This window comes from Rhizobium sp. CNPSo 3670 (genome assembly GCF_057784555.1).
Map to the genome: position 1 here is coordinate 1 of NZ_JBXSOL010000006.1, position 112068 is coordinate 112068.

General features: G+C 61.0%; 105 protein-coding genes, 1 tRNA gene and 1 pseudogene (1 of these 107 only partly in view). 51 read left to right on the forward strand and 56 right to left on the reverse strand.

Features of this window, described 5'->3' with window-relative positions; all coding sequences use genetic code 11:
* Window positions 1-17: 17 nt before the first annotated feature.
* From AC13QO_RS07530 to AC13QO_RS07590, 13 genes are all read right to left on the reverse strand, one after another.
* Entirely contained in the window at window positions 18-1271 is a 1254-nt protein-coding gene (locus AC13QO_RS07530; RefSeq protein WP_488540342.1) for an OpgC family protein, read from the reverse strand.
* A 102-nt stretch (window positions 1272-1373) separates the two neighbouring features.
* Window positions 1374-9893 (reverse strand): glycoside hydrolase family 94 protein, encoded by an 8520-nt coding sequence (locus tag AC13QO_RS07535; RefSeq protein ID WP_488540343.1) that lies wholly within the window; start codon window positions 9891-9893, stop codon window positions 1374-1376.
* A 454-nt stretch (window positions 9894-10347) separates the two neighbouring features.
* On the reverse strand, window positions 10348-10512 hold the full coding sequence (locus AC13QO_RS07540; RefSeq protein ID WP_488540344.1) for a hypothetical protein: 165 nt from the start codon (window positions 10510-10512) through the stop codon (window positions 10348-10350).
* A gap of 124 nt (window positions 10513-10636) precedes the next feature.
* Window positions 10637-10828 carry a hypothetical protein gene (locus tag AC13QO_RS07545; protein ID WP_183706398.1) on the reverse strand — a complete coding sequence of 64 codons (192 nt, stop codon included), beginning with the start codon at window positions 10826-10828 and terminating at the stop codon, window positions 10637-10639.
* A 161-nt stretch (window positions 10829-10989) separates the two neighbouring features.
* On the reverse strand, window positions 10990-11739 hold the full coding sequence (locus AC13QO_RS07550) for an ABC transporter ATP-binding protein (protein WP_285193183.1): 750 nt from the start codon (window positions 11737-11739) through the stop codon (window positions 10990-10992).
* A complete protein-coding gene (locus AC13QO_RS07555) occupies window positions 11736-12569 on the reverse strand; it encodes an ABC transporter ATP-binding protein (protein ID WP_488540345.1) in 834 nt (277 codons plus the stop codon). The genes AC13QO_RS07550 and AC13QO_RS07555 overlap by 4 nt, the downstream gene beginning before the upstream one ends.
* Window positions 12566-13501, reverse strand: a complete 936-nt coding sequence (locus tag AC13QO_RS07560; protein WP_085779795.1) for an ABC transporter permease — start codon at window positions 13499-13501, stop codon at window positions 12566-12568. Before AC13QO_RS07560 ends, AC13QO_RS07555 begins: the two co-directional genes overlap by 4 nt.
* Window positions 13498-14565 carry an ABC transporter permease gene (locus tag AC13QO_RS07565; RefSeq protein ID WP_488540346.1) on the reverse strand — a complete coding sequence of 356 codons (1068 nt, stop codon included), beginning with the start codon at window positions 14563-14565 and terminating at the stop codon, window positions 13498-13500. Before AC13QO_RS07565 ends, AC13QO_RS07560 begins: the two co-directional genes overlap by 4 nt.
* 18 nt (window positions 14566-14583) lie before the next feature.
* Window positions 14584-16227, reverse strand: a complete 1644-nt coding sequence (locus AC13QO_RS07570) for an ABC transporter substrate-binding protein (protein ID WP_488540347.1) — start codon at window positions 16225-16227, stop codon at window positions 14584-14586.
* Between the two features lie 99 nt (window positions 16228-16326).
* Window positions 16327-17385, reverse strand: a complete 1059-nt coding sequence (locus AC13QO_RS07575; RefSeq protein WP_488540348.1) for a dipeptidase — start codon at window positions 17383-17385, stop codon at window positions 16327-16329.
* 157 nt (window positions 17386-17542) lie between these two features.
* The gene (locus tag AC13QO_RS07580; protein ID WP_085779791.1) at window positions 17543-18568 is read right to left on the reverse strand and encodes an ABC transporter permease; all 1026 of its coding nucleotides are present in this window, start codon (window positions 18566-18568) and stop codon (window positions 17543-17545) included.
* A 34-nt stretch (window positions 18569-18602) separates the two neighbouring features.
* Window positions 18603-20144, reverse strand: a complete 1542-nt coding sequence (locus AC13QO_RS07585; RefSeq protein ID WP_097598234.1) for a sugar ABC transporter ATP-binding protein — start codon at window positions 20142-20144, stop codon at window positions 18603-18605.
* A gap of 69 nt (window positions 20145-20213) precedes the next feature.
* The gene (locus AC13QO_RS07590; protein ID WP_085779789.1) at window positions 20214-21143 is read right to left on the reverse strand and encodes a sugar ABC transporter substrate-binding protein; all 930 of its coding nucleotides are present in this window, start codon (window positions 21141-21143) and stop codon (window positions 20214-20216) included.
* 365 nt (window positions 21144-21508) lie between these two features.
* Here AC13QO_RS07590 and AC13QO_RS07595 point away from each other — a divergent pair, with 365 nt between their 5' ends.
* A complete protein-coding gene (locus AC13QO_RS07595) occupies window positions 21509-22006 on the forward strand; it encodes a DUF1993 domain-containing protein (RefSeq protein ID WP_488540349.1) in 498 nt (165 codons plus the stop codon).
* Window positions 22007-22097: 91 nt separating this feature from the next.
* Here the strand turns inward: AC13QO_RS07595 and AC13QO_RS07600 are convergent, their stop codons facing one another.
* Both AC13QO_RS07600 and galE read right to left on the reverse strand, forming a co-directional pair.
* A complete protein-coding gene (locus tag AC13QO_RS07600) occupies window positions 22098-23675 on the reverse strand; it encodes an alkaline phosphatase family protein (RefSeq protein ID WP_488540350.1) in 1578 nt (525 codons plus the stop codon).
* Window positions 23653-24636, reverse strand: a complete 984-nt coding sequence (galE, locus tag AC13QO_RS07605; RefSeq protein WP_488540351.1) for a UDP-glucose 4-epimerase GalE — start codon at window positions 24634-24636, stop codon at window positions 23653-23655. Before galE ends, AC13QO_RS07600 begins: the two co-directional genes overlap by 23 nt.
* A gap of 244 nt (window positions 24637-24880) precedes the next feature.
* Between galE and AC13QO_RS07610 the strand changes: the two genes are divergently transcribed.
* Window positions 24881-25525: a ThuA domain-containing protein gene (locus tag AC13QO_RS07610; RefSeq protein WP_085779785.1), complete on the forward strand. Its 645-nt coding sequence runs from the start codon at window positions 24881-24883 to the stop codon at window positions 25523-25525.
* A 63-nt stretch (window positions 25526-25588) separates the two neighbouring features.
* Here the strand turns inward: AC13QO_RS07610 and AC13QO_RS07615 are convergent, their stop codons facing one another.
* From AC13QO_RS07615 to AC13QO_RS07625, 3 genes are all read right to left on the reverse strand, one after another.
* Entirely contained in the window at window positions 25589-25843 is a 255-nt protein-coding gene (locus AC13QO_RS07615; RefSeq protein WP_488540352.1) for a DUF2934 domain-containing protein, read from the reverse strand.
* Between the two features lie 220 nt (window positions 25844-26063).
* Window positions 26064-27476, reverse strand: coding sequence for an RtcB family protein (locus AC13QO_RS07620; protein ID WP_285193325.1), 1413 nt, complete (start codon window positions 27474-27476; stop codon window positions 26064-26066).
* A gap of 552 nt (window positions 27477-28028) precedes the next feature.
* Entirely contained in the window at window positions 28029-29582 is a 1554-nt protein-coding gene (locus AC13QO_RS07625; protein WP_488540353.1) for an RNA-binding protein, read from the reverse strand.
* Between the two features lie 211 nt (window positions 29583-29793).
* Between AC13QO_RS07625 and rtcR the strand changes: the two genes are divergently transcribed.
* Complete coding sequence (gene rtcR / locus AC13QO_RS07630; RefSeq protein ID WP_488540354.1) at window positions 29794-31401, forward strand: RNA repair transcriptional activator RtcR; 1608 nt, start codon at window positions 29794-29796, stop codon at window positions 31399-31401.
* A 114-nt stretch (window positions 31402-31515) separates the two neighbouring features.
* Here rtcR and AC13QO_RS07635 read toward each other — a convergent pair.
* A tRNA-Gly gene (locus tag AC13QO_RS07635) sits at window positions 31516-31590 on the reverse strand.
* A gap of 258 nt (window positions 31591-31848) precedes the next feature.
* Here AC13QO_RS07635 and AC13QO_RS07640 point away from each other — a divergent pair.
* The 4 genes from AC13QO_RS07640 to AC13QO_RS07655 all read left to right on the forward strand — a co-directional run bounded on the left by AC13QO_RS07640 (window position 31849) and on the right by AC13QO_RS07655 (window position 34348).
* Window positions 31849-32358, forward strand: coding sequence for a prolyl-tRNA synthetase associated domain-containing protein (locus tag AC13QO_RS07640; RefSeq protein WP_085780232.1), 510 nt, complete (start codon window positions 31849-31851; stop codon window positions 32356-32358).
* A gap of 56 nt (window positions 32359-32414) precedes the next feature.
* On the forward strand, window positions 32415-33389 hold the full coding sequence (trxA, locus tag AC13QO_RS07645; RefSeq protein WP_183706492.1) for a thioredoxin: 975 nt from the start codon (window positions 32415-32417) through the stop codon (window positions 33387-33389).
* A gap of 74 nt (window positions 33390-33463) precedes the next feature.
* Window positions 33464-34150 carry an LON peptidase substrate-binding domain-containing protein gene (locus AC13QO_RS07650; RefSeq protein WP_176536246.1) on the forward strand — a complete coding sequence of 229 codons (687 nt, stop codon included), beginning with the start codon at window positions 33464-33466 and terminating at the stop codon, window positions 34148-34150.
* 9 nt (window positions 34151-34159) lie between these two features.
* Window positions 34160-34348, forward strand: a complete 189-nt coding sequence (locus AC13QO_RS07655; protein WP_003567459.1) for a Trm112 family protein — start codon at window positions 34160-34162, stop codon at window positions 34346-34348.
* A 15-nt stretch (window positions 34349-34363) separates the two neighbouring features.
* On the opposite strand, the gene AC13QO_RS07660 is transcribed toward AC13QO_RS07655, so the two are convergent.
* A complete protein-coding gene (locus AC13QO_RS07660; RefSeq protein WP_488540355.1) occupies window positions 34364-35578 on the reverse strand; it encodes a ubiquinone biosynthesis hydroxylase in 1215 nt (404 codons plus the stop codon).
* An 84-nt stretch (window positions 35579-35662) separates the two neighbouring features.
* Here AC13QO_RS07660 and tesB point away from each other — a divergent pair, with 84 nt between their 5' ends.
* The 7 genes from tesB (at window position 35663) to AC13QO_RS07695 (ending at window position 43970) form a co-directional block, all read left to right on the forward strand.
* Entirely contained in the window at window positions 35663-36547 is an 885-nt protein-coding gene (gene tesB / locus AC13QO_RS07665; RefSeq protein ID WP_434711633.1) for an acyl-CoA thioesterase II, read from the forward strand.
* A 210-nt stretch (window positions 36548-36757) separates the two neighbouring features.
* The gene (locus AC13QO_RS07670; RefSeq protein ID WP_003543684.1) at window positions 36758-37108 is read left to right on the forward strand and encodes a P-II family nitrogen regulator; all 351 of its coding nucleotides are present in this window, start codon (window positions 36758-36760) and stop codon (window positions 37106-37108) included.
* Between the two features lie 27 nt (window positions 37109-37135).
* Window positions 37136-38560 carry an ammonium transporter gene (locus AC13QO_RS07675; protein ID WP_085779780.1) on the forward strand — a complete coding sequence of 475 codons (1425 nt, stop codon included), beginning with the start codon at window positions 37136-37138 and terminating at the stop codon, window positions 38558-38560.
* A 243-nt stretch (window positions 38561-38803) separates the two neighbouring features.
* The gene (locus AC13QO_RS07680; RefSeq protein ID WP_488540356.1) at window positions 38804-41473 is read left to right on the forward strand and encodes an FtsK/SpoIIIE family DNA translocase; all 2670 of its coding nucleotides are present in this window, start codon (window positions 38804-38806) and stop codon (window positions 41471-41473) included.
* A gap of 139 nt (window positions 41474-41612) precedes the next feature.
* Window positions 41613-42281, forward strand: coding sequence for an outer membrane lipoprotein carrier protein LolA (locus tag AC13QO_RS07685; protein ID WP_064805551.1), 669 nt, complete (start codon window positions 41613-41615; stop codon window positions 42279-42281).
* A gap of 100 nt (window positions 42282-42381) precedes the next feature.
* Window positions 42382-43185 carry an exodeoxyribonuclease III gene (locus AC13QO_RS07690; protein WP_183706499.1) on the forward strand — a complete coding sequence of 268 codons (804 nt, stop codon included), beginning with the start codon at window positions 42382-42384 and terminating at the stop codon, window positions 43183-43185.
* Window positions 43185-43970, forward strand: a complete 786-nt coding sequence (locus AC13QO_RS07695; RefSeq protein WP_285193167.1) for an ATP-grasp domain-containing protein — start codon at window positions 43185-43187, stop codon at window positions 43968-43970. The genes AC13QO_RS07690 and AC13QO_RS07695 overlap by 1 nt, the downstream gene beginning before the upstream one ends.
* Before the next feature lie 50 nt (window positions 43971-44020).
* Here the strand turns inward: AC13QO_RS07695 and AC13QO_RS07700 are convergent, their stop codons facing one another.
* Together AC13QO_RS07700 and AC13QO_RS07705 are read right to left on the reverse strand one after the other, a co-directional pair.
* The gene (locus tag AC13QO_RS07700; RefSeq protein ID WP_011427160.1) at window positions 44021-44476 is read right to left on the reverse strand and encodes a cyclic nucleotide-binding domain-containing protein; all 456 of its coding nucleotides are present in this window, start codon (window positions 44474-44476) and stop codon (window positions 44021-44023) included.
* Window positions 44477-44606: 130 nt separating this feature from the next.
* On the reverse strand, window positions 44607-45290 hold the full coding sequence (locus AC13QO_RS07705; RefSeq protein ID WP_011427159.1) for a response regulator transcription factor: 684 nt from the start codon (window positions 45288-45290) through the stop codon (window positions 44607-44609).
* A 168-nt stretch (window positions 45291-45458) separates the two neighbouring features.
* Between AC13QO_RS07705 and AC13QO_RS07710 the strand changes: the two genes are divergently transcribed.
* Both AC13QO_RS07710 and AC13QO_RS07715 read left to right on the forward strand, forming a co-directional pair.
* Window positions 45459-45980 (forward strand): L,D-transpeptidase family protein, encoded by a 522-nt coding sequence (locus AC13QO_RS07710; RefSeq protein WP_488540357.1) that lies wholly within the window; start codon window positions 45459-45461, stop codon window positions 45978-45980.
* A 131-nt stretch (window positions 45981-46111) separates the two neighbouring features.
* Window positions 46112-46942, forward strand: coding sequence for an aldo/keto reductase (locus AC13QO_RS07715; RefSeq protein WP_488540358.1), 831 nt, complete (start codon window positions 46112-46114; stop codon window positions 46940-46942).
* 108 nt (window positions 46943-47050) lie between these two features.
* Here the strand turns inward: AC13QO_RS07715 and leuC are convergent, their stop codons facing one another.
* The 9 genes from leuC to ffh all read right to left on the reverse strand — a co-directional run bounded on the left by leuC (window position 47051) and on the right by ffh (window position 54982).
* Window positions 47051-48460 carry a 3-isopropylmalate dehydratase large subunit gene (leuC, locus tag AC13QO_RS07720; protein WP_183706507.1) on the reverse strand — a complete coding sequence of 470 codons (1410 nt, stop codon included), beginning with the start codon at window positions 48458-48460 and terminating at the stop codon, window positions 47051-47053.
* 273 nt (window positions 48461-48733) lie between these two features.
* Window positions 48734-49552, reverse strand: a complete 819-nt coding sequence (locus AC13QO_RS07725; protein ID WP_488540359.1) for an amino acid ABC transporter permease — start codon at window positions 49550-49552, stop codon at window positions 48734-48736.
* A gap of 18 nt (window positions 49553-49570) precedes the next feature.
* A complete protein-coding gene (locus AC13QO_RS07730; protein WP_488540360.1) occupies window positions 49571-50368 on the reverse strand; it encodes a basic amino acid ABC transporter substrate-binding protein in 798 nt (265 codons plus the stop codon).
* A gap of 139 nt (window positions 50369-50507) precedes the next feature.
* A complete protein-coding gene (gene rplS, locus AC13QO_RS07735) occupies window positions 50508-51050 on the reverse strand; it encodes a 50S ribosomal protein L19 (protein ID WP_064708028.1) in 543 nt (180 codons plus the stop codon).
* 211 nt (window positions 51051-51261) lie between these two features.
* Window positions 51262-51963, reverse strand: a complete 702-nt coding sequence (gene trmD / locus AC13QO_RS07740) for a tRNA (guanosine(37)-N1)-methyltransferase TrmD (protein ID WP_488540361.1) — start codon at window positions 51961-51963, stop codon at window positions 51262-51264.
* Window positions 51963-52529 (reverse strand): ribosome maturation factor RimM, encoded by a 567-nt coding sequence (gene rimM / locus AC13QO_RS07745; RefSeq protein WP_097598324.1) that lies wholly within the window; start codon window positions 52527-52529, stop codon window positions 51963-51965. The genes trmD and rimM overlap by 1 nt, the downstream gene beginning before the upstream one ends.
* Before the next feature lie 115 nt (window positions 52530-52644).
* Window positions 52645-53016, reverse strand: a complete 372-nt coding sequence (gene rpsP / locus AC13QO_RS07750; protein ID WP_097598210.1) for a 30S ribosomal protein S16 — start codon at window positions 53014-53016, stop codon at window positions 52645-52647.
* A 48-nt stretch (window positions 53017-53064) separates the two neighbouring features.
* Window positions 53065-53385 (reverse strand): chorismate mutase, encoded by a 321-nt coding sequence (locus tag AC13QO_RS07755; protein ID WP_085779768.1) that lies wholly within the window; start codon window positions 53383-53385, stop codon window positions 53065-53067.
* Window positions 53386-53401: 16 nt separating this feature from the next.
* A complete protein-coding gene (gene ffh / locus AC13QO_RS07760) occupies window positions 53402-54982 on the reverse strand; it encodes a signal recognition particle protein (protein ID WP_488540362.1) in 1581 nt (526 codons plus the stop codon).
* 398 nt (window positions 54983-55380) lie between these two features.
* On the opposite strand from ffh, the gene AC13QO_RS07765 reads away from it, so the two are divergent.
* From AC13QO_RS07765 to AC13QO_RS07790, 6 genes are all read left to right on the forward strand, one after another.
* Window positions 55381-55605, forward strand: a complete 225-nt coding sequence (locus AC13QO_RS07765) for a hypothetical protein (RefSeq protein WP_064805530.1) — start codon at window positions 55381-55383, stop codon at window positions 55603-55605.
* A 112-nt stretch (window positions 55606-55717) separates the two neighbouring features.
* Window positions 55718-56623, forward strand: a complete 906-nt coding sequence (dapF, locus tag AC13QO_RS07770) for a diaminopimelate epimerase (RefSeq protein ID WP_488540363.1) — start codon at window positions 55718-55720, stop codon at window positions 56621-56623.
* Complete coding sequence (gene mtaB, locus AC13QO_RS07775) at window positions 56620-57891, forward strand: tRNA (N(6)-L-threonylcarbamoyladenosine(37)-C(2))-methylthiotransferase MtaB (protein WP_488540364.1); 1272 nt, start codon at window positions 56620-56622, stop codon at window positions 57889-57891. The genes dapF and mtaB overlap by 4 nt, the downstream gene beginning before the upstream one ends.
* Before the next feature lie 16 nt (window positions 57892-57907).
* Window positions 57908-59455 carry a signal recognition particle-docking protein FtsY gene (ftsY, locus tag AC13QO_RS07780; protein WP_488540365.1) on the forward strand — a complete coding sequence of 516 codons (1548 nt, stop codon included), beginning with the start codon at window positions 57908-57910 and terminating at the stop codon, window positions 59453-59455.
* A gap of 77 nt (window positions 59456-59532) precedes the next feature.
* Window positions 59533-60177, forward strand: coding sequence for a septation protein A (locus AC13QO_RS07785; RefSeq protein WP_488540366.1), 645 nt, complete (start codon window positions 59533-59535; stop codon window positions 60175-60177).
* Window positions 60174-60761 (forward strand): DUF2585 domain-containing protein, encoded by a 588-nt coding sequence (locus AC13QO_RS07790; RefSeq protein WP_488540367.1) that lies wholly within the window; start codon window positions 60174-60176, stop codon window positions 60759-60761. Before AC13QO_RS07785 ends, AC13QO_RS07790 begins: the two co-directional genes overlap by 4 nt.
* An 88-nt stretch (window positions 60762-60849) precedes the next feature.
* Here the strand turns inward: AC13QO_RS07790 and cysE are convergent, their stop codons facing one another.
* A complete protein-coding gene (cysE, locus tag AC13QO_RS07795) occupies window positions 60850-61698 on the reverse strand; it encodes a serine O-acetyltransferase (RefSeq protein ID WP_488540368.1) in 849 nt (282 codons plus the stop codon).
* Between the two features lie 355 nt (window positions 61699-62053).
* Between cysE and AC13QO_RS07800 the strand changes: the two genes are divergently transcribed.
* The 7 genes from AC13QO_RS07800 to AC13QO_RS07830 all read left to right on the forward strand — a co-directional run bounded on the left by AC13QO_RS07800 (window position 62054) and on the right by AC13QO_RS07830 (window position 70169).
* A complete protein-coding gene (locus tag AC13QO_RS07800) occupies window positions 62054-63472 on the forward strand; it encodes an FAD/NAD(P)-binding protein (protein ID WP_488540369.1) in 1419 nt (472 codons plus the stop codon).
* A 283-nt stretch (window positions 63473-63755) separates the two neighbouring features.
* Window positions 63756-64568, forward strand: coding sequence for a MetQ/NlpA family ABC transporter substrate-binding protein (locus AC13QO_RS07805; protein ID WP_488540370.1), 813 nt, complete (start codon window positions 63756-63758; stop codon window positions 64566-64568).
* On the forward strand, window positions 64565-65692 hold the full coding sequence (locus AC13QO_RS07810) for a methionine ABC transporter ATP-binding protein (RefSeq protein WP_281064502.1): 1128 nt from the start codon (window positions 64565-64567) through the stop codon (window positions 65690-65692). The genes AC13QO_RS07805 and AC13QO_RS07810 overlap by 4 nt, the downstream gene beginning before the upstream one ends.
* Window positions 65673-66326 (forward strand): methionine ABC transporter permease, encoded by a 654-nt coding sequence (locus AC13QO_RS07815; protein ID WP_221113745.1) that lies wholly within the window; start codon window positions 65673-65675, stop codon window positions 66324-66326. The genes AC13QO_RS07810 and AC13QO_RS07815 overlap by 20 nt, the downstream gene beginning before the upstream one ends.
* Before the next feature lie 8 nt (window positions 66327-66334).
* Window positions 66335-67573 (forward strand): SfnB family sulfur acquisition oxidoreductase, encoded by a 1239-nt coding sequence (locus tag AC13QO_RS07820; RefSeq protein ID WP_488540371.1) that lies wholly within the window; start codon window positions 66335-66337, stop codon window positions 67571-67573.
* A 2-nt stretch (window positions 67574-67575) separates the two neighbouring features.
* On the forward strand, window positions 67576-68808 hold the full coding sequence (locus tag AC13QO_RS07825) for an SfnB family sulfur acquisition oxidoreductase (RefSeq protein ID WP_488540468.1): 1233 nt from the start codon (window positions 67576-67578) through the stop codon (window positions 68806-68808).
* Between the two features lie 11 nt (window positions 68809-68819).
* On the forward strand, window positions 68820-70169 hold the full coding sequence (locus AC13QO_RS07830) for an LLM class flavin-dependent oxidoreductase (RefSeq protein ID WP_285195383.1): 1350 nt from the start codon (window positions 68820-68822) through the stop codon (window positions 70167-70169).
* Window positions 70170-70286: 117 nt separating this feature from the next.
* Here AC13QO_RS07830 and AC13QO_RS07835 read toward each other — a convergent pair whose 3' ends face one another.
* The 5 genes from AC13QO_RS07835 to ccmA all read right to left on the reverse strand — a co-directional run bounded on the left by AC13QO_RS07835 (window position 70287) and on the right by ccmA (window position 73415).
* Window positions 70287-70895: a DsbE family thiol:disulfide interchange protein gene (locus tag AC13QO_RS07835; protein WP_488540372.1), complete on the reverse strand. Its 609-nt coding sequence runs from the start codon at window positions 70893-70895 to the stop codon at window positions 70287-70289.
* On the reverse strand, window positions 70892-71059 hold the full coding sequence (gene ccmD / locus AC13QO_RS07840) for a heme exporter protein CcmD (protein ID WP_488540373.1): 168 nt from the start codon (window positions 71057-71059) through the stop codon (window positions 70892-70894). The genes AC13QO_RS07835 and ccmD overlap by 4 nt, the downstream gene beginning before the upstream one ends.
* A gap of 3 nt (window positions 71060-71062) precedes the next feature.
* Entirely contained in the window at window positions 71063-71824 is a 762-nt protein-coding gene (locus AC13QO_RS07845) for a heme ABC transporter permease (protein WP_285195380.1), read from the reverse strand.
* A gap of 48 nt (window positions 71825-71872) precedes the next feature.
* Window positions 71873-72532, reverse strand: coding sequence for a heme exporter protein CcmB (gene ccmB, locus AC13QO_RS07850; RefSeq protein WP_221113740.1), 660 nt, complete (start codon window positions 72530-72532; stop codon window positions 71873-71875).
* Between the two features lie 238 nt (window positions 72533-72770).
* Entirely contained in the window at window positions 72771-73415 is a 645-nt protein-coding gene (gene ccmA / locus AC13QO_RS07855) for a heme ABC exporter ATP-binding protein CcmA (RefSeq protein WP_488540374.1), read from the reverse strand.
* 261 nt (window positions 73416-73676) lie between these two features.
* Here ccmA and acnA point away from each other — a divergent pair, with 261 nt between their 5' ends.
* The 3 genes from acnA to AC13QO_RS07870 all read left to right on the forward strand — a co-directional run bounded on the left by acnA (window position 73677) and on the right by AC13QO_RS07870 (window position 78157).
* Window positions 73677-76367 carry an aconitate hydratase AcnA gene (acnA, locus tag AC13QO_RS07860; protein WP_097598193.1) on the forward strand — a complete coding sequence of 897 codons (2691 nt, stop codon included), beginning with the start codon at window positions 73677-73679 and terminating at the stop codon, window positions 76365-76367.
* A 349-nt stretch (window positions 76368-76716) separates the two neighbouring features.
* Window positions 76717-77457: a DUF1223 domain-containing protein gene (locus AC13QO_RS07865; protein WP_488540375.1), complete on the forward strand. Its 741-nt coding sequence runs from the start codon at window positions 76717-76719 to the stop codon at window positions 77455-77457.
* Between the two features lie 298 nt (window positions 77458-77755).
* Window positions 77756-78157, forward strand: a complete 402-nt coding sequence (locus AC13QO_RS07870) for a DUF2794 domain-containing protein (protein ID WP_488540376.1) — start codon at window positions 77756-77758, stop codon at window positions 78155-78157.
* 6 nt (window positions 78158-78163) lie between these two features.
* Here the strand turns inward: AC13QO_RS07870 and AC13QO_RS07875 are convergent, their stop codons facing one another.
* The 4 genes from AC13QO_RS07875 to AC13QO_RS07890 all read right to left on the reverse strand — a co-directional run bounded on the left by AC13QO_RS07875 (window position 78164) and on the right by AC13QO_RS07890 (window position 82978).
* Complete coding sequence (locus AC13QO_RS07875; protein ID WP_085779744.1) at window positions 78164-78721, reverse strand: GNAT family N-acetyltransferase; 558 nt, start codon at window positions 78719-78721, stop codon at window positions 78164-78166.
* Window positions 78722-78828: 107 nt separating this feature from the next.
* Window positions 78829-79557, reverse strand: a complete 729-nt coding sequence (locus tag AC13QO_RS07880; protein ID WP_085779743.1) for a Bax inhibitor-1/YccA family protein — start codon at window positions 79555-79557, stop codon at window positions 78829-78831.
* Window positions 79558-79730: 173 nt separating this feature from the next.
* Window positions 79731-82274: an ABC transporter permease gene (locus AC13QO_RS07885; protein WP_488540377.1), complete on the reverse strand. Its 2544-nt coding sequence runs from the start codon at window positions 82272-82274 to the stop codon at window positions 79731-79733.
* Complete coding sequence (locus AC13QO_RS07890; protein WP_088390967.1) at window positions 82271-82978, reverse strand: ABC transporter ATP-binding protein; 708 nt, start codon at window positions 82976-82978, stop codon at window positions 82271-82273. Before AC13QO_RS07890 ends, AC13QO_RS07885 begins: the two co-directional genes overlap by 4 nt.
* Before the next feature lie 72 nt (window positions 82979-83050).
* Here AC13QO_RS07890 and AC13QO_RS07895 point away from each other — a divergent pair, with 72 nt between their 5' ends.
* Both AC13QO_RS07895 and thpR read left to right on the forward strand, forming a co-directional pair.
* The gene (locus tag AC13QO_RS07895; protein WP_183705157.1) at window positions 83051-83695 is read left to right on the forward strand and encodes an arylesterase; all 645 of its coding nucleotides are present in this window, start codon (window positions 83051-83053) and stop codon (window positions 83693-83695) included.
* 68 nt (window positions 83696-83763) lie between these two features.
* Entirely contained in the window at window positions 83764-84357 is a 594-nt protein-coding gene (gene thpR / locus AC13QO_RS07900) for an RNA 2',3'-cyclic phosphodiesterase (protein WP_097598187.1), read from the forward strand.
* Here the strand turns inward: thpR and AC13QO_RS07905 are convergent.
* Window positions 84264-84764 carry a low molecular weight protein-tyrosine-phosphatase gene (locus AC13QO_RS07905; protein ID WP_285195373.1) on the reverse strand — a complete coding sequence of 167 codons (501 nt, stop codon included), beginning with the start codon at window positions 84762-84764 and terminating at the stop codon, window positions 84264-84266. The genes thpR and AC13QO_RS07905 overlap by 94 nt on opposite strands.
* A 33-nt stretch (window positions 84765-84797) precedes the next feature.
* On the opposite strand from AC13QO_RS07905, the gene AC13QO_RS07910 reads away from it, so the two are divergent.
* Both AC13QO_RS07910 and AC13QO_RS07915 read left to right on the forward strand, forming a co-directional pair.
* Window positions 84798-85103 carry a 4a-hydroxytetrahydrobiopterin dehydratase gene (locus AC13QO_RS07910; RefSeq protein WP_285195372.1) on the forward strand — a complete coding sequence of 102 codons (306 nt, stop codon included), beginning with the start codon at window positions 84798-84800 and terminating at the stop codon, window positions 85101-85103.
* A 66-nt stretch (window positions 85104-85169) separates the two neighbouring features.
* Complete coding sequence (locus AC13QO_RS07915) at window positions 85170-85562, forward strand: YkvA family protein (protein WP_085780227.1); 393 nt, start codon at window positions 85170-85172, stop codon at window positions 85560-85562.
* 15 nt (window positions 85563-85577) lie between these two features.
* On the opposite strand, the pseudogene AC13QO_RS07920 reads toward AC13QO_RS07915, so the two are convergent.
* Window positions 85578-86073 (reverse strand): annotated as a pseudogene (locus AC13QO_RS07920) (sigma-70 family RNA polymerase sigma factor).
* A 380-nt stretch (window positions 86074-86453) separates the two neighbouring features.
* Here AC13QO_RS07920 and AC13QO_RS07925 point away from each other — a divergent pair.
* The 5 genes from AC13QO_RS07925 (at window position 86454) to AC13QO_RS07945 (ending at window position 91288) form a co-directional block, all read left to right on the forward strand.
* On the forward strand, window positions 86454-86975 hold the full coding sequence (locus tag AC13QO_RS07925) for an invasion associated locus B family protein (protein ID WP_085779735.1): 522 nt from the start codon (window positions 86454-86456) through the stop codon (window positions 86973-86975).
* Between the two features lie 245 nt (window positions 86976-87220).
* Window positions 87221-88450, forward strand: a complete 1230-nt coding sequence (gene rlmN / locus AC13QO_RS07930) for a dual-specificity RNA methyltransferase RlmN (RefSeq protein WP_488540378.1) — start codon at window positions 87221-87223, stop codon at window positions 88448-88450.
* 93 nt (window positions 88451-88543) lie between these two features.
* Window positions 88544-89497, forward strand: a complete 954-nt coding sequence (locus AC13QO_RS07935; RefSeq protein WP_285195371.1) for an ABC transporter substrate-binding protein — start codon at window positions 88544-88546, stop codon at window positions 89495-89497.
* Between the two features lie 121 nt (window positions 89498-89618).
* Window positions 89619-90497, forward strand: a complete 879-nt coding sequence (locus tag AC13QO_RS07940) for an ABC transporter permease (protein WP_221113730.1) — start codon at window positions 89619-89621, stop codon at window positions 90495-90497.
* Window positions 90494-91288 carry an ABC transporter ATP-binding protein gene (locus tag AC13QO_RS07945; RefSeq protein ID WP_488540379.1) on the forward strand — a complete coding sequence of 265 codons (795 nt, stop codon included), beginning with the start codon at window positions 90494-90496 and terminating at the stop codon, window positions 91286-91288. Before AC13QO_RS07940 ends, AC13QO_RS07945 begins: the two co-directional genes overlap by 4 nt.
* A gap of 60 nt (window positions 91289-91348) precedes the next feature.
* On the opposite strand, the gene AC13QO_RS07950 is transcribed toward AC13QO_RS07945, so the two are convergent.
* Window positions 91349-91990, reverse strand: coding sequence for a LysE family translocator (locus AC13QO_RS07950; RefSeq protein WP_085779730.1), 642 nt, complete (start codon window positions 91988-91990; stop codon window positions 91349-91351).
* A 184-nt stretch (window positions 91991-92174) separates the two neighbouring features.
* Window positions 92175-93026: an SDR family NAD(P)-dependent oxidoreductase gene (locus tag AC13QO_RS07955; RefSeq protein WP_488540380.1), complete on the reverse strand. Its 852-nt coding sequence runs from the start codon at window positions 93024-93026 to the stop codon at window positions 92175-92177.
* Between the two features lie 178 nt (window positions 93027-93204).
* Between AC13QO_RS07955 and AC13QO_RS07960 the strand changes: the two genes are divergently transcribed.
* Window positions 93205-94428, forward strand: coding sequence for an argininosuccinate synthase (locus AC13QO_RS07960; protein ID WP_138396359.1), 1224 nt, complete (start codon window positions 93205-93207; stop codon window positions 94426-94428).
* A 92-nt stretch (window positions 94429-94520) separates the two neighbouring features.
* Here the strand turns inward: AC13QO_RS07960 and AC13QO_RS07965 are convergent, their stop codons facing one another.
* A complete protein-coding gene (locus AC13QO_RS07965) occupies window positions 94521-95489 on the reverse strand; it encodes an EamA/RhaT family transporter (protein ID WP_488540381.1) in 969 nt (322 codons plus the stop codon).
* Window positions 95490-95755: 266 nt separating this feature from the next.
* Between AC13QO_RS07965 and AC13QO_RS07970 the strand changes: the two genes are divergently transcribed.
* Window positions 95756-96670, forward strand: coding sequence for a LysR family transcriptional regulator (locus tag AC13QO_RS07970; RefSeq protein WP_488540382.1), 915 nt, complete (start codon window positions 95756-95758; stop codon window positions 96668-96670).
* Window positions 96671-96732: 62 nt separating this feature from the next.
* Here the strand turns inward: AC13QO_RS07970 and AC13QO_RS07975 are convergent, their stop codons facing one another.
* Window positions 96733-96960, reverse strand: coding sequence for a DUF2798 domain-containing protein (locus AC13QO_RS07975; RefSeq protein ID WP_488540383.1), 228 nt, complete (start codon window positions 96958-96960; stop codon window positions 96733-96735).
* A 254-nt stretch (window positions 96961-97214) separates the two neighbouring features.
* On the opposite strand from AC13QO_RS07975, the gene AC13QO_RS07980 reads away from it, so the two are divergent.
* The 3 genes from AC13QO_RS07980 (at window position 97215) to AC13QO_RS07990 (ending at window position 98899) form a co-directional block, all read left to right on the forward strand.
* A complete protein-coding gene (locus tag AC13QO_RS07980) occupies window positions 97215-97622 on the forward strand; it encodes an organic hydroperoxide resistance protein (protein ID WP_488540384.1) in 408 nt (135 codons plus the stop codon).
* 90 nt (window positions 97623-97712) lie between these two features.
* Window positions 97713-98153: a DUF6130 family protein gene (locus AC13QO_RS07985; protein ID WP_488540385.1), complete on the forward strand. Its 441-nt coding sequence runs from the start codon at window positions 97713-97715 to the stop codon at window positions 98151-98153.
* Between the two features lie 104 nt (window positions 98154-98257).
* Window positions 98258-98899: a LysE family translocator gene (locus AC13QO_RS07990; protein WP_488540386.1), complete on the forward strand. Its 642-nt coding sequence runs from the start codon at window positions 98258-98260 to the stop codon at window positions 98897-98899.
* 30 nt (window positions 98900-98929) lie between these two features.
* Here AC13QO_RS07990 and AC13QO_RS07995 read toward each other — a convergent pair whose 3' ends face one another.
* Window positions 98930-99361: a hypothetical protein gene (locus AC13QO_RS07995; RefSeq protein ID WP_085779726.1), complete on the reverse strand. Its 432-nt coding sequence runs from the start codon at window positions 99359-99361 to the stop codon at window positions 98930-98932.
* A 226-nt stretch (window positions 99362-99587) separates the two neighbouring features.
* On the opposite strand from AC13QO_RS07995, the gene AC13QO_RS08000 reads away from it, so the two are divergent.
* The 4 genes from AC13QO_RS08000 (at window position 99588) to ppa (ending at window position 105046) form a co-directional block, all read left to right on the forward strand.
* Window positions 99588-101675, forward strand: a complete 2088-nt coding sequence (locus AC13QO_RS08000) for a M3 family metallopeptidase (RefSeq protein WP_488540387.1) — start codon at window positions 99588-99590, stop codon at window positions 101673-101675.
* 159 nt (window positions 101676-101834) lie between these two features.
* Window positions 101835-103655, forward strand: a complete 1821-nt coding sequence (gene typA / locus AC13QO_RS08005) for a translational GTPase TypA (protein WP_488540388.1) — start codon at window positions 101835-101837, stop codon at window positions 103653-103655.
* 200 nt (window positions 103656-103855) lie between these two features.
* Entirely contained in the window at window positions 103856-104362 is a 507-nt protein-coding gene (locus AC13QO_RS08010; RefSeq protein ID WP_488540389.1) for a GNAT family N-acetyltransferase, read from the forward strand.
* A gap of 147 nt (window positions 104363-104509) precedes the next feature.
* Complete coding sequence (gene ppa, locus AC13QO_RS08015; RefSeq protein WP_011427106.1) at window positions 104510-105046, forward strand: inorganic diphosphatase; 537 nt, start codon at window positions 104510-104512, stop codon at window positions 105044-105046.
* 4 nt (window positions 105047-105050) lie between these two features.
* Here the strand turns inward: ppa and AC13QO_RS08020 are convergent, their stop codons facing one another.
* Both AC13QO_RS08020 and AC13QO_RS08025 read right to left on the reverse strand, forming a co-directional pair.
* Entirely contained in the window at window positions 105051-105362 is a 312-nt protein-coding gene (locus AC13QO_RS08020; protein WP_488540390.1) for a DUF167 domain-containing protein, read from the reverse strand.
* Window positions 105359-105649: a YggT family protein gene (locus AC13QO_RS08025; protein ID WP_011427104.1), complete on the reverse strand. Its 291-nt coding sequence runs from the start codon at window positions 105647-105649 to the stop codon at window positions 105359-105361. Before AC13QO_RS08025 ends, AC13QO_RS08020 begins: the two co-directional genes overlap by 4 nt.
* Before the next feature lie 139 nt (window positions 105650-105788).
* On the opposite strand from AC13QO_RS08025, the gene AC13QO_RS08030 reads away from it, so the two are divergent.
* Window positions 105789-107021, forward strand: a complete 1233-nt coding sequence (locus AC13QO_RS08030) for an MFS transporter (RefSeq protein WP_488540391.1) — start codon at window positions 105789-105791, stop codon at window positions 107019-107021.
* 13 nt (window positions 107022-107034) lie between these two features.
* On the opposite strand, the gene AC13QO_RS08035 is transcribed toward AC13QO_RS08030, so the two are convergent.
* The 6 genes from AC13QO_RS08035 to hemC all read right to left on the reverse strand — a co-directional run.
* A complete protein-coding gene (locus AC13QO_RS08035; RefSeq protein ID WP_097598174.1) occupies window positions 107035-107787 on the reverse strand; it encodes a glutamine amidotransferase in 753 nt (250 codons plus the stop codon).
* Window positions 107777-108262, reverse strand: a complete 486-nt coding sequence (locus tag AC13QO_RS08040) for a tellurite resistance TerB family protein (RefSeq protein ID WP_085779719.1) — start codon at window positions 108260-108262, stop codon at window positions 107777-107779. The genes AC13QO_RS08035 and AC13QO_RS08040 overlap by 11 nt, the downstream gene beginning before the upstream one ends.
* Before the next feature lie 17 nt (window positions 108263-108279).
* Window positions 108280-109881 carry a heme biosynthesis HemY N-terminal domain-containing protein gene (locus tag AC13QO_RS08045; RefSeq protein WP_488540392.1) on the reverse strand — a complete coding sequence of 534 codons (1602 nt, stop codon included), beginning with the start codon at window positions 109879-109881 and terminating at the stop codon, window positions 108280-108282.
* 4 nt (window positions 109882-109885) lie between these two features.
* The gene (locus AC13QO_RS08050) at window positions 109886-111154 is read right to left on the reverse strand and encodes a COG4223 family protein (protein WP_488540393.1); all 1269 of its coding nucleotides are present in this window, start codon (window positions 111152-111154) and stop codon (window positions 109886-109888) included.
* A gap of 68 nt (window positions 111155-111222) precedes the next feature.
* A complete protein-coding gene (locus AC13QO_RS08055) occupies window positions 111223-111930 on the reverse strand; it encodes a uroporphyrinogen-III synthase (RefSeq protein WP_488540394.1) in 708 nt (235 codons plus the stop codon).
* Window positions 111931-111937: 7 nt separating this feature from the next.
* Window positions 111938-112068 carry the 3' end of a hydroxymethylbilane synthase gene (gene hemC / locus AC13QO_RS08060; protein WP_085779715.1) on the reverse strand. 799 nt of this gene lie beyond the right edge of the window, so only the last 131 of its 930 coding nucleotides appear in the window; its start codon lies off the right edge, out of view; it ends in the stop codon at window positions 111938-111940.

Sequence of the window (112068 nt, forward strand, 5' to 3'; positions counted from 1 at the left end):
AGCCCGCGGCCGTTCAATCAGAGCGGTGGACTATATTTCCGATTGGTGCGGCGATAGGTATTTGCCGCTCCGCCGACCCGCACAGGCACAGGGACGGCGGCAATCTCCGTCACGAGCTTGTGCTTGATTTTGCCCAGCTGGCGCTTGTGCTCGAGATAATAGGCATAGGCGAATTGCGTCGCGATGCCCGCGATGACGAAGAACGGGCCGACTAGCGGATCCTTGTTGGTGATATAGAGCACGACCTGGCCGATCATGGCGAGGATCGTGCCGGCGACGAAGATGTTCAGCGAATGGCGGCCGAGGATCGTCAGCGGGTGGTCGGCGGGGCGCCGCAGGATGCGGGAGAGCGCCGGGATGCTGATGATGAGATAGGTTAGCGCCAGCACATGCAGCAGCCGCGGCAGCGACAGGAAAGTCTTGTCGAAACCGGTGATGACGGTGGGCAGGCCAAGCGCTGCCAGCGAATTACCGAAAATCCAGAGATGGCCGGTTACCCAGACGAAGGACAGCAGGACATAGCCGGCGGCAGCCGCAAACAACAACGGATGCCGCGGGATCGTGCCGCCGCGCTTGATATGCAGGATCGAAACAATGCCAATTGAAAACAGGAACTGCCAGGAGAGCGGATTGAGGAACCAGTAGCCCTCGATCAGCAAATTGTGCGGCGCCACTTCGTAAATGCCGGCCAGCAGCCAGACCGTGCCGGAAACCGCGAGCGCCAGAAGCGGGCTTCGCTCGTTGAGGAGAAGGATGATCGGCACCATCAGCAACAATGCGCCATACATCGGCAGGATATTGTTGTAGCCGATCTGGTGACCGAGCAGCAGCAGCGCCGGAACGCCTTCCTTCAGGTTCATCAGAACCGCCAGGATGTTGATCTCGACCAGCAGCCCCGGCCGGTGGAACAGCCAGGCACCACAGATGAAGAGCGCCAGCGTCATGAAGGTGGTGATCATATGCGCAAGGTAGAGCGTGAAGGCACGCCGCGCCGCCTTGATCGCCGTCTTGATGCGGCCGCCCGGCTTGAAGCGGGAACCATAGGCGAGACCGACGGCGATGCCGGAGATCAGGACGAAGGCCTCGGCGGCGTCGGAAAAACCAAAATTCTTCGTCGTCACATATTCGAAGATCTGTCCGGGCACATGATTGATGAAGATCATGATCAGGGCCAGGCCACGCAGCACGTCAAGCCTTGTATCGCGCCCCGTCGCAGCTGCGGATGAGGAACTGCGCTCGGTGCCGATGGCTTCGGTCAGCGTGCTTGCCATATGGATTTCTCCTGTTGTCCGGTTTTGCAAACGCGACGACGGCCAAAAGGGTTCCCTTTTGGCCGTCGCGAATCGCCGTGTTCTTCAGCGTGGAGAACGCTGTTATCCGAGCGGATATCCCTCTTCGGGATCGGTGACTTCGCTGCCGTTGATCGACAGAGTGTAGCCGCTGGCATTGGACGCTTTTGAGACCGAAATGCGGTATTTGACGCCGCCCCGCTCCACCTCCGCCGCAAAACCGTCCCATTCCGACGGAAGCGACGGACGCACATGGAGCCGGCCGTCCTTCAACCGGATCCCCAGAATGCCCTCGACGGCGGCTCGGTAGAGCCAGCCGGCCGATCCGGTATACCAGGTCCAGCCGCCGCGCGACGTATAAGGCTCATGCCCATAGACGTCAGCTGCCACGACATAGGGTTCGACCCGGTATTGTTCGGCCGAAGCCTTGTCGAGCGCATGCGTGATCGGATTGAGGATCTGGAAGCAGCGCAGCGCGTCGTCGCCCCGCTTCAGCTCCGCAAGCGCCATCACCACCCAGGTCGCGGCATGGGTATATTGCCCGCCGTTTTCACGCACGCCCGGCGGATAGGCCTTGATGTAACCGGGATCCCTGGCGGAATTGACGAAAGGCGGCGTGAAGAGTCGGATGATGCGCGCCTCCTCATCGACCAGTTGGTCGAGCACGGCATCCATCGCCTTTCCGGCACGAGCCGGGTCGCCTTCGCCGGACAGAACGCTCCAGGATTGTGCGATCGAGTCGATCCGGCATTCCGGGCTCTCCTTGGAGCCGAGCAGCGCGCCGTCGTCGAATGTGCCGCGGCGATAGTAGCTGCCGTCCCACGCCGCAGTTTCGAGCGCCTTCTTCAATTCGGCGAGATGAGCCGACCAGCGCTCCACTCGGGCCAAATCGCCGCGCTCTTCGGCATAGGGAATGAAGGCGCGCAATGCACCCGCCAGGAACCAGCCAAGCCAGACGCTGGTGCCGCGCCCGCCGATGCCGACGCGGTTCATGCCGTCGTTCCAGTCGCCGCCGAGGAACAGCGGCAGACCGTTTGCGCCCTTGCGGGCGATGGCGAGATCGAGCGCCAGGGCCGCATGTTCGTAGACGCTCGCCTTGTCCTCCGAAATCTCCGGCTTGTAGAACGAGTCGTGCTGACCTTCGAGGAGAGCGGGTCCTTCCAGAAAGGCAAGCTCCTCGTCGAGCACGGTCTTGTCGCCGGTGACGCTGCAATAATGGTGGATCGCGTAGCTCAGCCAGACGACGTCGTCCGAAATCAAGGTGCGAACGCCCGCACCCGTTCCCGGCAGCCACCAATGCTGAACATCACCTTCGCGGAACTGCCGTGAGGCGGCATTCAGAATCTGACGCCGGGCGATCGAGGGTTCGTGCATCAGGAAGGCCAGCGTATCCTGCAACTGGTCGCGGAAACCGAAGGCGCCGCTTGCCTGGTAAAAGGCGGTGCGGGCCATGATGCGGCAGCCGAGGCTCTGATAGGGCAGCCAGGTGTTGACGAGATTGTTCATCCCGCGATCTGGCGTGGAGATCTGCAGCCTGCCGGTGAAATCCCGCCAGAAGGCGCGGTTTGCCTCGACCGCATCGTCGAACGAAGACTTGCGGATCTCGGCGATCAAGGCGCGCGCTTCTTCCTCCGTCGGCGTATCGCCGAGCAAGAAGGTGACGTCGCGCTCGTCGCCGGCCCCGAGTTCGATGTCGATCGCCAGAGCCGCGGCCGGATCGCCATCGAGCTCGGTGATGCCCGAAAGCGGGGCTGCGGAGGTGACGGCCTGAGGCATCTGGATCGTGCCAGCCTTGCCGATAAATTCGCGCCGGCTTGCCGAGAAGCTTGAAAGCTTCTCGCTCGCTGCGAAGAAGGCGATTCGGTTGGAAAAATCGATGCTGTAAGGATTGGTGGCAAACAGTGCCCCCGTCTCCTCGTCATGGCTCGACAGAATGAAGGGCGCAGTGCGTCCCGGGTTGCTGCCAAGAACCCATTCGACGTAACCGTAGAGACGCAGCTTGCGGCCGGTCGAACCGGTGTTGCGCAGGCGCAGGCGCTGCAGTTTCACCGGCTTCTCGCGGTCGATCGTCTGCGTCAGCTCGAGCGCAATCTCGTGCTGAACGGTGGAGAAGACCGAATAGCCGAGTCCGTGGCGGGCTTCGAAGCGGATATCCGGCCGACGCGAAAGCGCTGCGAACGGTGTCATGACGGCGCCGCTTTCGAGATCGGCGAGATAGAAGGCCTCGCCCGACCGGTTGATCACCGCATCGTTCGACCAGGACGTCAGCTGATAATCGCGCGAGTTGACGCTCCAGGTGAAACCTGCGCCTTCAGCCGACACGTGGAAACCGAAGCTGTCGTTGGAAATGACGTTGATCCAAGGCTGCGGCGTCGCATGACCGCCGGGCAGGCGAACGACATATTCGCGGCCGTCGCGCGCAAAGCCTCCAATGCCGTTCCAGAAGTCGAGGTCACCTTCCTCCTCGATGGCAACGGCCGGCACCACAGGCGGCGGCACCGGCGCGATGCGCTTGACCGGCGCCCTGTTGCGCTCGGCGCGCTCCATCTCCTGCAGTTCATCCTTTGACGGCGCAAAGAGGGCGACAGCGCGGTTGATCTGGTCGACCACCTTGCCGTTCTTCGCATGCAGGGTGACGCGGGAAGCCGCGATCAATGCCTTGTAGGTGTTTTCCTCCATCAGGTCCTTGCGCACCGCGAAAATATGCTGGCGCAAGCCGTCGGCCTGACCCATGCGGCGTACGTTCTCGCACATGGCGTCGAGCGCGTGTTGCATGTCCTGCGCATAGGAAGAAGCGCGTTCATTCATGATGACGAGATCTGCGGTGACGCCACGCGAGCGCAGGTATTCCTGCGCCAGCAGTGCCTCGCGGGCGATGTCGAGATCCATGTCGTCGTCGACGCGCAACGTGAAGATCGGGAAGTCGCCGGAGATCGCCAGCGGCCAGAGGGCCGATTGCGATTGCAGGCCGGCCTCGACCGTCGCCTCATCCTTGCGCAACTGCATGTCGGGATAGACGAGGTAGCGCCCGAGATGCTGGAACGCTGCCGCCTGCTGCGAGGTGACGCCGACATGGCGCATCTGCACCTGCGTGCGCGTCCAGGCCTGGACGAGCTCGTGGTTGAAGGCGTCGGGATGACGATAGCGGTTGACCGCCTTGTCGACCTCGTCGCGGCTTGGCGCGGCAATCGTCCAGAAGAACACGCTGACCTTCTTGCCGGCCGGCACCCGCACGGTGCGGCGCAACGACATCACGGGATCAAGCGTGAAGCCGTCGCTACCGGAAAGTGTCGCACCCGGATCGAACGCCGCCGCGTCAGCGAGGCTGCGGCCGCGACCGATGAACTTGCGCCGATCGGTTTCGAATTCGGTGTGACGGGTGTCGCCGGCATTGTCGACGATCAGATGTGCGAGGCTGATGTTCGGCTCGTTCGGATCACGCTTGTTGCGTTCGGCGCGGATGACGTCGCCGCGCTTGCCGATCTCGGTCTTGACGAACATGCGGGCGAATGCCGGATGCGCGCTGTCGGTATCATCCGAGGTGATCACTGGTTCGAGATAGGACGTGACTTCGATGAAACGATCTTCCGTTCCCATGTTGAGAAGGGTGACACGACGGGCTTCGGCATCGTGCTCGGTGGCGATGATGCACTCCACCTCGCTCGTCAGGTCGCCGACCGTCTTGGTGAACTGCGCCTTTTCGTCGGCGAATTCGACCTTGATCTTTTCGCCCTCGACACCCTTCGGCTCCGCTGTCGCCGACCACCATTCGTTGGTGGCGGTATCGCGCAGGAAGATGAAGGTGCCCCAGCGGTCTTCGGTCGGATCGGCCTTCCAGCGGGAAACGGAAAGGCCGTTCCAGCGGGAATAACCGGCGCCCGTCGCCGTCAGCATCATGGAATAATGGCCGTTCGACAGGAACACGAGCTCGCGGTCGCGCGAAAGGGGATCGCTGATCTTCCTGATTTCCGGCCGCATGAGATCGTCCTGGATGCTGGCCGGCGTATCGGATTCATGTTTGCCGCTCATGACGGGAATGTCGCGCGGCGCTTTTTCCTGCAGCAGAAGCTCCGCCGCCTCGATCACCGGATCGGAGTGGAAGAGTTCGCGCAGATGGCCGTTGAAGGCGACGTTGGCGACGGCTGCGATCGACATGCCGTGATGGTGGGCATAATAATTGTAGACCACCGCGCATTTCTTGCCTTCCGGCACGCGCGTCGGCGTGAAATCGACCGCGTCGTGGAAGCCGAACTTGCCGAGTGCGCCGACTTTGCGCAGCCTCTGCAGGTTTTCGAGCGCGCCCGGCGGGTCGTACTGGCTGGCCAGCAGCGAAGCATAGGGGGCGATGACGGCATTGTGGCCGAGGCCGCGCTTGAGACCGAGCGTCGGCACGCCGAAATTCGTGTACTGGTAATTGAGGTTATGGTCGCGGGCATTGAAGGCCGCTTCCGAAATGCCCCACGGGATACCGAGCTTGCGGGCATAATTCATCTGCTCGATGACGACCAGATTGTTCGTCTGATTGAGAATACCCCCGCCACGCTCCTGCATGACGAGCGGCGGCATCAGATATTCGAACATCGAGCCGGACCAGGAGACCAGCGCGCCGCGTGAACCCACCGGCACGACCTGGCGGCCCAGACGATACCAGTGTTCTGTCGGCAGGTCGCCCTTGGCGATGCCGAAGAGGCTGGTCAGGCGGCATTCCGAGGCGAGAAGGTCATAGCAGGCCTGGTCGAGCTCGCCGCTTTCGACGCGGTAGCCGATCGACAGCAGGCGCCGTTCCGGCCGGAACAGGAAGCCGAAATCCATCGAGAAGGCGAGATCGCGGGCCTTGTCGCGCAACGCCACCAGGCGCGGCCTGAGGGCATCGACCTTGGAGAGATCGAAGGTGCTGTCTGATATATGCGCCTCGCAGACCTTGACCAGCGACGCCGCCCATTGGGTGACCTCTTCGCTCTGCTTCGACTTGACCTCATGGTCGAGATTGGCGGCGAGCTTTTCGATGTCGCGTGCGAGAACGGCGAGGTTGATGATGCGGATCGAGGCGAACTCGTGCTCGCGCTTGACGGCGGCAAGCGCATTCTGGAAGCCGACGATGCGTTCTTCCAGGCGCCGGCGCAGCGGGCGCACGGTCTTGCGGTCGTCGGGCAGGTCCGCCAGCACTTCGCCGAGGATGCCGGCGGTGTCGCCGACGCCGTCGAGATTGCCCTGCATGTGGGCCGACGGCGCCTCAGCCCAGTTGCGGCAGGCCGAGGAAATCGCAATGAGGTGGCCGGCGAGATTGCCGCTGTCGACGGCAGAGACGTAACGCGGCCCGAGCGTTTGCAGCGTATCGGTGTGATACCAGTTAAACAGGTGGCCGCGGAACTTCTCCATCTTATCGATCGTCGCGATCGTCTGCTCCAGTCGCTCGAGCGTCTCCTCAAAGGAGAACCAGCCGAAATGCCGGCCAGAAACGACGGAGAGCAGATAGACGCCGATATTGGTCGGCGAGGTGCGCGCCGCCACGATGACGTGCGGCGTTTCCTGGATATTGTCCGGCGGCAGATAATTCTGCTCGGGGGTGGTGAAGGTCTCGAAATAACGCCAGGTGCGCCGGGCGATCTTGCGCAGCTCGCTTGAGACGGAATCGGCGACCTCGAGCCGGTCCTCGGTCTCGGCCGACTGGCTGACATACCAGGCGACGACAGGTGAGAGAATCCATAAAAGCGCGAAGGGGATGCCGACGAGGAAAGCGTTGCCGCCGGGAAGGGCTGCGAAACCGAGCGCCAGCAGCGCCAGTACCGGCGCATGCCACATCTGCCTGTAATAAGAGGCGAGTGTGCCTTGGCCGCCTGCCTGGACGCTGGCGGCGGTCCGCCACTGCAGCATCAGCTTGCGGCTGACGAACAGCCGGTAGAGCGACCGGCCGATCGCATCCGCCATCATCGCCGCCGAATCGGCGATGAAGACGATCCGCAATGCGACCTGCGCATTGGCGGCGGTGATATCCGACCAGACCGTATAGAGATGGGCGCGGGCGACGATATCGCTGGTGCGCGGGATGATGCCGTTGATGAGCGACAGCGTCGGCGCCACGAACAGGCAGAAGATCAAGAGAATCTGCCAGACGAGCGCGCCGAGCGGACCCATGAAATACCAGCCGAGCACGGAGGCGAAGAACCATGCGATCGGCGTTAGCGAACGGCGAAGATTATCGAACATCTTCCAGCGGCCAAGGGCCGTAACGCCGTATTTTGGATTGAACATATAGGGCAGGAGCTGCCAGTCGCCGCGCGCCCAGCGATGCTGGCGCGAGGTCTCCACCTCGTAGCGGATCGGGAAATCCTCGACCAATTCGAGATCGGTGACGAGCGCACAGCGCGCCATCGAGCCTTCGAGAAGGTCGTGGCTGAGCACCGAGTTCTCCTCGATGCGGCCCTTCAGCGAGGCTTCGAAAGCATCGACGTGATAGAGGCCCTTGCCGGTGAACGTGCCTTCGCCGGCGAGATCCTGATAGACGTCGGACACGGTGAAGACATAGGGGTCGAGACCGCGATTGATCGAGAAGACGCGTTGGAAGACCGAGGCATCCTTGCCCGTGGTCAGCGATGGCGTCACACGCGGCTGCAGCACGCCATAGCCGCTCTCGACGCGTCCGGTCTTCGGATTGATGACCGGTCGGTTGATCGGATGATAGAGCTTGCCGACGAGCTTGGTGACGGCATCGCGCATCAGGCGTGTGTCGGCATCGAGCGTCATGACATATTGCACATTGGCGGGCACGGTGTTGGCGCCGGGCAGATAGGTCGTATCGCGGTCGCCGCGCAGCAGCATGTTCAGCTCATGCAGCTTGCCGCGCTTGCGCTCCCAGCCCATCCACACACCTTCCGAGGGATTGTAGAGGCGGCGGCGATGCAGCAGGTAGAAACGCGTCTTGCCGTCATAGGCATAGCGGGCGGAAAGATTAGCGATCTCGCGCCTTGCATAGTCAAGAACCTCGAGATCGGCAGGCGTTTCCTCGGCATCGCTGTCGGGCCAATCGCTGAGCATCGCGAAATAAATCTCTCCACGCGGATTGGCGAGATAATGAACTTCGAGATTGCGCACCTGATCGTCGACGCTGTCGCGGTTCGAGATCAGGCAGGGCACCACGAGCAGCGTGCGCGCATCCTCCGGAATGCCTTCCTTGAACTCGTAGCCGACGAGGCGGGCCGGGGTGACGAAGAAGGACAGCAGGGTATTAAAGAGACCCGTTGCGCCCTCCGAGGCCGGCAATGAGAACATGATCAGCAGTATTGCGATTTCGATGGCGCCCATTCCGGCACTTGCCATGAACCTGCCGACGATCGCCATGGCGATGATCGTCAGCAGCATGACGGGCAGCGCGATCGACAGCCAGTTGAAGCGGCGCACGGCGCGCACGAAGTGCTGGGTGATCGTCGGGCGATAATTCGCCCGCGCCTCGAGCTTCGGCCGTTGCGCGCCGGACAAGAAGCCACCGACATTCGGCTCATGTGGCTGCGGCTCGTCGGAGGCCTTGGCGGCCTCGGTCATGTCGAGCGCCAGTTGGGCGATTTGCATTTCGGTCAGCGGCGAGCGCTTGGCCAGTTTCTCGATCTGCTTGCGGTATTTGTTTCGCGAACCGGAATCGAGGATGCCGTAATCCGAATGCTCCCAGAGCAGCTTGTCGACATGGCTGACCTGTTCGACCCAGACCGACCATTCGGTATCGTCGATCTCGCGCAGGCTACGGATGATGTTGCCCATCGTCACGTTGCCGGAAGAGAGACGGCTGTGTTCGGCCGTCGTCGCCTCTTCGGTGTTGCGACCGAGCTCTTCCAGGCGTTCATCGAGCCAGGTGATCGCCAGACTCGACGTCTGTGAGCCGTCACGCAGGCGATAGAGGAACTGCGTCGAGAAGGTATTGTCTTCGGCAAGCGGTTCCAGCGTCTTCAGATAGGCGGCCGCCTTGGCCGGATCGGTCAGGCGCACCAATTCGTCGGCCGCCTCATTGGCGCGGCGGCGCAGGCGGCGGCTGGCTTCGACACGGCTCGAAATGCGGCGAAGGTTTTCCACCAGCACATAGCGCACCAGCGAGGGCAGGGCCCAGAGTTCGCCGATCCTCAGCGTCTCCCTGCTCTGGAAGCCGTCGACCAGCGCCGTCAGGCTTTCCTGCGAGATCGTGCTGTGGGTATGGGCGACGTAGAGCCAGGCAAGCACCAGTGTGCGCGGAATGTCGACGCCGCCGACACGCATCGTCGGCAGTTCGCGGTAGAAGCGGCGGGGAAAGTCGCGCCGCACCTCCTGGATCGCCTCTTCGACGATGTAGTGATTGTCCAGCAGCCATTCAGCCGCCGGCGTGATCGTCTCTCCGGCCTCGACGTCGGTTGCCGTGGTGCGGTAGACGCGCAGAATTTCCTTCTCGTTTTCCTTGTGGCGCGCGAAGAAATCAAAGGGTGCGAAAGCCGGCAGCTTGTCGACGCCGTTGACGACGACCGCTTCGCCCATCGCCTTGATGTCCTCGATGGAAAGATAGGTCGAGCGGATCGAATCATTGTGATCGATCTGCTTCGTATCGGATTCGCGCGGAAGGCTCGGAGAAAGATTGGCAATAGACATGGGTTCGGTTCTGGATCCAAACAAAGTTATGGCTGTTTTGCTCAGCCTTTTGCACTGCTTATCATGACTGCTACATGAACGGGGCCCGATTCTTCGAAGATCGATGAAGCCGGGTGAATGACGTCTGGGCAAGCGATGTAATCGGGCCTAGCCTTGGTCCAGCGCGGCCTGAAGGTCGATCAATACCCTCTCCGCAAAACCATGGCGAAAAGTTGGACACTATCGCGATAATTCAAGTCAAGAATGGTGAGCCGAGCGGGCCGGCGCGCTTGCTGCGCAAGGCAGAGCGCCGTGCATGTCGCAACCTTTGCGGCCCGGCCGCGGCTTGTCGATAGGAGGATGGTTCGCCAGATCATGGTCTGGCTGCGCTTTGATCGGGCTTGCCCCGAGCGAGGAAACGCGCCGCATGAGGCGCAGGCGGCCCCGGCACGTGCCGAGGCCTATCATCTGCCGACTATCCGAGGACGCCGCAGACCATTGCCACCACGAACAGGAATGCCGCGGTGAAGATCGTCCCATGGAACACCGTCTGAAGCCGGTGGCGCGTCGCGTGCGGCTTCTTGGTGGCTACCGAACCATAGTGGTTCACGTGAGTATGCGAAATACCCAGCTCTGCCATGTGTCGCCTCCGTTGTTCTCGTGCGGCCGGTTGTGCGGCTCGCTGTTATATTTCTTATTCCCTATCAGGTAGGTAGAGATAAATTTCCTTCTAGAGCGGGCGGAAGAGAAAATTCAACCGCTCTTTAGCAGAGCGTGCGCCATGCCCAGATCAGGGAGCGCTCGATGGCGTTCTCGTTCTGCTGCAGATCGGAGGTCTCGGTCCCGATCAGGCGCCGGTCCTGTTCCGCCGGTATGGAGACCGTGATCTGTTCCTTGCGATCGGCTTTTACGGGAGGATCGAGATAGCCCATGGTCATCCCACCGAGAAAGAACATGCCTCGACCTCCATCGATCACGAAAGCTAACAATCGTTAACAGGATCATGACAGAAGCGCGGCGGCTGTCAATAGTCTAGTCGAATGGTCGTCTTTTAAGGGAACATTATCCTTAACGCCCTCGCCGGCCTTTTCTTTTCAATGGCTTGAAATGATTACCTTTAGGCTTTGACGAAACCCTTGCTCGCGATCATCAAATTTTTCGTGTAATCCTCCTTGACCGCGCCCCGCGCCAGCTCTTCCGAGCTCAATCGTTCGACGACATCGCCGCTGCGCATCACCGCGAGCCTTTCGCACATATGGGTGATGACGCCGAGGTCATGGCTGACCATGACGAAAGTGAGCTTGCGGTCGCGGCGTATCTGTTCGAGCAGGTTCAGCACCTCCGCCTGCACCGAGGCGTCGAGTGCCGATGTGGGCTCGTCGAGCAGCAGGATCGACGGTTGCACGATCAGCGCCCTGGCGATCGCCACGCGCTGTCGCTGACCACCGGAAAGCTGATGCGGATAGCGGAAACGGAAACCATTGCCGAGACCGACTTCGTCGAGCGCGCGGGCAATACGCTTGTCGCTGTCGGTAACGGCGTGGATCGCAAGCGGTTCGAGCAGCAACCGATCGATCGTCTGGCGCGGATGCAGCGAGCCGTAGGGATCCTGGAAGACCATCTGCACGCGCCGATAGAAGGCCTTGCTGCGCTTCGAACCCTTCAACTCTTCGCCGTCGATGCGGATCGCGCCGCCGCTGATGGGCGCAAGTCCGGCAACGGCGCGCAGCAAGGTCGATTTGCCTGACCCGGATTCACCGACGAGGCCGAAAGATTCACCGCGCTCGACGCTGATGCTGACATCCTTCAGCGCATGAAAATCATCGTAGGCGACACTGAGATTGTCGACGTGGAGGGCTGCGCTCATGCCGCCCACTCCGGCTTGCGGTCGAGCACCGGCAGCGGATGGCGGTTCGTGCCGATTTCCGGCATGCAGTTCAGCAGTCCCCTGGTATAGGGATGCTGCGCATGTTTGAGATCGGCAGCCGCCAGCTCTTCGACGATCTTGCCGGCATACATGACGATGACCCGGTCGCAGAAGGAAGAGACCAGCCTCAGATCATGGGAAACGAAGATCAGCCCCATTCCGCGCTCAGAGACCAGCTTGTCCATGATCCGCAGCACATCGAGCTGCACCGTCACGTCGAGCGCCGAAGTCGGTTCGTCGGCAATCAGCAGTTCAGGCCCGGCAATCAGCATCATGGCGATCATGGCGCGCTGTCCCATGCCGCCCGAAACTTCGTGCGGGTGCAGGTCGAAGACGCGTTTGGGATCGCGGATCTGCACCGCTTCCAGCATGGCGAGCGCCCGTTCGCGCGCTTCCGCTTTGCCGATCTTCTCATGAGTGCGCAGCGTTTCGCAGATCTGCCGTCCGATCGTCATGACGGGGTCGAGCGAATATTTCGGATCCTGCAGGATCATGGCGATGCGCTTGCCGCGCAACCTGCGCCTTTCGCCGGCGGATGCCTTGAGGAGATCGATGCCGCTGAAATCGAGCCTGTCGGCCGTGACGATCCCGTGTTTCGGCGTCAGTCCCATGATCGCCCGGCCGGTCTGCGACTTGCCGGAGCCGGATTCGCCGACGATGCCGAGCCTTTCTCTGCCGAGCGTGAAGGAGACGCCGCGCACTGCCTCGATCAGGCCGGTTCGGGTGGGGTAACTGACCTTGAGCTTGTCGACCGTCAGAAGCGTCGTCATCGGCCGCTCTCCTTCGGATCGAGCGCATCGCGCAGGCCGTCGCCTAAGAGATTAAAACCGAGACTGACGATGAGAATGGCGATGCCGGGCATGGCCGCGACCCACCACTGATCCAGAATGAAGCGCCGGCCCGAGGCGATCATCGCGCCCCATTCCGGCAGCGGCGGCTGTGCGCCGAGACCCAGAAAGCCGAGGCCGGCCGCTGTCAGAATGATGCCGGCCATATCGAGCGTCACGCGCACGATCAGCGAGGAAATGCAGAGCGGCATGACATGGCGCACGATGATGCGGAACGGCGAGGCGCCCATCAGCTTCACCGCCGCAATGTAGTCGGAACGCCGGACCGTCAGCGTCTCGGCCCGAGCGATGCGGGCATAGGGGGGCCAGGAGGTGATGGCGATGGCGATGACTGCGTTCTGGATGCCGGGGCCGAGCGCGGCGACGAAGGCGAGCGCCAAAACCAACTTCGGAAAGGCAAGAAAGATATCGGTGATGCGCATCAGCGTCGCATCCACCCAGCCTCCGGCATAACCTGAGACCGTGCCGACGATCAGCCCGATCGGCGCGGAGATGATGGCGACGAGCACGACGACGAACAGGGTCAATCGCGATCCATAGATCAGCCGTGAATAGATGTCGCGGCCCTGATCATCCGTGCCGAGCAGGTAGCCGCTCGTTCCCGGCGGCAGCAGGCGGGCATTGCGGAGATCGCCGAGGACGGGGTTGTGCGTGGCGAGGAGATCCGCGAACGCGGCGACGAGGAGCAGGGCGACGATGATCAGCAGGCCGACGACGGCAAGCCTGTTGGCCGTGAACTGCCGCCAGGTGACGTAAGCGCGGCCGAGACGGGCTTGCCTGCGCGATTGCGGCCGGTCGGAAAGCAGCCATTCGCGGCGGCTCATCGCAGGAGAGGGGCTGGCAGGAGCCGTCATCGGTTTCGCGTCCTCGGATCGAGCGTCCGGTAGAGAAGATCAGACAGAAGATTGATGCCGATGAAGATCGTCCCGATGACGATCGTGCCGCCGAGCACGGCGTTCATATCGGCGTTCTGCAGCGAATTGGTGATGTAGAGCCCGATGCCCGGCCAGGAAAAGACGGTCTCGGTCAGCACCGATCCTTCGAGCAGCCCGGCATAGGAAAGCGCGATGACGGTGACGAGCGGCACGGCGGCATTGCGTAGCGCATGGCCCCAGATCACCCGTGTTTCCGAAAGACCTTTGGCACGCGCGGCGACGATATATTCCTGCGAAAGCTCGTTCAGCATGAAACTGCGCGTCATGCGGCTGATATAGGCAAGCGAAAAATAGCCGAGCAGCGACGCGGGCAGGATGATGTGGCGGAAGACGTCATAGAAGACATCCCATTGCCCCTGCCAGGCGCTGTCCAGAAGATAGAAGCCGGTGATCGGCGTGAAGGTATATTCGAAAACAATGTCGATTCGGCCGGGAAAAGCCACCCAGCTCAGCTGCGCATAGAAGATGACGAGGGAGATCAGCGCCAGCCAGAAGATCGGCACCGAATAGCCGATGAGACCAATGACACGTACGATGTGGTCGGCAATGCTGCCGCGGCGCACTGCGGCGAGAACGCCAAGCGGCACGCCGACGCAGGCGCCGATCAGCGTTCCCAACGTCGCGAGCTCGATCGTCGCCGGCATGACCCGGCGGATGTCGACCATGACAGGATTGGTCGTCAGCACCGAGTTGCCGAAATCGCCGGACAGGACGCCTTTGATATAGATGTAGAACTGCTGATAGAGCGGCAGGTTGAAACCCATCTCCTGGCGCACCCGCTCGACGACATGGGTGGGAGCGCGGTCGCCGAGAATGGCGAGCACGGGATCGATCGGTACGACTCGGCCGATGAAGAAGGTGACGGCCAGCAGGCCAAGATAGGTGGTGACGGCGGCGAACAGGAACCGCCCCAAAGCCTTGGCGAAGGCGCCGGCACGGCCCTTGCGGGGCCGCGCCTCCTGCCTGGTTTCGATGGTGCTCACGCCGTTGATCCCGCCGGATTATTCCTTGGCGATCGGACTGACGAAGTTGGTGTCGAAGCTCGGCCCCAGCTTGAAGTCCTTCAGATTCTTCCGATAGCCCGCTACCTCGGTCTGCTGGAAGATGATGACGAAGGGGCTGTTGGCAAGGAACTTCTTCTGGATATCCTCATACATTGCCGCGCGCTTGGCGTTGTCGCGTTCAAGCAGGGCCGCCTTGGTTTGCTTATCGAGTTCCGGCGCTTCCCAGGTGTTGCGCCAGGCGAGTGTCTTCACCGTGCCCGCATCCGAATTGTCAGGATTACTCGTGAAGGTATCGGCATTGGAGTTCGGATCGAAATAATCCGATCCCCAGTTACCAATATAGATGTCGTGGGTGCGAGCGCGATATTTGGTCAGCGTCTGCTTGCCGTCACCCGGAATGATTTCCAGCTTGACGCCGGCCTGCGCCAGCGTCTGCTGCATGGATTCGGCAATACCGGTCACCGGCTGGGTGTTGCGCACATCCATCGTCACCGAGAAGCCGTCCGGAAGGCCGGCCTTGGCAAGGAGTTCCTTGGCCTTGGAGACATCAAGCTTGTAGGGATTTTCATCGAGCGCGCCGAGCTGGCCCTTGGGCAGGAAGGTCTGATGAATCTCGCCGATTCCCTTGATCAAGGTTGCGCCGATCGCATCGTAGTCGACCAGATACTTGAAAGCCTCCTGGACTTCAGGCTTCTTCAGGTTCTCGTTCTTGTTGTTCAGGCTGACATAGTAGATCGTGCCTTTCGGCGCACTTGTCGTGGCGAGATCGGCATTCTTGGAAACGGCGTCGATATCGCCAGGCTCCAGATTGCGGGCGATGTCGATATCACCAGCTTCGAGCGCCAGCCGCTGGGCCGAACTTTCCTTCATATAGCGGTAGATGACGCGGTTGAGCTTGGCCTTGTCGCCGTAATAATTGTCGTTCCGCTCAAGCACGACGACTTCGTTTGCCCGCCATTCGCGCAGTTTGAAGGCGCCGGAGCCGGCATAACCGGTCTTCAGCCATTCATTGCCGAAATCATTGTCGTATTTATGCTCGGCATCCGGCGTCACCGCCTTCACATGTTCCATCACGAGCTTCTTGTCGACAACCGAGGCGACGGTCGCCGTCAAGCAGTTGAGCACGAAGCTCGGGGCATAGGCCTTGTCCACGGTGAAGACGAAGGTATTGGCGTCGGCCGCCTTGGCCTTTTCGGTGACATTGTCGCCCGTCAGGCCGAACTGGGTGAGGATGAAGGCCGGGCTTTTGTCGAGCTTGACGGCGCGTTCGAACGACCATGCAACGTCTTCGGCGGTAATCGGATTACCGGAGGCGAACTTCAGGCCGGGTTTCAGCTTGAACGTGTAGGTGAGGCCGTCATCCGAAACGCTCCAGCTCTCGGCAAGATCACCCTTCACCTTGGACGTGTCGGCGAGATCGAGACGGACGAGCAGGCTGTAGCTGTTGCTGGTGATCTCCGCGGTCGAAAGCTCGAAGGCTTCGCCCGGATCCATGGTGATGATGTCGTCGATGGCAAACCCTTCGACCAGCGTGTCCTTGGGCGTCTCGGCAAAGGCGGCCGGTGCCGTCATCATCAGGAGCGAAATGGCGGCTCCTGCGGAAAGTAGGCGGAAATTGTGGCTGAGCTTGGCGATCATCATGGTCTGTTCCCCTGTTCTTGATTGATTACGAAGCGTTTTGTCGGTCATGTCCCATTAAAATATTGTCCGTTTTCAGTGCGTCGAGAGGCGCGCCGCACTTTAGGCGTGGTCCTCCCGCCAAGCTTGCGCCAGAATACGAAGCCAATTTTCACGGGCAAGTTTCGTGAGGTCGGCCTCACCATATCCAACCTCCCGGAGAGCGGCAATCAGCTTCTGATTGCCGGCCGCGTCGCCGATTTCTTCCGGAATGGTTGCGCCGTCGAAGTCCGATCCGAGGCCGACGCAATCGATGCCAATGCGGTTCACCAGATAGTCGATGTGGCGGATCATATCGGCAAGCGGTGTGTCGCTGTCCGAGCGACCGTCGGGACGCAGCATGGCGGTGGCATAGTTGATGCCGACGAGCCCGCGGCTTTCGCGGATCGCATCGAGCTGCCTATCCGTCAGATTGCGCGCCACCGGCGTCAGTGCATGCGCATTGGAATGGCTGGCGACCAGCGGCTGGTTCGTCGTCTTCGCTACGTCCCAGAAGCCCTTTTCGGTAATGTGGGCGAGGTCGATAAGGATACCGAGGCGATTGCACTCCCTCACCAGCTCGAAACCGGCCTCGGTGAGCCCGGGCGCCGTATCCGGCGACATCGGGAAAGCGAAGGGCACGCCATGTCCGAAGACGTTGTGCCGGCTCCAGACCGGGCCAAGCGATCGCAGTCCCGCTGCATAAAATAGTTCGAGAGCCGAAAGGTCGGGGCCGATAGCCTCACAGCCTTCCATATGCATGACGGCGGCAAAGATGCCCTCCTGCATGGCGCCGCGGATGTCCTTAACCGTCCGGCAGAGCCGCCAGGCGCCTGCCTGGTCGAGCCGCAAAGCGATCGCCGCCATTTCGGTAGCGATGGCAAGCGACGGCAGCGGATCGAGAGGAGCCGCCATCGGCGTGATGTAGCGGCCATCGGCATCCGGATCAGCGAAGACAAGATCGCCCGAGGGAATGTAGATGGCGCAGAGGCCGCCTGAGAGGCCTCCTTCCCTGGCGCGACGCGCATCGATATGGCCGGTCGTCGTTCCGTCTGCGAATTCCGCGATCGGGTCGCTGCCGTCTTTTGAATGTGTCCAGAGCCGGAGGAGAACGTCGTTGTGGCCGTCAAATACGAATTGCATCTGTCTTCCTGCGCTGCCCGAGCGGGCCAATAAGCGGCAGAATAGAAAAGCTGACGGAATTCGCCACCTCTTTTTTTGGCATCGGCATTGTGGAGCATCACCAAAAGCGAAACGGGGGCCGAAGCCCCCGCAAAATCATCGCATCACATGGTCGTCCTCAGTGCTTGCGGCGCTTCTTTTGCCGGTAGACGTCGATGACGACGGCCGCGACGATGATGAAGCCCTTGACGATCTCCTGATAATAGGCGTCGATCCTGAGGAAGGTGAAGCCCGAGGTCATGACGCCAAGAATGATGGTGCCGATGACGGTGCCGGTGATGCGCCCGACGCCGCCGGTGAGCGAGGTGCCGCCGATGACGGTCGCGGCGATCGCGTCCAACTCATATCCGACGCCCATGCTTGCCTGCGCGGTTTCCGCGCGTGCCGCCGTGACGATGCCGGCGAGACCAGCAAGCAATCCAGCAATCACATAGACTTTGACGAGGTGCGCTTCGATGTTGATACCGGAAACGCGGGCGGCCTGGGGGTTCGCGCCGATGGCGTAGGTGAACTTTCCATAGCGGGTGTAGCGCAGCGCGATGTGGAAGATCAGTGCAACAACGAGGAAGACGACAACCGGCCACGCCTTGGTCCCGATGAAATGAAACTGCTCGGTGATACCGGAAACCGGCTGCCCCTTCGTATACCACTTGGCAACACCTCTGGCGGAAACGAACATGCCAAGCGTTGCAATGAACGGAGGGATCTTCGTATAGGCGATGAGCGCGCCGTTCGCCAGACCCGCCGCCGCTCCGATCAGCAGACCGATCATGATGGGCACGAGCGCCGGAAGATCGGTCAGCGAGGGGAAAACGGCCCGCCCCCAGGTGGAGGACTGGGCGAAACTTGTCGCGATCATCGCCGTCATGCCGACGACGGAGCCCGATGATAGATCGATGCCGCCTGTTATGATGACCTGCGTGACGCCGACGGCGATAATGCCGATGACGGAGACCTGCAGGATCATGATTGTCAGGCGCTGCGAATTCATCAGGAAGCTTTGGCCGATGAAAATCCAGCCGAGCGCTTCATAGATGAGCGCGATGCCGACAAGCACCAGGAAGATGCTGAGTTCCGGCGGCATACGCCGCCGTCTCTGCCGGGTTGCGAGCGGGGCCGTACCCTCTGCTGCCTTGGTACTCATATCAAACCTCCCTTAGGCGATTCCAAGCTGCGCATTACCGCGCAGCCAGTTCCATCACCTTGATCTGCGTTGCTTCATCGCGATTGAGGAAACCGGTCACCAGGCCCTCATGCATGACCATGATGCGGTCGCTCATGCCGAGAACCTCGGGCATTTCGGATGAGATCATGATAACCGCCACGCCGTTTCGCGCCATTTCCGTGACCAGCCGATGGATTTCCGCCTTGGCGCCGACATCGATGCCGCGCGTCGGTTCATCGAGGATCAGGATCTTCGGATGGGTGAGCAGCCAGCGCCCGATCAGTACTTTCTGCTGATTGCCGCCCGAAAGGTTTTCCACCCGCTCGTAAAGATTGGGGGTTTTTACGCGCAGCCTTTTCGCCATGTCTTCGCAGGTCGCCTCGAGTGCGCCCTGCTGCACGAAACCACCCTTGACAAATTTGTCCTGCAGGACGGCGATCTGCATGTTTTCCAGAATATCCAAGATCAACAGGCAGCCGGTGTCTTTGCGATCCTCCGTCAGGAATGCCATCTGGTGACGGATCGCCTCGGTCGGCGAGGAAATCGTCACCGGCTTGCCGAACAGTTCGATCCTGCCGGAGCTTGCCGGCGTAACGCCGAATAGCGTTTCGGCGACATTCGACCGTCCGGAGCCGACGAGGCCGGCCACACCGAGAATCTCGCCGGCCCTGACCTCGAAGGAGACGTCCTTGAAGACACCGTTGAGGCAAAGATCCTTGACGGAGAGCACGACCTCGCCGATCGGCACCTGTTCCTTCGGAAACATCTGGGTGATCTCACGCCCGACCATCATGCGGATGATGTCGTCGCGGGTGACGTCGGTCGAGGCGTGCGTGCCAATATATCGGCCATCGCGGAAGACGGAAAACTCGTCGGCGATCTCGAACAGCTCGTTCATCTTGTGGGTGATGTAGACGATGCCGATTCCCTCAGACCTGAGGTCGCGGATGATGCGGAAAAGATGCTCGACCTCGCGCTCCGTCAGGGCCGAAGTAGGTTCGTCCATGATGAGGACATCGGAATTATAGGAAACCGCCTTGGCGATCTCGACCATCTGCCGGTTGGCAACCGAGAGGTGCCGGACTTCGATATCGGGATCGATATCAATATTGAGCCGGGCAAACAGCTCCTCGGTCATGTTATGCATCACGCCATGGTCTATGAAACCGAAGCGGTTCTTCGGTTCGCGGCGGATCCAGATATTTTCGGCAACCGTCATGAACGGCATCAGGTTCAACTCCTGATGGATCATGGCTATGCCGTTCTCCAGCGCATCGAGCGGAGATTTCAGCTGGATCTCGACCCCTTTGAGGCGAATATCGCCTTTATCGGGCGTATAGATTCCGGCGAGGATCTTCATCAACGTCGATTTACCGGCGCCGTTTTCACCCATCAGCGCATGCACTGAGGCGCGTTTCAGCCGAAACTGCACGTCATCGAGTGCGACGACGCCGGGAAACTCCTTGCGGACGCCCTCGGCGCTCAAGAGAAACTCCGCATTCGGAACGGCGCCGCTCGCACGCACGGCTGCCATGGTTGTCGGACTGACGGCCATATCATCTCCTCCGGATACGGACAGGCTGAAAGGATGCGGGCAGAGCCCGCATCCTCCTTGGCACTCGCCTCAGTTCTTGGCGACGAAGTCCTTGACGTTTTCTGGGGTGACGAGCTGGAAGGGGATGTAGACCTTTTTTTCGACCTTTTCGCCCTTGGCAAGCTTGAGCGCCGTATCGAGTGCGCCCTTGCCCTGGCCGGCAGCGTCCTGGAATACGGTGACGTCGAGGTCACCCGCCTGCATGGCGGCAAGCGCGTCCTGGGTGGCGTCGACGCCACCGATAACAACCTTGCTCATATCCTTGCCGGCTGCCTTCAGCGCCTGGATGGCACCGATAGCCATTTCGTCGTTGTTGGAGATCACAGCGTCGAATTCGATGCCGCTGGAGAGCCAGTTGGTCATCAGGTCGGCGCCCTGGGTGCGATCCCAGTTGGCCGTCTGCTCTTCGACGATCTCAAGGCCCTTGCATTCATCCGTCTTGATGACGTCATGGACGTCCTGGGTGCGCATGCGGGCAGCCTGGTTGGAAAGCTCGCCCATGATGACGACGGCCTTGCCCTTGCCACCAAGAATGCGGCAGATTTCCTTGGTTTCCAGCGTGCCGGATTCCTGCTCGTTGGAAGCGACGAAGGCCTGCTTTTCCGGAAGCGTGTCGACGTTGACCGGCTGGCGGTTGACGTAAACCAGCGGAATGCCGGCATCGGCGGCGAGCTTCGACATTGCCGTGGTCGCATCGGTATCGACGGGGTTGACGATGATGGCATCGACCTTGGAGGCGATGAAATTCTGGATCTGGCTCTGCTGCTTGGAAACGTCGTTCTGTGCGTCTTCGACCTGCAGCGTGACGCCGGAAAGCGTTTTAGCATAATCGGTCATGCCGTTGCGCAGAACGGTCAGGAAGTTGTCGTCGAACTTCGCCATAGAGACGCCAACCGTTTCCGCGTGGGCGGCCGTCGACATGACGAGCGCCATCGCAGTGCCCAGGATAAACTTTTTCATTTTCACTTCCTCCACAAAGCGGTGCCCGGCTGCACCCTCCTCACGCCGGAGCTCCGGGCATCTGCCCTGAAGCCGCAATTTGCTGCGCCGCCTCTCCCGCGGCGTTCCGAAAACGGAACAAACAAACCGTAAAATTTGTTCTTCGGAATATTCATTCCATTTTCTGGGAAAGACGTCAAGCCTCTCTTTAGCGGCACTCGGATATTGATGGGGCAATGCATGGGAATTGCGCGTGGCACACGCGTTCGGCGGCATTGCGCACGAAGTGGGCAGCCTCCATGTATGGAAAGGTCGAAGACAGGCCCCGCCGCAGGCCCTTCGACATCGCCGCGGCCGCTCATTTTGAAAATTCTGGAGACAGACTGATGTCCATTTCGATCTATCGCCTTACCGTTCCGATGTTCCAGCGCGGCCTCGCCAGCCTGAAGACCTATCTCGATAAGGCTGAAGCCTATGCGAAGGAAAAGAATATCGATCCCGCGATACTCGTCTCCGCGCGGCTTGCACCCGACATGCTGCCGCTCGCCGGCCAATATCAGCGGGCCAGCGACAGCGCCAAGTTCGCGCTCGCTCGCCTGACCGCAACCGACGCGCCAAAGTTCGAGGATAACGAGACGACGATCGAGCATTTGCGCGAGCGCCTGGCAAAGACAGAAGCCTATCTCGCCGGCTTCTCGGCGCAAGCCCTGGAGGGCGCGGAAAGCCGACAGATCACTCTGCCGGGCAAGAGCGGCATCGTGCTTCCGGGTGACGAATATGTCACCACCTTCGCCCTGCCGAACTTCTACTTTCACGTCGCCACCGCCCACGCCATCCTGCGCAACCAGGGCGCACCGATCGGCAAGCGCGACTATCTGGGCTGATTCAAGGCAATTCCGGCAAAGCGCACAGCGGGTCTTGCTGGACGTAAAAATAAAGCGAGCGTTGCCTCCATTCGAAGAAGATGGAAACGCTCTACCGGGGTCGGTGCGTCACGGGCCCCTTTTCCGTCAGCTCGGTATAGGCAAGCGTCTGGTCGAGATGCCGCGCTCTCAGCGAGAGCAACTTCTCGGCATATTCAAGTCGGATCGCCGCATAGGCTGGATCGGCCGCGACATCGTCGAGCTCCATCGGATCATTGCTGAGATCGAAGAGCAGCGGCGGCAGTGCGGCAAAATGCACATATTTGAACCGATCGTCGCGGATCACTGCGAGGTTGCATTGGTTCGGCCCCAGCCCGAAATGCCGCTCCGCCTCGCCCTTGGCGATGTCGCGGAAATCGAATTCCCAGAATATCGCGTTGCGCCAGCCTTCGACGACCTCGCCCGTGATGAACGGCATCAGCGACCGACCGTCGAGCCCGTTCTTTGGCTCGATGCCGAGCCTTACGCACAAGGTGGGAAAAATATCCGCAGCGCTGGTGAAATCGTCAATGATCCTGCCGGCCGCAGCGTTTGCGGGATCGCGGATGATCAACGGGATATGGTAGCTGCCATCGAAGAAGCCACCCTTGCCGAGCGTCCAGTGATCTCCCGCCATCTCGGCGTGGTCCGAGGTGAAGACGACGAGCGTATTCTCCCAAGCACCCGCATCCTTCAGCGCCTGCCAGATCCGGCCGAGCTGCGCATCGACCTCTGAGATCATCCCGTAATAAATTGCCCGGATCGCCGCGAAGTCCTCGCTGCTCCAGGCGCTGAGCGGCCCTTGCGCCCCGTGAATGAAGCTGCCCTTGTCGGTGAGCGGCATGGCATAGGCGAGATAGGGATGAGCTTCCTGTTCCGCTTCGCGGTTTTCCGCACGCGCAAAGGCCGGCCCGTCATCCGGCTTGTACATCCGGTTGAACGGCGCCGGCACTGAGAATGGCGGGTGCGGACGCAAGAAGGAGACATGCGCGAACCACGGCCGGTCCTGTTCGCCCATCCAGCGAATGAACTCGCCGGCCAGGAAGGCGGTCTGGGTCTCATCGCTGGAATAGGCTGGTGCAGCATCGGAAATTTCGCCGGCTCGCGCACCGACGGGGATGTGGATGTCGCGGCTGACGGCATTTGCATGGCTACGTGACCTGAGCCATGAGAGCCATTGCCGTTCATGCTCGGGCAGGAGTTGGCGAGCGGTAAAACCCGGCAACACGCCTTCGTAGGTGGTCAGATGCGGGTTAGCCGCATCCATGCTGCGCGGATCGGGCGCCGTGTCGGTATAGCCGAACAGCGTTGGGTCGTATCCCGCCCGCCGGGCCGCTAGAGCCAGATTGTCGAAGCGAGCGTCGAGCGGCGAACCATTGCGGCAGACGCGGTGGTTCATCTGATAAAGGCCGGTATAAAGCGTGGCCCGGGCCGGAGAGCAGGGGGCGGCCCCGGCATAATGCTGCCGGAAGAGCGTGCCTTCGCGCGCCAGTGCATCGATGTGAGGTGTTTTCACACAAGTATGAACGACCGCCGACAGGCAGTCGCCACGCCATTGGTCCGCGGTGATCAGCAGAATATTGGGCCGGCGGAGCTTTTCAAGGCTTTTTGGCTCAATGCTGCTTGGCTCAATGCTGGTTGGATTTTGCATGCCAATTCCAGGCGGAGCGGATGATCTCGGACAGATCATATTGCGGCACCCAGCCGAGCACGTCGCGCGCCTTGTCGTTGTTGGCGACCAGCGTATGCGAATCCCCTTCGCGCCGGCCGATATATTCGACAGGGAAGGGTCGGTTCGACACGTCCTCGATCGCGCCCAGCAATTCTCTGACCGTCGTACCCGTGCCGGTGCCGAGGTTGAGTGCGACGGAATCGCCGCCCTTCAGCAGATATTCGACGGCGCGCACATGCGCGTCGGCAAGATCGAGCACATGGATGTAGTCGCGCACGCAGGTGCCGTCGCGCGTCTCGTAGTCGCTACCGAACACCTTGAAGCCCTGGCGACGGCCGAGTGCGGCGTCGATCGCCAAGGGAATCGCATGCGTTTCCGGCTGGTGCCACTCGCCGATCCGACCTTCGAAATCAGCACCGGCCGCATTGAAATAACGCAGCACCACCGAGCGCAGGCCCTTGTACTGGTCGTAATCGGCAAGCGCCTGTTCGACGATATATTTCGTCCGCCCATACGGGTTGATCGGCACCTGCCGGTGCGTCTCGTCGAGCGGTACGCTCTGTGGCAGGCCATAGGTGGCGCAGGTGGAGGAGAAGACGAAGGCGTTGACGCCGGCCGCCTGCGCCGCCGAAAGCAGCGTCAAGGTGCCGATCACATTGTTTTCATAGAATGAAACCGGATCCTTGACCGATTCGCCGACCTCGATCAGCGCCGCGAAGTGCAGGATTGCCGCCGGCTTGTGCTTGGCCAGCACCTCGTCCAGCCGGGCACGATCGCGAATGTCGCCCTCTTCCGCCGGCCCCCATTTGACGAACTCGCGATGGCCGTTCGAAAAATTATCGAAGACGACAGGCTTATAGCCCTTGTTCGCCAGGTCGAGGCACGTATGCGAGCCGATATAACCGGCGCCGCCGACCACAAGAATCGTTTCACCTGCCATGCACCACCCTTATTATCAGTGAGAGATGGAAGAAACCTAGACGAGATACACGTCAATAAAAAGAAGGAACTTCGATCGGCGCGAGCGGACAATACGTCAAATGCCGAAATCGGCGGTTTTGCGATTTGGCCGAAACGGGGAAGTCGATGAATTATTCGCGTGATTTGCATGACCGCCCGATTTAAGCGGCTTGTACCATCGGGCGATGCTCTACGATCCGCGACAGACAGCAAGGAGAACGGGAATGAGGAAGGCATTGATCGTCTGGGGCGGCTGGCAGGGCCATGAGCCGGAACAATGCGCCCATATCGTCGCCGATCTCCTGCGCGAGGACGACTTCGCCGTGGAGGTGACCAGCGATCTCGGCATATTCGGATCTCCGATCCTGGCCAAGGCGGATTTGCTGGTGCCCATCATCACCGGCGGAACGCTGGAAAAGCCCCATGCTAGCGCCCTCGTCGAAGCCGTGCGCGGAGGTCTCGGACTCGCCGGCCATCACGGCGCGCTCGCCACCTCCTTCAAGGAAAGCGCACCTTTCCGCTACGTCTGCGGCGTCACCTGGGTCGCCCATCCCGGCAACATCATCGATTTCCGTGTCGCCGTCACCCGCCAGGACGATCCTGTCATGGAGGGCATTCCCGACTTCGACTACCGTTCGGAGCAATATTATCTGCATTATGATCCGACGGTCGAAATCCTTGCGACCACCACTTTCACCGGCGCCTACGACCCGGCGGCGCGCAATGTGGTGATGCCCGTCGTCTTCAAACGCCATTTCGGCGCCGGCCGCATCTTCTATTCCGCTCTCGGCCATGTCGCCGCCGAGTTCGACCATCCCTTTATGCCACTCATCCTGCGGCGCGGCCTCGGCTGGGCCGCCCGCCAATAGTATCAGGACGACACATTGCTGCATCCGGGCGGGATGAGTGCTTCAATTCGACTTGAAAAGCTTTTAACGCGCCGCTTTCAGCTGAAGGCCGTTCTCGACGGCGGGGACCACCCCATCATAGACCCGCATCAGCCGTCCGGCCGCCTTCAGTTTCTCGATAAGGTCATTTCCGTCGGGCGAGGCTTTGGTCAATTCCAGTTGCTCGAATTCCTTGAGCGCCTGCATCCAGTGGCTTTCCCCGCGCCCCTCGGGCCGGCCTTCCGATTCCCACAGCGAATAAGCGCGCTGGCTGACCCAGGCGTCCCGATTGTGACTCATAACAAACCCCAGCCGAAAAATTTGGAAGCAAATTTCGATAGCCGACAAGGTGCCACAGTTGGCTTTAGGAGTGGTTACGAGGCAACGTTAGTTTTTAGATAATGCGAAGAGATGCGGATACTTAGGCCCTGATAAAGTAATAGGAACCGGCGGCAGAATTGCCGCACGTATCGTGCTGCGGCCCTTGCCAATACGGCAAAGGCCGGAGCACTGGAGGCAATCAACGGCGTTCCCGTTTGCGACGCCAGGGTGCGTCCTTCTGCCAGTCGCCGGCCATGATGCTTCCATACGGAACGACCTCGTCGACCACCTCGGCCAGACCGTAGTGCTCAATCTGCGCACGCACATTGGCGGCGGACTTGTAGGCGCTCGGCAGTTCCGAGACGTCGGCAAAGCCCGAGAAGAAGCGAACGTCCAGACCCGCCGTCTCCTTTTCCATGATCGCCGCCATGTTGTTCGGGCTCAAGCCGCGGGCATCCGCGCCATATTCTTCCGCCAGGCGCCTGATATGGGCGCTGCGCGAGAAATTACGGCCGGCGCCGTGTGGCGAGAAGCCGAGGCCATGGACGGCGTTGGAGCCGCGGACGATCAGGATCGGTTCCGCCATGTTCAGCGGAATGATCGTCAGATCGGTGGCATCCTCAGCCCATTTGTCGAAGGCCGGCGTCGCTCCCTTGCCGTGATAGAAGAGGCCGTCCGATTTCCGGAAAACGAAATTGTGCTCGTTCCAGAAACGATCGGCCACCTTCGCCGAGAGTGCCTTTGCCGCCATGTCATGCACGACATAATGGTTTTCCCTCGTCCACTGCCGGATGGCCTGCAGAGCCGACCAGTAGAGGTCGCCCTCTTCGGTGTCGGCGGGAATCCATGCATTGTCCCGCAGGGTTTCCGGCGAGATCTGCTCGCGAAAGCGGTTCGCGGCCTTCATGCCCTTGTCGTAGAGCCGGGCACCCGGTGCACGCGACCCGTGATGGGTGACGAGCGCGGTCTCGCCGGTCGATTTTATCGTTCCGACAAAAGCGAAATGATTGCCGTCGCCCTGCGTGCCGAAATGTTCGATGCCGGCGCTCAGCGCCCCGTCCCGCAGGAACGGGTTCTGCTGGAAGGCAGACAGTGTCGCTTCGGAAGGCTTGATCTGCGCACCGCGCGGGCGGCCACCAGGCCCGAAATGCGTTACCTCATGCACGGCGTCGAGAAGCGATTTCGGATCGACATCCGGAAAGATCGAGATTGCCATGGAGCAGCAGATGTCAGCTGAGTGCATCCCCGGATGGATCGCCTCGGATGCCACGACACCGCCAACCGGAATGGTGCCGACCGGCCCGGCCGGGCAGGCGTCCGGCATGATCGCCGCAGCCCGCACGACCGGCGTGCGCACCAGCGCCCGCATCGTAGCATTGACCTTTTCGACATTGTCCTGCTCGAAGGCGTTCTCGGCGCGGATATTGGAATAGATCTCGATATCGTTATCCGATCTCAGGGCGAGCGTCGGCCCCGGCTGAAAAGCCCTTGCTGCTTCAAGCGCCTCCGCGGCCGAACCGCCCTGGCTCAAAACCCTGTTGGCCGCATCGAGAGCCGGACGAAACCACTTGCCCTGGCTCATGCCTGCGTCGATCAGATCCTGTCCGCTCATTATCTCGGTCATCTTCTTTTCTGCGTCTGCAGTCCTTCTTCTTGGTTACGTTTCATGCTCGCCTGGGCAACGATTTTCCCGGACGCCAGGCATTTTTGCAGCGGCGACAAAGGTGGACGAAACCGAGTGGCCCCGCTCGTGCCAGAGAGCGCTGCCGGGACAGGAGTCGAACCTGTCAGGCCACCTCGATACGGAGGCTGTAGTTTCGTCCGGCATTCGCCGCTGCAATTCTCGTCATGGCGACAAGTCCTGAGGAAACATCTTGCGCATCCTTCTCCCTTTCGGGATTCGGGCGACAAGGCGGGCCTTGAACCCGCGCCCGGGATTACCGATGTAGTTTTCCCGGCATTCGCCATGTCTTTAACATGTCTTTCGATTGGTCCGTGACGACGAGATGTGGTGGAACACCCGCTCTATCCGCTGAGCTACGGGTCCTTGTTTTTTGGGGGACCCGACGGGATTCGAACCCGCGACCTGGAGAGTGACAGTCTGTAGTTCCATCCGGCATTCGTCACTGTGCCTCGCGCCGTTCACTGGCGGCGCGAAGCAATTTCAAAGATCGGTCGCCTCGATCCTGCGAACCCATTCGCCCGGGCCGGATTTGCCGGCTGCGAAGCTGGTGATGGCTCCGTAGACGGCATCCGAGAAGCCGCCGATATTCAGCACGTCCTCTCCCGCTGCCGGCGTCTGGACGTAGGGCTGGATGTCGAGGCAGACCAGCTTCGCCGCCGGGTTCAGCCTCTTGATCCGCGCCCATTCAGCCATCATCGCGGTCGCTTGGCCGTGCCCCCGCGCATCCATCCAGGACTGGTTGTCCGAGACGAAGAGCACGAGGTCGACCGCCGCCTTCTCCTTTGCCAGCAGCCGCAGCGGCGCGGAGCAGTTCGTTCCGCCGCCGCCGACTGCCGCGAGCTTCGCCGCATTGGTCATCACGCTGTCACGCCCGTTCAGCTGGACGTTCACGACGTCCTGTTCGAACGGGATGATACGCGTCTGCCGGTTACGCCGCAGGAACGACGCAGCCACGAGTGCTGCGACATCGATGCAGCGGACGGTTGATGTCGCGCCCTTTCGGTAGCCGGTGACGGGGGACGACATGGAGCCGGAGACATCCGGGCAGACCACGACATTCCCGCCGATCGTCGGCACGCTGGAGACTGCCATCTCCATCGCATCCTGCAGAGCATCCGCAACGACAGCCGGAACCGACCGGTTCGCCATATGCCACGCCACCATCAACTGGTAGGGGAAGACACGCGCCTTGCGCACCGCTTCCGGATCGGCGATCCGCGCAGCAAGCCGTGCGGCCATGCCATCCACCTCGAACACGCCGTTTCGAGCAAAGGTGTTGAGGTTCTGGCGCACCATCTGCCACGAGCCCTTCAAGGCGATTTCCGACCACTGCTCCCTGCTCAGACCAAGCGAGGTCAGCATCTGGAACGGTACGGGCGGCAGCGGCAAGCCGTTATTGCGCTTGAATGCTTCGAACGCCTTTACCTCCGCCGGCAATGCGGCGACGTCATACGGCTTGCCGATCGCCCAGGCGTAGAGCGCACGACGTTCCGCGTCTCGCGGCTTCGGATGTACCATCCGGATCACATCCGGCAGCGACGGATCATTGCCGACCATCGCATGCAGAAACTGTTCCGTCGTCACCCGGTCGAACCAGGCCTGCACCATCTTCTTCGGCCGCGATCCGAGCGATTTCCGGCCAGTCACACCCGACCGCATGACCTGCACGAAGCCGCGCAACATCTTGCCGCTCTTCACGACACGCGGAAACGCCCGCGCAAAGGCATCGCTTTCGAGGCCCGAAAGCATCGCCAGCAGCATGACCGGCATGTCCTTCATATGGCCCTTCTCCGCCGCGTAGACCGCAAGCTTTGCCAGGAATTCCGGCTCGACCTCCGCGCCAAGGCGCATCACGGCATCGAGCTGTTCCCCGGCATCCGCATAGAACGTGTCGCCGAATGTTCCGGTGACGGCATATTGCGCCAGGGCTTCACGCGGCGAGAGAGCATAGGCTGCTGCGCCTTCGTGGTTGGTCGTCGTCGTGCCGGCGAGCAGCTTTCCGAAATAGGATCTGAAGATTGCCTTGTTCACCATGGCAGCACCTCTTTGATTTGGTTCTGCCGAATACAATTCAAGTGGCGTGCCAGTCTGTAAAATCCGCGACAAGTTTCCGCGAAATAGATCATAAACTTTTGATTTCAAATATAAAAATTTATAAGAGAATTTCTGCCTTGCAAATTGCCAAGTTCGAGAAGGCGGAATAGTCTATCTGGTAATATAGGGATTTTATAATTTTGGATAAATGATGAAGCGCCGAGTCGCCATCAGCATTCTTGGAACGACTCTCGACGTGGGCCGGCGGGAAGACCGATGGACGCGCTGGCGGCCGAACGTCGGCCTTTGCCAACAGGCCGGTCTTTTTATCGATCGGCTGGAATTGATCCACGACAGCCATTCCGACTGGCTGGCCAAGACTGTGATCAGGGATATCGAGACGATTTCGCCCGCGACGGAGGTTCGCCAGCGCATCATCAATCTGCGGGACCCCTGGGACTTTTCCGAAGTCTATACGAGCCTCAGGGATTTTGCCCGGGACTACAGTTTCGATCCCGAGGCCGAAGACTATTTCGTCAACATCACCACCGGCACCCATGTCGCCCAGATCTGCTGGTTCCTCCTGACCGAAGCGCGCATCATCCCCGGCAGGTTGCTGCAGCTCTCTCCGCCGCGCGAGCGCGAGCCGGGACAGGATTTCGCGGGAACCCATCGCATCATCGATCTTGATCTCTCGCGCTATGACGAAATCGCCAAGCGCTTCGCATCCGAACAGGCCGATGCCGCCTCATTTCTGAAATCCGGTATTTCGACGCGAAACCCCGCCTTCAACCGCATGATCGACGAGATCGAGCGCGTTGTGATCCGTTCTACCGCACCCGTCTTGCTGACCGGCCCGACCGGCGCGGGAAAATCGCAACTTGCCAAGCGCATCTACGAACTCAAGAGGGTCGAGCGAAAAGTCAGCGGTCCGTTCGTTGAGGTCAACTGCGCAACGCTCCGCGGCGATCACGCCATGTCGGCGCTTTTCGGCCATGTCAAAGGCGCCTTTACCGGCGCGGCAGGCGAACGGCCCGGCCTGCTGAAGTCGGCGGACAGAGGTGTGCTCTTTCTCGATGAGATCGGCGAACTCGGCCTGGATGAGCAGGCCATGTGCCTGCGGGCGATCGAGGAGAAGCGCTTCCTGCCGGTCGGCGCGGACCGTGAAGTTTCCGCCGACTTCCAGCTTCTGGCGGGTACCAATCGCGATCTCGGTGAAGCCGTCCACCACGGTCAATTCCGCGAAGATCTCTTTGCCCGGCTCAATCTATGGACTTTCCAGCTGCCGGCGTTGCGCGAGCGCAAGGAGGATATCGAGCCCAATCTCGATTTCGAACTTCGACGTTTCCTCGATCGCGAAGGGCAGAATGTGACCTTCAACAAGGAGGCTCGAAGCCGCTATCTCACGTTTGCGACCGGCCCCGATGCTCTCTGGAGCGCGAACTTCCGCGACTTGTCCGCCTCCGTGACGCGCATGGCAACACTCGCGCCTCAAGGCCGAATCACTGTCGAGGTAGTCGACGACGAGATTCGACGCCTGAAGGCCGCCTGGCGCGGCTCCTCGGGACGCCGGTCATCCGACGACATCCTCATCGATCTGCTCGGCGAGGACGCCGTTAACAGCCTCGATCGTTTCGACGCCGTTCAACTCGCCGCCGTTGTTGGCACCTGCCAGGAGCATGTCAGCGCCAGTGCCGCGGGCCGGGCACTGTTTGCAAACTCGCGACTGGAAAAAAAGAGCAGCAACGACGCCGATCGGCTTGCCAAATATCTCGCGCGCTTTGATCTGAAATTCGAAGACGTAAGAAAATCCCGCTAGGCGGCGTCTCCTCATCAGCACCTGGCCCTTGCGAACCATCGCCAACCGGACGTTGGGAGGCTGCCACTTGGGTCCGTTCCGTACCTGTGTCTTCGGGATGTGTAAGAGAAAAACTGGAGCGGGCGAAGGGATTCGAACCCTCGACCCCAACCTTGGCAAGGTTGTGCTCTACCCCTGAGCTACACCCGCTCAATCCGCATCGGTCCGGGGTAGTCGTTGGACCGTGGGCGCCGCCTCGTGGCGACGGGCGCTATATGGCCTAACGGATTTTCAAATGCAACAGGGAAATGACGGAGAAGCGAAGAAAAATTTCGGTGTTCGGCGAGGCAGAGCGGAAAGGCCGCAAAACTGGGGGCAGAGCGTCGGTTGCGAAGATTGCCAAATATTGTGGACGGACTTAATCAGGACGCCTCGATTTTTCCTTATCTCCGTTCGATGGATTGCCCGATGTCCGATAATACCCCCAAGACAAGAGAAGAATTGTTCGCCTTCCTCGACGGGCTCGGCATCGCCCATAAGACAGTGGATCATGCGCCTGTTTTCACCGTGGCCGAATCAGTTGCATTGCGCGACGCGATCCCCGGCGGCCACACGAAGAATCTTTTCATCAAGGACAAGAAGGACAGGTATTTCCTGCTGACGGTGGAGGAGAATGCCGAGGTCGACCTCAAGCAGGTTCACACCATTATTGGCGGGTCCGGCCGGGTCTCCTTCGGCAGAGCGGAGAAGCTGATGGAGTATCTCGGTGTCATTCCGGGAGCGGTCACTGCCTTCGGCGCGATCAACGACATCGGCGGAAACGTTACTTTCGTGCTCGATGCCGATCTGATGGCCGAGGAAATCATCAACTGCCATCCGCTCTCCAACGATGCGACAACATCGATTGCGAGCGGCGACCTCATCCGTTTCATGGAAGCGACCGGACATAAGCCGCTTGTCTTGAAAGTGACGTCCTGACATACGATTTTAGCGCTACAATGACGCCGGCAGGATCGGCGCGGCGGGAGATACCTATGAGCGGCAGCAACAACCCCTATAACGGTTCCTTCGGAAATCAGATGTCGGCGACGGCAAGCTTCGGCGCTCAGCCGGAAGCGGCGGCTGCGGCCGGCAGCTACATCAGCGACACGACGACTGCGAATTTCGGCAAGGACGTCATTGAGGCGTCGCGCAAACAGCCGGTGCTGGTCGATTTCTGGGCGCCGTGGTGCGGTCCCTGCAAGCAACTGACGCCGGTCCTGGAGAAGGTGGTCAATGAGGCCAAGGGCCGCGTTCGACTGGTCAAGATGAACATCGACGACCATCCCTCGATTGCCGGTCAGCTCGGAATCCAGTCGATCCCCGCCGTCATTGCCTTCGTCAACGGCCGTCCGGCTGACGGCTTCATGGGTGCGGTGCCGGAAAGTCAGATCACTCAGTTCATCGACCGTATTGCCGGGCCTGCCGGTGCCGATGAGGCGGCCGAAATCGAAGCCGTGCTGACGGAAGCGGCGGAGCTGCTCGCTGCTGGCAACGTCAACGAGGCGGCGCAGCTTTACGGCGCGGTCATGCAGGCCGATCCGGAGAATGCCAAGGCGCTTGCCGGGATGGCCGAATGCATGATCGCCGCAAACCAGCATCAGCGGGCCCGCGAAACGCTGACTGATCTGCCCGAGGAGCTTGCGAAGGACGCCGGCATCCAGGCGGTGCTGAAGAAGCTCGACCAGATCGAGGAGGCGCGCAAGCTCGGCGATCCCGTCGCGCTCGAGCAGGAGCTGGCGACCAATCCCGACAATCACGAGGCGCGGCTGAAGCTCGCCAAGATCCTCAATGTCGAAGGCCGGCGCGAGGAAGCCGCCGAACATCTGCTTCTCATCATGCGCAAGGATCGCGCCTTCGACGATGACGGCGCCCGCCGGCAACTGCTGCAGTTCTTCGAGGTCTGGGGTTTCAAGGATCCGGCGACGGTTGCCGCGCGGCGCAAGCTTTCGGCAATGCTGTTCTCTTAAGATGAACATCCGCCCTTGCGTTTTCGGGCGGGGGCACCACATTCTCGTCAGGACGGGCGCGCCCGTCCACCAGAATGCGGGACGGTTTCATGCAAGTCGGTAATGCCAGATACCTGAAGCCGGGCGATCTGCCTGATGCGATCGCAGTCTTCCCCCTGACCGGGGCCCTCCTCCTGCCCGCCGGGCAGCTTCCCCTCAACATCTTCGAGCCGCGTTATCTGGCGATGCTGGATGCAGCCCTTGCCGGAAACCGGCTGATCGGGATGGTCCAGCCGGCACTCGGCGAACATGAGGACAAGGGCGGCGAGCACAACCTTGCCGCCGTCGGCTGCCTCGGTCGCATCACCTCCTTTGCCGAGACCGGCGACGGGCGCTATATCGTGTCTCTGACCGGCGTCTGCCGCTTCCGGCTCCTGGAGGAGAAGGTGACCAGCGATCCCTTCCGCACCTTCCGCATCGCGCCCTTCATTGCCGATCTCTCGGCCGAGAACGAGGAGGAGGCGGTCGACCGTACGGCGCTGCTGACCGCTTTTAAGGCCTATCTCGATGCCAATAAGCTGGAGGCCGACTGGGAGAGCGTCGAGCGGGCCAGCAACCTGACGCTCGTCAATTCACTTGCCATGATGTCGCCGTTCGGGCCGGCTGAAAAACAGGCGCTCCTGGAGGCGCCGGACCTGAAGACGCGGGCCGAGACGCTGATCGCCATTACCGAAATCGTGCTGGCGCGGGTCTTCGGTGACTCCGATACGGTTCTGCAGTAAACTGTGGTCATGGACGAAAAACTGAGCCGCGTCGATCCGAAACTGCTGGAACTCCTGGTCTGTCCGCTCTCCAAGGGGCGGCTTTCCTATGATCGCGAACATAATGAGCTCGTCTCGGAAAAGGCGCAGCTTGCCTATCCGATCCGCGACGGCATTCCGATCATGCTGGTGTCCGAGGCCCGCCGGCTCGACGAATAGCCTCTCCGAATTCGGCTAAATCGTCTGGCCGGCCAGCAGCCGCGGATTATCCTTTGCCGCTGTTCCGGCCGCCTGGCTGATGAAGAAGGATTTGAGGCGCGGCAGCCGGTCGACGATGCCGAGACCGACATCGCGGGCGATACGGATCGGCATTGCGTCGTTGGAGAAGAGCCGGTTCAGCACGTCGGTCGTCACGCCCATACGGAAGGTGTCGAAGCGCCGCCAGGTCTGGTAGCGCTCGAGGATGTTGATCGAGCCGATATCGAGACCGAGGCGGTCGGCCTCGACGATCGTTTCGGCGAGCGCCGCCACGTCCTTGAAGCCGAGATTGAGGCCCTGTCCCGAAATCGGGTGGATACCGTGGGCGGCGTCGCCGGCCAGCGCCAGACGCGGAGCGACGAAGGCGCGGGCAAGCGTCAGGCCGAGCGGAAAGGCGCGTTTGTCGCCGATGACCTTGAGCGCCCCGAGCTTGTGGCCGAAGCGGCGTTCCAGCTCCTCCTCGAAGATCAGATCGTCGGCGGCAACCAGCCTGTCGGCATCATGCGTGCGTTCCGTCCAGACGAGCGAGGAGCGGTTGTTCCGGAGCGGCAGGATGGCGAAGGGGCCGGCCGGCAGAAAATGCTCTTCGGCACAGCCGTCATGCGGCCGCTCATGTTCGACGGTCGCGACAATGCCGGACTGCCCGTAGTCCCAGGTGACGGTCCTGATGCCGGCGAGATCGCGCAGCCTTGAGCGCACGCCGTCGCAGGCAACCACCAGCCGGGATTCCAGCGTGCTGCCGTCCGAAAGCGTGACGCCGGCATGGCTGTCGTGAGTTTTGAGTTCCGTCGCCCCAAGCCCGTGGCGGATGTCGATGCCGAGCCGCTGGCAGAGACCGCGCAGTGCTGCAACCATGGCAAGGTTCGGGATCATGTGTGCGAAGGGCCGGCCTTCCTCCACTTCGCCGTCGAACGTCAGGAATACGGGACGGACCGGATCGGAGGTCCGGGAATCGGTGACGATCATCTTGGTGATCGGCTGCGCTTCAGGCTCTATCTCGTTCCAGATGCCGAAGACTTCGAGCATCTTTGAGGCCGCCGCGATGATGGCTGAAGCGCGCGTATCGTTTTTCCAGACATGCTCGGGGGCGGCCTCCACGACCGCGACGTTCAGATGGGGTGCTGCCTGCTTGACCGCGACCGCCGCAGAAAGGCCGACATACCCCCCGCCCACAACCAGCATATCCAGCATCGCGCCGCTCCCGTACCTTGTGCCTCAGATGTGATCTATATAGATCATCGCAACTTCACTTCCTACCGCCGGGAGGCATACAAAATGACGCGCGAGACGAGCGAACCTTCGGCGATGGAGAGGCTGCTTGCGACGCTCGATCTGGAGCCGATCGAGGTCGATATCTTCCGCGGCCGCAGTCCGCAGGCCGGCTGGCAGCGGGTCTTCGGCGGCCAGGTCATCGGCCAGGCGCTGATGGCGGCACAGCGCACCATCGGGGCCGAGCGCTTCGTTCATTCGCTGCACGCTTATTTCATGCGCCCCGGCGATCCCTCGGTACCGATCATCTACCAGGTGGAGCGCATCCGCGACGGATCGAGCTTCAACACCCGGCGCGTCGTCGCTATCCAGCACGGCAAGGCAATCTTCGCGCTGTCGGCTTCTTTCCAGGTCGAGGAAGCAGGCTTCGACCACCAGATCGCCATGCCCGAGGTGGCGATGCCCGAAGAGCTGCTTGGCGAGCAGCAGATCAAGGAGCAATATCTCGCGCATGCACCGGAAGCGATCCGGAAATATTGGGAGCGCGAGCGGCCGATCGAGATCCGTCCCGTCTCGCTGACCCATTATTTTTCCGACAGGAAGCTCGAGCCCCGGCAGGACGTCTGGGTGCGCGCCACCGGTCCGGTTCCCGATGACCGGCTCTATCAGGCGGCGGTGCTTGCCTATCTCTCAGACATGACGCTGCTCGATACGTCGCTTTATGCCCACGGAACGTCCATCTTCGACCAGAGCCTGCAGGTGGCAAGTCTCGATCACTCCATGTGGTTCCACCGACCCTGCAAACTCGACGACTGGCTGCTCTATACGCAGGACAGCCCTTCGGCTTCGGGCGCCAGGGGATTAACCCGCGGGAGCCTGTTCACCCGGACAGGTGTGCTGATCGCATCGGTCGCGCAAGAAGGATTGATTCGGAAAAAGGCAAATGAATAAATAACAGGCATATTTGCAGATTTGCGCATTATTTGTGCGCTTATTGCTCGGTCAATTGCCTGTTTATTGGCATTCCCAATTATAACATTTATTTTTCAATAAGTTAACTTCGGCTTCGAATCTGGCACGTCCTTTGAATGTATATCGCCGGTCGCTGTTCAGGAACGTCAGCGGCAAGGAGAGTCGGCTCCGCGCCGAGGATAACGAAGGATGGGAAACCAGATGAAAATTGTGATGGCTATTATCAAGCCGTTCAAGCTCGATGAGGTCCGCGAAGCCCTTACGGCGATCGGCATTCAGGGCCTGACCGTAACCGAAGTGAAGGGCTACGGGCGCCAGAAGGGGCATACCGAAATCTATCGCGGCACCGAATATGCGGTCAGCTTCCTGCCGAAGCTCAAGATCGAAATCGCGGTTGCATCGGAACTTGTCGACAGGGCGGTCGAAGCCATCGCGGCGTCGGCCAAGACCGGCCAGATCGGTGACGGCAAGATTTTCGTCTATTCGATCGACCATGCCGTGCGCATCCGTACGGGCGAAACCGATTCAGAAGCGCTGTAAGAACGGCAGATCAAGGAGCCTTTTCCAATGTCAATCTCGAAGTTTTCTTCCACCTTTGCGCGCGTCGGCGCTGCATCGGCCGCGCTTCTTGCGCCGGCCGTCGCTTTTGCGCAGGAGACTGCCGCGCCAGCTGCTGCCGCCGCTGCTCCTGCCTTCACCATGGACAAGGGTGACAATACCTGGATGCTCGTCTCCTCGGCGCTCGTCCTTCTGATGACCATCCCCGGCCTTGCGCTTTTCTACGGCGGTCTCGTGCGCGCCAAAAACATGCTCTCCGTGCTGATGCAGGTCTTCATGATCACGGCGGTCGTGTCGCTGATCTGGGTGACCTACGGCTATTCGCTCGCCTTTACCGACGGCGGCTCGCTGAACAGCTTCATCGGCGGCTTCTCCAAGGCCTTCCTCGCCGGCGTCAACACATCGTCGCTTGCCGAAACCTTCTCGAAGGGCGTCGCCATTCCGGAATACACCTTCATCGTCTTCCAGATGACCTTCGCCTGCATCACGCCCGGCCTGATCGTCGGCGCCTTCGCCGAACGCGTCAAGTTCTCGGCCGTCATGCTCTTCGTCGTGCTGTGGGTCACCTTCATCTACTTCCCGATGGCGCACATGGTCTGGTTCTGGGGCGGCCCGAGCTCCTACAGCGCACCGGCCGGCCTGATCTTCTCTTACGGCGCAATCGACTTCGCCGGCGGCACGGTCGTTCACATCAATGCCGGTATCGCCGGCCTTGTCGGCGCCATCATGCTCGGCAAGCGCACGGGCTATAAGAAGGAAATCATGGCTCCGCATTCGATGACGCTGACCATGGTCGGTGCCTCGCTGCTCTGGGTCGGCTGGTTCGGCTTCAATGCCGGCTCCAACCTCGAAGCCAATGGCTATGCATCGCTTGCGATGATCAACACCTTCGTCGCGACGGCCGCCGCCGCCGTGTCCTGGTGCATCGTCGAAAGCCTCGCCCGCGGCAAGGCCTCGATGCTCGGCGGCGCTTCCGGTGCCGTCGCCGGTCTCGTCGCCATCACGCCGGCGGCAGGTTTTGCCGGTCCGATGGGCTCGATCGTTCTCGGCCTCGTCGTCTCGCCGATCTGCTACTTCTTCGTCGACGTCGTGAAGAATAAGTTCAACTATGACGACAGCCTCGACGTCTTCGGCGTCCACTGCATCGGTGGCATCATCGGCGCTCTCGGCACCGGCATCCTCGTCAATCCGGCGCTGGGCGGTGCAGGCATTGTCGACTATTCGACGGCTGATTTTGCCGCCACCTATGCCGGCACGGCAACCCAGGTCTTGAACCAGGCGAAGGGCGTTCTCACCACCCTCCTGTGGTCGGGCATCGGTTCGGCGATCCTCTACAAGATCGTCGACGTCGTCATCGGCCTGCGCGTCTCCGTCGAGGCCGAGCGCGAAGGTCTCGACCTGGCGACCCACGGCGAAGCCGCCTATCACTCGTAATCTCGGCGTTGGGCGCCCGCGTGAGGGCGCCCCACACAGCCCGTCGCGGCTCTCACCAAGAGCCGCTCTTGGCCCGAACCTTCCACCGGTTCGGGCCTTTTTATTTTCATCGCCGGCATTGGGCACGCCGGAATGCATGGTTAACATCGCTTTAACCCGGCTCTGGTTAGGTAGAGCGGACGCATTTGGCATGGCGAGGCTTCGGCGATTCGCCTGCCCTCAGGCATTGGACGGGTTAGACACATGGCAAGAAGCACGTCGCCGGCAATGGATGGCCGTCCGGATCGGTTCTCCTTCTCGGCATTCATGCTGCGGCAGATCCAGGCACTCATCGGCTTTGCGATCTTTCTGCTGCTGGCTTTCTCAGTTGCGGCGCTGGCGACGTGGAATGTCGCCGATCCGAGCTATTCCTACGCCACTGCCAACCTGCCGACGAATATTCTCGGCTACAGCGGTGCTGCCTTTGCCGATATCGTCATGCAGTTTCTGGGGCTTGCCAGTGTCGTGGCGATGCTGCCGATCGTGGCCTGGGCACTGACGATGATCTCCGGCCGTCGCTTCGACCGCATTCCCGCCCGCATCGGCGCCTGGCTTGCCGGCTCCGTGCTTTCCTCCGCCGTCATCGGCTGTTTTCCTCCGCCGCTCACCTGGCCGATCCCGAACGGTATCGGCGGCGTCATCGGCGATATGATTCTGCGTTTTCCCGCACTCTTCGTCGGCGCCTATCCCACAGGGACCTTCGCCATGGTCGTCGGCTGCATTTTTGCCGTGCCGACGGCCTGGATGATGCTCTTCGCATCAGGCCTCGTCGGCCGCAGCGAGACCGAGGACGAAATCGAGGACGATTACGTCGAGACAACAAGCAAGGCGCGGGTGGTCGGAGACGAGGATGAGGAAGAGGACGAATCGCGCTGGGTCGCTTTCAGCGGCGCGATGACGCATGCCTGGTTCATGAGCCAGGGCCGGCTGCGCCGGCTGTTCGGCATGGGACCGCGCAAGCGGCGCCAGGGTGATTTCGAATCACCCTATGATTTCAACGACGATGAATTCGGCACGCTGAACGAACCGGTCCGCGCCAAAGCGCCGCCCGTCCGCGGCGAGCGCCTCGAGCCGTCGATGGAGCCGCGCTCGGCTTCGCTCCGCCGCGTCGCCGCGCCATCGCTTTCCATCGACGATGAGGATGAGGACGACGATCCGCCCTTCGATACCGACATGCCGCCGCGTCCGGCCGACATTCTGCCTGACGACGATGATGACGACTGGATGATCCGTGCGCCGGCAAAAGCCGCCGCCAAGCCGGAGCCTCGCGTCGTCCCGGCGATCACGCGTCCGAAGCCCGGCGCGCGTGTCGAGCGGGAAGCGCAGGGCTCGTTCATTCGTCCCGAGGGCTTCCAGCTTCCCTCCATGCATTTGCTCGCCGAGCCCAGGAACGTGGTGCGCGATTCGACACTGTCGGCCGATGCGCTGGAGCAGAATGCCCGCATGCTCGAAGGCGTGCTCGAGGATTTCGGCGTCAAGGGCGAAATCATTCATGTCCGTCCCGGCCCCGTAGTCACGCTGTACGAACTGGAGCCGGCGCCCGGCATCAAATCGTCGCGCGTCATCGGCCTTGCCGACGATATCGCCCGTTCGATGAGCGCCATTGCCGCCCGCGTCGCCGTCGTGCCGGGCCGCAATGCGATCGGTATCGAACTGCCGAACCAGACACGCGAGACCGTCTATCTCCGCGAACTGATCGCGTCGCGGGATTTCGACGGCAGCAAGGCCAAGCTCGCCATGGCGCTCGGCAAGACGATCGGCGGCGAAGCCGTCATCGCCGACCTCGCCAAGATGCCGCACCTGCTCGTCGCCGGCACCACCGGTTCGGGCAAATCGGTCGCCATCAACACGATGATCCTGTCGCTGCTCTACCGCATGACGCCGGAACAGTGCCGGCTGATCATGATCGACCCGAAGATGCTCGAACTCTCCGTCTATGACGGCATTCCGCATCTGCTTTCGCCTGTTGTCACCGATCCGAAGAAGGCCGTCGTCGCGCTGAAATGGACGGTGCGCGAGATGGAAGAGCGCTACAAGAAGATGTCGAAGATCGGCGTGCGCAACATCGACGGCTTCAACACGCGCGTCGAACAGGCCTTGTCGAAGGGTGAGGTGATCTCGCGCACGGTGCAGACCGGCTTCGACCGCCATACCGGCGAAGCCATGTACGAGACCGAGGAATTCGATCTGAAGCCGATGCCCTATATCGTCGTCATCATCGATGAAATGGCCGATCTGATGATGGTCGCCGGCAAGGATATCGAAGGCGCGGTCCAACGCCTGGCGCAAATGGCGCGTGCGGCCGGCATCCACGTGATCATGGCGACCCAGCGCCCTTCGGTCGACGTCATCACCGGCACGATCAAGGCGAACTTCCCGACCCGCATCTCCTTCCAGGTCACCTCGAAGATCGACAGCCGCACAATTCTCGGCGAACAGGGCGCCGAACAGCTGCTCGGCATGGGCGACATGCTCTACATGGCGGGCGGCGGGCGCATCCAGCGCGTCCACGGCCCGTTCGTTTCTGATGTCGAGGTGGAAGAGATCGTCTCCTACCTGAAGACGCAGGGTTCGCCGCAATATCTCGATGCGATCACCGCCGATGACGACGAGGACGGCGATTATGGCGGCGGCGGCCCGGCCGGCACGTCGAACCTTTCGGATTCGGAAGATCCCTATGATCAGGCCGTCGCCATCGTGCTGCGCGACGGCAAGGCTTCGACCTCTTACGTCCAACGCCGACTTGGTATCGGCTATAATAGAGCCGCCTCGCTGATCGAGCGCATGGAGAAGGAAGGCATCATCGGGCCGGCCAACCATGCCGGCAAACGAGAAATCCTCGTTCCGACCGAGGGCGACATCCTCGACCGCTGAGACAAGCGCCATATATTTCTGATGTGGCCGCTTTGGCGGAAACGTAACGGCATCAACGCCGTTGCTTTTCGCGCGCCGATCGCAACGCCTTGAAGACGCCGCCTTTCAGCGGCATGCAGATCGCATTAAGGAGATTTAGATGCGTAACTCCGATTCCTTCCTCTCCGGCCTGGCGATGACGCGCCGCGATCTTCTCGGCGCTTTCGCCGTCGCTGCTATGGCGAGCGCCGTTCCTCTCAGCGCCATCGCGCAGGCGGCAGCGCCCGCCTCCGGCACCGCGCAGGCAATCGCGGATCATTTCTCCGGCGTCACGACGATGCAGGGCGAATTCGTCCAGTTCGGTCCGCGCGGCGAGCAGACCGGCGGTAAGTTCTTCATCCAGCGTCCCGGCAAGCTGCGTTTCAACTACGACGACCCGTCGCCGATGCGGGTGATAGCCGACGGCAAGAATGTCGCCATCGGCAATATGAAGCTCAAGACCTGGGATCTCTATCCGCTCTCGAAGACTCCGCTCAGCCTGCTCCTGGCGCAGCATATCGACCTTTCGGCCGGCATGGTGAAGGGCGTGAAGGAGGAGTCGGACCTGACGACGATCGCGCTCGGCAACAATACCGTGTTCGGAAACTCGACCATCACCATGATGTTCGATCCGAAGACCTATGATCTGCGCCAGTGGACGATCACCGACAACCAGGGCAAGGATACGTCGGTGATGATCTTCAACGTGAAGACGGGCGTGCAGTTCGACGACCGCGTCTTCCGGGTGCCCTACGAGAGCATTCCCGGGACGGCAGCTTCACGCGACTGAGGGTTTTCGGTTGATCGCCTGAAGCCTTTGCACGCTGCCAGTTTCCTCCTGCGTGCCGTTGTTCTAAAGCCCTTCCATGAAAGTGTGAAAGGGCTTGGGCATGGGTTTTTCGATTACGACTTGGAACATCAATTCGGTGCGGCTGCGCATGCCGCTCGTCGAGCAGCTCGTGCTCAAACAGAGGCCTGACATTCTCTGCCTGCAGGAGACCAAGGTGCCGAACGAGCTCTTCCCGGCAGCACCTTTGCGGGCGATGGGCTACGATCACATCATCATCCATGGCCAGAAGGGCTATCACGGGGTCGCAATCGCCTCGCGCATTCCGCTGACGGAGGATCACCGGCAGGATTATTGCGGCGTCGGCGATGCCCGCCACATATCGGCGGTGTTCGAACGCGGCAATCGCCGTGTCCGGCTGCACAATTTCTACGTCCCGGCCGGCGGCGACGAGCCGGATCGCACCATCAATCCGAAATTCGGCCACAAGCTCGATTTCATCGAGGAGATGAAGCTGTTGAAAGCCAATGGCGAGGCCAATACCTCCGCCATCCTCGTCGGCGACCTCAATATCGCGCCGCTGGAGCACGATGTCTGGTCGCACAAGCAGCTGCTGAAGATCGTCAGCCATACGCCTGTTGAAACCGACGGGCTCATCGAGGTGATGAAGCGCGGCGGCTGGCTCGATCTCATGCGCCAGCACGTGCCGGCAAGCGAGAAGCTTTATACCTGGTGGAGCTACCGGGCCAAGGATTGGGAGGCTGCCGATCGTGGCCGTCGCCTCGACCACATCTGGTCGTCTTCCGATCTCGGGCCGCATCTCCAGCGGATCGAGATTCTGAAGGAAGCGCGCGGCTGGGACCGGCCGTCGGATCATGTGCCGGTCACGGCGCATTTCGACTTCTGATGCAGTGGCTTCTTCAGCAGTTCGAAGACACCCAGAAGCTGGCCGAGGCGCTCGACCAGCTCGGTATCTCGTATACATGGCACAAAGTCGTCCCGTTCGTCGGCGAGCTCATCCCCGAGCCGGTCGTCCCGGATCCCGGCTCCGTGGTGATGTTCGGCTCCTATTCACTGTGGAAGAACGCCGAGGCGAAGGGCTACTGGCCGGGTGTATTCAAGCTGCGTCCGTTCGTCCAGGAAAAGGCGTGGCATCCCTATCTCCTGAATGGAGCCGACGCGCTGTTCCTGACGCTCCGAGACATCCCCAGGCGCCTGGCCGATGATGGGAGAGAATGGTTCCTGCGCCCCGTCGGCGACAGCAAGGAAGAGCCCGGCACCGTGAAATCGACGGGCGAGATCGTCCGGATGGCGGAGCGGGTGCTTGCGCTTGACGAAGAGGAAATCCCGGCAGGATCGCTTCGCCATGACACGCTGCTGATGCTCACCAAGCCTGTGCGCATCCTGCGTGAATGGCGTCTCTGGGCCGTCAATGATCGGATTGTCACCTATTCGCTCTACAAGGATGGTTCACGTGTCATCCACCGTTACGAGATCGATGACGATGTGCTGGAGTTCGGGCAGCGCATGGTGGACATCAACCCCGGCTACTCGCCGGCCTATGTCATCGATGTCTGCCGTACCGAAGAGGGACTGAAGCTGCTCGAAACGAACTGCATCAATGCCGCCGGGTTCTACGCTTCAGATCTCGTGAAGCTTGCGGCGGCGATCGACGGCCTCGGCCGCGGCTGAGCTTACGCTCCTGGGCTGCGCTCCATCATTGCCCGGCGCTCTGGCAAGATTCAGCTGAATCGATGGAACTGGCTTGCCGCCTTGGCTGCAAGTTCGGCGAGATTGTCGCGGATGCGGTTTTCGATCAGGCGGGCCGCATCGGGATATTCCTCGAGTAGCCGATGGAAGAGGGCGCGGGTGATGCGGATGATGCTTGTGTCTTCGCGCGCGATCGCGGTGAACTTGCGCTCCACCAGGGTGACCAGCGCCAGCTCCGAAATCAGTGTTCCCGGTCCGGCGACAGCCTCCGCCCGCTGCATGCCGTCGCTGCTCGTCGTGCTGAGTTCCAGGCTGCCGCTCAAGACGACGTAGGCGCTCTCGGCCGGGGAGCCTTGGCGGAACAGCATCTGGCCGGCGGCGATCATGCGCCGGTCGGCGCCGAAGGCGATCAACCGCAACTGGTCCTCGCTCATGTCCTTGAACAGCGGAAGCTGGGAAAGCAGATGAATGTCGTCGGTCAGCGCCATGTCGGCTTTTCGCCTTAGAGCAATTCCAACAGAAGCGCCTGGCGGTTTTGCCAGGAAAAGCGTGAAACGCTTTTGCTGGGAGCTACGTGAAAACAAAGAGTTAGAGCATCTCTGGAGAAAACGGAATGCTCTAGGGTATGATCTTGTAGCCGCCGTTTTCCGTCACCAGAATTTCGGCGTTGGAGGGATCGCGCTCGATCTTCTGGCGCAGCCGGTACACATGGGTTTCCAGCGTGTGCGTGGTTACACCGGAATTGTAGCCCCAGACCTCTTCAAGAAGCACGTCACGGGTGACGACCTTCTGTTCGGCGCGGTAGAGATAGCGGATTATCGCCGCTTCCTTTTCCGTCAGGCGGATCTTCTGGCCGTTGTCGGTGGTGAGCAATTTCTGGCTTGGCTTGAAGAGGTAAGGACCGACGGTAAAGGTCGCGTCTTCGCTCTGCTCGTGCTGGCGCAATTGCACGCGAATGCGCGCCAGCAGCACAGCGAAGCGGAAGGGCTTGGTGACATAATCGTTGGCGCCTGCTTCAAGGCCGAGGATCGTGTCCGAATCGGTATCGTGACCGGTGAGCATAATGATCGGCGCCTTGAAGCCGCCCTTGCGCAGGAGCTTCACCGCTTCGCGGCCGTCCATATCGGGCAGGCCGACATCCATGATCAAGAGGTCGACCGGCGTCGAACGGGCGGTCGCAACACCTTTGCCGGCGTTGGCTTCCTGCAGAACCGTGAATTCCTCATAAAGCGACAATTGCTCCGTCAGGGTCTGACGAAGGTCCTCGTCGTCATCCACCAGAAGAATGGTGCGTGCGGTCATGCCGTTGCGTCCTCAAAGTTAAGTCCCCTAGTCCTACGCCAAATTGCAGCTTTGGCAAGGATCGGCCGGCGGTGCTGTTGCCGCGCAGCTTTTCATATGATTTCAATCAAGGCCTCAAGCAATGCAAGACATGCGAGAAAAATGGAAAAAGCAAGGCGGAGCCGGGGCATGCGGTCATCGACGATCATGGTGCGCCCCGCGCCAGGGAAGAAGAGCCGCGCCATCGTCCGATTCGGCGCAATCACCATCCCTGCCGCGATCGGCCGTTCGGGCCGGACCATCCTCAAACGCGAGGGCGACGGCGCCACGCCGATCGCGGCAATGCGGCTGATTTCCGGCTTCCGGCGCGGTGAACGGAACGGTCAGCTCATCACCTCGCTGCCCATTCGCCGCATCCGCGCAGACATGCTCTGGTGCGACCAGCCCGGCAACGCCAACTACAATCGCCTCGTGCGGGCGCCATTCAGCGCAAGTCATGAGGAGATGCGGCGTAGCGACGGCCTCTACGATGTCTGCCTTGTCATGGACTGGAACATTTCCTCGCGGCTGCGCAACCGCGGTTCGGCGATCTTCTTCCATCTCATCAGGCCTGGCTACGAGCCGACGGCCGGCTGCGTAGCCGTAAGCTTGCGTGACATGCGCCGCCTTCTGCCCCACCTTCGAAAGGGAACGATTGTCCGGGTCCTCTGATTGTCTTCAGGATGCCGCCACCTATATGGTTCCGGTGACCGGACGCTCCGGCTGAAATGCGTTCCGGGACGTCCGCAGGTGCGGGCGCAATCCATGCCTCGTCCAATTCTTCAAGCTCCCGGAGATATATTGTGACCGCTCAACCCATCATCACTTTCCATGACGGACATTCCATTCCCCAGGTCGGTCTCGGCGTCTGGCAGACGCCGCAGGAGATTGCCGCGCCGACGGTACGCACTGCCATTGCCGCCGGCTATCGGCATATCGATACGGCTTCGGGTTACGACAATGAAGAGGGTGTCGGCGAAGGCATCCGCTCGTCCGGCCTCGACCGAAAGGATATCTTCGTCACCACCAAACTCAGGAATACCGACCAGGGCTACGACAATGCGTTGCGCGCCTTCGACGGCAGCCTCAAGAAGCTCGGCTCCGACTATGTCGACCTCTATCTCATTCACTGGCCGTCGCCGCATCGCGGCCTCTACGCCGAGACCTGGAAAGCGTTCGTGCGCATCCGCGAAGAGGGCCGCGCCCGCTCGATCGGCGTGTCGAACTTCTATCCCGAACATCTCGACCGCATCATCGGCGAGACCGGCGTCGTTCCGGTGATCAACCAGATCGAACTGCATCCCGACTTTCAGCAGAAGGCGGCGCAGGAGGTTCACAAGAAACTGAATATCGCCACCGAATCGTGGAGTCCGCTCGGTCAGGGCAAATTCATCTCGAACAAGGTCATCGGCGAGATTGCCAAGAAACATCGGAAGACACCGGCCCAGGTGATCATCCGCTGGCATATCGATACCGGCCTCGTCGTCATCCCGAAGTCGGTCACGCCGTCGCGCATCGAGGAGAACTTCCAGGTGTTCGACTTCAAGCTGGATGCCGACGACATGGCGGAGATTGCCAAGCTCGACACTGCTGGCGCCCGCATGGGTCCGGATCCGATGACGGCGGCTTTCTGATCGCCGGTTGCGCGAACACCGCCGATCGGCTGTCGGCGCCGCAATGTAAAAGCCGCCCGATGCGCGGAGACGCATCGGGCGGCTTTATCTTTCATTCCGTCGGACGGATCAGTTCCACTCGCGGATATCGACGAAGTGCCCGGCAATTGCGGCGGCGGCGGCCATGGCCGGCGAGACGAGATGCGTGCGGCCCTTGAAGCCCTGACGGCCTTCGAAATTTCGGTTCGAGGTCGAGGCGCAACGCTCGCCCGGCTTAAGGCGGTCGTCGTTCATGGCAAGGCACATGGAGCAACCCGGCTCGCGCCAGTCAAAACCGGCGGCCTTGAAGATCTTGTCGAGGCCTTCGGCTTCCGCCTGTTCCTTGACGAGGCCGGAGCCGGGGACGATCATCGCGTTGACGGTCGAGGCGACGGTCTTGCCCTCGACGACCTTGGCAGCGGCGCGAAGGTCTTCGATGCGACCGTTGGTGCACGAGCCGATGAAGACGCGATCGACAGCGATGTCGGTCATCTTCGTGCCCGGCTTCAGGCCCATGTAGTCAAGCGCACGCCACTTGGAGGCACGCTTCGTTTCGTCCTGGATCTCATCCGGATTGGGTACGATGCCCTGGACCGAGACGACGTCCTCAGGCGAGGAGCCCCAGGAGACGATCGGCGGCAGTTCGGCGGCGTTCAGTTTGACGACGCGGTCGAAATGAGCGCCTTCGTCTGATTTCAGCGTCTTCCAGTAGGCGATCGCCTGTTCCAGCGCTTCGCCCTTCGGCGCGCGCGGCTTGCCCTTGATATATTCGAAGGTGGTTTCGTCAGGGGCGATGAGGCCAGCGCGGGCGCCGCCTTCGATCGACATGTTGCAGATCGTCATGCGGCCTTCCATCGACAGCGCACGGATCGCTTCGCCGGCATATTCGATGACGTAGCCGGTGCCGCCTGCGGTGCCGATCTCGCCGATGATGGCAAGAACGATATCCTTGGCGGTGACGCCTGCCGGCAGCTGGCCGTCGACCTGCACCAGCATGTTCTTGGCCTTCTTCTGGATCAGCGTCTGGGTGGCGAGAACGTGCTCGACCTCAGATGTGCCGATGCCGTGGGCGAGCGAGCCGAAGGCGCCATGGGTGGAGGTGTGGCTGTCGCCGCAGACAATCGTCATGCCCGGCAGGGTGAAGCCCTGTTCCGGCCCGATGATGTGGACGATGCCCTGGCGCTTATCGTTCTCGGAATAATATTCTACGTGGAATTCGGCAGCGTTCTTGGCGAGCTGCTCGACCTGGATGCGGCTTTCCTCGTTCTTGATGCCGAGATGGCGGTCGGCCGAGGTCGGAACGTTGTGGTCGACGACAGCAAGCGTCTTTTCAGGGGCGCGAACCTTGCGGCCGGACATGCGCAGGCCTTCGAAAGCCTGCGGCGAGGTGACTTCATGGACCAGGTGGCGGTCGATGTAGAGAAGACAGGTGCCGTCTGCCTGCTCGTCGACCAGGTGGTCGTCCCAGATCTTGTCGTAGAGGGTACGCGGTGCGCTCATGGCGGTAAGTCCGTTTTTGGAAGCTTTGGAAAATCGGAAAAAGCGGATTAGGCTCCGCCGGCCGTCATTCGATCAACGAAGTCGGCTGTTGAGTGCACCGGAGACGCATGCAAAGAACCGCGCCGGCAGGCGATAATGATCCTGCAGCACGAATATATGCGCGCCAATGCAACTGAACTTGGATTCCATGGCGCTGGATATAGCGATTTTTGATCGAAACGGCAATTCGAATCGTGAGGCGCGTCCTTTCTGCATCCGAATGGACGCAGGTGTTTAGTGTCGCGGCATCTGCTTCATCTTCTTCTCGATCCGCCGCAGCGCCAGCGACAGTCCGATCGTCAGGATCAGATAGATATAGGTGACGATCGAATAGGTCTCGAAGAAGCGGAAGGAGCCGGAGGCATAGACCTTACCCATCTGCGTGATGTCGGCCACGCCGAGCACCGACACGAGAGACGAATCCTTCACCATCGAGACGAAATCGTTGGAGAGCGGCGGGAGGATGACCCGGATCGCCTGCGGGAAGACCACGAGCCGGAACCGGCGGTAGCGCGACAGGCCGAGCGACTTTGCCGCCTCGATCTGACCGATATCGACCGATTGAAAACCGGCTCGGAAGACCTCGGCGATGAAGGATGAATAGCCGATCATCAGCGCGATGATGGCCCGCCACATCAGCGATAGGTCGCGCACCAGGATCGGCTCGGCGATACCTGATTTCACCAGGGGTGTGATGATGAAGTTATAGGCCGTGACGAAACCGGGCGCACCGACGAAGGCGACGTAGAAGAGCAGCACCAGCATGGGAATGCCGCGGATGATCTCGATGTAGAAGCGGGCGATCTGGCGCAGCACGATGCTGTCGGCCAGCCCGAGCAGCGCGATGCCGAGACCGAGCACCGTTGCCAGCGCAAAGGCGACGAGCGTCACGAACACGGTGACGCCGACGCCATTCACCACGGTCCGGAAGACCTGGGTGTAAATGTCATTGGTGATGATGACGAAGGCGAGAACGATGCCGATCAAGACAAGGACGGCCAGCCACCAGGGACGGTCGTCCTTCTCCTGCCGCCGGGATGGTGGTAGTGCCATCTGCGATCGCTCGGCGGATTATTCGCCCATCTTGTAGTCGAGGAACCATTTCTTGTTCAGTGCGTCGAAGGTGCCGTCAGCCTTCAGCGCTGCGATCGCGGCGTTGATGGGAGCGACGAGATCGGAACCCTTCGGGAAGATGAAGCCGAAGTCCTCGGTGCCGAGCGGTTCGCCGACGACCTTCAGGCCGCCGTTGGAAGAATCGACATAGCCCTTGGCAGCGACGCTGTCGGTGAGGACGAGATCGACGTCGCCTGTTTTCAGGGCTTGCACGGTGGCGCCGAATGTTTCGAAAAGCTTGATGCGCGGGTTCTGTTCGTTGCCGTCGAGGATTTCGTAGACGGCGGTGTAGAAAGGCGAGGTGCCAGGCTGGGCGCCGATCAGGCCGTCTTTGAATTCACTAAAGGACTTGGCGTCGGTGAAGCGCTTCTCATCGCCGCGCACCAGCATGAATTGCTGCGAGCGCATATAGGGATCGGAGAAGTCGACCTTCTGCTTGCGGTCGTCCTTGATCGTGATGCCGGTCATGCCGATGTTGTACTGGCCGTCGGAAACCGCCTGGATCATCGCGTCCCAGCTGGTGTTCTGGTACTCGACCTTGAAATTCAGCCGCTTGGCGATCTCATTCATCGCATCATATTCCCAGCCGATCGCTTTGCCGGATTTCGGGTCGACGAACTGCAGCGGCGGATAGGCATTCTCGGTGACGACGATGACGCTCTTGCCGCCAAGATCCGGCAGTTCGGCGGCTGATGCGGCAAGCGGCAGAAGAGCAAGGGCGGCAAAGCCAGCAAGAACGGTGCGGCGAAACAACATTGAACGGTTCCCTCAAATGAACGGCGAAAACTGTCACGGAAGATGGGTGTGAGGCAAGGCCGCCGGCTGCGTGGCGAAGCAAAAAATAGAAAAGGCGACCCGAAGGCCGCCTTTCCAGGAATAGAATTTTGCGCAGATCTTATTCTGCGGCCTTCTCGGCTTCGGCTGCAGCAGCTGCTTCGGCAGCGGCCTTGGCTTCCGCAGCTTCTGCTGCTGCCTTTTCGGCGGCGAGCGCCTGGGCGGCTGCAACCTTCTCGGCTTCGATACGGGCCTTCTCCTCGGCGACAGCAGCGCGTTCGGCGTCGTTGAGCTTGCGGGCGCGAACGCCGGTGTCTTCGACGATACGAGCGGACTTGCCGCGACGGTCGCGGAGGTAATAGAGCTTGGCGCGACGGACCTTACCGCGACGAACGACGTCGACGCTTTCGATCAGCGGCGAGTAGACCGGGAATACGCGCTCGACGCCTTCGCCGTAGGAGATCTTGCGGACCGTGAAGTTTTCCTGCAGGCCGCCGCCGGAGCGGGCGATGCAGACGCCTTCATAGGCCTGAACGCGGGTACGGTTGCCTTCCGTAACCTTCACGTTGACGCGGACGGTGTCGCCCGGGGAGAACTCGGGGAGGGTGCGCTTGGCTTCGATCTTGGCGGCCTGTTCGGCCTCAAGCTGCTGGATGATGTTCATCGTCTTAACCTTTGGTTCTTCTGAAACAGCCAGAGCGCTCGACACTGATCCTTTGGGTTAGCCTCAGGATTTTGCCCTTGCGGGCGGGAGCGGATTCGCCATTCTTTGTTTGCTGGCAGACGGGGCTAACCCCATTTCCGCGTGCGCCAATACACGAAAGGCCGGGGCTTGTCATCCCTCGCACGACATTTTTGTGAAAAGGCCGGCGAAATCAGCCGTTTTTCTTGGTTTTAACGCTATCGAGCAAGTCCGGCCGCCGTTCCCGCGTCAGTCGCACCGCTTCCTGGTGGCGCCATTTCTCGATGGCCCCGTGGTTGCCGGACGTCAAGACCGAGGGAATTTCCCGGCCTTCCCACTCTTGGGGGCGGGTATAATGGGGATGTTCCAGCAGCCCGCCCTCGAAGCTTTCGTGCAGGCCGGAAAGATCGTTGCCCATAACGCCGGGCAGGATGCGGATGATCGCATCAAGCAGAACCAGCGCCGCCGGCTCGCCACCCGACAGCACGTAATCGCCGATCGAGACCTCTTCCAGTCCGCGTGCCTCGATCACCCGCTGGTCGACGCCCTCGAAGCGACCGCAGACGATGATGACGCCGTCACCCGCCGCAAGCTCACGCACGCGCTGCTGAGTCAGCGGACGGCCGCGCGGGCTCATCAGCAGGCGCGGCCGGGGATCATTCTCACCGCCGCTGTCGATCGCGCGAGCAAGAACGTCTGCCTTCAGCACCATGCCGGCGCCGCCGCCCGCCGGGGTGTCGTCGACGGTGCGGTGTCTGTCAGTGGCGAAATCACGCATTTGCACCAGATCCAGCGACCATTGCCCACGCTCCATCGCCTTGCCGGCGAGCGAGAAGCCAAGATGCCCGGGAAACATTTCCGGATAAAGTGTCAGTATGCGCGCCCGGAAAGCCATTACTTCTTCTTTTTCGGCTTGCCCGCAGTGAACTGCGACAGCTCGGGCTCATCGACCAGTCCCGCCGCCAGCGGATCGATCAGCAGCGTACCGGCTTCGAGATCGATTTCCAGCACCGAGGCTTCGGAGAAGGGAATGAGGACCGGGCGCTTGCCCGGGCCCTTGAGCTCCAGGAGATCGCCGGCGCCGAAATCGAATACACCGGTGACCGTCCCGTAGCTGACGCCTTTGTCATCAAGCGCTTCGAGCCCTTCGAGATCGGCATAGTAGAATTCGTCGTCCTCGAGCTCCTCGTCCGGCAGGTTGTCTCGCTCGATATAGAGTTCGAGTCCGTTCAGCGCTTCGGCGGCGTTGCGGTCGTTAATGCCGCGGAAACGGACAACGACGACGTTCTTCATCTCGCGGATTTCGAGGATTTCGAAGCTGCGGCCGTCCATGCTGTGCAGAAGGCCATAATCGCCGAGCGCGGTCGGATCGGCCGTGTAGGCCTTGGCGCGCACCTCGCCCCTGAGGCCCTGTGCGCCGCCGATCGTAGCCATCAAAACCGGGTTTTCAAGCTTTGTCATGGGTTCCTTCATGTGAAGCCGAAAGACAGGTTTCTCATAAACGAAGTGCGGGCGATTGGAAACGAAAACGGGCGGCATGTCGCCATGCCGCCCGCTCGAAAAGGGGATGTCCGGATTATTCCGCGGCGTCAGCAGCAGCTGCTGCGGCGTCGGCGATCTTCTGGGCCTTTTCGGCGGCGCGTTCCTGGGCGCGCTTGCCAGGCTTCGCCTTGATCGGGTTGTTCTTGGCTTCGCGCTTGGCAACGCCGGCTTCGTCGAGGAAGCGCAGGACGCGGTCAGTCGGCTGAGCGCCGTTGTCGAGCCAATGCTTGATGCGCTCGGCGTTCAGCTGAACGCGCTTTTCGTCATCCTTGGCGAGCATCGGGTTCCAGGAGCCGAGATTTTCGAGGAAGCGGCCGTCACGCGGGCTGCGCGCATCGGCGAGAACGACGTGGTAATACGGGCGCTTTTTGGAGCCACCGCGGGCGAGACGAATTTTCAGTGCCATGTTCTTTACTCCTTAGGCTTTTCTAGACCGCTTCGTAAGGCGGTATGGTTATCGGGCTGCGGCGTTCTGTTCAGCGTGGTCCGCAGCGATCTGCTCATGGTGCCGGATGACTTCCTTGATGACGAAGTTCAAGAACTTCTCGGCGAAATCCGGGTCCAGATTGGCGGCTTTCGCCAGCTGGCGAAGGCGTTCGATCTGGTATTCCTCGCGCGCCGGATCGGCCGGCGGCAGATTGTATTTGGCCTTCAGCACGCCGACCTCTTTGGTGCAGCGGAAGCGTTCGGCCAGCATGTGCACGAGAGCGGCATCGATATTGTCGATCGACTGACGATAGCTCCCGAGCTGGGCTTTGACGTCCGGATCAATCATGGGGCAAGCGATCCTTTCACTTCTTCTTCGGCAATCCGGGCAAACCCGGGAAACCACCGCCAAGACCCGGCAGCTTGGCGCCGCCGAGGCCAGGCAAACCACCCGGCAAGCCGCCGAGACCGGGCATACCCCCACCCGGTTTTCCCAAACCCGCCGCTTCCGCCTGTTTCTGCAGGGTTTCCAGCTGCTTCGGGTCGATATTCGAGAGATCGGGCATGCCGCCCATGCCGCCGAGGCCCCCCAGCCCCATCTTGCCCGCAAGGCCGCCCATCATCTGCTTCATCAGGCCGCCTTTGCCCTTGCCGCCCATCATCTTCATCATATCAGCCATCTGGCGGTGCATCTTCAGAAGCTTGTTGATGTCGGCGGCATCGGTGCCTGAGCCGGCGGCGATTCGCTTCTTGCGCGAATGCTTGAGCAAGTCGGGATTGGCGCGTTCGGCCTTGGTCATCGACTGGATGATGGCGATCTGGCGGCCGAAAAGCTTGTCGTTCAGACCGGCGGCGGCCATCTTGTCCTTCATGCCGGCCATGCCGGGCATCATACCCATGATGCCGCCCATGCCGCCCATCTTCTGCATCTGGCGCAGCTGGTCGGCGAGGTCATCGAGGTCGAACTTACCCTTGGCCATCTTGGCGGCCATCGCGGCCGCCTTCTCGGCGTCGATGTTCTCGGCCGCGCGCTCGACGAGCGAGACGATGTCGCCCATGCCGAGGATACGGTCGGCGATGCGGCGGGGATGGAATTCCTCGAGCTCGCTCATCTTCTCGCCGACGCCGATCAGCTTGATCGGCTTGCCGGTTACGGCGCGCATCGAAAGGGCAGCACCGCCACGCCCGTCGCCGTCCATACGGGTCAGCACGAGACCGGTGATGCCGACGCGTTCGTCGAAGTTGCGGGCGAGGTTGACGGCGTCCTGACCGGTGAGGCTGTCGGCGACCAGCAGGATTTCATGCGGATTCGATCGCTTCTTGATGTCGGCCATCTCGACCATCAAGGGCTCGTCGATATGGGTGCGGCCGGCGGTATCGAGGATGACGACGTCGTGGCCGCCGAGCTTGGCCGCCTGCACGGCGCGGGCGGCGATATCGGTCGGCGACTGACCCGTGATGATCGGCAGCGTGTCGATATTGGTCTGGGCGCCGAGCTGACGAAGCTGTTCCTGAGCGGCCGGACGGCGCGTGTCGAGCGACGCCATCAGCACCTTCTTCTTATCGCGCGTCGACAGGCGATTGGCGATCTTGGCGGTCGTCGTCGTCTTGCCCGAGCCCTGCAGGCCGACCATCATGACGACGACAGGGGCCGGCGCATGCAGATCGATGCCGACGCCTTCGCCGCCCAGCATCTCGATCAGTTCGTCATGGACGATCTTGACGACCATTTGGCCGGGTTTGATCGACTTCAGGATCTCGGCGCCGACTGCCTTTTCACGCACGCGGTCAGTGAAGGAGCGTACGACGTCGAGTGCGACGTCGGCCTCCAGCAACGCGCGGCGAACCTCGCGCAGCGCTGCGGAAACATCGGCTTCCGAAAGCGCGCCACGGCCTGTCAGTCCATTCAGAATGGATCCAAGACGGTCCTGGAGGTTTTCAAACATCGGCTCTTCCTTGATACGTTTCGGGCGGGTTGATCTGCCCGGAAACGTCGTGCTTTTCCTTGACGAAAACAAGACGCAAAGCCAAAAAGCACCCGAGGGCGCATCGCGCTGTCGGGTGTTGACCTCCGGGATCTCGGTGTCCCGGTCGGCGGCTCGGAGTCATGTGGCTCGTCGCGGATTGGCCGCGATAAACAGGAAAGCGGCGGGAAAGTCAAGGCGAATGCGGGCCGATGGCCGCACGACCGGCTTTTCGGAAGCAGTGGGACATGGATCCGGTAGTTAAATGCCGCTTACAGGCCAATACGCTATTTACGCCAGTTGCAAAATAATCCGCTTGTGATTCTACTTTCTACTTAAGTGCGTCCTGTAAAATGATTCGTGAATATCCTTGATGCCGGATGATCCGGCGGAGATATCGAATGATCAATGCTGATATTGAAAGTTGGGCGCTGGCACGGGCCCATCATATTGTTCTCAACGAAGGCCTTAGTCTTGCAAAAGCGGCACAGGATCTGGATCGCAAACGATCCCGCTCGCTGGTCTACGAGCTGAGGAAGGTCATCACCGCCGCTATCGTCGAGGCGCATGCGGCGTCCTTCGAAGCCGACGGCGGGCAGCGGTAGAAGACGGACCGCCCGGAGGCTCAGTCGGCTGCAAGGCCTGCATGGCACTCACCCACTGGTAATTCCCTCGCGTTTCCGCCATATACAGCGGAAAGACGGACGGAATGATATTATGAGCGCAACGGTCGAATTCGCGAGGATGAACGGGCTTGGCAACAAGATCCTGGTCGTCGACATGCGCGGACGGCCTGATAAGGTGACGCCCTCGGCGGCGGTCGCGCTCAATGCCGATCCGCAGACCGAGTTCGACCAGATCATGGCGATCCATGATCCGAAGGCCGCCGGCACAGATGCCTTCATCGATATCCTGAACTCCGATGGCTCGAAGGCGCAGGCCTGCGGTAACGGCACCCGCTGCGTCGTGCAGGCGCTTGCCGCAGAGACCGGTCGGAAGGCCTTCACCTTCCAGACGGTCGCCGGGATCCTCAATGCCGTCGAGCACGAGGACGGGACGATCTCCGTCGATATGGGAAAGCCGGTTTTCGATTGGGACAGGATCCCGCTGGCGGAAGAATTTCACGACACCAGCCGTATCGAGCTGCAGATCGGCCCGATCGACAATCCGGTGCTGCATTCGCCTTCCGCCATGTCGATGGGAAATCCGCATGCGATCTTCTGGGTGGATAAGGATGTAATGTCCTATGATCTCGCCCGCTTCGGGCCGCTGCTCGAAAATCATCCGATGTTTCCCGAGCGCGCCAATATCACCCTGGCGCAGGTGACGTCGCCGACATCCGTGACGACACGCACTTGGGAGCGCGGCGCGGGGTTGACACTCGCCTGCGGCTCGGCTGCCTGTTCCGCTGCTGTCAGCGCCGCGCGTACCGGCCGCACCGGGCGCAAGGTGACGATCAATGTGGCGAGCGCCAAGCCGCCAGCCGTGCTTTCGATCGAATGGCGCGAGCGCGACGATCACGTCATCATGACCGGTCCGGCCGAATGGGAATGGTCGGGCCGACTCGATCCGTCGACAGGTCTCTGGTCGCGCGATGGTACACAAGAGGCGGGGGCGCAGTGAGCGGCGTCGAGGTCATTACCTTCGGCTGCCGCCTCAACACATATGAATCCGAAGTGATGAGGGCGCAGGCCGAGAAGGCCGGGCTCAACAACGCCATCCTGGTCAATACTTGCGCCGTGACCGGCGAAGCCGTGCGTCAGGCCCGCCAGGCGATCCGCCGGGCGCGGCGCGACAATCCACATGCCCGCATCATCGTCACCGGCTGCGCCGCGCAGACGGAAAAACAGACCTTCGCCGAGATGGCGGAGGTCGATGCGGTGCTCGGCAACGAGGAGAAGCTTTCAAGCGCCTCCTATCGCAGCCTGCCGGATTTCGGTGTTTCGGCCGAGGAGAAGCTCCGCGTCAACGATGTCATGAGCGTCAGGGCGACGGCGCCGCAGATGGTCAGGCACATCGACGGTCATGTTCGTGCCTTCATCCAAGTCCAGAACGGCTGCGACCATCGCTGCACCTTCTGCATCATTCCCTATGGCCGCGGCAATTCCCGCTCGGTGCCGATGGGCGCCGTGGTTGACCAGGCCCGCAAGCTCGTCGACAGCGGGTATCGCGAGATCGTGCTGACCGGGGTCGACGCCACCAGCTATGGCGGCGATCTGCCGGGCGCGCCGACGCTCGGGCTTCTGGCAAAGACGCTTTTGAAACAGCTCCCGGAGATCCGCCGACTGAGGCTATCCTCGATCGACAGCATCGAGGCCGATGCCCATCTGATGGACCTGATCGCCGACGAGCCTCGCTTCATGCCGCATCTGCATCTGTCGCTACAGCATGGCGACGACATGATCCTGAAGCGGATGAAGAGGCGGCATTCTCGCGCCGACGCGCTGCATTTCATCGAGGATGCGCGCCGCCTTCGCCCGGAGATGAGCTTCGGCGCCGATATGATCGCAGGTTTCCCAACGGAAACGGAAGAGATGTTCGCCAATGCGGTGCGGCTCGCTGAAGAAGCTGATATCGCGCACCTGCATGTTTTCCCCTACAGCCCGCGTCCCGGCACGCCGGCCGCCCGCATGCCGCAGCTCGACCGGTCGCTGGTCAAGGACCGCGCCGCACGGCTGCGCGCCACGGGACATAGGCTGCATCAATCCCACCTCGATGGCATGGTAGGAACCCGGCAGTGGCTGCTTGTCGAAAACAACGGCCTTGCGCATACGGAAAACTTCACGCTGGTTACAGCCGCCGGCCTTCGTCCCGGCGAACTTGTGCCGGTCACGATCACCGGCCACAATGGCAAGCATCTCGACATGCAATTGACGGCCGCAGCGGCCTGACTTTCACGGATTCCCCATGGCGCTCAGTTTCATCAAAAAGGTCTTCACCTTCGGCAAGCCGGCTGAAGAACCCGTGCCTGAGGCTGTGGAAAGGGAGCTCGAGCAGCGTTCGCGCGACGAAGACCTGCCGATCGCGGATGATCCTGTTCTTCCCGAGGAGAGGGATACCGCCGGCGGACCGGCTGCGGATGTCGTGCAGGATGCCGAGGAAGAGTGTGACGATGCCGAGCCAGCGATCCTGCCGGCTCCGGACCAGCTCAGCGATATGGGCGTCGTGCCGCTGTCGCTGCTGGAAGCCGAGGCGGAAGCGGAGGTGAGTGCCGAGAGTGCTGCGGAAGCACCCCCCTCTGTCCCTTCGGGACATGTCCGCTACAAGGGGGGAGATCATTTGGAGTCTGATGCGCCGGCTTCGATCGAAGGGACCGAAGAAGTCGCAGAAGCGCCTGTAGAGGAAATTCTACCTGAGATCGATGAGGTGCTGGACGCCTCTGTTCAGCCGATCTCCCCCCCTGTGGGGGAGATGCCCGGCAGGGCAGAGGGGGGTAGCCCCACGGCGGAATCGGCGACCAGCACTCCCATCCTTCCCAAAGGCTTCGCTACCGGCCCGAAGGTCGCCGAACCCGAACCCGTTGCCCCGCAACCCAGACTCAGCTGGTTCCAGCGCCTGCGCAACGGGCTTGCGCGTACGTCCTCGCAGCTCACCGGCCAGATCACCGCGCTCTTCACCAAGCGCAAGCTCGACGACGAGACCCTGCAGGATCTCGAAGACCTGCTGATCCAGGCCGATCTCGGCGTCGAGACGGCGCTGCGCGTCACCGATACGCTCGCTTCCGAGCGCTACGGCAAAGATGTGACCGGCGAGGATGTCAGCCGGATCATGGCGTCGGAAATCGCCAAGGTTCTGAAGCCGGTCGCCAAGCCTCTACAGCTCGATCTTTCGCACAAGCCGCATGTTATCCTCGTCGTAGGCGTCAACGGCACCGGCAAGACGACGACGATCGGCAAGCTCGCGGCGAAGCTCTCTGGTGCCGGGCTGAAGGTGATGCTCGCCGCCGGCGATACCTTCCGCGCGGCGGCGATCGAGCAGCTTAAGATCTGGGCCGAGCGGACCAATTCCGAATTCATCGGCACCAAGCTCGGCGCCGATGCAGCCGGTCTTGCCTACGACGCCTTTGAACAGGCCAAGGCAAAAAAATGCGACGTGCTGATCGTCGATACCGCCGGCCGCCTGCAGAACAAGGCCGAGCTGATGGCCGAACTTGAGAAGATCGTGCGTGTGCTCGGCAAGCTTGATCCCGACGCGCCGCACACCGTGCTGCAGACGCTCGATGCCACGACGGGGCAGAATGCGCTGAGCCAGGTCGAGATCTTCCGCAATGTCGCCGGCGTCAACGGGTTGATCATGACCAAGCTCGACGGCACGGCGCGCGGCGGCATTCTCGTCGCGATCTCCGTCAAGCACAAGTTGCCGGTCTATTTCATCGGCGTCGGCGAAGGCGTGGAAGATCTGGAGCCGTTCGAGGCCGAGGATTTTGCCCATGCCATTGCCGGGCTCGAGCAATGATGCCACAGATATGCCGCCGAAAGCCTGCAAGGGACGGTCGGAAACAGGTTTTCAGCAATAGCAGGTTCGAAGAACGCATGACCACCGAAAGCGACATCACCCCGTCCGCGGCCGACCGCCATCATCCGATGCTGAAACTGGCGCTGGAACTCGGGCCGCTGATGATCTTCTTCTTCGCCAATCTGCGTGGCCAATGGCTGGTCGAAAAATTTCCCGCCCTTTCCGAACTGGGCGGGCCGCTATTCGTCGCGACCGGGCTCTTCATGGCGGCGACGGTGATTTCGCTTGTGGTTTCGAAGATCGTGCTCGGCCATCTGCCGATCACACCCTTCGTCTCCGGCATCGTGGTCGTCATCTTCGGCTCGCTGTCGATCTGGCTGCAGAACGAGACCTTCATCAAGATGAAGCCGACCATCGTCAACACGCTCTTCGGGGTGGCGCTGCTCGGCGGGCTCGCTTTCGGCCGGTCTCTGCTCGGCTATGTCTTCAACGCCGCTTTCCAGCTCGATGCCGAAGGTTGGCGCAAACTTACCATCCGCTGGGGCGTCTTCTTCCTGTTTCTCGCCGTGCTGAACGAAGTCGTCTGGCGCAATTTTTCCGACGATACCTGGGTCGCCTTCAAGGTCTGGGGCACGATGCCCATCACCATCATCTTCACGCTGGCGCAGATGCCGCTGGTGCTCAAACACAGCATCAACCTGGAAACGGATGGCGAGAAGTGACCACTGCAGACGCCGAATATCGGGTCAGGCATCAGAGCTTTTGGTTCGTCGCCTGCATCGCAGTCCTGGCTGCCCAGATCATCGCAGAATATATGATGGGCCGTGTGCCGATCTGCGCCTGCGGTTATGTTAAGCTGTGGGAGGGCTGGGTCAATACCAGCGGCAATTCGCAGCATCTGTCGGACTGGTACACGCCGTCGCACATCATCCACGGGTTCCTGTTCTACGGACTGAGCTATCTGCTCCTGCGCCGCAAGCCGCTGATGGCGCGTCTGCTCCTGGCGCTCGCCATCGAGTCCTGCTGGGAATTATTGGAAAACTCGCCTCTCATCATCGACCGCTACCGCACGGCGACGATCGCGCTCGATTATTACGGCGACAGCATTCTCAATTCGGCAATGGACACCGTCTTCATGTGCCTCGGCTTCTTCTTCGCCTGGCGCGCGCCGGTGGCGCTGACGGTCGCGGTCGCCATCTTCTTCGAGATTTTCACGGGCTTTATGATCCGCGACAACCTGACACTCAATGTGCTGATGCTGATCTGGCCGGTCGAGGCGATCAAGGTCTGGCAGGGCGGAATTTAGGGTCAGAAAAGTCCCCTCCCCAACCCTCCCCAGAAGAGGGAGGGACTAGTCTAATCTGGGGCACCGCCTCGCTCCTCCAAGAACGTCTCTATATCGTATATTCCGGTTCAGATAAGGTCTGGTCCATCGTGATGCCCGGCAGATTGAAATGGCACTTGCCGACCTGTCTCGCCGGAACGCCGGCCACGGATGTGTAGGCTGCCACGGCATTTACGACAACGCTTCCTGCGCCAACCTTGGCGCCGACGCCGATTTCGATGTTGCCGAGGATCTTGGCGCCTGCTCCGATCAGCGCGCCACGCCGCACCTTGGGGTGTCGGTCGCCGGTCTCCTTGCCCGTTCCTCCCAATGTGACGTTCTGGAGGATCGATACGTCGTCTTCAACGATGGCTGTCTCGCCGATGACCAAGCCGCTCCCGTGATCGAGCATGATGCTCCTGCCCATCTTGGCGGCGGGATGAATGTCGACGCCAAAGACTTCAGAAATGCGGCTCTGGATGTGGCGCGCAAGATGCAGGCGGTCATGATGCCAGAGCCAATGGGCGACGCGTTGTCCCTGCAATGCGACAAAGCCTTTGAAATATAGAAATGGCGTCAGGATTTCCGTATTCGACGGATCGCGCTCCTTGATCGCCGTCAGGTCCGCAGCCGCATCCGCAATGATAGTGCGATTGGCGATGAAGGCCTGCGCGATTACCGCCAGCAGTTCGTCCTGGTCGAGATCATGGTTGGCCAGTTTGATCGCGACCCGCTGGGCGAGCGCCTGGGCGAAGCTCGCATGATAGAGCACTGCCGAATTCATGGCGCGCGTGAGTGCGGGGTCCTTGGCCGAAGCATTGACGGCCTCCGCGCAAAGGGCCTGCCAAATCGCGGCAACCTGAGGCGAAGCCTCTGGCTCTGTCGACAGATTGCTCAAGCTGACCAGTGGAGCCGCCATGCTACCTTCCTCTTGCAGCCGATGCCATGGACCCGGCAGAGAGACGTTAAGCCAATCCTCGCTGGAATTGATGGTTCAAGAATTCCGCAGATCGTTGCAGTTGTTCTAAATTTCTCTCTTTTTTCGGCGTTGCTGGGAATTAATTTCCAACCGTCGCATCTCCCGAATCTTCATTGCTTCAGAAGGCGCAAAGCAGCCAGTCGGCAAGGGAACAGCGGTCCTGCCGCACGCCGACGCCACGTTGTCAACCGAGCGCGTCGAATAGTGCTTGCGTTCGGAACAGTATTTTCTATTATTTTAGTGGAGAATTACGCGGCGCTCGTTCCGGGCGCTCACACGCAGAAGGAGCCGATGAATGACTCTTCTCTCGTCACGTTCTTCGAGGCCGGATGGCCAGAAAGCCGACCATCTCGCACGGATTGCGATCGTCGGCCGGGGCTTTACCGGAATCATGACCGCAATCGCTCTTTTCAAGAGAGTCGATCACCCTTTCCATCTGGTGATGTTCGACCCGCGCGCAAAGATCGATATCAGCGAAGGCATCAGCCGGCCTGCATCGACGGTGCTGACCAGCCGGGTTCGCGACCTTTCCGTCGATCCGGCGCTGCCCGACGATTTCCATCGCTGGCTGGAAAGAGATGACACATGGCGCGATCGCCTCACCTCGGACCCTGCCGGTCTCGAGCACGCCTTCGTTCCCGGAGATATCTTCAGCAGCTATGTCTATAAACGCTTCTCCGAGGCCCTGACAGATCGGCCCGATGTCGTCGTGCAGTTTGGTTCGGATGCGATCACGGCGATCGGCAGGCATCCGGCCGGAGGATATTCGGTCTTCGCAGGTGCCGAGCAGCCGACCCGCTTCGATGCCGTTTTTCTCGCCACCGGTTACGGCCTGCGTGAAACTTCGGATGCGGCGCTTGCCGATGCTGCGCAAAGCGCTATCGTGATCGGCAGTGGCATTCACGCGGTCGACAGGGCGCTCCGGCTGCTGGCTGATTCCAGAATTTCCCGTGTCACGTTGATCTCGGAATCGGGTTTCCTGCCTCAGTCGCATGCTCCCGCTGCGGTTGGATCCGTCGTCACGGACCAGCCCGTGCCGAAGACGCTGCGCGGTGCGTTTCGCTTCTTGCGCGAGGCCGCACGCAGTGCCGACCTGGAAGGTTCGGGATGGCAGGGCGTCATGAACGGTTTTCGTTCCCGCGCGCGAGACATCTGGACTGGCCTGACGCCGGAAGAACGGGCACGGTTCAAACGTCACGTGAAGGCCGTCTACGACAGTCATCGCAACCGCTTGCCGCCGGAGCACTATCAGCGCCTGCATCACGCAATCGCAAGCGGCGCGATTGCCGTGAGGAAGGGAAAGGTAAATTGCATCGCCACCAACGGCGTGCTGTTTTCGGCACTGACCGGGCCGGAGGTCCTTCCCGCGGATCTGACCATCGACTGCCGCTTGCGGCCATCCGGGACCGATAGCCCACCCGTTCGTTCGCTTATTGTTGCGGGTCTGGCAACGAGGGACGAACTCGATATCGGCATCGTCGTGGACGACTGCGGGCGGACCCGGGCGAACCCTTCGCATGGGGTGTTTGCGATGGGGCCACTGGGGCTGGGCAGCCTTCCCGATATCGATCTGGTGCCCCAGATCGTTCAGCAAAGCCATGCCGCTGCGTCGGTGGTCAACAACTTGATCGGCGAAGCGGCGCGGGCAGTTTCAGTCCGGAGTGATTTCCCAGCACGCCATGCTGGGCGAACCGGCGATGACTGCACAATTTAAGCCAACGGTCTCCGGCAATCCGGCGCGGTTCAGTTCGTTTTCAAAAACCGCCGCCATTGTCTCATCAAGGCCAATCTTTTGTAGCCGAACGCACATCTCCGGGCCGCGGGGTAGTAATCGCCCGCCCTTCAGGGTTGTCGTCCGCCACCGCAAGCGTTCGCATTGAATCGATGACTTTGGGTTGCGAAAATATTCTCGAAGCGAAAGCCATCTCGCAAAAATCATCTTTGTCTATCAATTTCACAGACAATACGTTGGTCCCTCCAAAACAAGAGGTCAACCAATGAAACTTACGCTTAGAACATTGCTTGTGGCTCTGGCCGCGCTGTCCTTCTCATTGCCTGCAACGGCGGCCACGTTGAAGGTCGGCGTTGTTCCTGGCGTATACGCGGACTCGATTGAAGCCTTGATCCCGGAGGCGAAGGCCAAAGGGCTCGATCTCGAAGTGGTCGAGTTCAGCGACTGGACGACTCCGAATATCGCGCTTCAATCCGGCGACATCGACGTCAACTACTTTCAACACCAGCCGTTCCTCGACAATGCTACCAAGGAACGTGGCTATGATTTCAAGAGCGCAGGCATCGGCGTGCTTGCTAACATCGGGCTGTACTCGCTCAAGTACAAGAAGTTCGAAGATATCCCCGAAAACGGCAAGGTCGCCATAGCGAACGACCCGGTTAACCAGGGCCGCGGACTCCTACTCCTCCAGCGCGCCGGCCTGCTCAAGCTCAAGGACGGCGTTGGGTTCAAGGGATCGCTTGACGACATCACGGAGAATCCAAAGAACCTGAGTTTCACCGAAGTCGAGGGTCCCCAGCTTGCGCGCGTCACTGGCGATGTTGATCTGGCTCAGGGGTACCCTCACTTTATCGTCGCCTCCAAGGCGTTCGATCCGAGTTCGGGCCTCCTCTACTCCGGTGTCGACGACAAGCAGTTCGCCATCATTTTTGCCGTAAAGTCCGACCGCGTGGAAGATCCGGCCGTCAAGGAGCTGGTCACTCTTTACCAGAATTCGCAGGCCGTGAAGGATGCGATCAACAAGGCGTTCGCATCCGACACGAAGCTCTACACGCTGCCTTGGGTGGCAACGAATTGACCGCCTTATCCGTAAGCCGGGTCGAGCCAATCGAGGCACCTTCGCCGGAAAACGGGAAAGGCTTATCGGCCAATCCCGCGCGGGCAATCGCAGTTTCGTTCGACGGCGTGGGAAAGACCTATGACACACACAAGGGCTCCGTCCACGCTCTCAAAGGCATTACGATAGACGTCGCACGAGGCTCGATCTTCGGCATCATAGGGCGCAGCGGAGCAGGGAAATCGAGCCTGCTCCGCACTGTGAATCGGCTGGAGACCGCGACCGAGGGCAGCGTCGTCGTAGACGGGGTTGACGTCCGGTCGCTAAGTGACGGCGAACTCGTGACATTCCGACGCAAGGTCGGAATGATCTTTCAACACTTCAATTTGCTGTCGGCTAAAACCGTCTGGGGTAACGTCGCGCTCCCTCTGATAGTGGCGGGTGTGCCCAAGCTCGAAATTGACGAGCGCGTTGCTGATGTTTTGCGGCTTGTCGGCCTCGAAGGGAAGCAGGACGCCTACCCCTCGCGTTTGTCAGGTGGGCAGAAACAGAGGGTAGGGATCGCGAGGGCGCTGGTGAACCGACCTGAAATTCTCCTTTGCGACGAGGCGACCTCCGCGCTTGATCCGGAGACCACGCTCTCTATTCTCCAATTGCTCAAAGACATCAATCGCTCGCTCGGCATCACAATCCTGCTGATCACGCACGAGATGAGCGTCGTGCGTGAGATCTGTGATGATGTCGTTGTGCTCGAAGGCGGCCAGGTTGCCGAGGCTGGCAAGACCTGGGAGATTTTCAGCAAGCCCGGCCATGCAGCCACAAAGGCACTGCTCAAGCCGCTGGAGCCTGGTATTCCGCGCGATATCGCGGACCGGCTGACATCTGCGCGCGAGCATTTTTACCAGCGGGCGCTCATTGAACTCACCTACGGGGGCAATGGGCGTGAGGGTATCAAGCTTCAGGAGTTGGCGAGGGTCGTCGGCTCATCGGTGCAGATCGTTCAGAGCATAGTGGACCGGATCCAAGGCCACGCGTACGGCCGGATACTTTTGACAACTGACGCAGACGATCAAGTCGGTCTCTCCAGATTCGAGGGACTTGCAGATAACGTAAGGATACTCGGCTATGTCCGCGATGATGTATGAGCGCCTCTGGCAGGCGCTGCTGGACACCGTTCTCATGGTGGGCACATCGGCTCTGATCGCACTGGCCGCCGGTATCCCGCTTGCAGTCTTCCTCGTTCTAGCTGCCCCAGGCGGGCTCATAAAGGCTCCTTATGCCCAACGCTCTTTGGCGGCAGTCATCAACGGTTTTAGAGCAACGCCATTCATCGTGTTGCTCGTCGCGCTGTTACCCCTCACTCGGTTGATCACAGGAACCACAATCGGGGTGTGGGCCGCGGTCGTGCCGCTTTCAATAAGTGCGACGCCGTTCTTCGCTAGAATTGCGGAAGTCAGCCTGCGCGAGGTCGATGGCGGGCTGATTGAGGCAGCCCAGGCCATCGGCTGCAGGAGATGGCATATCGTCAGGCACGTCCTGCTTCCGGAGGCGCTTCCTGGAATCGTTGGCGGCTTCACGATCACCATCGTCAGCATGATCGGTGCCTCAGCGATGGCAGGTGCCGTGGGTGCAGGAGGCCTGGGTGATATGGCAATCCGGTACGGGTATCAGCGTTTTGACACGACGGTTATGGTGGCGGTAATCGTCGTGCTCATTGCCCTGGTATGTGTCGTACAGCTTGGCGGCGACGCTGTAGTACGCCGCCTGAAGGCACGATGAGGTCAATGATGGCTGACAATGTGTCTCATCGGCCGGTTGAAAATCGACTACCGCGTCCACCCGCAAAGCCGCATTTGATCACAAGCGACCTCGAGGCCCTGGCAATAGCGGAAAAATTGGCCGCGCGTTTCAAAATCGGGGCGTCGTCACGAGACCGCGAACGACGACTGCCTTGGGATGAAATAGAGGAATACACTGCGAGCGGTCTTGGCGGTATCACGGTTCCAGGCGAGTTTGGCGGCGCTGATGTCTCGTTGGTAACTGTCGCGAAGGTGTTCGAAACGCTGTGTGAGGCCGATCCATCCCTCGGCCAACTTCCGCAAAATCAGTTCGGCGTGCTCGCTTTGCTCCGTGATATCGGGGCCGAGACCCAAAAGACCCGCATTTTCGGTGACGTGCTCAACGGTCATCGGATTGGAAATGCCGGACCGGAGAAAGGCAGCCGGCTGGTTACGGCGAGCACAACTCGACTATCGATGGTCAACGGAGAGCCGAGGCTCACGGGGAGGCGTTTCTATTCGACCAGTGCAATATTCGCCCATTGGATTCCAACCCGTGCGGTTGATGACGACGATAACCCAGTCCAGGTCTGGCTTCGTCGAGACCAGCCCGGTGTGAAGGTTGTCGACGACTGGTCTTCCTTCGGGCAACGGACAACGGCAAGCGGATCGGTCATCTTCGACGACGCAGCGGCCGATCCCGATCTTATTTTCCGGATGGCCGAGTTCAAGGACAGGCCGGGGCTCGCCGGTCCCACTTCGCAATTGATACAGGCCGCGATCGATTGCGGCATTGCTGGCGCGGCAATATCCGATGCGGTGTCCTTCGTTCGAGACCGGGTACGCCCTTGGGTCGATTTCGGCGGCGAGCGCGCCGCGGACGACCCGACTATCATCCACGAAATAGGAAACCTTTACACGAGCTACCATGCGGCCCAGGAGGTACTCTATGAGGCCGCTGCCGCGCTAGATGAGATCGCGAGGCGGCCTGTGACCGAACGTTCCAGCGCAGAGGCCTCTGTAGCGGTGGCGAACGCAAAGATACTCACGACCGAAGTCGCGCTGGAGGCAAGCGAGATGCTTTTCGATCTAGCGGGTTCCTCGGCCACGCGCGCCTCCCACAATCTTGACCGCCATTGGAGGAATGCAAGAACGCACACTCTGCACGATCCGGTTCGTTGGAAGTATCACCTTGTGGGCAATTTCGAACTGAACGACATTTTTCCCAAGCGGCATCAATGGAACTAGTGATGAGTGATGAAGCAAAAGCTGACGCGCCGGCCCCTCGGCCGTCAGGTGTCCCGCCGGTCATTGGTAGCCATGTGCAAGCCCTCGAAGTAGCCGATAAGCTCGCCGCCGGTTTTGCGGTGACGGCTTCCGAAAGGGATCGCGGCCGCGAACTTCCCTGGAGCGAGGTTGAACAGTTCTCCCAGAGTGGCCTTTGGGGTGTCACCGTTCCAAAGGAGTTCGGCGGCCCGGCGCTCGGCTCCAAGACGGTCGCGGATATCATATCGACGATCGGGGCGGCCGACGGATCGCTTTCGCAGATTCCTCAGAACCATTTCTATGCCCTTGAGGTGCTACGCGTCGGCGGAAGCTGGGAGCAGAAGCGCTTTTTCTACGATCGCGTCCTCGCCGGCGAGCGTTTTGGCAATGCGCTTGCGGAGATTGGCAATAAGGATTTCAAAAGAAGAACCTCCTTGCGCCAGGAGAACGGCGATTGGATCGTCAGCGGGCGCAAATTCTATTGCACCGGGGCGATCTTTGCGCATTGGATACCGACCCTTGCTGTCGCGCAGGAGGGAGGCGGGCAGGTTTCCTATCTGGTGATGGTTCCAAGATCATCGGACGGCGTCGCCGTCATCGACGACTGGGACGGCTTCGGGCAGCGCGTAACCGGCAGCGGCTCCGTGACGTTCGATAACGTTCGCGTCGAAGAACGGTGGATCATACCATTCCAGGCTTCGTTCGATACGCCGACTACGATCGGGCCTTTCGCCCAGCTGATGCACGCGGCCATTGATTACGGCATCGGCGTCGGAGCACATGAAGAAATGAAGCGCTTCGTCCGCGAGCGAGCCAGGCCGTGGATTGACGCCAATGTCGGTAGAGCCTCCGACGACCCGCTAACGGTCAGCGCAGTGGGCCAGGTGAACGTCAAGCTAAAAGCCGCCGCGGCATTGTTGCGTCGGGCATCCCGCTTTGTGCATGACGCACAATCCACGCCGACAGAAGCCACGGTAGCCGCGGCATCGGTGGCAGTAGCCGAAGCCAGAATTCTAACGACAAAAGCTGGTCTGCTGGCCGCAACGAAATTGTTCGAATTGTCAGGCACCTCCGCCACGGCGAGTGAGCTTAACCTCGACCGATACTGGCGCAATGTCAGAACGCACACACTCCACGACCCGGTTCGTTGGAAGTACCAGGCTATCGGAAACTATTACCTAAATGAGCGCGCCCCGCCGCGACACGGTGCCATCTAGGCGATTTTACGATGACAAAAAAACTGCTGATCAACGCGTTCAACATGAATTCGGTGGGCCACATCAATCACGGTCTATGGGCGCACCCGCGTGATCAATCCCACAAATACAAGACACTCGACTATTGGACGTCGCTTGCGAAGACGCTCGATCGCGGTCTTTTCGACGGAATTTTCCTGGCGGATATCGTTGGCGTCTACGATGTTTATCAGGGATCAGCCGATCTGACGCTCCGGGAATCGATCCAGCTGCCTGTCAATGATCCACTCTTGCTGATCTCGGCAATGGCGGCCGTGACACAACACCTTGGTTTCGGTGTCACCGTAAACGTGAATGGTGAGCCGCCCTATCTGTTTGCGCGCCGGATGTCGACCCTCGACCACCTTACCGGGGGTCGGCTTGGGTGGAACATCGTTACGGGCTATCTCGACAGTGCGGCGCGTGCGGTCGGGCAAGACGCGCAATCGGAGCATGACAGCCGATATGAGCGGGCCGACGAGTACCTCGAGGTCCTCTATAAGCTCTGGGAGGGGAGCTGGTCAGACGAGGCCGTCTTGCTGGACAAGGAAGGCCGCAGATACGCAGATCCGAACAGAGTGAGGCCGGTCATGCACGATGGCCTCTACTACAAGGCCACCGGTTATCATTTGGCGGAGCCTTCCCCTCAACGCACGCCGGTCCTTTATCAGGCCGGCACCTCGGGTCGTGGAAAGGAATTCGCTGCGAAGCATGCGGAATGTGTATTCATCACCGCAGTCGACAAGGCAGCCGCTCGCAAGACCGCGCGCGCCATCCGCGAGGGAGCGGTCAGTGCCGGTCGGAATGCCGACGATGTAAAGATATTCGTCGGCATAACGGTCATAACCGGCGCGACACGGAGCGCGGCGCAGGATCTATACCGGGATTATCTCAGCTACGCCAACCCCGAAGCCGGGCTGGCTCACTTTTCTGCTGGCACCGGGATCGACCTCTCCAGGTTCGGGCTGGACGAACCGATCTCCTACGGAACCTCCAACTCCATCCAATCTGTCACTCAGCTGGCGCAGGAGAAGCGTTGGACGAAGCGTCAGCTTTTGGAGGAACTCAAGATTGGAGGGCGCTATCCACTCATCGTAGGGGATGGCGACAGCGTGGCGTCGGAGATGATTTCGTGGATGGACGAGGGCGAGATCGACGGCTTCAATCTCACCAGAACTGTCGTTCCGGAGAGCTACGAGGATTTCGTCAATCACGTCGTTCCGAGATTACAGGAGCGCGGACGATACAAAACCGCTTATTCGGACGGTACGCTGAGGAAGAAGCTTTTCGGAGCAGGGGACCGACTGCCAGATCGGCATTTTGCTCGCTCGTTCGCGATCTGACCTTACATTTCGGTCGGCTCTCGACAGCAACAAGCAGTCAGTTGTTAGAACAGGATTTGGAAAGGCGGTGCGACAAGTGAAGCGCCTCCCTGTGGGGAGGGGTGTCCTGCCTGGTGACTACGACGCCGGCTTTCCCAGCGCCCTTTCCATCGCCGGATACAGGCCTTCCTTCAGGCTGATCTCGTCGAAGGGGCCGACGCGTTTGTAGAGGATGGTGCCGTCCGTGCCGACGAGGTAGCTTTCCGGAATGCCGTACACGCCCCAGTCGATCGCCGCCTTGCCGTTCGGATCGATTCCGATCGCCTGATAGGGATTGCCGAGTTCGCCGAGGAAGCGCAGGGCGTTCTCGTTCTTGTCCTTGTAATTGATGGCGACAATGTTTAGCCGGCCGTCTTTCGCCAGTTCCTTCAGGATAGGGTGCTCGTCGCGGCAGGGGATGCACCATGAGGCGAAGACGTTGACGAGGGTCAGCTTGCCGCTGACTGCGGCGTCGGTCAGCGCCGGCAGGTTGGCGCCCTCGAGCGGAGGAAGGCTCAGCGACGGCGCCTTGGTGCCGATCAGGGCGGAAGGGATTTCGGCGATGTTCTTGCCGTGGAAATCTTGGTCGTAGAGCATCTTCGCGGCCGTCGCGGCAATGCCGCCGAACACGATCAGCGGCAGAAGCGCCAGTGCATAGCGGCCAAATCCACGTGGCTTGGCAGTTTTGGTATCGGGCGTCTTGGTCATTCGCCATCCTTTGGCCGCGCCGAGCGGCGGCGGATACCGGCGGCTTCGAGGCTTGCAAGCTCGCGGCGGCGCGCCCGGCCGTCGGCCCAGGTCCACAGGATGACGGCGATCGTCACCAAAGCGGCGATGCCATAGGATGCATAGACATAGAAGGCGTGCGGCACGGCCTATTCCTCCCGGCTCGCCATGCGGGCGGCGAGACGGCGCTGGGCGGCGACACGGCGGCGCCAGATCTCGTTTCTCATGGCCATGATATGCAGCGTGAAGAACAGCAGGGTGAAGGCGATCGCCATGACGAAAAGCGGGCGCAGGAATTCCGGATCAATCGCCGGGCCGCCAAGGCGCATCACGCTTGCCGGCTGATGCAGCGTGTTCCACCAGTCGACGGAAAACTTGATGATCGGGATGTTGACGAAGCCGACCAGGATGAGCACGGCGCAAACGCGCGCCGCCCGCGACGGATCGTCGATGGCGCGGCTCAGCGCAATGAGGCCGAGATACATCAGGAAGAGGATGAAGACGGAGGTCAGCCTGGCATCCCAAACCCACCAGGTGCCCCACATCGGCTTGCCCCAGAGCGAACCGGTGACGAGCGCAATCAGGGTGAAGGCGGCGCCGAGCGGAGCTGCGGCCTTGGCGGAGACATCGGCGAGCGGGTGGCGCCAGACGAGCGTGCCGATCGCCGAGAGGCTCATGATCGTGTAACACATCATCGACAGCCAGGCGGCAGGCACATGGATATACATGATGCGCACGGTCTCGCCCTGCTGGTAATCGCCTTCTGTCGCAAAGCTCAGATAAAGGCCGACCGCAAAACAGAGGGTAGTGATGCCGGCCAACCAGGGAATGATGCGCGCCGCCAGCGCGAGAAACCGCGTCGGGTTGGCGAGATCGCTGATTTTGCTGATGGCAAGGCTGGTTTGGCTCATGGGCGCTTTCCTTACCTTGAACCGGCTTTTCCCGCAATCGAAAGGCATTCAATCCGCCGTGTTTCGCAGCGCCAGAGCGGCGGCGGCCGGGCCGATGACCGCGAAGAAGAGCGTCAGTGCGATCAATATCAGGAAGGGCGGCAGGAATGGCGCTGGTTCTTCGACCGCAGCATAGGTGGCGCTGACGCCGAAGATCAGCACGGGGATGGTCAGCGGCAGCACGAGGATCGAGACCAGCAGGCCGCCGCGGGGCAGAGCGACGGCGACGGCAGCGCCGACGGCGCCGATGAAGGTGATCGCCGGCGACCCGACGAAGAGCGTCAGCACTGTGGCGCCGATCGCCCTCTCGTCCATGTTCATGAACAGGCCGAGCAGCGGCGAAGCGATGACCAGTGGCAGGCTGGTCGCGGTCCAGTGGGCGAAGCATTTGAGGAGCACGGTCAGGACAAGCGGCGTTTCCTGCATCAGCATCAAGTCGAGCGATCCATCGTCGCGCTCGGCCTGGAACAGGCGGTCGAGGCCGAGAAGGGCAGCGAGCAGTGCGCCGATCCAGACGATGGCGGGGCCGATGCGGGAGAGAAGCTTGAGGTCAGGGCCGACGCCGAAAGGGATGACGGCGACGACGGTCAGGAAGAACAACACGCCGATCAGTGCGCCGCCGCCGGCGCGAATCGAGAGTTTGAGGTCGCGGAGGAAGAGGGCGGTCATGCGGGGTGGCTCTCTGCATCTACGGAGGACGGGGCACCCCCCTCTGCCCTGCCCGGCATTTCCCCCACAAGGGGGGAGATCGGCCGGGGGCGCGCTCTTGCCCCCATCAAACGCAGCGGATGAGGGGAGCCGATTTGTGCAGGATTAAGCTTTCGCAAAGTCGGCGCATCTTGCCGATCTCTCCCCTTGTGGGGGAAATGCTCGGCAGGGCAGAGGGGGGGGGCCACACGGAAAACCATCACCCCCACACCCCCTGATCCACACCGGCGAAGCCCGTCATCTTCATTTCCTGCACAGTCTTCAGCCCCAGCGGCTGATGCGTTGCCGCGAGCACGATTCCACCCTTGGCCAGATGCGCCTCGATCAGTGCGGCAAACAGCCGGTCGGCGCTCGCATCCAGTGCCGCCGTGGGTTCATCGAGGATCCAGATGGGGCGGTGGGCGACGAGCAGCTTGGCGAAGGCGAAGCGGCGCTGCTGGCCGGCGGAGAGATAGCCGAAGGGAAGGTGGGTGATCCCTAAGAGGCCGACGGCTTCGGCGGCGTCTTCGAGAGGGAGGCCGGCGGCGCCCGGGCTGCTGAGGAAGGACTGCCAAAATTCCAAATTCTCTGCAACCGTAAGTTCATTCTTCATCGCATTTCGGTGGCCTAGGTAGTGGCTGACCTCGCCCGGATGGCGGCCTTGAGGGCTCTCTTTATCGCGGAAGATGACAGTTCCCTTTTCGGGCTTGAGAAGACCGGCGGCAACGCGCAGCAAAGTGGATTTTCCCGATCCATTTTTGCCGGTCAGGACAAGGGCTTCTCCTGCTGTCAAGTGAAAGGAAATGTTTACGAAAATGAGATCCTCACCGCGCCTTGCAGCCAGATTTTCGGCAGTGAGTTGCATGCGTCGGCTCTTTCTTCGTTTCGGCTCGCGGGAGGGTCAAAAAATCTCCAATTTTGACCGTGGTCGGGTATGGCAAGTTTTTAGGAAATTATCTATAAGACCGGCAACCACGCCAGCGGTCGGCGTGAATTTCATCCTTGTGCCGAACTTGGAGCGTCTGCTTCACGTGCGGACAGCGGAAATGGCCGTACCCGCATCCTGATGTGCATTAAGTGCATAGGCGTTCGCACGACTGTGTTGGCTATCAGAACGGGGTCTCTCGTGTCTAAATCTCTTGACAGTTTCAATTGTCGTTCCACGCTTTCCGTGAACGGGAAGGACTATGTCTATTACAGCCTGCCCAAGGCTGAGGCAAACGGTCTGGCCGGCGTATCGAAGCTTCCCTATTCGATGAAAGTGCTGCTCGAAAACCTGCTGCGCTTCGAAGACGGCCAGTCGGTCACCAAGGAGCACATCCTCGCCGTCGCCGCGTGGCTGAACAACAAGGGTGCGGTCGAAAACGAAATCGCCTATCGCCCGGCGCGCGTGCTGATGCAGGACTTCACCGGCGTTCCCGCCGTCGTCGATCTGGCCGCGATGCGCGACGCGATGGTGTCGCTCGGCGGTGATCCCGAGAAGATCAACCCGCTCGTTCCCGTCGATCTCGTCATCGACCACTCCGTCATCGTCGACGAATTCGGCACGCCGCAGGCTTTCGCCAAGAATGTCGAGCTGGAATATCAGCGCAACGGCGAACGCTACCGCTTCCTGAAGTGGGGCCAGCAGGCATTCAAGAACTTCCGGGTCGTTCCCCCCGGCACCGGGATCTGTCACCAGGTCAACCTCGAATATCTCGGCCAGACCGTCTGGACCAAGGAAGAGGACGGCGAGACGATCGCTTATCCGGATACCTGCGTCGGCACCGACAGCCACACGACGATGATCAACGGTCTCGGCGTTCTCGGCTGGGGTGTGGGCGGTATCGAGGCCGAAGCCGCCATGCTCGGCCAGCCGGTTTCGATGCTTCTGCCCGAAGTAATCGGCTTCAAGCTGACCGGCAAGCTCAAGGAAGGTGTCACCGCGACCGACCTCGTTCTGACCGTCGTGCAGATGCTGCGCAAGAAGGGTGTCGTTTCCAAGTTCGTCGAATTCTTCGGCCCCGGCATGGACAACATGCCGCTCGCCGACCGTGCGACGATCGGCAACATGGGTCCGGAATACGGCGCGACCTGCGGCTTCTTCCCGGTTGACGGCGAAACCATCAACTATCTCACCATGTCCGGCCGCACGCATGATCGCATCGCGCTTGTCGAAGCCTATTCGAAGGCCCAGGGCATGTGGCGAGAAGGCGACGGTTCCGACCTCGTCTTCACCGATACGCTGGAGCTCGACCTCGGCGACGTCGTGCCGTCGATGGCAGGCCCCAAGCGTCCGGAAGGCCGCATCGCGCTTGAAAACATCGCTTCCGGTTTCGCGACATCGATGGAAGCCGACTACAAGAAGCCCGGGCAGCTCAACAACCGCTATGCAGTCGAAGGCACCGATTTCGATCTCGGCCATGGTGACGTCGCGATTGCCGCCATCACCTCCTGCACCAACACCTCCAACCCGTCGGTGCTGATCGCTGCCGGCCTTCTCGCCCGCAACGCCGTTGCCAAGGGGCTGAAGACCAAGCCGTGGGTCAAGACGTCGCTCGCGCCCGGATCGCAGGTCGTCGGCGAATATCTCGCCAAGTCGGGCCTGCAGGCCGACCTCGATAAGCTCGGCTTCAACCTCGTCGGCTTCGGCTGCACCACCTGCATCGGCAATTCCGGTCCGCTGCCGGCGCCGATCTCCAAGACGATCAATGACAAGGGTCTGATTGTTTCCGGCGTGCTCTCCGGCAACCGCAACTTCGAAGGCCGCATCTCGCCCGACGTCCAGGCGAACTATCTCGCGTCGCCGCCGCTCGTCGTCGCCTACGCTCTTGCCGGCACGGTCCAGAAGGACCTGACCAAGGAGCCAATCGGCGAAGACCAGAACGGCAAGCCGGTCTACCTCAAGGATATCTGGCCGACCTCGCACGAGGTGCAGGAGTTCATTCAGAAATACGTCACCCGCGAACTCTACGAAACCAAGTATGCCGACGTTTTCAAGGGTGATGCCAACTGGCAGGCCGTCCAGGTCCCGCCGGGCCAGACTTATGCCTGGGACGACAACTCCACCTATGTCCAGAATCCGCCCTATTTCGTCGGCATGGGCAAGAAGGGCACCGGCGTCTCCGACATCAAGGGCGCCCGCGTCCTCGGCCTGTTCGGTGACAAGATCACCACCGACCACATCTCTCCGGCCGGTTCGATCAAGGCGGCATCGCCGGCCGGCGCATACCTCATCGGCCATGACGTTGCCGTTGCCGACTTCAACCAATACGGCACGCGGCGCGGCAACCATGAAGTGATGATGCGCGGCACCTTCGCCAATATCCGCATCCGCAATCACATGCTTGGCCCGAACGGCAAGGAAGGAGGCTACACGATCCACTATCCGTCGAAGGAAGAGACATCGATCTATGACGCCGCCATGCAGTACAAGGCCGAAGGCGTGCCGCTCGTCATCTTTGCCGGCGTCGAATACGGCAACGGCTCCTCGCGCGACTGGGCTGCCAAGGGCACCAACCTGCTCGGCGTCAAGGCCGTGATCGCCCAGAGCTTCGAGCGCATCCATCGCTCGAACCTGGTCGGCATGGGCGTCATCCCCTTCGTCTTCGAAGAGGGCACGACCTGGCAGAGCCTCGGCCTCAAGGGCGACGAGCTCGTCACCATCGAGGGGCTGGACAAGATCAAGCCGCGCGAGAGGAAGATCGCCAAGATCACCTATGGCGACGGCACGGTGAAGGAAGTTCCGCTGCTGTCGCGCGTCGATACGCTCGACGAGGTGATCTACCTCAACAATGGCGGCATCCTGCAGACGGTTCTGCGTGATCTCGCTGCCTGATTGTCGAGCATGATGCCGAAAAGTGTGAGCGGTTTTCGGACAACATCATGCTCTGCTTCTTTGATGTAGATCCGGATTCAGATTTTAGGCCGAATCGGCCTGAAATCATCCGGATCTAGGAGCTTGCTATGATAATGGCGGCCGCCGGAGAGCAATTTCCGGCGGCTCTTCTTTGCGGCGACAGTATTCGATGGGGCTCACGATGATTTGTTTTCAGCGCCTTCCGGGCGAGCTACGTCTCACCCGTTCGTGACTTTTCGTTTGGACCCGGAAGGATTATTCGTACGTTTCATGTCTCAGAGCCTTCGGTTCCTAAACGCCGCCGGCGCTGAAAAAGAGGTGCAGGTGAATGTCCCCCCGTTTCTTGATTTCGCTGATCGCCGGCGTTGCTTTTGCAGGCTCGCTGCATGCCGAAGACGGCAAGCCCAGAGGCGTCGTCGAGCTTTTCACGTCACAGGGCTGCTCCTCCTGTCCTCCCGCTGATGCCGCCTTTCGCAAGCTGGTGAACCAAGGCGATGTCATCGCGCTCGCCTATCACATTGACTACTGGAATTATCTCGGCTGGGCCGATACGCTGAGCTCGAAGGAAAATACCGAGCGGCAGTACGGCTATGCGAGGACGATGGGTCGCAGCAACGTCTATACGCCGCAAGCCATCGTCAACGGGCGCGGCCATTTGGCCGGCGCCGATCTCACCGGCATCAACAGCAAGATCGACACCTACAGCAGCGAAGGCAATGGGCTGACCGTTCCCATCAGCGCGGCGATGCGCGGCGACGAACTGGAGATCAAGATCGGTGCCGGACAGGGCAAGGCCAATGTCGTCATGGTCTATTTCGACAAGGAGAAGACAATCGATGTTGAAAAAGGCGAAAACAGCGGAAAGAAGATCTCCTATCTGCACAGCGTCACCAACATCGAAACCGTCGGCATGTGGGATGGCAAGGCGACCAGTTTGACGCTACCGGCGAGCGTCTTGCAGCGGCCGCAGCTCGAGGGCTGCGCAATCCTGCTACAGTCGGCCACGGCCGACGGCGATCCGGCGGCGATCCTCGGCGCGACCGTGGTGATGGCGGGAAAAAGCATCTGATATTTCACCCGAGCACGGGTGAAGTGCGGGCGGCCCGGCCGAGCGTATTCGGGGCTGGGGTTAAGGTCGATACGCTCCGCCGGGCCCTTTGGCGCGCTGGCGCCAAACCGGGATGCATAAATCTCCCGCAAATGAGGCGCTGTTTTGACTGAAATGCGGCACTGGGGAGAAAGCATTGCTTGGTCCCCAGCGAACGTGACTGGACCTGCGGCGAATGTGAGGAGCGCCGCTCTTGCAATTTGCGGCGGCTCGGGCAAACTGTCACTCTCCTGTCACAAGCGGAGGCCTTGGAGACCTGATGACAGATCAGCCGGATTTGCGACACGGCGAAAGCCGCTCCGTCGACAATAGTTCCTCGGTCATCGTCGATCTCAGGGAATACAAACAAAGCAAGGACCCGCTTCCGGTGACTTTCCACCGGCGCGAGCTGGATGCGATCCTCTGGATCTACGGCCGCATGGTGGGCGAGGGGGAATGGCGCGATTACGCCATCGACCATCTGAAGGACAGAGCGGTCTTTTCCGTCTTCAAGCGCTCCGGCGAGATGCCGCTCTTCCGGATTGAAAAGAACCCGAAGCTTGCCGCCAAGCAGGGTGCCTATTCCGTGATCAATATCAACGGCATGATCCTGAAGCGCGGACACGAGTTGAACCAGGTCCTCAAGGTATTCGACAAAACCTTGAGCCTCGTGGACAAATAACTCTTATCAGCCCGCAAACAGCGTACCGGGGTAGGTGGAGGGATTCGGATCGGTTGTCATGCCCTCGCCGAGGCTGCGCTGCATGAGCATCGTGTCCAGCCAGTGGCCGTGCTTGTAGCCGGTGCCCTTCATCAGGCCGACCTCCACAAAACCTGCCTTCAGATGAAGCGCGATCGAGGCCGGGCTCGCGCCACCGATGACGGCCACCATCTGACGAAAACCAAGCGCGGTGCAGCGGTCGATCAGCTCGATCATCAGTGCCTTGCCGATGCCACGGCCGCGGGCTTCGGGGGCTAGGTAGATTGAATCCTCCACCATCCAGCGATAGGCGGGGCGGGTGCGGAAGGCCGACGCATAAGCGTAGCCTAGGAGTTTCCCGTCCGCATCGGCCGCGGCGATGTAGGGATATTGCTGACTGACTATCGCGGAAAAACGCTGGGCCATTTCGGCCTCGGAGGGCGGCGCAATCTCGTAGCTTGCAACGCCATTCAGGACCGAGTCACCATAGATCTCCGTGATGGCGGGGATGTCGGCTTGGGCGGCGTTGCGCAGGAGGAAGGACATCGGGGCGGCAGGTCCATCGGAAGAGCAGGCTCCTCTAAAATCATCCCTGCGAAACCGGCGCAACAAAAAAGGCGGCCGAAGCCGCCTTTTCGATCGCATTGCGCCTGTTATCTGCGGTTGCCCATGAACTGCAGCAGGAACATGAAGAGGTTGAGGAAGTCGAGGTAAAGCGTCAGTGCGCCCATGATCGCCTTGCGACCGGCGACAGCGACGTCATCGGCTTCATAGTAGAGTTCCTTGATCCGCTGCGTGTCGTAGGCGGTGAGGCCTGCGAAGATTAGCACGCCGATCACCGAGATCGCGAACTGCAGCGCGGATGAAGCCAGGAAGATGTTGACGAGCGAGGCGATGATCAGGCCGAAGAGACCCATGATCAGGAACGAACCCATCGCCGACAGGTCACGCTTCGCGGTATAGCCGTAAAGCGACAGTGCGCCGAAGGAGGCGGCGGTGACGAAGAAGGTCTGAACGACGCTCTGGCCGGTATAGACCAGGAAGATCGACGAGAGCGACAGCCCTACCAGGGCGGCGTAGATCCAGAAGGTGGTCTGGGCGGCGGAGACGCTCATCTGATGAATGCGGAAGCTCAGGAAGAAGACGACCGCAAGGGGGGCAAGGATGACGACCCAGCGCAACGGTGACTGGAACAGAAGCGCGCCAAACTGGGTGAGCTGGCCGTCCTGGACCGCGAAGTTGAATCCGAGATATGCGGCCACGCCGGTGATCGCCAGGCCGAGCGCCATCAGGTTGTAGACCTTGAGCATATATGCGCGCAGGCCTTGATCAATCATCTCGCCGGTCTGGACGCGGCTTTGATAGTTACGAAGATCAGCCATAGTTTCCTCTTACAAGCTCCGAAGGAGATACGGTGTCGGGGTTCTCGACCCGGGCGCCGCTGCGGAGCTCCAGCATGCCTGCAGACAATATGAGGCTTTCGCCCTTTGCAAACAAGGGGCCTGCAACGGCGCGGCCGGTTAAATCGCCGTAAGGTGAAGGCCTTGGGACAGCTTCAAAGCTCGCGCAGCACGGGCGCCGCCTTCTGCCCGAGGATGCGCCAGGTGCCGATGAGGCCGATGCCGACTGTCAGAACGAGTGCCGTCACCAGCGTCAGGCCCGCCACGTCAGGCAGGAAGGCAGACGGCAGTCGCATGATGCGGGCGACGATGAACCAGGCGGCGACGGCGCCGGCAAAGAGTGCGAAGATCGCAGTCGCCAGTCCGAGGATCAGATATTCGTAGCTGAAGGCACGAATCAGCATGGCGCGGGTGGCGCCGAGCGTCTTCAGCACCACCGCATCGTGGGTGCGCGTCCTGTTGCCGGCGGCGAGCGCACCGGCCAGGACAAGAATCGAGGCGATGAGCGCCACCGATGCGGCGGCACGGATCGCTGTCGCAAGCTGCTCGACGAGCTGGTTGACGATGTCAATCGCGTCCTTGACTCGCACGCTGGTGATCGTCGGATAGGTATTGGTGACGGATTTCAGGATCGCCGCATCTTCGGCCGGCGTCGAGGAGGGATCGGTCAGGGTCGCCAGCCAGGCATGCGGGGCGCCGCGGAAGGTGTTCGGTGAGAAGACCATCACAAAATTGATCGACAGTGATTCCCATTGGACGCGGCGCAGATTGGCAATCTTTGCCGTGATATTGCGCCCCAGCACGTTCACGGTCACCGTGTCTCCGATCTTGAGCCCGAGTTCATGCGCCTCTTCCGAGGAGAAGGAGACGAGCGGCTCGCCGCTATAATCCTTGTGCCACCAGATGCCTTCGGTGAGGGCGGCATTTTCCGGCAGCGTGTCGGCGTAGGTGATGCCTCGATCGCCGTTCAGCACCCATCGGCCGGCGGCCGGCACATTCATCTTGGTGACGTCCTCGCCGTTGAAGGCAACGATCCGGCCGCGCAGCATCGGCACCTCCATCAACTTGCCCTTCGGCGCCTGCGTCTGGACAAGATTGCGGAAGGCGTCGACCTCGGCACTCTGAATATCGACGAAGAAGAAGTTGGGTGCACCCTCGTTCATTCGGCCGGTCAGCTGCTGGCGCAGGTTGCCGTCGATCAGGGTCAGGGTCACCAGCAACGCCAGGCCAAGGCCGAGCGAGAGCACGACCGATGGCGTCAGCGCGCCGCGGCGGTGGATGTTGCCGATTGCGAGCCTGAGCGCCGGCGAATGAACGCGCGGGCTGCGGCGCGCGAGCCAGGCGATCAAGGCGGCGACGAGGCGCAGGACGACGAAGGCGAAGACGATTGCGCCGACGAAGACGACGGCGATGAAACGATCATAGGCGGTGAGGATGGCAAGGCCGGCAAGGGCAGCCATGAAGAGGGCGGCAAGCAGGATATAGGGCCAGGACGGTAGACGGCGGGCCTCAAAACCCTGCTCGCGGAAGAGCGCGGTGGCCGGTACTTCGCGGGCATGGCCGAGCGGCAGAATGGCGAAGGCGAGCGTGGTCAGGATGCCGAAGAGCGTCGCAAGCAGCAGGGCACTGGGATAGAGGGTCGGCTCGGTCGAGACCGGCAGGAACTGCGCCAGGAACTGTGCTGCAAAGATCGGCGACAGGGCGCCGATGACCAGGCCGGCCATAATGCCGCCAAGGGCGATGATGGCGATCTGAAAGAGATAAATCAGAACGACGACGGCGGCCGGAGCGCCGAGGCATTTGAAGGTGGCGATGGTGGTGCGCTTGGAATCGAGGAAAGCACGCACGGCGTTGGCGACGCCAACACCACCGACGATCAGGGCTGTGAGGCCGACCAGCGTCAGAAATTGCGAGAAACGGGTGATGTTTTCAGTGAGCGAGGGTGCTGCGCGGTCGCTGGTGCGGATCGCCCAGCCGGCAGAGGGAAACTCCTTGGAGGCACGCGCCTGGATGCCCGACATGGCGCGCTTGTCTTCCAATCGGATCTTATAGGCGTGTTCAACCAGACTTCCGGTCTGGATCAGCCCCGAGGCTTCGAGCGCCTGTCGGCTGACAAGCAGACGAGGCGCAAAACCGAAGCCTTCCGACAGCGCGTCCGGCTCGGTCTTCACTGTACCGGTAATGCTGAGCTTGACATTGCCGAGCAGCAATTCGTCGCCGATCGCAAGGCCGAGCCGATCGAGAAGCAGCGGGGCGGCGACCGCGCCATAGGTGCCGCCTTGGCCGGAAAGCAGGGCTGCAAGCGGATAGTCCGGTTCGGCGACGAACCTGCCGTAGAGCGGATAGGCGTCATCGACCGCCTTGACCTCGACCAGCGCCTGATCAGAACCGTCGGGCTTGCGGGCCATCGAGCGCAGACCCGTTGAAACCGAAACGGTTCCGAGGCCCTGAAGGAAGCTCATTTCCTGAGGTGTCGCCTGGCGATTGTTGAGTTCGAAGCGGACGTCGCCCGCCAGCAGTTCCTGCCCCTGCGACGCGATCGTGTCGGTGATCGACTGCGAAACGGAATTGACGGAGGCGATCGCCCCGGTGCCGAGTGCGATGCAGGCCAGGAAGATATAGAAGCCGCGGATGCCGCCTCGCAACTCGCGAAGCGCCAGGCGAAAAGCGAGCGCGACGCGTGGCGTGACCATGCTCATGCGATTGCCGCTTCGCTGCGGCGGGCAGCGCTGTCGCCCTCGATCCTGCCGGAACGGACGCGGATCTGGCGCGAGCAGCGGTTTGCAAGCGAGACGTCGTGGGTGACGAGAAGCAGGGTCATGCCGCGCTCGGCCTGCTTGGCGAAAAGAAGGTCGGCGATCTGTCGGCCGGTCTCGGTATCGAGATTGCCTGTGGGCTCGTCGGCAATCAGCAAGGCGGGCGAAGGAGCGAGCGCTCTGGCAATCGCCACGCGCTGCTGCTCGCCGCCGGAAAGCTGGCCGGGATAGTGGTTCAGCCGTTCCCCGAGACCGACCGAACTCAGTTCGCGATGGGCGATTTCGAAGGCGTTGCTGATATTGGCGAGCTCCAGCGGCACCGCGACGTTTTCCAGCGCCGTCATGTTGGCGATCAGATGGAAGGACTGGAAGACGATGCCGATGTTGCGGCCTCGGAAATCGGCGACCTCATCCTCACTGAGGGCGTGGAGCGGTGTGTCATTGATGTTGATTTCGCCGCTGTCGAGCTTCTCCAGTCCTGCAAGCACCATCAGCAGAGTGGATTTGCCGGACCCGGAAGGCCCGACGATGCCGACGGATTCGCCGGCTGATATATCGAGATCGATACCCTTCAGAACATGGACGGAGGCGGCCGCACTGCCAAGGGTGAGATCGGCGCCCTTCAACTCGATGATGGTTTTTGCCAACGGAAATCGCCCTATATTAATCTCTAACGCAATGGCCGCATAACGGCACCTCGCCAATCTAGGGAAGCCAGAATGAGATTTAAAGTTGCCGCGCTTCAATTCACCGTAATCGCGGTGTCGCTGATCTTTGCCGTTGGAGCGAATGCGCGGACGATCAATCTCGTCGGATTCGGGGACAGCCTGATGGCGGGTTATCAGCTGCCGCCCGGCCAGGGCTTTCCGGAAAAGCTGCAGGCGGCGTTGAAGGCGAAGGGGCTCGATGTTTCCATTGCCAATGCCGGGGTTTCCGGCGACACCACGACAGGTGGGCTTGCCCGGATCGACTGGTCGGTCCCCGACGGCACCGATGGCGTTATCCTCGAGCTTGGCGCCAACGATGCGCTGCGTGGAATTCCGCCGGAAGAGAGCGAGAAAAATCTCGACCAGATGATTGCCCGGCTCAAGGCGCGCGGCATAGCGGTGCTGCTTGTCGGCATGATGGCGCCGCCGAACATGGGAGCGGATTATGCGGCGCGCTTCAATCCGATTTATCGGAAACTTTCGGAGAAACACGGAGTTCGACTCTATGCCTTCTTCCTTGACGGGGTTGCGCTCGATGCGGGGCTGAAGCTCGATGACGGCATGCATCCGAACGCGAGAGGTGTCGACGTCATGGTCGAGAAAATGGAAGCTGATGTCACAAATTTCATCGATACGATTTCTTCTGTGAAGAATTAGGGGCTTGCACGGCCATTGATTGCGTGATTCCGTGTAAGCACCTGCAAAAGATTCGGGGAGTGCTCGTTATGCCGAGACTGTTTACCGCCCTCGAAATTCCGCGCAATGCGGCAATGAGCCTTTCATTGCTGCGCGGTGGCCTCCCCGGAGCACGATGGATCGATGTGGAAAATTACCACATCACGCTACGCTTCATCGGTGATGTCGACGGCCGCACGGCCGATGAAATCGTTGAACGTCTCGATCGGATCGATCGGCCGGAGTTTCAGTTCCGGCTCGAAGGCATCGGCTCGTTCGGTTCAAAGAAGCCGCATTCGGTCTGGGCAGGCGTTTCTCATTCGCCTGAAATGTACGCCCTGCAGGCCGAGATCGAACGGATCTGCCAGCGCATCGGCCTGCCGCCGGATCCGCGCAAATTCACGCCGCACGTGACGCTGGCACGGCTGAAATCCTCGCGGCTCGACGATGTCGTGCAATATCTGAGTGGGCGCGGCAACTTCCACACCGCGACCTTCACGGCGCCGCGTTTCGTGCTGCTTTCATCGCGCGAATCGGTCGGTGGCGGGCCCTATCTCACCGAGGAAGTGTTCCCGCTGCACGAAGTACGTCCGGCGACCAGCGTTTCGAGCAGGCTGCTGCAGCCGGTCAAGAGCCTGGTATAGAGCAGCTCGAAACCTTCCGGACCGCCATAATAGGGGTCGGCAATGTCCTCCCCCGTTCCCAGCGCGATATCGCCGAACAGCTGGATATTTGCCTCGGGAGGGGCGATCCTGTTGAGTTCCGCCACGTTGTCGCGGTCCATGGCGACGATCAGATCGACACTGACGAAATCGATCGAACGGATGCGCCGGGCACGTTGCCCTGCTATGTCGAGGCCATGATTGCGGGCAACAGCGATCGAACGGCGGTCGGGCGGTTCGCCTTCATGCCAGTCGCCGGTGCCGGCGGAATCGATCGTGAAGCGATCGGTCAGCCTCGCCTCGGCGACAAGATGGGTAAAAATTCCCTCCGCGAGCGGAGAACGGCATATATTGCCCATACAAACGAAAAGGATGCTGATGTCTTTCATCGGTAACCTGCTGACAGATGAGAGGACCATGGCATGAAACAGGAAAGACTGGAACGGGGCGCGGCCGAGGCACGAATGGCCGAGCTTTCAGGCTGGGCGCTCAACGATGCGGCCTCTTCGATCTCGAAAACGTTCAAGTTTTCAAATTTCATCGAGGCCTTCGGTTTTATGACGCAGGCGGCGATTACGGCCGAGAAACTCAACCACCATCCCGAATGGTTCAACGTCTATTCCAGGGTGGATGTGACGCTGAACACGCATGATGCCGGCGGGCTGACGGAACTGGATTTCAAGCTCGCCAGGGCGATGGACAAGGTGGCAGCACGCGGTGCCGTTTGAAAACGAGCGCTGATTGAAAGCCGAAGCGCCATCACCATATGTTCGCATGGACGAAAGGATTCAGGGATGGACGAGGTCAAATTCGGGGAAATCCTGCTGCCGGGCGACGAGGACACCCAGAACCGGCGGGAGGAAACCGTACGGCAAAAGTTCTGGCCGACCTTCCGCCGGGCTGTCCGGCAGATTCCCTTCTCGCGCGACGTCGTTGCTGGTTTCTACTGTGCGCTCGATCCGCAGACGCCGACCAAGGTGCGCGGCGTGCTGCTGGCAGCGCTGGCCTATTTCGTCATGCCGGTCGACATGATTCCGGATATTTTTGCCGTCATCGGCTTTTCTGACGACATCGCCGTGCTTTCCGCCGCCTTCGCCATGGTGCGCGGTCATATCCGGCCGAGCCATTACGACGCGGCGGACAGGGTCCTTGCCGACAGGCCCGCCGAAACGATGAAAACGATTTGAAGACCGCGGCTCGGTTCAGCCGAGTTCCCGCTCCAGCATCTTGCGAAGCTTTCCAAATGCAAGCCGAATACGTGTTTTCAGCGTGCCGAGCGGCAGCCCGAATGCGATTCGCCAACGAAGAAAGCTGCACGCATCACGTCGCGCTGTTCCTCCGGCAGTTGTTCGACAGCGGCGCGTAGCTTGGCGTCGCGATCGCCATTGGCGATGATTTCATCGGCGCCGGTCTCGGCCGATGGCAGCAGGGTCGGGTCGGTTTGGTCGAAAGTGCGGGTGCTGGTGCGGCGCCGCAGATCGATGCGGCGGTTGCGGGCGATGCGAAAAAGCCAGGTCGACAGAGAAGATCGCGTGGCATCGTAGGGACAGGACTTGTGCCAGAGCACGACCATGATCTCCTGGACCAGCTCTCCGGCGTCGCCTGAGGTCATCTTCTGGCGCGTCAGCCACGTCTTCAGGCGCGGGCCGAAATAGTCGAACAAGATGGAAAGGCCTGCTGGTCGCGATCGTCTGCCACGGCCTTTGCGAGGGCAGCGAAACGCTGTCATTCCGAGGACCCATCTCGTCTCACCGGCCCCCTAGGGCAAAAATTTCGTCCCGGATTTCCAAAGTGTTAATGAGGTACAGCGGATTTTTGAAAGGTCAAACTCTTGCCTGAATCTTTGTGTCTTAAGTTCAGCCGAACGGCCAGCCGTGCCCATCGGCGCACCGGCATCGCAGCCGATTTCGGCAAGGGGCAAAAGTGGCAGTCGAGCTGAAATGACACAGGCACATACAAATCGCAGCTATTGTTGACCATTTGGTAACCTGAATTAAGTCAAAATAAAGCAGATCGTGATTATGCGGCGCCCGCTATGATCGCTTCGGGCCTTGAATCGCAAGAACCGGCAGGAATCCATGTTTGTAAGAAGTATCGTATCCGCCCTCGCCCTCACCATGACAATGGCCGGAGTGGCGGCAGCGCAGCAGGCCGCGACCGCCGCCGCGCCGACCCGCATTCAGCAGTTCCAGGCCTGGGGGGCTTATTCCTACAAGTCGGGCAACAGCACCGTGTGTTACGTCCTGTCGGTCCCGACGGCAAAGCAGCCGGCAAGCGTCGACCACGGCGACAATTTCTTCATCGTTTCGCAGCGTCCGGGCCAGAACATCTCCTATGAGCCGCAGGCGATGATGGGCTATACGGTGAAGGAAAATTCGAAGATCAACGTCGTCATCGACAACAAGACCTTCGTCATGTTCACCAAGGACAAGGCCGGCTGGGTCGAGAATGCTGCCCAGGAGCCGGCCCTCGTCGCGGCGATGAAGACCGGCCATTCGATGACCGTGAATGCGGTTTCACGCAAAGGCACCGGCACGTCCTACAGCTATTCGCTCTCGGGCATCTCGGCAGCGCTCAAGCAGATCGAAAGCTGCAAGTAAGCGGCTTTTGCTGAGAGAGTTCAAAAGGCCGGCCTTGCGCCGGCCTTTGTTATTTCCATCTATAGTGACGCGCAGCCAAAATGATGCTAAAGGCCGCGTAAACAGCGGACAGTTCGCGATATCAGTCGCCGTCTGCGATCAATTTCTGCCAATGTGCCGTCATGCGCCCGCAAGTCTTCCGGATCACACCGTGAAGTCAGCGGCTTGCGGAACGGTTACGTGTTTGAATTCGGGGTCAGAAGCCTATGTCCGTCATGGATGCGATCGTCGTCAACAAACCTCAGACCGCGCGCCCGCCTTCCGGCGCCGAGAAGCCGTCGTTAATCGGGCTCTCCCGCGAGGAAATGGCGGCAGCGCTCCGGGAAAAGGGAGTACCCGAAAAGCAGATCAAGATGCGCGTCTCGCAGCTTTGGAACTGGATCTATGTGCGCGGCGTCTCTGATTTCGACCATATGACCAATGTCGCCAAGGATATGCGTGAAATGCTGAAGACGCATTTCACCATCGCGCGTCCGGAAATCGTCGAGGAGCAGGTCTCGAACGACGGCACGCGCAAATGGCTGCTGCGTTTTCCCGCGCGAGGCGCAGGACGCCCGGTCGAGATCGAGGCCGTCTACATTCCGGAAGAGGGCCGCGGCACGCTCTGCATCTCAAGCCAGGTCGGCTGCACGCTGACCTGTTCCTTCTGTCATACCGGGACACAGCGCCTGGTGCGCAACCTGACGGCGGAGGAAATTCTGTCGCAGTTGCTGCTCGCTCGCGACCGGCTCGGCGACTTCCCGGATCGTGAAGCGCCGCAGGGCACGATCATGCCTGCCGAGGGCCGCAAGGTCAGCAATATCGTGATGATGGGGATGGGCGAGCCGCTCTATAATTTCGACAGCGTCAAGCAGGCGCTGCTGATCGCCACGGATGGCGACGGCCTGTCGCTGTCCAAGCGCCGCGTGACGCTTTCCACCTCCGGCGTCGTGCCGGAGATCTTCCGCACCGGCGAGGAGATCGGCGTCATGCTCGCGATCTCGCTGCATGCGGTGCGCGATGACCTGCGCGACATCCTCGTGCCGATCAACAAGAAATATCCGCTGAAGGAGCTGATCGACGCCTGCAAGGCCTATCCGGGCCTTTCCAATGCGCGGCGCATCACCTTCGAATATGTGATGCTGAAGGATGTCAACGACAGCCTCGAAGACGCGAAGGGTTTGATCAAGCTTCTGAAGGGCGTGCCGGCGAAGATCAACCTCATTCCGTTCAATCCCTGGCCCGGTACCAATTATCAGTGTTCGGATTGGGAGCAGATCGAGAAATTCGCCGATTTCATCAATTCGGCGGGTTACGCTTCGCCGATCCGCACGCCGCGCGGCCGCGACATTCTTGCCGCCTGCGGCCAACTGAAATCGGAATCCGAACGCATGCGCAAGACCGAGCGCCTGGCCTTCGAGGCGATGATGATCGCCAATCACGGCGCCGACGACTGATCAGCAAGTTTGATCGTCGCTACAATTCTCCTGCATTGATTTAAGCATGCGCTTTTCCTAATAGTGCCGCCAAAATCATTCAGGAGGACACCCATGCGCCCGATTCTGCTCGCTCTTGCCGCCACTTTGTCCCTTTCCCTGCCCGCAAAGGCCGACAACGTGACCGTCGCCGTCACCGCGATCGTCGAGCACCCGGCGCTGGATGCCGCGCGCAAGGGCGTTCTCGACGTGCTGACGGCCGCCGGCTATAAGGAAGGCGAGAACCTGAAATTCTTGTTCGAATCGGCGCAGGGCAATCCGGCCACCGCTGCCCAGATCGCCCGCCAGTTCGCCGGCGACGAGCCCAATGTCATCGTGCCGATCTCCACGCCCTCGGCCCAGGCGGTCGTTTCCTCGACGCGTGACATTCCGGTCGTCTTCACTGCCGTCTCCGATCCACTCGGCGCCCAGCTCGTCAAGAACATGAACAAGCCCGGTGGCAATGTGACCGGCCTTTCCGACATGTCGCCGGTCGCCGAGCACCTGGCGCTGATCAAGGAAATCGTGCCGAAGGTCAAAACCATTGGCTACCTCTACAACTCAGGTGAGGCGAACTCGGTTTCGCTGCTCGCCGTCTTGAAGGCCGAGGCCGAAAAGGCCGGCCTGACGGTCGTGGAATCGGCTGCCACCAAGTCTGCCGAGGTTCAGGGTGCGGCGCGCGCCCTCGTCGGCCGCGCCGACGCCATCTACGTTCCGACGGACAATACGATCATCTCCGCGCTCGAAGGCGCCGTTGCGGTTGCCGAAGAAAGCAAGCTGCCGCTCTTCACTGCCGATACGGATTCGGTTTCGCGCGGTTCGATCGCCGCCCTCGGCTTCAACTATTACGATGTCGGCAAGCAGACGGGCGAAATCGTCGTGCGGGTGCTGAAGGGCGAAAACCCCGGCGATATCGCAGTCAAGACTGCCGCCGGCAGCGATCTGGTCGTCAACAAGGCGGCGGCCCAGAAGATGGGCGTCACCCTGCCCGAGAGCGTGCTTTCGCGCGCCAACAAGGTCATCGAATAACCGCTCATCGCTGCATCGACCCATTCACATTCAGCCGCTCCCGTTTGCGTGGGGGCGGCTGAAGTATTAAAAGGCTGCGGTTTCGCGACGGGCGGAACGGAAACAAAAGGGGCTGAAAGCCTTGAGCCAAATCGCATTCTGGGGGGCCGTCGAGCTCGGCCTGGTCTATTCCTTCGTCGCCCTCGGCGTCTATCTCGCCTTCCGCGTCCTCGATTTCCCGGACCTGACGGTGGATGGTTCCTTTCCGCTCGGCGCGGCGGTGACCGCGGTGCTGATTATTGCCGGCGTCAATGCCTGGCTCGCGGCGCTGATTGCGATGGCGGCGGGCGCGGCGGCCGGCATGGTGACGGCGCTGCTCAACGTGCGCTTCAAGATCCTCAACCTGCTCGCCTCGATCCTGACGATGATCGCGCTCTTCTCCGTCAATCTGCGGGTGATGGGAAAACCTAACGTCGCTCTCATCAATGCCGATACGATGATCAGCTCCTTCTTCGGTCATGGCCTGCGCGATTTCTACGTGCGGCCGCTCTTTGTCGGCGTTCTGGTGATCGTCGCGCTGATCCTTGTCTGGCGCTTCCTCGAAAGCGATGCCGGGCTTGCGATGCGCGCGACCGGCGCCAATGCGCGCATGGCCCGCGCCCAGGGCGTAGACACCAGCCGGCAAATCTATCTCGGCATGGCGATTTCGAACGCGCTGGTGGCGTTCGGCGGCGCCTTGTTTGCCCAGACCAACGGCTTTGCCGACGTCACTTCGGGCGTCGGCACGATCGTCGTCGGGCTCGCGGCGGTCATCATCGGCGAGACGCTGTTCGGACGCCGCGGCCTGCTGATCGCGCTTGTCGGTTGCGTGCTCGGCTCGATCCTCTATCGCATCGCGATCCAGCTGGCGCTGTCGAGCGACGTCATCGGCCTGCAGGCCTCCGACCTCAATTTCGTGACGGCGGTGCTCGTGACCTTCGCGCTTATTCTTCCCCGTCTTCGCCGAGGTGCCGTGTCGTGATCAGCGTCAAAGACATCAAGGTCGTTTTCGGACGCGGCACGCCGCTGCAGAAGCAGGCGCTGAATGGCGTCAGCCTGACCATCGAGCAAGGCTCCTTCGTCACCGTCATCGGCTCCAACGGTGCCGGCAAATCGACGCTGCTCGGCGTGCTCGCCGGCGATGTCATCCCGAGCGAAGGACAGGTGCTGATCGGAAAGAGCGATGTGACGCGCAAATCGACGGCGGCGCGCGCCGGCCTGGTGGCACGCGTCTTCCAGGACCCGCTGACGGGCAGCTGCGGCTCGTTGTCGATCGAAGAGAATCTTGCTCTGGCTGCCCGGCGCGGCGAAAAGCGCGGGCTTGTGCCGGCGCTTGGCGGCAAACGTCGGGACTATTTCAAGGAGCGGATCGCCGAGCTCAATCTGGGGCTGGAGAACCGGCTGAAGGATCGCATGGATCTGCTCTCGGGCGGGCAGCGGCAGGCGGTGTCGCTCGTCATGGCGACACTTGCCGGCTCCGAAGTGCTGCTGCTCGACGAACATACGGCGGCCCTCGATCCCGGCATGGCCGAGTTCGTGATGAACCTCACGCAGAAGATCGTTGCCGAGCGCAAGCTGACGACGATGATGGTCACGCACTCCATGCGCCAGGCGCTTGATTACGGCCACCGCACGATCATGCTCCATGGTGGCGAGATCGTTCTCGACGTGGCGGGCGACAGCAGGAAGGACCTGCAGGTCGAAGATCTGATCGCCATGTTCCGCAAGATGCGCGGCCAGACGCTCGATAACGATGCTTTGCTGATTGGCTGAACCAACAGCGTGCTGATCGGCTGAGCTGTCAGCGTGCGGATCGGCAAAGCCGACCGCGACCTATCGAGCCTGGGTGAGCAGGATTTTGGCGGCGAAGATCGAGAAGACGCCGGCGAAGGTGTAATCCATGCCGCGCAGAACCTTCTTGTTGTTCTGCAGCCAGGACGCCAGCCAGTCGGCGGCAAAGACGACAGCGGCATTGACGGGCATGCCGATCAGGATGAAACAAAAGCCGAGAAACAGCAGCTTCTGCGTGACGGCGGGATCGCCGGCGCTGACGAATTGCGGCAGGAAGGTCATGAAGAAGATGATGACTTTGGGGTTCAGGAGATTGACCCAGAAGCCGGATGAGACGTTGGCAAGCGCGGTGCCCTTCTGCGTCTCGACCTTGGCGACCGTCAGCTTCGAGCCAAAGCGGATCGCCTGCACTGCGAGCCAGAGCAGATAGCCGGCGCCGCCGGTCTTCAGGATCAGGAAAGCGGTCGGCGAAGCGGTGATCAGCGCCGAAATGCCGAAGGCGACCAGCATGGTGTGGACGACGATGCCGAGGCTGGTGCCGACGACGACGAAAAGGGCCGCCTTCTTGCCCTGGGCGAGTGAACGGCTGATCGACAGCGTCATATCGGGACCTGGGGTCGCCGCGAGCAGCAGCGTCGCGGCGGCAAAGGCGAGAAGGGTCGGCAGGTTCGGCAGGAAATCCATGGCACGCTCGGAAAGCTGGACAGTCAAGGTGACTACTTATCCAGCCTTCAGAAAATTACCAATCAAACCTTCTCATGCGCGTCGCACTAAACTTGATTCATGTGGCGCGCATTCGCTGTTTGTTTTGTGCATGTCGTTATCCCGGGACCGCTGCACGCTTCCGGGTGAAATGCAGTGGCACCGATTACTTCTCTTCGAGGAAGGCCTTGAATTTGTCGGCGTAATCCTTGTGCCAGCGCGACAGCGGCGGGCGGTTCTCGATGATATCGCCGGCGGCCCAGGCCATGCGGCGTTCATCGACCGCGCGGGTCACGTCGTTGTCGGGGCAGAGGATATAGAAATCGCCGCGTTCCAGGCTTTCGACCATGAAATCGACCGTCTGTTCCGGTGTCCAGGCGCCGGCTGGCTTTTCCGCCCGGTCGCCCTTGGTGAGGCCGGTGAAGACGAAGCCGGGGATCAGCAGATGCGCCGAGATCTTTGAACCCGCGGTGTTGCGCAGTTCGTGTTCGAGCGCCTCGGTAAAGACTTTCACGCCAGCCTTGGAGATGTTGTAGGCGGGGTTGCCCGGCGGCGTGGTGATGCCCTGCTTGGAGCCGGTATTGATGATCAGGCCGGGCTCGCCGTGGGACAGCATCTTCGGCCCGAAGACGCGCGTGCCGTTGACCACGCCCATCAGGTTGACGGCGAAGATATGGTCCCAATTTGACTGCGAACTGAAGATCGAGGTTTCCGGGCCGATGCCGGCATTGTTCATCAGCACGTGCACGCGGCCGAAACGCTGGAGTACGGCGCGTTCCAGCGCCTCCAGGGATTCCCGGCTGGCGACGTCGGTCTCAACTGCCATCACATCCTCTTCGCCGGCAATGGCCTTGAGCTCCTCGGCGGCGTTGGCCAGCCGATCGCCGCCGAGATCGGCGATGACGATGCTCATGCCGCGTCCGGCAAAATACTTCGCCGCCGCAAGTCCGATGCCGGAAGCGCCGCCGGTGATGACGGCAACATTGGACTTCTTGAAAATATCTTGAATATTCGTCACGGGGACAGCCCCTCCTCGAGCATTGTTCGCACGCAGCCGAATATGGGTGCCGCTTGCGCACTGTCAAACGCTATCGGCGCCTCAGCCATCGCACTTGCCCTTGCGTCACGCGCCAATCTCGCTAAAAGTGCCGCGACACCGGGTTTTCGCCGGCCTTTATGCAACGGACCTCATCATCATGGCATCATACAAAGACGTGAAGAAAGTCGTGCTCGCCTATTCCGGCGGCCTCGACACCTCGATCATCCTGAAGTGGCTGCAGACGGAACTCGGCGCCGAAGTCGTCACCTTCACCGCCGATCTCGGCCAGGGCGAGGAGCTGGAGCCGGCGCGCAAGAAGGCCGAAATGCTCGGCATCAAGGAGATCTATATCGAGGACGTCCGCGAGGAATTCGTGCGCGACTTCGTCTTTCCGATGTTCCGCGCCAATGCCGTCTACGAGGGCGTCTACCTGCTCGGCACCTCGATCGCCCGTCCGCTGATCTCAAAGCATCTGATCGATATCGCCCGCAAGACCGGCGCGGATGCGATCGCCCACGGCGCGACCGGCAAGGGCAACGACCAGGTTCGTTTCGAGCTCTCCGCCTATGCCCTGAATCCTGACATCAAGATCATTGCGCCGTGGCGCGATTGGGCGTTCAAGAGCCGCACGGAGCTGCTGGCCTTTGCCGAACAGCACCAGATCCCGGTCGCCAAGGACAAGAAGGGCGAGGCTCCCTTCTCCGTCGACGCCAACCTGCTGCATTCCTCCTCCGAAGGCAAGGTTCTGGAAGATCCGGCACAGGAAGCCCCGGAATATGTGCACATGCGCACGATCTCGCCGGAGGCCGCTCCCGACAAGGCGACGACAATCAAGGTCGGCTTCCGCAAGGGCGATGCCGTCTCGATCAATGGTGTCGAGATGTCGCCGGCGACGCTGCTGGCCACGCTCAACACCTATGGCCGCGACAACGGCATCGGCCGTCTCGATCTCGTCGAGAACCGTTTCGTCGGCATGAAGTCCCGCGGCGTCTATGAAACGCCCGGCGGCACGATCCTGCTCTCGGCGCATCGCGCCATCGAATCGATCACGCTCGACCGCGGCGCCGCCCATCTCAAGGACGAGATCATGCCGCGCTACGCCGAGCTGATCTATTACGGCTTCTGGTTCTCGCCGGAACGCGAGATGCTGCAGGCGCTGATCGACAAGAGCCAGGAGCATGTCGAAGGCGAAGTGACGCTGAAACTCTACAAGGGCAATGTCATGGTCATCGGCCGCGAGAGCGAAAAGTCGCTCTATTCCGATAAGCTCGTCACTTTCGAGGACGACCAGGGCGCTTACGACCAGAAGGATGCAGCCGGCTTCATTAAGCTGAACGCGCTGCGCCTGCGCACGCTCGGCAAGCGTAACCTCGCGAAGTAATCACGATTCGCTTTTTAACAGAGATGAGCCCGCCGGCTTTGCCGCGCGGGCTCTTTCGTGTCTCCTGGGAGCGTTCGAGACGACCGCAGAGGTCACTCCAGAGCAAGCAATGTCTTTCCCGGGGCAAATTGGCGATCGTAGAAGATTCGCACCGACAGAACGACACCGGCGACCAGGACCGCCACCCCAGCGACTTCGTTCAAGGTCGGCCAGCGGGCATGGACAACAAGTCCTCCGATGACGCCGAAGGCTGTTTCCGACACGATCAATTGCGCGGCCAAGGCGACGGGCAAGCTGCGTGACGCAATGTTCCAGGCCCAGACACCGCCTACGGTTGCCAGAAGCGCTAGAGACGCACCCCAAACATACAAGCTGCCGGCGGCACTCCAGCCGAATCCCAATGCCGGGAGCTTGAAAAGGTCCATCGCGGCACCGAGTGGATAGAAGGCGAGCATCAAGACGCCGCCGCCCACCAGTATCAGCGCCGACCACACACCGGAGGGCATTTCCGGTCGGGCGGCGAGTGCAGCCTGATTGGCGAGAGCGAACCAGACCCAAAGTCCCACGGCAGCCAGCGCCAGCGGCACGCCGACCCACAAGGACTCGACCGAATTCAGTCCTTCAGCCGTGAATGCAGTCCCATTGACCAGAACAAGGCCGATCAGCACCAGCGCCAGAGGCGCCATAAGCGACCGCCATGGCAGGGATACCTGACGCCGATTGCCAATGACCATCAAGACGATCGGCACCAGACCGAGGAAGGCCGGCGCGATGACGGGGCCGGCATAGACGGCTGCTCCCGTTACCGTGAGGAAGTAGCCGACATATCCGACGAAGGCGAGCCAAAGGGCCTGTGAACAGTTCCGGAGCGTAAGATGGCGTGCGGCGTGCTTCTCCGAGAACAGGATGAACAGGCCAACGAGGGCCGAGACGAAATGGCGGATGAGAGCGAAATCGAACGTGGAATAGTCACCGATGACGAAGGGCACGATAAAGTTGAGCGAAAAGGCAAAGGCCGCAAAGAGAGCGGCCGACACGCCGACATAGAACGAGCTGTCCATAATCTTCACCCTTTGACGTTAAGCCCCGAGCCTTTGCCTCGTGACGCCGAACGCTTTGATCGAATAGCCGAAGTCTACTTGCCGCGAGCCTTTGCCGGTACTCGGTGAAAATGAGAGCCACCTTCTCAATGCTCATCGTTTCTCGGGTGTGTCCCGCGCCCCGAGCGGCAATCGTGCTATAGGTTCAATCGGACAGCTGCACCGCCTATTCAGCAGAACCGATTTTTCATATCCTCCACCATCGCGGCTCTAATCATCGGGGCGTTATGGATCGGCTTGATGCAATGCGGGTTCTGCTTGCGGTGGTGGACGCCGGCAGCTTGTCGGCGGGCAGCCGGAAGCTGAACGCGCCGCTGCCGAGTGTCAGCCGCAAGGTCGCCGATCTGGAGCGATATCTCGGCACCAACCTCATCATCCGAACGAGCCGCAATCTTCAGCTCACCGATGCCGGTCGCGACTATGTCGAGGCGGCGCGCAAGATTATCGCCGATCTGGAGGAGGTCGAACGCAGGGCGTCGGGCGAATATCAGATGCCGCGGGGGCAGCTGACCATCTCGATGCCGATCGAGTTCGGCCACCGCTATGTTCTGCCGATCGCACTCGACTTCATGAACAAGCATCCGGAGGTGACGCTGAACGTTCTTTCGCTCGACCGATCCGTTCATCTGGTCAACGAGCAGGTCGATGTCGCCATCCGTCTTGGCGAGTTGGTCGACAGTTCGCTCTATGCCGTCAAGGCCGGCGAGTTCCGTCTCCTGACTTGCGCAAGCCCGGCCTATCTGGAACGGCATGGCGTTCCTCAACATCCCACCGAGCTCGCCAATCATGATGGGATCATGTTCCACAAGCGGTCGTTCTTTTGGAGCTTCGAGATCGAGGGGAAGCCCGTCGAGGTCATGCCGCGGAGCCGGATCGAAGTGAACACGGCGCCCAATTGCGTTGCCGCCGCGTCGAATGGGGTCGGGATCGCCCGCCTCTTCGACTACCAAGTTCCGGCGGAGGTGTCCTCGGGCGCGCTCGTGCAGATTTTGAAGGACTATGACGGCGAGCCCAAGCCGATCCACATCGTCTATTCGCGTCAGGGCTTGCTCGCTCTGAAGGTGCGCGCCTTCATCGATTGGGCGCTCCCCCGACTTCGCGCAGCTTGCGGCAGCTATGGCGATGCGCAGTCACCGGAATGAAGCGCCCACTTCTTTGACTGCGGCCGCGGCGAAGCGTGGCCAATGTCATCTTGATGTTCCTCCTACGCGTCTCGGATGACGCGGTCGATCTGCGCCTGAAGGCGAGGGCCGATCATCAGGATGGCGGGGATGACGATGAGATAGGCGATGCCCCACGAGCGGAGCCATGTCAGGATGAACCCCTTTGAGAAGCCCAGATTGAACGCGAGCAGCGTGAAAGAGATCAGCCCTGTCGTCACGACGCCCATCGACAGAGCGAAGACGATCTTGCGTTTGAAATGCGTGTTCATGTCGGTCTCCCGGACGGATGTGAAAGCGGACCGCTTCAGCGGTCGCGATTTCGGTTGCTGCCCTAAAGATCGCGCAACGCGGGCACCGGCGGTAGCGCGAGAAAACGAGAGGCTCACTCTCGCTTCTGCTCGCTACCGGACCGGTCTTGCGAAACTCATCTTCCCGTCATCGCAACCTAAAGCCCCATTGATCCTGGGCGGCGCGTGCCAGCCGCGGCTCTCTTCCCGGCTGAAATCCAACAAGGAGTATCCGAATGTCGACTGTCATCTACACAGGCAAAACAAGCACCACCGGGGGGCGTGACGGCGCGTCGCGCAGTTCCGATGAACGCCTCGACGTCAAATTATCCCCGCCCGGTTCCTCGGGTGCAGGCACCAATCCCGAGCAGCTCTTCGCTGCCGGCTGGTCCGCCTGCTTCCTCGGCGCGGTCGGGAGAGCGGCAGCGGAGCGCCAGATTCGTGTTCCCGCCGACGCTGCCATCCACGCCGAGATTGACCTAGTCTCAAATGACGGCGGCTATGTGCTGCAGGCACGGCTGAATGCGAAGCTGCCGGGCATCGAGGCGGATCTCGCCAGGTCTCTGATCGAGCGCGCTCACCAGCTCTGCCCTTATTCGAAGGCCACCCGCGGTAATATTGCCGTCGAACTCAACGTTGCTTGATCGGTCTCCGATCAAGGCATTCCAACCCGATATCGCGGCGTCCCGAGAAGATGTAGGCTAGGACCGGCGCGAACACTAGAGGATGTCGTCATGACCACGGTCGCAAGAGCCCTCACAACGGCAGCTTTACTGCTAGCCGCCGGCACGCCCATCCACGCGGAAACGCCGACGCAGTTCCTTCCCATCAAGAACGAGCCCGCACCCAAACTCGTCGTGGATCAGCCCCTTGCGGGACCGCTCGCGAGCCGGGCGGTGGCAATCATTCCCTACCGAACCGAGAATTTCCGCATCCTGCCAATCTTCGGCGCGAGCGCCAGCGACGTCTCGCCGAGGGTCGGTCACCTTCATGTCAGCATTGACGATCTGCCTTGGCGGTGGGCTGACGCGGGCGGCGCCGGCGCAATCGTCCTGACGGGCCTGCCGCCAGGCGAGCATAAAGTGCTCATCGAAATGGCTACGCCGGAACATGAAGCGCTGGGCGGAAAGGTCGTGAAGTTTACCGTACCGGCAATCGGCAGCGCACACCAGTAATGCGCCAATTCGGCAATTTCCGCTTCGAGCCGGAAGCCGCGCCCATGCCCTTGACGGATGCCGGGGATGACTTACCCTGCGGCAGTCACCCTCGGAGCATTTCCATGACGCAGTCTCTGCTCTTCGGCGCCTTTCTGGCGGCACTTTTATACGTGCTCATTCCCGGACCCGCCTTCCTGCAACTGCTCGGCATCGGCGCCGGGCAGGGGCGTAAGGCGGGCGCCTTGTTCATGATGGGGCATCTGGTCGGGGATCTCATTTGGTCGTCGCTGGCGCTGATTGCGATCGTCGGGGCGAAGACGATCGGGACCTTCGTCTTCGATCTGCTCGGGCTCGCCTGCGGTTTCTACCTCGCCTGGATCGGTTGGGGCGCAGTCAACGCCAAACCGAAACCGGACGGGCAGGCGCTTGTTATGGTCGAGCGGCCGTTCCGGCGTGGCCTGATTTTCGGCGTCACCAACCCCAAGGGTTATCCAGTGGCGCTTGCTACCTTCACGGCGCTGGTCGCGGGCTCGGCCGGCGCGCTCGATTTCGAGGCGCTGCCGGTGCTTCTCGTTGTGTCTTTCCTGGGTTTCGTGACAGCCGACGTCATTCTGATCGGCATCATCGGGGCGGGGGCGGTTCGTCGCTTCTATCGCGCGCATGAGCGGCTGATCGTGCGCTCGTCCGGCGTGCTGTTCATGGGCTTTGCCGCCCAGGCGCTATGGCATGCAACGCCCGGCCTCATCGGCTGGCGCAAGGCTTGAAGCGCCTCATTTTAGGCGAGGCGCATTCGCTCAGCCGTTCAGGAAAGTGACGATCGACTTTAGCGTCTGGACTTCATGAGGATCGCCGATCGACATGGCGACCTGCAGCTGATTTTTGTAATAATCGAGGAAATTGAAACTCGTGCCGTCGGTGACGCTTGAGAGATCGATGATATTGCCCAGTGGATCGATCGCATGCATCGGCAATGGTTCGGAGATCGCGGCGTAAGTGTTCTGATCGATCAGGCCGCTATCGAAGCTTTGGCGGGCGTAGTTGCGCAGCTCGCCTGGGCTGACGGCGGTGAAATCCGGCCCCTCGTCGAGATTATCTTCGAGCTGGAACGAAACCGGGGCCGGAGCCTTGGTCTCGATTTGAATATCGGCAGTCTTCGAATTTCTTGCGTTATTAGGGTTGTTTTTAAATAACAAACTCTGAGAAGACCGCAGGGAAAAAATTTCCATGACGCATGTCCCCTGGCAGGAAGATCATCGGGAAACTAGCGCCTGTGGGTGATTCGCGTCAATCGTTAACAAATAGTTAATTTTCAATTGTCAAATCTTGTGCCCCGGCTTTGGCTGACCTGCGTCAGATCGCCCGACGAGGCAAACGCCTAACGCGGCGACATACCAATTCTGCGGCGGCTCTCCTATATTGACCATCCGTTCGCATACCAAAAGGAATTCTCCGATGGCTTCTCCCCATGATTTCAATCCGGCGCTCGTCAACTGGGACGCTCTCCACGGTCTGCCACGTTTCGATGCCATCGATGATGGCGATTTTTCTGCCGCTTTCGATGTGGCGCTCGCCGCGCATGAACAGGAGATCGATGAGATTGCCCGAAATAGCGATGCGCCGACATTCGACAATACGGTGGTGGCGCTGGAGATCGCCTGCGATGCACTGTCGCGCGTTTCGGCGCTGTTCTGGAACAAGGCGGGCGCACATACCAACGAAGTCATCCAGGCGCTCGAGCGGGAGATTTCGCCGAAGATGTCACGGCACTATTCGAAGATCGGGATGAATGCCGCACTCTTTGCACGCATCGATACGCTTTGGGAGAACCGCGCGAGCCTCGGCCTGACGCTGGAGCAGACGCGGGTGCTGGAACGCCATTGGAAAGGCTTCGTCAAATCCGGCGCAAAGCTCGAAAAGCCCGAGCAGGAGAAACTTGCGGCGATCAACGAAAAGCTCGCGGGTCTCGGCACGCAGTTCGGCCAGAACGTGCTGGCCGACGAGAAGGCCTGGGCGCTGATGCTATCCGAGGGTGCAGAGCTCGACGGGCTGCCGGAATTCCTGCGCGACGCGATGGCAGCGGCGGCGCGCGAACGCCGCGAGGAGGGCAAATATGCGGTAACGCTGTCGCGCTCGATCATCGAGCCGTTCCTGACCTTTTCGGAGCGCCGGGATCTGCGCGAACAGGCTTTCAAGGCATGGGTGGCGCGCGGCGCAAACGGCGGGGAGACGGACAATCGCGGCGTCATCAAGGAAACGCTGGCCCTGCGCCACGAGGTGGCGAAGCTGCTCGGCTACGGGAATTTCGCTGAGCTGAAGCTCGACAACACGATGGCCAAGACGGCCGATGCGGTGAACGACCTGCTTAGGGCCGTCTGGGCGCGGGCGGTGAAACGCGCCGGCGAGGAAGAGCTCGACATCGCGGCACTAATCGCCGAGGAGGGGCGGAACCATGAGGTGATGCCGTGGGACTGGCGCCACTATGCCGAAAAGATCCGGGCGCGGAAGTTCGATTTTTCCGAGGCCGAGCTCAAGCCCTACCTGCAGCTCGAAAAGATCATCGACGCCTGCTTTGACGTGGCTGGCCGGCTGTTCGGCATCCGCGCGGTCGAGAAGAAGGGTGTCGCGGCTTATCACCCCGACGTCAGAGTGTTCGAAATCAGGGATCGGGACGACAGACTGGTCGCCCTTTTCCTCGGCGATTATTTCGCCCGCAGCTCGAAACGCTCAGGCGCCTGGATGAGCTCGCTGCAATCGCAGCACAAGCTGCAACTGAAGAACGGCCGCCGGGGCGAATTGCCGATCATCTACAATGTCTGCAATTTCGCCAAACCCGCTGAAGGCAAGCCGGCGCTGCTGTCGCTCGACGATGCCCGCACGCTGTTTCATGAATTTGGCCATGCGCTTCACGGCATGCTTTCAAACGTCACCTATCCCTCGGTTTCCGGCACCGGCGTCTCGCGCGATTTCGTGGAGTTGCCCTCGCAGCTTTATGAGCACTGGCTGACTGTTCCAGCCATCCTCAAGGAATACGCCGTGCATTTCGAGACAGGCGAGCCGATGCCACAGGCGCTGCTCGACAAGGTGCTGGCGGCCCGCACCTTCAATGCCGGCTTCAATACCGTCGAATTCACCTCGTCGGCGCTTGTCGATATGGCGTTTCATACGCGCGAAGCGGTTGACGATCCGATGGCGGTGCAGGCGGAGGTGCTGGCCGAGATCGGCATGCCGAAGTCGATCGTCATGCGCCATGCCACACCGCACTTCCAGCACATCTTCTCCGGCGGTTATTCGGCCGGCTATTATTCCTACATGTGGTCGGAAGTTCTCGACGCCGATGCCTTTGCCGCCTTCGAGGAGACGGGAGACGCCTTCAACGGCGAGATGGCGCGCAAGCTCAAGGAGAATATCTATTCCACCGGCGGCTCAGTTGATCCCGAGGAAGCCTATAAGGGCTTCCGCGGCAAGCTGCCGAGGCCGGATGCTATGCTGGTCAAAAAGGGACTCGCCACCTTCGAGGAATTGACAGGCAGCGACGCTTAAGACAGTTTAATGACAGAGAAGCGAGCGGCATGGCGGCAGCCATGCCGCAGCTTTCGCGCGCGACCCCCTTTCGCAATCGCGAAAAAACCGGTAAGAGCGCGCCAAACGTAAATGGCGCGTCCACTTGGCGTAGCGCCCCAGCCTCAGAGATTATGACATATGGCACTTCGCAACATCGCGATCATCGCGCACGTTGACCATGGCAAGACCACTCTCGTTGACGAGCTTCTGAAACAGTCCGGCTCCTTCCGCGAGAACCAGCGCGTCATGGAACGCGTGATGGATTCCAACGACATCGAAAAAGAGCGCGGCATCACCATTCTCGCCAAGGCGACTTCCATCGAATGGAAGGACACGCGCATCAACATCGTCGACACGCCCGGCCACGCCGATTTCGGCGGTGAAGTCGAGCGCATTCTGTCGATGGTGGACGGTGCGATCGTTCTCGTGGACGCTGCCGAGGGCCCGATGCCGCAGACCAAGTTCGTCGTCGGCAAGGCCCTCAAGGTCGGTCTGCGTCCGATCGTTGCGATCAACAAGATCGACCGTCCCGATGCGCGCGCCGATGAAGTGGTCAACGAGGTTTTCGACCTTTTCGCGGCGCTTGATGCGACCGACGAGCAGCTGGACTTCCCGATCCTTTACGGTTCCGGCCGCGCCGGCTGGATGAACTACGATCCGGCAGGCCCGAGCGACGAAGGTCTCGCGCCGCTGCTCGACCTCGTCATCAAGCACGTGCCCGAGCCGAAGGTCGAAGAAGGTCCGTTCCGGATGATCGGCACCATCCTCGAGGCCAACAACTTCCTCGGTCGCATCATCACCGGCCGTATCGCCTCCGGCTCGATCAAGCCGAACCAGGCCGTCAAGGTTCTCGGTCAGGATGGCAAGCTCATCGAGCAGGGCCGCATTTCCAAGATTCTCGCCTTCCGCGGCATCGAGCGTCAGCCGATCGAAGAAGCGCATGCGGGCGATATCGTCGCCATCGCCGGCCTTTCCAAGGGCACCGTCGCCGACACCTTTTGCGATCCGTCCGTGACGGAAGCCCTGAAGGCACAGCCGATCGATCCGCCGACCGTCACCATGTCGTTCATCGTCAACGACTCACCGCTTGCCGGCACCGAAGGCGACAAGGTGACCTCTCGCGTCATCCGCGACCGCCTGTTCAAGGAAGCCGAAGGCAACGTTGCCCTGAAGATCGAGGAAAGCGCCGACAAGGACTCGTTCTTCGTCTCCGGCCGTGGCGAACTTCAGCTCGCCGTTCTGATCGAAAACATGCGCCGCGAAGGCTTCGAGCTTGCCGTTTCGCGTCCGCGCGTCGTCATGCACAAGGACGAGAGCGGCCAGCTTCTTGAGCCGATCGAGGAAGTTCTGATCGACGTCGACGAGGAGCATTCCGGCGTCGTTGTGCAGAAGATGTCGGAGCGCAAGGCCGAAATGGTCGAGCTTCGCCCGTCGGGCGGCAACCGCGTCCGTCTGGTTTTCTACGCGCCGACCCGCGGCCTGATCGGCTATCAGTCGGAACTGCTGACGGATACGCGCGGTACCGCGATCATGAACCGCCTGTTCCACAGCTACCAGCCCTACAAGGGTGAGATCGGCGGCCGCGTCAACGGCGTGCTGCTCGCCAACGAAGCCGGTGAAGCCGTTGCTTACGCGTTGTTCAACCTGGAAGACCGCGGGCCGATGATCATCGACGCCGGCGAAAAGGTCTATATGGGCATGATCATCGGCATTCACACCCGCGACAACGACCTCGAGGTCAACGTTCTGAAGGGCAAGAAGCTGACCAACATCCGCGCCGCCGGCAAGGACGAAGCTGTCAAGCTGACCCCGCCGATCCGCATGACTCTGGAGCGCGCGCTCTCCTGGATCCAGGAAGACGAACTGGTCGAGGTCACGCCGAAGTCCATTCGCCTGCGCAAGATGTATCTCGACGCCAACGACCGCAAGCGGTTCGAAAAGACCAAGGCGGCTCTCTAAGAGCTCAGTCGTTACCGCTTTCAAACCCCGGCCTTCGAGCCGGGGTTTTTTATTGTGCGCTGCGTTGATTCCGACTTGTGACAATCGTTAAAAAAGCGTTAAATTTTATCTGTCGTCCACATATCAAGTCTGTGGGCAATCGATCACGATGCGCTCGCCGCATATGGTTAATTGCCTGCGGCAGGACCAGAGTAAGCGTTATGAAGACGTTGTCGATCGATGTCCGGCGGGCCGAACCGCACGATGCCCGAGCCATTTCGGAAACGCACAGGCTCGCCTGGCAACATACCTATGCAGGCATCATTCCGCATCGCGCGCTGACGCAGATGATCGAGCGTCGCGGCGAGAACTGGTGGCGCAAGGCCACGCGCGGGCCTGCGACATTGCTGGTCCTTGATGTGGCAGGGACGGTCGCCGGTTATGCGACGCTCGGTCTCAACCGTGCCCGCGCCCTGCCGCAGGAAGGCGAAATCTACGAGCTTTATCTTCGCCCCGAATATCAGGGCATCGGTCTCGGCCACATGCTGTTCGGCGAGGCGCGCCGGCTGTTGAAGTCGCTCGGCTGCAACGGCCTGGTCGTCTGGTGCCTCGAGGAAAACGAGGGCGCCAGCCGCTTCTACCGCCACCACGGCGGGACCGATTTCTGCGAAGGTATGGAAAATTTCGACCACAAGCAGTTGAAGAAGATCGGTTTCATCTGGAACTGATCGGCCTGCTCGGGCGTCGCACGCCTCTCTTCCAAAGTTTTTGCGGCATCACGCCGGTGTCATCACGCATCGGTGATCTGCCGTGTTGCGTTGCGAGATGAAACTGATTATCTGGCTTCGAGCAATTCAACCCCGCGGGAGTATCCTATGCGCATCGACGCCATTTCAATCGGTAAGAATCCACCTGAAGACGTCAACGTTATCGTCGAGGTTCCTGTTGGCGGTCATCCGATCAAGTATGAAATGGACAAGGAGGCCGGCACGCTGGTCGTCGATCGTTTTCTCTATACGCCGATGACCTATCCGGGCAATTACGGTTTCGTACCGCACACCCTGTCTGAAGACGGCGACCCGATCGACGTGCTGATCGCCAGCACCCGGCCGCTGGTTCCGGGCTGCGTCATCAACGTCCGCCCGATCGGCGTGCTGAAGATGGAAGACAATTCCGGCAAGGACGAGAAGATCATTGCCGTGCCGTCGCCGAAGCTGACGCTGCGCTATGAGAAGGTGAAGGACTTTACCGATCTCCCGGAGATCACGCTGAAGCAGATCGAGCACTTCTTCGAACACTACAAGGATCTGGAGCCCGGCAAGTGGGTGAAGATCTTCGGCTGGGGCGATTCCAAGGAAGCCGGCCAGCTCATCATCGAAGCCGTCGAGCGGGCCAAGAAGGCGAAGGGCTGAACGCTCAGCCTAATAACGCTTCGAGCTTTTTTACCAAATCCTCCGGATCTCCGTCGATCCGGAGGATTTTTTTGCGCGCCGTCTCGCCGGAGACGAGGCTGATGCTGGATTTCGGAATGCGCAGCGACCGGGCGATCAGAAGGATCAGCGCCTTGTTGGCCTTGCCCTTCTCGGGCACTGACGTGACGCGTGCCTTCAGCAGGGTCTCGCCGTCGCTATCCGCTTCGACGCCATCGATCGCGTCACGCCCGCCATTCGGTGTCAGCCGAACGGCGAGGCAAAGATGGTCGGCGAACAGCCTCCAGGGAGGGTTCAAGCGACCAGCGGGTATAGGGTGGTCCAAAGGAAGGTGCGCAGGAAGAAGATGATCACCAGCAGGATGATCGGAGAAATATCGATGCCGCCCAGATTCGGCAGCAGACGGCGGATCGGCTTCAGCGCGGGTTCGGTGACATTATAGAGGAACATGCCGACCGAATTTACGAATTGGTTGCTGGAATTGATAACGTTGAACGCATAGAGCCAGGAGAAAACGGCACTGGCAATGAGTATCCAGGTGTAAATATTCAAAACCAAATCAATGGTTTGAAACAAGGCAAACATCGTCGTCTCCAATTGGTTGTTGACAGACATGTAGACATTGGCGACTAAACGGGCAAGTGCCATGTCGAAACGCATGGCAGATCACGTTTAACGGGCGGCCTCGCAGCCATTCCGGCGCCCGCTTCCTCGGACAAGGCCCATGTCGTTTTCGCCCACCGGAGACCGTTTCGCCGCGTTTCGGCATCCGTCGTACACGCGCTTCTTCTTTGCGCGTTTCCTGCTTTCCTTCTCGCAGCAGATCGTCAGTGTCGCCGTCGGCTGGCAGATGTACGATCAGACCGGCAAGGCGATCTATCTCGGTCTGATCGGGCTGGTACAGTTCCTGCCGTCGCTGCTGCTCATCCTCGTCACCGGTTCGGTCGCCGATCGGCACAATCGCCGGGCCATCGCCGCTCTTTGCTCGCTGGTAAGCGCGCTCTGCACGCTGGCGCTGCTGATCATGACGGCGACGGAGACCTTCGCTCCCTGGCCGGTCTTTGCGGTGCTTTTGATCTTCGGTGTCGAGCGCGCCTTCATGTCGCCGGCGGTGCAGTCTCTCGCACCCAATCTCGTGCCCGAGCACGCTCTTTCCAATGCGATCGCCTGGAATTCATCATCCTGGCAGCTGGCGGCGATCACCGGGCCTGTTATCGGCGGCCTGCTCTACGGGGTCAGCGCGACGACGGCCTATACGGTGGCGGTCATCTTTTCCATCCTCGGGGCGGCTCTTCTCTTCATGATCCCGAAGCCGGAACAGAAGACGACGGGCGAGGCCAAGAGTTGGGCGATGATCCTCGGCGGCTTCAGTTTCATCCGCGCCGAAAAGGTCGTGCTCGGCGCGATTTCGCTCGATCTCTTCGCCGTTCTGCTCGGCGGCGCAACCGCGCTGATGCCGATCTTCGCCCGCGATATTCTGACGCTTGGCCCCTGGGGACTCGGACTGCTGAGGGCAGCACCGGGGCTCGGAGCCATCGCCATGGCGATCTTCCTCGCCGCCTATCCGCTGAAACACCGCGCCGGCCTCTATATGTTCATCGGCGTCGCTCTGTTCGGTGTCGGCACCATTATCTTTGGCGCCTCGACCAATACCGAAATTTCGATCGCAGCGCTGGCGCTGATGGGGGCGGCCGACATGGTATCGGTCTATGTACGCGAGAGTCTGATCGCGCTCTGGACACCCGACCATCTGCGCGGCCGCGTCAATGCGGTCAACATGGTCTTTGTCGGCGCTTCGAACGAGCTCGGCGAATTCAGGGCGGGCACGATGGCGTCGGTCTTCGGCGCGGTGCCGGCAGTCATCATCGGCGGGATGGGAACTCTGGCGGTTGCGGCGATCTGGGCTTCCAGTTTCCCGAAGCTGCGCAGGATCGACACGCTCGACGCACCCGCCTGACCGCTAAGCGGGATTATGCGTGCAGAGTAATAGACGGTGTCGCCTTCGCCGTCTTTCCCTCGAAGACGAGATCGAGGAATTCTGTCAGCCAGGCTCTCAGCGGCGCGTCGAACAGCATGCGGCCCTCAAGGTGTTCGCGGCCCTGCTGGGCGTTCGGCAGAATGAAGCGATGCGCACCGTGCACGACCCAGCGATGCATCATCACCCGGGTGAGCTCGGCATGGAACTGCAGGCCCCAGGCGTTGCCGTCGTAGCGGAAGGCCTGGTTCGGGTAGGCATCGCCTTCGGCGAGCAGGTCGGCGCCGTGTGGCAGCTCGAAGCCTTCGCGGTGAAAATGATAGACCATCTTCGGCCAGTGCATCAGCAGGCGGCCCTTCTCGGTCGGGTGCAGCGGGTACCAGCCGATCTCCGTCGAGCCGTCGGCATTCGGCTGCACCTTGCCGCCGAGATGACGCACCAGCATTTGGGCACCGAGGCAGATACCGAGAAAAGGGCGCTTTTCCCGTAGCGGGACCTCGATCCAGTCGATCTCCTTCTTGACAAAGTCATCCGGATCGTTGGCGCTCATCGGTCCGCCGAAGACGACGGCGCCGGCATGGTCTGCGAGCGTCGTCGGAAGCGGATCACCGAGGACCGGGCGACGGATATCGAGGCAGTAGCCTTTTTCGACCAGCAATTGCCCGACACGTCCGGCACTGGATCGCTCCTGATGCAGGACGATAAGGATCGGGCGCCGGTCCCGGTTCGGGTTTTGCTCAGTCGGCATCGTCTTGCGCAACCTGGATATCCGTTACCCTGGCGGCCGCCTCCTGCCGCTTTTGAATGCGTTCGCGTGAGGAGACCCCGAGCAGATCGGCGATACGCCAGATGACATGATCTTCCATCTCGCTGCGCTCGCCGTCGGCATAAACGATGTCCCAGAGAATGCCGATCAGCTCCAGACGTTGCTCGGTATCGAGATGGCGTTTCAGATCGGCGGTGAAGCGATAATAGTCGACGGCGGAGCTTTCGGCTTCGAGGCCGGCGGCCATCAAAGCATCGAGCTGCTTGCTGTCGAGCGAATACTGCTCCTTCAAGAGCTTGCGCAGCCGCTTCTTTTCACTGGCCTTGATCTGGCCGTCGGCTTCCATGACCTGCATGCAGAGTGCTGCCACCGCGATGCGCGGGTCATCGGGGGCAAAGCCTTTCTTCGGACGATCGGCGGTGAGATTCTGGAAGAATGCCTGAAAGCGTTCGAACATGCGGGTTTCGTTCCGTGTCAGAAAAGGCGAAGCCGTGTCTTGGGTTCCGGTTCCGTCCTGGGATCGCGAACGCCGGGATCATCCGGCAGCCCGCCGAAAAAGGGCTTTGCTTCGTTCGGTGCTGGCGCTTTGCCGCTGGCGGCGGCTTCGACGGGTTTCGGCTTTGCCGGCGCCGGGCGCACAGCCTCGGCGATCGTCGCGGCGCGTTCCAGCTCAATAATGCGGTGATCGTTGACCGGGCTTTCCGGTTTGACGTCACGCAGCGGCGGCAGGGTCTTCAGAGCAGTTTCTATGGAAGCGGGTGCAGAACCGTCTTCGAGCGGCCCCTCGATCTGACCGAAGGGCGCTTTCCATTCGAAGGCGTCCAAACGGCCGGTGACCGGCGACACCGGCAGCCATTTGTCGGAGACGAAACCATCCGCAACCCAGGCGGGATCGCGCGGGGCTTTCAGCGCCTGCGTCAGCCAGTGGCGCACGCGGCCCTGGTCGCCGGTCTCGGCCTCCTCGATGTCGGCCAGGAGCAGGAAGGCGGCTTCACGCGGCTCAATGCGCGCCGCCGCTTCCGCCTTGGCGCGCGCCTTGGCAAATTCCTGCGCGTCGAGCGCCGCCTTAGCGACGACAAGAAGAGATTCGACATTGTTCGGGCGCATCGCTTCCAGCCGTTCGGCGCGTTTCAGGCGGTCGAGTGTGGAATCGCCGCTGCGGGCTCTGACATAGGTCTGGCCGATCTCGGGATGAGGCGCCGATTTCCATACTTGTTCGAGGATTGAAGCGGCCTTGCGCAGACCGCCTTCGCGGAACAGTGCCTTCGCGGCAATGAGAGCGGCCGGAACGAAATCGGCGGCGAGCTTCAGCGCCTGCAGGGCGTCGTCGCGGGCGCCGGCCGGGTTGCCTTCCAGCTTTTCGGTGGCGCGTGCCGTCAGCAGCACGGCGTGCAGGCGGTTGGCCTCGGGTTTGTCAACGACGCGGGCGGCCTTCTGCTGCTCGAGCAGTCGGATCGCATCGTCCCAGCGGCCGGCTTGGCTGCGATATTCGAGGGTCGCCTGGGCGGCCCAGGGCAGATAAGGGGCATTGTCGGCGGCCTTTTCGGCATATTGGCGGGCGGCCTCGTTGGCTCCGAGGCGGCGGGCTTCGAGATAGAGGCCGCGCAGCCCAAGTTCGCGCGTTTCCGGGTCGTTGGCCATGGCTTCGAACTTGGCGCGCGCCTCATCATGGCGGCCTTCGATCAGTGCCGCCTGAGCCTCGAGCAGATTGATCAGCGGCTCCTGATCGGCGCGGATGAGGCCACGCGAACGAGCCGCCATCTTGCGGGCGAGCAATGCATTGCCGGCGCCCGCGGCGATCAGGCCGGTCGACAGCGCCTGATAGCCGCGATCGCGCTTGCGGGCGCGGAAATAGCGTGTCACCGAATGCGGCGAAGTCCAGATCAACCGGGCGAACCACCAGGCGATCATCACGGCGGCGATAAGGGCGATGATCGCGCTGACGGCGACGATCAGTTTCGTCTGGTAGATCTGGCCTTCCCAGATCAGCGAGATGTCCCCGGGACGGTCGGCGAACCAGGAGAAGCCGTAGGCAAGAAGCAGGACGAGCAAGGCGAAGATAACAAGCCTGGTCATGGTCTCACCCTTCCTTGCCGGCGCCGCTGACCGCCTTCGACAGCGCCCCGCCAACCAGCTCCTCGACACGGATGCGCGCCTCCAGAGACTGCTTGAAGGCGGCGGACGCCTGTTTGCCGGGGGGCGGTAGAGCATTCCATTCGGCGGAGGCGCCGGGCAGATCGCCGTTCTTCACCTTGTCCTCCATGCGGGCGGCGATCGCTTCGACGCTCTCACCTTCGATATTGCCGACGGGTCGGACCGTCACCAGCGATTTTGCACTCGCCATCAGCCGATCCGACCAGCTCTGGTTCGGACCCGGCTGATTGATCGATTCGATTATGGCGGTTGCAACGTCGGGAACCTGACGCATCAGGTCGGCGCGTGAGGGAACGCCGGTCTCGGCAAAGCCACGCAAGTCGGCGACAGCAGGATCGTCAGGTGCGACGCCGGCGAAGGTGTCCAGCTCGGCCAGGAACGGCCCGCCGCGATCGATCGCCGCCTTCAGGGCGGCGGCCGCGATGGCTCGCGCGACGGCAACATCCTCGCGTGGCTCATTGAGTTTCTTTTCGGCCTCGGCGAGGCGCTTGGCGATATCGGCGTCGCTGCTCGTCTGTTGGTCGGAGGACTGGGCAAGCATCGAGCGCAGCTGGTCGACCTGACTGCTGAGCTCTGCAACCTTCTGGTTGAGCGCCTCGACATTTGCAGGATCTGCCGATGGCGCCGCTGCGGTGTTCTTCGCAGCCGTTTCCAGCGCGGCAATCCGCGTCTCGAACGCGCCGTCACCCGTGTTTACGGGATTGGCGGCAAGGTTGGCGACGGTCTGTTTCAAGCCTTCGATCTCACCGGAGAGATCGGCGATCTCGGACGAGGTCTGCGGGGCGGAGGAACCCGGGAGGTAACCTGCATATTGAATGACACCAGCGCCAAGCAGCGCCACGAGACCGCCGAAAATGCCGGCGGCGATAAGACCGGAGGTGCCGGCGCCCCGCCGCGCGGGCTGTTCGGCAGGGGGTGTGAAGGAAGATTCGGCGGCTGCCGACTTCTCCTCCTCCTCCGGCTCCGATTCGGGCCTGCTTTCGGGTTCAGGCTGCGACGCCGCATCGGTTTCGGGCGGCGGGCCGAGATCCGCAGGGTGGCTGTCGGCGTCGCCGGAATGATTGTTCACCGGCTTTTCGGTATCGGCTTCGGAGGCGAAGTCCTGTGCATCGAGGTCGATCGTGACCGGCTCATCGGCGCTCTTCGAATGGCGTGGCGGGTTTCCCGATACCATGAGGTCCTCTTTATCCTGCATTGCAACGAAACTAGACAGTGATGCCAGTTAAGGGAAGAGGTTAGATCAAATTTGGGCGGCTAGAGCCTTCAAAGCAGCGACAAAAGACTTTGCTCATGCGGCATGGACGAAATCGCCACGGTTTCTTTCAGGGACATCGGAATGGCCTGTGCTACCGCTTCGCTCAGGCAGAGAAGGCGGGTTTCGCGGTGTTCCGACAGGGCTGATCGCAGCTCTGCCAGGTGAAAAAAATCTTCCACCGCCTGCCGGGAATAGAAGAGAACGGCGTTCGGGCGGCCGCCGGAAAAGAGAGCTTCGATCTCAATCGGGCTCGGAACAACCGGCGTCATGCGATAGCATTCGGCGACGGAAAAACGGATGCCGCGTTCAAGCATTCCTTGTTCAAAAGTTTCGGCGCGCGGTATCCCAGCAAGATAGAGCAAACGATTCACCCCTTGCGCCGCGACGAGCTCGGCAAGATCGCGTCCGTTGCCAGAGGAAGAGGCGACCGATCGGAAGCCGAGGCTTTCCGCGGCTTGCGCCGTCGCGTCTCCGACCGCGAAAAGCGGGCGGGCCAGATGCGGGTAGAGCTGATCGCCGAGGGCGGAAACGACCCTGACCGCCTCGGCGCTGGTCACAGCGATTGCACCGCTGCTGGCCGTAAGCGCGCTTGCGGCTGCGGCCCTGTCGTGCACCGGCCGACGCAGCGGCAGCAGCAGCGGCTCGTGGCCCATGTCGCGCAGACGTTGTGCTGTTCTTGTCGCCGAATGCGCGGGGCGGGTGACGAGCACACGCATGGCCGCTTCAGTGCCAGTCGTCGAAGAAGGCGCTGCCGGCTCTAGCGCGCACATCCTGGCCGGCGCGGGTGCCGAGTGCGGCCGCGTCGCGGCGGTGGCCATCGGTGGTCACCGCATGCTGGCTGCGGCCGTCGGGCG

Excerpts from the sequence above, each read along its gene's own strand:
- AC13QO_RS07530 (WP_488540342.1), bottom strand. The coding sequence starts at position 1,271 with ATGGCAAGCACGCTGACCGAAGCCATCGGCACCGAGCGCAGTTCCTCA.
- AC13QO_RS07535 (WP_488540343.1), bottom strand. The coding sequence starts at position 9,893 with ATGTCTATTGCCAATCTTTCTCCGAGCCTTCCGCGCGAATCCGATACG.
- AC13QO_RS07540 (WP_488540344.1), bottom strand. The coding sequence starts at position 10,512 with ATGGCAGAGCTGGGTATTTCGCATACTCACGTGAACCACTATGGTTCG.
- AC13QO_RS07545 (WP_183706398.1), bottom strand. The coding sequence starts at position 10,828 with ATGTTCTTTCTCGGTGGGATGACCATGGGCTATCTCGATCCTCCCGTA.
- AC13QO_RS07550 (WP_285193183.1), bottom strand. The coding sequence starts at position 11,739 with ATGAGCGCAGCCCTCCACGTCGACAATCTCAGTGTCGCCTACGATGAT.
- AC13QO_RS07555 (WP_488540345.1), bottom strand. The coding sequence starts at position 12,569 with ATGACGACGCTTCTGACGGTCGACAAGCTCAAGGTCAGTTACCCCACC.
- AC13QO_RS07560 (WP_085779795.1), bottom strand. The coding sequence starts at position 13,501 with ATGACGGCTCCTGCCAGCCCCTCTCCTGCGATGAGCCGCCGCGAATGG.
- AC13QO_RS07570 (WP_488540347.1), bottom strand. The coding sequence starts at position 16,227 with ATGATGATCGCCAAGCTCAGCCACAATTTCCGCCTACTTTCCGCAGGA.
- AC13QO_RS07575 (WP_488540348.1), bottom strand. The coding sequence starts at position 17,385 with ATGCAATTCGTATTTGACGGCCACAACGACGTTCTCCTCCGGCTCTGG.
- AC13QO_RS07580 (WP_085779791.1), bottom strand. The coding sequence starts at position 18,568 with ATGAGTACCAAGGCAGCAGAGGGTACGGCCCCGCTCGCAACCCGGCAG.
- AC13QO_RS07585 (WP_097598234.1), bottom strand. The coding sequence starts at position 20,144 with ATGGCCGTCAGTCCGACAACCATGGCAGCCGTGCGTGCGAGCGGCGCC.
- AC13QO_RS07590 (WP_085779789.1), bottom strand. The coding sequence starts at position 21,143 with ATGAAAAAGTTTATCCTGGGCACTGCGATGGCGCTCGTCATGTCGACG.
- AC13QO_RS07595 (WP_488540349.1), top strand. The coding sequence starts at position 21,509 with ATGTCCATTTCGATCTATCGCCTTACCGTTCCGATGTTCCAGCGCGGC.
- AC13QO_RS07600 (WP_488540350.1), bottom strand. The coding sequence starts at position 23,675 with ATGCAAAATCCAACCAGCATTGAGCCAAGCAGCATTGAGCCAAAAAGC.
- galE (WP_488540351.1), bottom strand. The coding sequence starts at position 24,636 with ATGGCAGGTGAAACGATTCTTGTGGTCGGCGGCGCCGGTTATATCGGC.
- AC13QO_RS07610 (WP_085779785.1), top strand. The coding sequence starts at position 24,881 with ATGAGGAAGGCATTGATCGTCTGGGGCGGCTGGCAGGGCCATGAGCCG.
- AC13QO_RS07615 (WP_488540352.1), bottom strand. The coding sequence starts at position 25,843 with ATGAGTCACAATCGGGACGCCTGGGTCAGCCAGCGCGCTTATTCGCTG.
- AC13QO_RS07620 (WP_285193325.1), bottom strand. The coding sequence starts at position 27,476 with ATGAGCGGACAGGATCTGATCGACGCAGGCATGAGCCAGGGCAAGTGG.
- AC13QO_RS07625 (WP_488540353.1), bottom strand. The coding sequence starts at position 29,582 with ATGGTGAACAAGGCAATCTTCAGATCCTATTTCGGAAAGCTGCTCGCC.
- rtcR (WP_488540354.1), top strand. The coding sequence starts at position 29,794 with ATGAAGCGCCGAGTCGCCATCAGCATTCTTGGAACGACTCTCGACGTG.
- AC13QO_RS07640 (WP_085780232.1), top strand. The coding sequence starts at position 31,849 with ATGTCCGATAATACCCCCAAGACAAGAGAAGAATTGTTCGCCTTCCTC.
- trxA (WP_183706492.1), top strand. The coding sequence starts at position 32,415 with ATGAGCGGCAGCAACAACCCCTATAACGGTTCCTTCGGAAATCAGATG.
- AC13QO_RS07650 (WP_176536246.1), top strand. The coding sequence starts at position 33,464 with ATGCGGGACGGTTTCATGCAAGTCGGTAATGCCAGATACCTGAAGCCG.
- AC13QO_RS07655 (WP_003567459.1), top strand. The coding sequence starts at position 34,160 with ATGGACGAAAAACTGAGCCGCGTCGATCCGAAACTGCTGGAACTCCTG.
- AC13QO_RS07660 (WP_488540355.1), bottom strand. The coding sequence starts at position 35,578 with ATGCTGGATATGCTGGTTGTGGGCGGGGGGTATGTCGGCCTTTCTGCG.
- tesB (WP_434711633.1), top strand. The coding sequence starts at position 35,663 with ATGACGCGCGAGACGAGCGAACCTTCGGCGATGGAGAGGCTGCTTGCG.
- AC13QO_RS07670 (WP_003543684.1), top strand. The coding sequence starts at position 36,758 with ATGGGAAACCAGATGAAAATTGTGATGGCTATTATCAAGCCGTTCAAG.
- AC13QO_RS07675 (WP_085779780.1), top strand. The coding sequence starts at position 37,136 with ATGTCAATCTCGAAGTTTTCTTCCACCTTTGCGCGCGTCGGCGCTGCA.
- AC13QO_RS07680 (WP_488540356.1), top strand. The coding sequence starts at position 38,804 with ATGGCAAGAAGCACGTCGCCGGCAATGGATGGCCGTCCGGATCGGTTC.
- AC13QO_RS07685 (WP_064805551.1), top strand. The coding sequence starts at position 41,613 with ATGCGTAACTCCGATTCCTTCCTCTCCGGCCTGGCGATGACGCGCCGC.
- AC13QO_RS07690 (WP_183706499.1), top strand. The coding sequence starts at position 42,382 with ATGGGTTTTTCGATTACGACTTGGAACATCAATTCGGTGCGGCTGCGC.
- AC13QO_RS07695 (WP_285193167.1), top strand. The coding sequence starts at position 43,185 with ATGCAGTGGCTTCTTCAGCAGTTCGAAGACACCCAGAAGCTGGCCGAG.
- AC13QO_RS07700 (WP_011427160.1), bottom strand. The coding sequence starts at position 44,476 with ATGGCGCTGACCGACGACATTCATCTGCTTTCCCAGCTTCCGCTGTTC.
- AC13QO_RS07705 (WP_011427159.1), bottom strand. The coding sequence starts at position 45,290 with ATGACCGCACGCACCATTCTTCTGGTGGATGACGACGAGGACCTTCGT.
- AC13QO_RS07710 (WP_488540357.1), top strand. The coding sequence starts at position 45,459 with ATGCGGTCATCGACGATCATGGTGCGCCCCGCGCCAGGGAAGAAGAGC.
- leuC (WP_183706507.1), bottom strand. The coding sequence starts at position 48,460 with ATGAGCGCACCGCGTACCCTCTACGACAAGATCTGGGACGACCACCTG.
- AC13QO_RS07725 (WP_488540359.1), bottom strand. The coding sequence starts at position 49,552 with ATGGCACTACCACCATCCCGGCGGCAGGAGAAGGACGACCGTCCCTGG.
- AC13QO_RS07730 (WP_488540360.1), bottom strand. The coding sequence starts at position 50,368 with ATGTTGTTTCGCCGCACCGTTCTTGCTGGCTTTGCCGCCCTTGCTCTT.
- rplS (WP_064708028.1), bottom strand. The coding sequence starts at position 51,050 with ATGAACATCATCCAGCAGCTTGAGGCCGAACAGGCCGCCAAGATCGAA.
- trmD (WP_488540361.1), bottom strand. The coding sequence starts at position 51,963 with ATGGCTTTCCGGGCGCGCATACTGACACTTTATCCGGAAATGTTTCCC.
- rimM (WP_097598324.1), bottom strand. The coding sequence starts at position 52,529 with ATGACAAAGCTTGAAAACCCGGTTTTGATGGCTACGATCGGCGGCGCA.
- rpsP (WP_097598210.1), bottom strand. The coding sequence starts at position 53,016 with ATGGCACTGAAAATTCGTCTCGCCCGCGGTGGCTCCAAAAAGCGCCCG.
- AC13QO_RS07755 (WP_085779768.1), bottom strand. The coding sequence starts at position 53,385 with ATGATTGATCCGGACGTCAAAGCCCAGCTCGGGAGCTATCGTCAGTCG.
- ffh (WP_488540362.1), bottom strand. The coding sequence starts at position 54,982 with ATGTTTGAAAACCTCCAGGACCGTCTTGGATCCATTCTGAATGGACTG.
- AC13QO_RS07765 (WP_064805530.1), top strand. The coding sequence starts at position 55,381 with ATGATCCGGCGGAGATATCGAATGATCAATGCTGATATTGAAAGTTGG.
- dapF (WP_488540363.1), top strand. The coding sequence starts at position 55,718 with ATGAGCGCAACGGTCGAATTCGCGAGGATGAACGGGCTTGGCAACAAG.
- ftsY (WP_488540365.1), top strand. The coding sequence starts at position 57,908 with ATGGCGCTCAGTTTCATCAAAAAGGTCTTCACCTTCGGCAAGCCGGCT.
- AC13QO_RS07785 (WP_488540366.1), top strand. The coding sequence starts at position 59,533 with ATGACCACCGAAAGCGACATCACCCCGTCCGCGGCCGACCGCCATCAT.
- cysE (WP_488540368.1), bottom strand. The coding sequence starts at position 61,698 with ATGGCGGCTCCACTGGTCAGCTTGAGCAATCTGTCGACAGAGCCAGAG.
- AC13QO_RS07800 (WP_488540369.1), top strand. The coding sequence starts at position 62,054 with ATGACTCTTCTCTCGTCACGTTCTTCGAGGCCGGATGGCCAGAAAGCC.
- AC13QO_RS07805 (WP_488540370.1), top strand. The coding sequence starts at position 63,756 with ATGAAACTTACGCTTAGAACATTGCTTGTGGCTCTGGCCGCGCTGTCC.
- AC13QO_RS07815 (WP_221113745.1), top strand. The coding sequence starts at position 65,673 with ATGTCCGCGATGATGTATGAGCGCCTCTGGCAGGCGCTGCTGGACACC.
- AC13QO_RS07820 (WP_488540371.1), top strand. The coding sequence starts at position 66,335 with ATGGCTGACAATGTGTCTCATCGGCCGGTTGAAAATCGACTACCGCGT.
- AC13QO_RS07825 (WP_488540468.1), top strand. The coding sequence starts at position 67,576 with ATGAGTGATGAAGCAAAAGCTGACGCGCCGGCCCCTCGGCCGTCAGGT.
- AC13QO_RS07830 (WP_285195383.1), top strand. The coding sequence starts at position 68,820 with ATGACAAAAAAACTGCTGATCAACGCGTTCAACATGAATTCGGTGGGC.
- AC13QO_RS07835 (WP_488540372.1), bottom strand. The coding sequence starts at position 70,895 with ATGACCAAGACGCCCGATACCAAAACTGCCAAGCCACGTGGATTTGGC.
- AC13QO_RS07845 (WP_285195380.1), bottom strand. The coding sequence starts at position 71,824 with ATGAGCCAAACCAGCCTTGCCATCAGCAAAATCAGCGATCTCGCCAAC.
- ccmB (WP_221113740.1), bottom strand. The coding sequence starts at position 72,532 with ATGACCGCCCTCTTCCTCCGCGACCTCAAACTCTCGATTCGCGCCGGC.
- ccmA (WP_488540374.1), bottom strand. The coding sequence starts at position 73,415 with ATGCAACTCACTGCCGAAAATCTGGCTGCAAGGCGCGGTGAGGATCTC.
- AC13QO_RS07865 (WP_488540375.1), top strand. The coding sequence starts at position 76,717 with ATGTCCCCCCGTTTCTTGATTTCGCTGATCGCCGGCGTTGCTTTTGCA.
- AC13QO_RS07870 (WP_488540376.1), top strand. The coding sequence starts at position 77,756 with ATGACAGATCAGCCGGATTTGCGACACGGCGAAAGCCGCTCCGTCGAC.
- AC13QO_RS07875 (WP_085779744.1), bottom strand. The coding sequence starts at position 78,721 with ATGTCCTTCCTCCTGCGCAACGCCGCCCAAGCCGACATCCCCGCCATC.
- AC13QO_RS07880 (WP_085779743.1), bottom strand. The coding sequence starts at position 79,557 with ATGGCTGATCTTCGTAACTATCAAAGCCGCGTCCAGACCGGCGAGATG.
- AC13QO_RS07885 (WP_488540377.1), bottom strand. The coding sequence starts at position 82,274 with ATGAGCATGGTCACGCCACGCGTCGCGCTCGCTTTTCGCCTGGCGCTT.
- AC13QO_RS07895 (WP_183705157.1), top strand. The coding sequence starts at position 83,051 with ATGAGATTTAAAGTTGCCGCGCTTCAATTCACCGTAATCGCGGTGTCG.
- thpR (WP_097598187.1), top strand. The coding sequence starts at position 83,764 with ATGCCGAGACTGTTTACCGCCCTCGAAATTCCGCGCAATGCGGCAATG.
- AC13QO_RS07905 (WP_285195373.1), bottom strand. The coding sequence starts at position 84,764 with ATGAAAGACATCAGCATCCTTTTCGTTTGTATGGGCAATATATGCCGT.
- AC13QO_RS07910 (WP_285195372.1), top strand. The coding sequence starts at position 84,798 with ATGAAACAGGAAAGACTGGAACGGGGCGCGGCCGAGGCACGAATGGCC.
- AC13QO_RS07915 (WP_085780227.1), top strand. The coding sequence starts at position 85,170 with ATGGACGAGGTCAAATTCGGGGAAATCCTGCTGCCGGGCGACGAGGAC.
- AC13QO_RS07925 (WP_085779735.1), top strand. The coding sequence starts at position 86,454 with ATGTTTGTAAGAAGTATCGTATCCGCCCTCGCCCTCACCATGACAATG.
- rlmN (WP_488540378.1), top strand. The coding sequence starts at position 87,221 with ATGTCCGTCATGGATGCGATCGTCGTCAACAAACCTCAGACCGCGCGC.
- AC13QO_RS07935 (WP_285195371.1), top strand. The coding sequence starts at position 88,544 with ATGCGCCCGATTCTGCTCGCTCTTGCCGCCACTTTGTCCCTTTCCCTG.
- AC13QO_RS07950 (WP_085779730.1), bottom strand. The coding sequence starts at position 91,990 with ATGGATTTCCTGCCGAACCTGCCGACCCTTCTCGCCTTTGCCGCCGCG.
- AC13QO_RS07960 (WP_138396359.1), top strand. The coding sequence starts at position 93,205 with ATGGCATCATACAAAGACGTGAAGAAAGTCGTGCTCGCCTATTCCGGC.
- AC13QO_RS07965 (WP_488540381.1), bottom strand. The coding sequence starts at position 95,489 with ATGGACAGCTCGTTCTATGTCGGCGTGTCGGCCGCTCTCTTTGCGGCC.
- AC13QO_RS07970 (WP_488540382.1), top strand. The coding sequence starts at position 95,756 with ATGGATCGGCTTGATGCAATGCGGGTTCTGCTTGCGGTGGTGGACGCC.
- AC13QO_RS07975 (WP_488540383.1), bottom strand. The coding sequence starts at position 96,960 with ATGAACACGCATTTCAAACGCAAGATCGTCTTCGCTCTGTCGATGGGC.
- AC13QO_RS07980 (WP_488540384.1), top strand. The coding sequence starts at position 97,215 with ATGTCGACTGTCATCTACACAGGCAAAACAAGCACCACCGGGGGGCGT.
- AC13QO_RS07985 (WP_488540385.1), top strand. The coding sequence starts at position 97,713 with ATGACCACGGTCGCAAGAGCCCTCACAACGGCAGCTTTACTGCTAGCC.
- AC13QO_RS07990 (WP_488540386.1), top strand. The coding sequence starts at position 98,258 with ATGACGCAGTCTCTGCTCTTCGGCGCCTTTCTGGCGGCACTTTTATAC.
- AC13QO_RS07995 (WP_085779726.1), bottom strand. The coding sequence starts at position 99,361 with ATGGAAATTTTTTCCCTGCGGTCTTCTCAGAGTTTGTTATTTAAAAAC.
- AC13QO_RS08000 (WP_488540387.1), top strand. The coding sequence starts at position 99,588 with ATGGCTTCTCCCCATGATTTCAATCCGGCGCTCGTCAACTGGGACGCT.
- typA (WP_488540388.1), top strand. The coding sequence starts at position 101,835 with ATGGCACTTCGCAACATCGCGATCATCGCGCACGTTGACCATGGCAAG.
- AC13QO_RS08010 (WP_488540389.1), top strand. The coding sequence starts at position 103,856 with ATGAAGACGTTGTCGATCGATGTCCGGCGGGCCGAACCGCACGATGCC.
- ppa (WP_011427106.1), top strand. The coding sequence starts at position 104,510 with ATGCGCATCGACGCCATTTCAATCGGTAAGAATCCACCTGAAGACGTC.
- AC13QO_RS08025 (WP_011427104.1), bottom strand. The coding sequence starts at position 105,649 with ATGTTTGCCTTGTTTCAAACCATTGATTTGGTTTTGAATATTTACACC.
- AC13QO_RS08030 (WP_488540391.1), top strand. The coding sequence starts at position 105,789 with ATGTCGTTTTCGCCCACCGGAGACCGTTTCGCCGCGTTTCGGCATCCG.
- AC13QO_RS08035 (WP_097598174.1), bottom strand. The coding sequence starts at position 107,787 with ATGCCGACTGAGCAAAACCCGAACCGGGACCGGCGCCCGATCCTTATC.
- AC13QO_RS08040 (WP_085779719.1), bottom strand. The coding sequence starts at position 108,262 with ATGTTCGAACGCTTTCAGGCATTCTTCCAGAATCTCACCGCCGATCGT.
- AC13QO_RS08045 (WP_488540392.1), bottom strand. The coding sequence starts at position 109,881 with ATGACCAGGCTTGTTATCTTCGCCTTGCTCGTCCTGCTTCTTGCCTAC.
- AC13QO_RS08050 (WP_488540393.1), bottom strand. The coding sequence starts at position 111,154 with ATGCAGGATAAAGAGGACCTCATGGTATCGGGAAACCCGCCACGCCAT.
- AC13QO_RS08055 (WP_488540394.1), bottom strand. The coding sequence starts at position 111,930 with ATGCGTGTGCTCGTCACCCGCCCCGCGCATTCGGCGACAAGAACAGCA.